This is a genomic window from Nocardiopsis lambiniae (assembly GCF_031845465.1).
Taxonomy (GTDB): Bacteria; Actinomycetota; Actinomycetes; order Streptosporangiales; family Streptosporangiaceae; genus Nocardiopsis; species Nocardiopsis lambiniae.
Window position 1 is genome coordinate 1 of the sequence record NZ_JAVREP010000024.1, and the last position, 86,131, is coordinate 86,131.

Sequence of the window (86,131 nt, forward strand, 5' to 3'; positions counted from 1 at the left end):
CGTCCGGTCGCGTGCGGTGGCTTCCCCGGACAAGCCGACGAATCCCGTAAAGGACAACCTGTCGGTGTCGGTCAGCGGGTGGGTCAGACCTGCCGGAGAAGCCATTACACATCCTCACAGTCAGCGGTCGAGGATCGCGCGGACCCGGGTGGGGGTCCCGGCGCCGCCCTCCCAGTCCCAGTAGAGGGAGAGGGAGTCGACCAGTCGCAGGCCCGTGCCGGCGCCCAGCGTGGGGAAGGGGTACCAGCCGTCCTCACCGGGTACCGCGCCGTCGTCGGTCACGGCCACCTCGACCTGGAACCCCGTGCGGCGGACACGGAGTTCGGCCGTGCCGCCGGGCCGCCCCGACAGGGTCCACCGGTGGGCGTTGCGCACGAGCGCGACGGAGACCCGGGCCACCCGGCGGGAGACCGTCGAGCCGCTTCGTGCGGCTCGATAGGCCCAGGGCCGGACGTGGGCGTCGTACCATTCCGTGTCGTCCGCGTCCAGTGCCGGGACCAGCAACGCCGATACGTCGGGGTCGGTGACCTTCAGCCGACGGGGGAGTGGCAAGGGCGACCCCGAGCCACGCTGGCGCGGAACGGTACATTGCATTTCGTCTCATTTCGGGGTTTTGGAGGCGTGGCACTTCTGCCTCGGAGGGACGCTCGCGACTTCGACCCCCGAGGCTTTTCACTTGTCGCGAGGGCCTTTTCTTCGCCAACCTTGCCCATGGCTTCGCCCTGTGGTCTACGCTTATCGTCACTCTCGGTAATTTTTTTATAAGCGTCGGTAATCCGAGATAAGGGATCGGAGCGCAGAAGACGTGGCAGGTGACGACCTCAAGATCTCCAGGGCCAGGTTCGGTCGCCTCTTGAGAAAACTGCGTGCTCAGATGGGCCTCACGCAGCAAGAGCTGTCGGCGTCCTCGACGGTCGGGCAGAGCACCATCAGCGATTTGGAGCTTGGTAAAAAGGGGACACAGCGGGACTATGTGGTGCTGCTGGACTCGGCCCTTACCGCGCACGGTGTCCTCATCAGTGCATGGGACGCCTCCTTCTCAGAGGGAGGCACGAGCGCGTATTTCCGCGAAGTGGCCGAATCCGAACAGACCGCCATCGAGATCAGGGAGTACTCCCTCGGCCTGGTGCCGGGCCTCCTCCAGATCGAGGAGTACGCGCGCGGCATCAGCATGCTCGCGCGTCCCCGCGCCGAGCCCGAGAGCATCGACAAGATCGTGGCCGCCCGTAGGCACCGGCAGGAACTCCTGGACCGTGCGTACCCACCTGCGATGACGGTTCTGCTGGACGAGAGCGTGCTGCTGCGCCGGTTCCACGATCCGGGGATCATGGACGCTCAGATTCAGCACCTCGTCAAACAGTCGAAACGTCCTCGCCTGCGGATTCAGATCGTGCCGTTGAACACCGAAGGGCATGCGGGGCTGGGCGGGGCCTTTAAAATCATGGAAGTGCCTGATACCGGTGCTTTTGTGTACGTGGAGAGCCAGGAGACCGGGTTCGTCCTGAAACAACCGGAGGTTGTGGCAAGCTACGAGCGCACGTTCGCGGAGCTGAGGAGCGCTGCGCTGCCGGTACCTGAGTCCCGCGCGAAGATGGAAGAGATTCGAGGCGACATCAGATGATGACCGAAGACTGGAAGAAGTCGTCCTACAGCAACGGGACCGGCGGCGACTGTGTAGAGGTCGCGGGAACGGACACGGGGGCCGCCGTGCGCGACACCCGCAACCGGGAACTCGGGCACCTGGAGTTCACCGCCGGGGAGTGGACCACTCTCCTGAACACCCTCGCCTCCTCCTGACCTTCGACGGGGTCGTCCCCCGCCGGCACTGCGGCGGGGACGACCCCGTCGAAGGCGCCGGGATCAGCGGAACACGGCAGGGTCGCCCCACACGGCGATGCCTCCGCTACTGACCCGCTCGGCCTCCAGTTTCAGATACAACGCCCCCGCCACATCGATGGAGATCTCCTCGACCTCACCTCGGGACAGGGTGTGGCTGAGGACCGGGTCGGAGTCGGCGTACATCCGGAAGGTGACCTCGGCGCCCTCCTCGGAATCGTCGGCCAGGCCGATCGTCGCCTCGAAGGTCGTCCAGTCCTTGCCGAGGTCGTACTCCATGGAGCACAGGGCGCAACTGCCCAGATGCACGGCCTCGGTGTAGGTGTCACCCCCGACCCGGACGGTTCCGGTGTCCTGATGGTGGGTGGAGGAGGTCCTCGAAAGGCCCAGCAGTGACTTCCGCTCCGGGGAAGGGCTCACCGGGGCCGAGACGTCCTCCTGTGGATCGTCCGGGGACGAGGTGACGGCCACCCCCTCCCCGGTGCCCTCCGAGGGGTCGTCGATCTCCGGTGTGGCCGTTTCGGAAGTCCCGGGGTTCCCCGCGCCGTTCCCCGCCGCACCGGTCCGCTCGGCCACACTCTCCTTGAGCAGGTGGGCCACGTGCTGACCCGCTCCTCCCAGGAGGACACCGCCGATGAGGACCACCGTCAACGAGAAGCAGACGGCGGCCCGGGTCCACTCGACCCGCTTGTGCGGCCAGGGGGGCGCCCCCTCCTCCTCGGGAGTGCGTGTCCCGCGCAGTACGAAAACGGTGAAGGTGCCCAGAACGGCGACGATGGCGGTCAAGGACCCGGCCGACCAGGAGAAGAACTCCCAGGAGGCCGCCTCCGTGATGCCACCGCCGATCCACAGCAGCCACGCGGCGAGGCCGAGGACCGCGAGGAGCCAGAGCGACCAGGTGGCCCACAGGAAAAACCGGGTTCTCCACATACGGGAAAGTATGGGGTAGGGGGTTTCGGCGGTGCCAGTGGGTTTCGGAGATCGCCGCGCTGTTTCTTCATAGGGGAGATCTGTCGGTTTCCGCTTCTGGGCTGTTCGTGTTCTTATTCGTTTTCGATACGCATTACGCCCTTTCATTCCTCGGTGTCGGAGTCAGCGGCCGGTCTCGCCGTCGATCCGTTCGCGCAGGATGTCGGCGTGACCCGCGTGGCGGCCCGTCTCCTCGATCATGTGCGCGAGCGCCCAGCGGACACTGGGCGCCGGACGTTCCGGCCGAACCCGGGGCCGGGGGACCGGGGCGCCCAGGTCGTCGCACCCGTCGAGAACCTCGTTCGCGCGCTCGACCGCCTCCCGGTAACGGGCGACGACGTCGGCCACCCCGTCCTCAGGAGCGGCCTGGAACGTCGCCCGCCAGTCGGTGACCTCGTCCCCCAGGAACATCGAGCGTTCCACGAAGGTCAGATGGTGGAGCAGGCCGAGCAGGTTGGTGCCCGACGGAACCCCGGCCGTGCGCACCTGCGGTTCGGGGGCACCCTCGACCTTCGCCGCGATGGAGGCCCGAAGGTAGTCGAGGAACCCGCGCAGGACCTCGGCCTCGCCGCTCCCGGTCCGGGGCGGCGGGGTGTCGCCGCGCCGATGGCGGCGTGAGGCTGTCGGCATGAAGGTCCTCCTTCGTCGTGGTCCGCTTCCGGAACCCGGTCAGGCCGTGCGGCGGACCAGCAGAACATGGTCGATGACCTCGGCGGTGCGCCCGCCCGGCCCGGTCGCGATCCTGCGGGGCGCGTCGGCACGCTCGACCGTCCACGCCGCCGGGTCCAGCGCGATGCCCGCGGCGACCTCCCGCGGGGTGGGGTGGTGGGCGTCGGGATCCCGGTTCCACGACCACGGCGCGGTCGAGCCGTGGTCGACGACCAGCAGCCGTCCGCCCGGGCGCAGGGCGTGCGCGGCCGAGCGCAGGACGGCCGCCCGGTCCAGGTCGAAGGGGGTGTGGAGGTAGTGGGCGCAGACCAGGTCGAACCGGCCCTGCGGGAAGGACGCGCGCAGATCGTGCCGCTCGGCGGTGATCCCCTCCTCCAGTCCGCCCGAGCGTGCGAGGTCGGCGAGCCGTTCGACCGCCACGGCCGAGATGTCGATCGCGGTGACGCGCCACCCCCGCCGGGCGAGCCACAGCGCGTCTCCGCCGGTGCCGCACCCCAGGTCCAGCGCGTCGCCGGGCGGCAGGTCCGTGACGGTCTCGGTGAGACGGGCGTTCGGTCGCGGGTCGGTGGCGGCCGGTCGGGCCGCGTAAAGGTCGTCCCAGAACGCGACCGCGTCGGTGGTGCTCATGGAAGCTCCTTCTGTCGAGGTGCGCTCAGTCTCGCCGGAGCACCGCGGTTCGGCACGAAAACTTGCGGTTCTGGCAAGATGGTCCCGTGGATCGCGAGACGCAGGACGTACTCGACGTGGTGGGCCCCAGGCTGCGCGCGCTGCGCCGCGAGCGCGGCGTCACCCTCGCCGACCTCGCGGAGGCGACCGGGGTCTCGGAGAGCACCCTGTCCCGGCTGGAGAGCGGGCGACGGCGGGCGACATTGGAGTTGCTGCTGCCGCTGGCGCGCACCTACGACGTCCCGCTGGACGACCTCGTCGGCGCCCCGCGCACGGGCGACCCCCGCATCCACCTGAAGCCGATCCGGCGGTTCGGGATGACCTTCGTTCCGCTGTCCAGGCGGCCGGGCGGTACGCAGGCGTTCAAGATGATCATTCCCGGGCGGCCCGAGCCGCTCGAACCGACCCCTCGGACCCACGAGGGCTTCGAGTGGCTGTACGTGCTCAACGGCCGTCTGCGGCTCGTGCTCGGCGAGCACGACCTGACGCTGACGCCCGGTGAGGTGGCCGAGTTCGACACGTCCTCGCCGCACTGGTTGGGCAGCGCCGACGGCGGGGTGGTCGAACTCCTCATCCTCTTCGGCCTGCAAGGGGTGCGCGCGCACGTGCGCGCCGCCCCGGCCTCCACGTCCTCGAACCGCTGACCGGGCCCGGCCGCCCGATGGCCGTTCCCCGCGTCGCCGACCGGGTTCCGGCCGGTGGTCACCCCCGGATCACCGTCGCGATGGCCGGGAACGTGTCCGGGCGGAGGGGGTGGGGCCGCGATCGACGGGACGGCGGGTGAGCCGTCGCCCCCGACGTTCCCGGACCTGCAACGATCAGGCCATGACCTACTCCATGACGCCACGGGACCTCGCCCGCCGCACCTCCGCCGCCGTCGACGCCGCCGTCGAGGCGGGGCGCGACCTCGGCCTCACCGTCACCGACGCCAGGGTGCTCCACGACCTGTTCTCCGTCGTCGTCCACCTCGCGCCCGCACCGGTCGTGGCCCGCGTCCCGACCGTCCTGCCGCCCTGTACGGACCTCGATTCCCTGGCGGACCGCCAGCGGGCCGAGTTGGACGTGACCCGGTGGCTGGCGGATCGCGGGACCCCCGTGATCGAGCCCAGCCCTCTCGTGCCGCCGGAACCCGTTCGGCGCGACCGCTTCTCGATGACGTTCTGGCGGTTCGTCGAGGAGGACCGCGACAAGGAGCCCGACTACGCGGCGAACTCCGAAAGCGTCGCCGACCTGCACGCCGCGATGCGCGGGTACCCGGGTCGGCTGTCGTTCCTGTCCGCGGCCGAGCCGCGGTCCATCACGGAGGGCCTGGTCCTGCTCGAAGGGCACCCCGATCTCATCGGCCCGGCCGACCTGGACCGCGCGCGGCGTGAGTGGCGGGTCCTGGAACCCCTCGTGCGCTCGCGTGCGGCGTTCGAGGAGGCGTTCCCGGGGATCGAACTCCAGCCGGTTCACGGCGACTCCCCACCCGCGAACGTCTTCTCCGGGGTGGACGGGGACCTCTACGCCGACTTCGAGCTGGTCACCCTGGGGCCCGTCGAGTGGGACCTGGCGGCGCTGGGCCCCGACCTGGAATCGGCCTACGACCGAGGCGCGCGGCGCAACGGCATGAGGACGCTGAACGAGGACGTCCTCGGTTTCGTGAACGCCGTGGGGATGCTGCGCGCCATCACCACCCTCGCGCTCGTACCGCAGCTGCCCTCGTTGGTGGAGTACCTGGTGCCGGCCGTCGACCAGTGGCGGGAGATGCCGTTCGCCGGCGGCGTCGCCCACTGAGCCGGGCGGGGGCGTTGCGCCCCGCCCCGGGGTCGGTCACCGGACGCGTCGGTCCGGCTGCCGACCCCGGGGCCCTCGTCGAGACGCGTCAGCCGACGCGGTCGTAGACCAGGCCGACCGTCCCGTGTTCCCCCGCGGTGTGGGAGACCAGCGACCACTTCCCGGTCGGCAGGCCGTCCTCGAAGAGCCGGGGCCCGCCGCCGACGAACTCCGGGAAGATCATCAGCGCCAGCCGGTCGACCCTGTCCGCCGCGAGCAGCGCCCGGATGACGCTCGCGCTGGACAGCACGAGGATGTCCCCGCCCTCCTCCACCTTGAGCCTGTCGACCACATCGGCGGCGGGCGCGTTCTCGACGCGCGTGCGCTCCCACGGTGGCTCGGTGAGGGAGCCGGAGAGCACCACCTTCTCGGCTTCCACCAGCCAGGAGGCGAACCCCCGGTCCCGCGCGTCGGCGGACCCGTCGTCGGCGACGGGCGGCCAGTACCCCATGAACCCCTCGGCGTTGACCCGCCCCAGCAGTGCGGTGGTGGCGGTCCGCCACAGCTCGCTCAGGTGGTCGCGGGCGACGTCGGTGGTGGCGTACGGCATCACCCATCCGAGGTCGTGCGGGCCTGCGGGGCCCGCGTACCTTCCGTCGAGGGTGAGGCTCATGTTGGTGACGACCCTGCGGCCGGTGTGTCCGTTCACGATGGTTCCTCTTCTCGGTCCTGCCGTGGGGAGGCGCCGCCGGTGACGGCGGCGGTGAGCTTGTCGAGCGACTGGTTCCAGCCGATCTCGATGCCGGCGACGAACTCGGCGGAGGCCACGGCGCTGTCGGTGATCCGCAGGCGCACGCCCAGCCCGGTTCCGCCCTCGGTGTCGGAGAGCGTGAACTCGTAGTGGCCCGTGAACGCGGTCCCGCCGTCCGGGAGGAGCGGGGAGAGGCGCAGGACGATCCGCTCCCGCTCGGCGACCTCGTCCACGACGCCCTCGGCACGGCCCACGGTGCCGTCCACACCGGAGGTGTCGGCCGCGTCGCGATAGGCCAACACGGCCCGCCCGCCGGGTCGGGGTTCCAAGGCCACCTCGGTGACGGTCAGGTCGTTCGGCGCCCACCAGCGCGCGAGCAGGTCGGGCTCGGTGAGGTGGCTCCACACGGTCGCCCGCGACGCCCGCAGGACGCGATCGAACACGAAGGTCCGCTCGTCGGCCCAGCGTGCGCGGTCGGCGGCGCGCGTCTCGGCCTCGACGGCGGCGAAGTAGGCCTCGAAGGTCTCCCGGTCGCACCGGTGGGCCTCCGCCGTGTCGGCGAGGCCGGTCAGCAGCGCGGCCAGCTCGCGGAGCGGTTCCGGTTCGAGGGCGTAGACCCGCCGGTTGGCGGATCTCCGGGAGACCACCAGCCCCGCTCGCTCCAGCCGTTGCAGGTGCTTGGTCGCCTGGGGTTGGCGCAGTCCCGCCCGTTCCGCGATCACCCCCACCGACAGCGGTCGCTCCGTCAGCAGGCGGACGATGCGCAAGCGGGCGGCCTCGCCCAGGGCCTCCAGTCGTTCGTGCATGACCTTGATTATTCTCCCAAGCGAATATTCTTGTCAATGAATATAAAGATGTCGATCGTCCACCGTCGGAAGGAGAAGACGGCTCCGAGTCGCCACGTGTACCGAGGGGCGCGACGGGTAGCCGCCCACACGAAGCGCACACGCGCCGTCAAGGCGCAGGGAAGGGAGGAGCGCCCATGGCACACGATGAGCGCGTCGATGGAGCGACCGAGTTCGACGACTACGACCGCGTGGCGATCGTGACCGGTGCCGACAGCGGCATCGGCCGGGCGATCGCCATCCGTCTCGCCCGGATGGGCTTCGCCGTCGGAATCACCTACCACAGCGACGAGGAGGGCATCGCCCGCACCGAGAGCGAGATCCGTGAGACCGGACGCCGGGTGGCCGTGCGCCGGCACGACCTCACCGACCCGCCACGCGGCGCCGAGGCCGTCTCGGCCCTGATCGAGGAACTCGGCGGGGTGGGCGTCCTGGTCAACAACGCGGGGATCGGTTCCGGAGAGCACCTCCTGGAGACCGACTACGAGCGCTGGCGCCAGGTCCTGGCGGTGGACCTGGACGCGCCCTTCCTGTGCTCGAAGATCGCGGCCTCGTACATGCGCGACGCCGGTCGCGGCGGCCGCATCGTCAACATCACCAGCGTGCACGAGGAGTATCCGCGGGTGACCGCCGGCGCCTACTGCGCGGCCAAGGGCGGGCTGAAGCTGCTCACCCGCGTCCTGGCCCTGGAACTGGGCCTGTACGGCATCACCGTGAACGCCGTCGCGCCGGGCGAGATCGCCACGCCCATGACCGGCCAGCACGAGGAGGAACCCGCGCTGGACTCGCGCGCCGGGTACCCGCTGCCCCGACCGGGCCACGCGTACGAGGTGGCGGAGGCCGTTTCGTTCCTGGCCGACCCGAAGGCGTCCTACGTCACCGGGGCCTCGCTGTTCGTCGACGGCGGGCTCTCCTTGATGGGACCCCAGGCCGGAGGCGCGCTCCAGGACGCCACCTGGCGGGCGGGATGACCCACGACCGACGAACGGCCGCCTCCCTCTTCCGGGCCCCCACGGTCCGGTTCCGCCCCACGGCGGGTGCAAGATCCCGATGAACGGGTAGGGCGGCCACCACGGCGCCGTGAGGGGCGGCGCCCGCTATGCGAGGAGGCGAAGGAGAATGGCAACGCTCACCGGTCGCCGGGTCGCGTTCCTGGCCGCAGACGGGGTCGAGCAGGTCGAGTTGGAGCAACCCCGTCGGACCCTGCGCGAGGCCGGGGCCGACACCGAACTGCTGTCCCTCAAGGACGGCGAGATCCAGGCCATGAACGGCGACATCGAACCGGCCGACGTCTTCCGGGTCGACCGCCGGGTGTCGGAGGCCTCGGTCGACGACTACGACTACCTGGTCCTGCCCGGAGGGACCGTCAACCCCGACAACCTGCGCTCCGACTCGGACGCGATCCGGTTCGTCAAGGAGTTCGCGGCGGCCGGCAAGCCCATCGCGGCGATCTGCCACGGACCGTGGGTGCTGGTGGAGGCCGATCTGGTGCGCGGACGCACGGTGACCTCCTACCCGAGCATCCGCACCGACGTGCGCAACGCCGGCGGTCACGTGGTCGAGGCCGAGGTGGTCACCGACGCGGGCATCACCACCAGCCGCAACCCCGGTGACCTGCCCGCGTTCTGCGAACGGATCATCGAGGAACTGACCCGGGCCTGACGGGGCGCCGGAAGACCGGGGGCGGGGCCCGTCCCGGGCTCCGCCCCCGGCGATCGCGTCGGCCGGTCCGGGACATGGACGTCCCGGACTCGGCCATCGGCTCCGGGAACCCGGCCCGCGGACGGACCGGTTCCTTCTGCGAAAACGACACGGTGGCCGCAACCTCCCCGAAGTCAGGGTGTCGCGACCACCGCTGGAACCCGAGCGGAGTTCTCCACGTCGGGCCCGTCGTCGTGCCGTGATCAGTCGGTGTCGGGATGGCGTCGCAGGTGGACGACGGCCGCGATCAGCCCTCCCCACAGCAGGACCATCGAGACGATCATCATGACGATCGCGCTGGTGGACATCAGCGGTCACCCTCCTCGGTGTCAGTGGTCCCGCTCTTGAGGCGTTCGGCGTCCTGGGCGGCCATCCGGTCGGCCCGACGCCAGGGCACCAGCGCGACGATCACGCCGATGACGATGGCGCCGATGGCCACACCCCAACCGGCCGAGAGCAGGAACCCGACCGGGTAACCGCCGTAGTTCTCGGCCAGCTCCGCGCGCAGGCTGTCCCACATCATGAAGCCCAGCAGGATCGGGGTGACCACGCCCAGGGTGATCTTCCACCACGCGCCCAGGCGGATGGAGGAGACGGCGTTGCTGTGCTCCTGGAAGAGCGGCAGGCGGCGCAGCACCCACCCGAACACGATGAGCGTCACCAGGGCGGCCAGGACGATGCCGTACTGGTTGATGAAGTGGTCGAACACGTCCAGGTAGTACAGGCCCTCGTGCGTGGGGAAGACCAGCACGGACACCAGGGCGATCACGCCGCCGACCATCAGGACGGCCTGGAGGCGGCCCAGCCCGACACGGTCCTGCACCGCGGAGACCACGACCTCGACGATGCTGATCAACGAGCTGAGGCCGGCGATCACCAGCGAGGCGAAGAACAGCACGCCGAACACCGACCCGCCGAAGGGCAGGGTGGAGATGATCTGCGGGAAGGCGATGAAGGCCAACCCGATGCCGGAGGTGGCGACCTCGTCCACGGCGCTGCCGGCGGCCGTGGCCATGAACCCCAGGGCCGCGAACACACCGATGCCGGCCAGCAGCTCGAAGGAGCTGTTGGCGAAACCGGCCACCATCGCCGAGCCGGTCAGGTCGGCCTTGCGCTTCAGGTAGGAGGCGTAGGTGACCATGATGCCGAAACCGATGGACAGGGAGAAGAAGATCTGCCCGTAGGCCGCCACCCACACCCCGCCGTCGAGCATGGCGCTCCAGTCGGGGGTGAACAGGGCGTCCAGACCCGTGGTGGCGCCCTCCAGGGTGAGCGCCTGCACCACCATGATGAGGAACAGGACCACCAGCAGCGGGATGAAGATCCGGTTGGCCCTCTCGACGCCCTTGCGGATGCCCAGGGCCAGGATGGCCAGCACCACGACCCACACGGCGATGAGCGGCAGGGCCACGGCGGGTACGTACCCGGTGACCCCGCCCGGGGTCTCGCTCATCTGGAGGTATTCGCCGAAGAAGAACCCGTTGGGGTCGTCCCCCCAGGCCTCGGTGACGGAGAACCAGATGTAGGAGGCGCTCCAGGCGATGATCGCCCCGTAGTAGACGGCGATCACGAAACAGATCGCCACCTGCCACCAGCCGATGGCCTCCGCCGGTCGAGAGATCCGCCGATAGGCCAGCGGGGCCGACGACCGGTACCTGTGACCGATCGAGTACTCCAGGATCAGCAGCGGGATACCGGCGGTCAGCAGGGCCACCAGGTAGGGCACCAGGAACGCCCCGCCGCCGTTGTCATAGGCGATGTAGGGGAATCGCCAGATGTTGCCGAGTCCGACGGCGGATCCGATCGCCGCCATCAGGAAGCCCGCGCGCGTCCCCCACTGCTCGCGAGTCTGTTGGACCATGTTCAGGTCTCCTCATCATGCCGTCGTTGCGCGCCCCGCACGCTAGCAGGAATATGGACGGAACAGCACGTTCCGGAAGCCCGGACCGGCGGTTCGTCTCGCCCCTTCGGGGCCGTGGCGATCAAACGTCCATGGTGTGCCCGAGCCCGCGACGGTCGATGAGGGCGACTTGACCGTGATGTTCAGTGCGCCTTGTCGAACCGTCGGCGCCCGACCGGAGGCGGACCTCGGCGGGGACCGGCGGGCTATCGGTCGCTGCGGTGACGCGGCCGGGGCCGCAGCCGCGCGTTGGGCAGTCCGGGGGCGGGCAGAGCCGCCCCGTCGTCGCCGATGACCGCACCGAAGCGGCGGCCCTCGCCGGGCGCGGTGCGCCCGGCCTCCCAGGCGTCGCGGGCGGCGACGATCTCGTCGTGGTCGCGTCCCACGAAGTTCCACCACATGACGAGGTCCTCGGTGAACGGTTCCCCGCCCAACAGCAGCAGGTGGGCCGGCTCCGCCGACTCCGGTACCGACAGCTCCACCTCCGTGCGCCCCTGCCCCAGGTAGAGCAGGGCCCCGGCCTCCACCCGGTGGCCGAGCAGCGACACGGGCGCGTCCAAGGGCAGCACCCCGTGTTCGAAGTCGGCGTCCAGGGGCAGGCGCACCCGCGCCCCGGGTTCGACGAGCACCTCGGCGCCGACCAGCGGGGTGTGCGCCGTGGCGGCGGAACGGTGTCCGGCCACCTCGCCGACGAGCACCGTGACCCGGGCTCCCGGCACCTCGAACACGGGCAGATCGGCGTGGTGCTCGAAGACGGGCGCACCGTCGCGGGCCCCGTCGGGCAGGGCCACCCACAGTTGGGCTCCGTGCAGCAGGGCGGGCGCGTCGGCGGGGGTGCGCTCGGAGTGCGCGATGCCGTGCCCGGCGCTCATGAGGTTGAGCCGGCCGGGCCGGACCAGCCGGTCGGAGCCGAGGCTGTCGCGGTGGTGGACCGAGCCCCGGACCAGCCAGCTGATCGTTTGCAGGCCGATGTGCGGGTGCGGGGGCACCTGCATGCCCTCGCCGGCCGAGACGTCGTCGGGACCGTAGACGTCGGCGAAGCACCAGGCGCCGATCATGCGCCGGTGCTTGCCGGGGAGGGCGCGGCGGACCGGCATGGCGCGGGGCCCGCCGAGGGGGACCTCGCGGGGCAGGAGGAGTTCGGCGTCGGGGTCGGGGGCGGCGGGTGCGGCCTCTCCGCCGCAGACGCTCTCTTCGACGGGGTGGGTTTCGAGGTTGCTCACATCGCCGACGGTAGTCGAGTCGACGGTGCCGACAGCGGGTGACACGGCGTGCGGCCCCGACGCGGTCCGGTCACCGGCGGGCGCGGATCACCATCGCATGTGGACATGTTCGGCGAACCCGGTCAGGCCGTCCACGGCGATCCCCTCGCCGTCGTCGGTGCGGATCGTGCCGGTGTAGTGGCCGAAGCACTGGCGGGTGTCGTTGACCAGCACCCCCGCGTCGATGCGGTCCAGCCTCCGGTGGAACGGGGTGAACAGCAGGTCCACCCGCTCGGAGGCGGGGGTGCGGATCCACCAGGGCGAGGACTCGTCGTCGGGGTCGTACTCCCACTCCAGTTCCTCACCGATCTTGGTGAGGCGTCCGTCCACGCACAGGGCGTTCTCGGTCAGGCCGGTGCCCTCGGTCCACCTGCCGCCCAGTTGCAGGCCCACGGTCCGGCCGTCGGTCTCCCCGGCGGCGGCCCCCCAGTTCCAGCGGGTGTCGTAGGGCCAGCGGCCCCGGCCGTGGTCGAGGACGCCCCATCCGCCCTCGAAGTCCAGGACGCGACCGCCCAGTCGGACGGTCCCGTGGGCGGGGCGGGCGGTGTGCTTGGAGGTGTACTGGAAGCGGTCCTCGCTCCACGGGATGACGACGCTCATGGTCTCGTGGCCGGCGGGCAGGTCCACGGTCAGGTCGGCGTCGAGCCGGCCCTGCGGGGTGTCGCAGGAGAACCGCATGTGGGTGCCGCCGTCCAGCGGGCGGATCCGGGCGCGGATCGGCCCCAGGGCGGTGACGGGGCCGGCGTCGAGGGTGTCGGGCAGGCGCACCCCGCGGCCGAGCGGGCCGAGCACGGTGCGGCCGGTCTCCACGCCCCCGTACTCCAGGAGGTGGACGGCGGTGACCGACAGGTAGTCGATGTCGGCGACGGTGAGGGCGACCAGGTGGGTGGGGGTGAGCACGCACCAGTACTCCCACTTCTTGCGGCGCCCCCACCCGGCGGGCAGGACGGTGCGGTGCAGGGGCGTGCGGGACCAGCCCACGGCCCCGGAGGCGAGCCGGCCGTCGGGGGCGCACAGGTCGACGGGGGTGGTGATCTCCCGCTCGTGAGTAGGCATGACCGGCAGCATAGGGGGCGTGCCCGCTCACGGGTAAGGGCGAGAGGGCCCGTACCCGCGCATGCTTCCCCGGTCCGAGGGCGATCTGTTCCCCACCCTGCGGTCCGGGGAGGTCGCCCGGAGTGCGCCGGACGACCGTGGCACGGGGCCACACGGGGCCACACGGGGTCGCCGGTTGAGCACCGGCACCCACCCGACCTGAGTACGAGCGCCCATGTGGGGGAGGCCGTGCCCTCGTACGTTCGAGGCCATGACCTTCCTCGTCCTCCTGGCCGGGCTCGCCGCGGCGGCCCTGCACTTCGCGTTCTTCGCCTACGTCGTCCTGGGCGGTTTCACGGCCTGGCGGCACCCCCGCCTGTTCTGGGTGCACCTGGGCGTGGCCGCCTACGCACTGGGCATCGTCACCATCGGCTGGCCCTGCTTTCTGACCGAGATCGAGAACTGGTCGCGTGCCGCCACGGGGCGACCGGTGATGGAGTTCGGGTTCATCGACCACTACCTGACCGGCACCCTGTACCCGCGCGAGCACCTGATGACGTCCCGGTACGTCATCGCGGGCGTCGTCGCCGCCTCGTGGGCGGGCACGTGGTGGCTGTGGCGGCGCCGTGTGGAGGCGGACGCCGGGGAACACCGAAGCGGGATCCGAAGCTGAGCGGTTCCCGCGCGGGGTCACCGGGGGAGCGGCCCGCACGGGGGCGGCGGCCCGATCTCTCCGGCCGTTTCCGAGGATCCCGATGTTTACCCGCGGGGGATCGGGTACTGGCTCTGGTGAGCACTCGCGCTCCTCGCGGGCCAGAGGGGGCGGTCGTCGAGGCCGCGCGGCCCGGGAGGACCCGGCGCGGGTGCGGGGCCGGGCGTTTTCGGGGGATGACGCCCGTGGCCCGGCCGGATCCTCGGCCCCGGGGGGGAGTCGAGGTCCGGCTGTGACGGGAGCCCCCGTGCGACCGAGTGTCGCGCGGGGGCTCCGTCGTGTGCCGTGGCGTCGTCGGTTCCCGGCCGAGTCCGATGGGACGCTGAGAAGCCGGGTGGCCGCGTCGGCCTCAGGTCAGGGCGGCGGGCCGGTCGTCCGGTTCGGTGGGTGTCGCCGCCGGAGGCTCCGGGGTGCCGGGAACGGCGGTCTGGGCGATGAACGCCCCCGCGACGATGACGACCGCGCCCGCGATCTGTACCGGGGTGAGGGCCTCGCCCAGCAGCACCCAGGCCAGCACGATCGCGGTGACGACCTCCAGGTAGGCGACACCGCCGGCGATCTGCGGCGACAGGCGGCGCACGGCGGCGATGCCGGTGAAGTAGGCGATCGCGGTGCACACCAGGCCCAGCCACAGGGCCAGGGCCCACCCGGGCACCGGTAGCGGGCCCAGGTCCATGGACGCGGCGAGCAGGCCCCGGTCCAGATTCCAGGGGCGGGCCAGGGGCAGCAGCAGGACGGTGGCGGTGATGGAGCCGAAGGCGATGACGGCCAGCGGGTCGGCGTCGTCGCCGGTGCGGTCCGACAGCAGGAAGTAGGCGGCCTGACCGGCCGCCGCGCCCAAGGCGAGGGCCACCCCGATGACGTCCAGGCGCATCCCGGCCCACACCTCCAGCAGCAACCCCAGTCCGGCCACGGCCAGGATGACGCCGATCGCGGCGGCGGGGGAGACGCGGGTGCGGCGTACCGTGCGCAGCCACAACAGGACCAGGACGGGGCCGAGGAATTCGATGAGCAGCGCGATCCCGACGGGGATGCGGGCGATCGCGGCGAAGTACAGGGCCTGGACCCCGGCCATGGGGAACACCCCGTAGGCGAGGATGAGCAGGGGCCGGCGGGTCAGGACGCGTCGGTGGCGCACGGCGATGGGCGACAGCAGCAGCGCGGCCCCGGCCAGGCGAAGCCAGGTGACCTGGAGCGGGTCCATGCCCGCGTCGAGCAGGGGGCGGGCGAAGACACCCGCGCCTCCGAAGGCCAGGGCCGAGGCGAGGGCGAAGGCCAGGCCGGAGGGGCGGTGGCGGACGGGTGCTGCGGACACGGGCTCGATTCCCCCGAGGGTGCGCGAAAGGGACGGGATCCCTCCGAGGATAGGTGTCGGTGGTGGGGGCCGCATCGGTTTTCGGGGGCTCCGCGGGGGTCAGCGCAGGGTGGTGAGGTCGAGTTCGGCCCAGGCGACGTCGTGCCAGACGCCGTGCTTGCGGCCGACCTCGTGCATGACGCCGACGTCGGTGAAACCCAGGGATCGGTGCAGGCCGAGGCTGGCGTCGTTGGGCAGGGTCATGCAGGCGATGGCGCGGGTCATGCCGCGTTCGGCCAGGCGGGGTAGGAGCGCGCCGTACAGGGCGCGGCCGGCGCCGGTGCGGCGCACGCCTCGGCGGAGGTAGACGCTGACCTCGCAGGACCACCGGTAGGCGGGGCGGGCGCGGAAGGCGCCGCCGTAGGCGTAGCCGAGGACGTCGCCGGTGGCGTCCTCCAGGACGAGCCAGGCGTGGTCGCGACGGGCGGTGGCGATGCGCTCGGCCATCTCCTCGGTGGTTGGGGGATCCAGTTCGAAGGTGATGGCGGTGTCGGTGACGTAGGGCGCGTAGACGTCGGCGCAGGCGGCGGCGTCGGCCGGGGTGGCGTCACGGACGGTGTGGAGGGTCGGCTTCGCGTTCATATTGAGGATGGTAGACGAATATGTTCACTATGATGAACCCATGAGCGACGACCTCCATGTGGCCCTCGCCACCACCCTCCAGCGTCTGCGCACCGACCGCGGTCTGACCGGCGCCGCCCTGGCCGACCGTTCCGGGGTGTCCCGGGCCATGATCAGCCGCATCGAGAACGGCGACGTCCAGCCCACCGCCTCCCTGCTGGGCCGGCTCTCCGCGGCCCTCGGCATCACCCTGTCGGAACTGATCGCCAGCGCCGAACGCGGAGAGCGCAGGCTCGCCCGGCGCGAGGAACAACCGGTGTGGACCGACCCCGACACCGGGTACACCCGGCGGGCCGTCTCGCCCACCTCCGACGGCCGACTCGAACTCGTGGAGGTGCACCTGCCTCCGGGTGCGCGGGTGTCCTTCCCCGCCGAGGCCTACACCTTCACCCACCACCAGATCTGGGTGATGGAGGGGACGCTGGAGTTCCGCGAGGGGGAGACCGTGCACGTGCTGGACGGGGGCGACTGCCTCCGGTTGGGCCCGGCCGCACCGTGCGAGTTCCACAACCCGGGTGAGAAGGAGTGCCGGTACCTGGTGGCCGTCACCCGTCGTGCCCCCTGACCCCGGGTCGGCCGTCGACGGTCCCGGGCGCGGTCAGCGCGCGGACCAGCCCGGCCCGCCGGTCGGACAGCCAGTCCCGCCGACGATCCCAGCGCGCCCACCCGCCGCCGTGTTCCAGGGCGTCGACGAACCCCGCGTCCCCGGCCGCGACCCGCCCGGCCACGAACACGCGGGCCACGGCCAGGTACTCCTCCACGGTCTCCGGCAGCAGGGCGCGCTCTCGACCGGCCAGCCCGTAGGAGTCGGCGATCAGGCGCAGGCGACGGGCGGTGTCCAGGTCCTCCCAGACCCGCCCGGCGGCGACTTCGGGCGGCAGGGGGGCCCATGTGGTAGGCCAGGGCCGCCACGTCCCAGATCGGGCGGCCGGGGGCGGCCAGGTCGAAGTCGATGAGTGCCGCCGCGCGGCGGTCGCGGAACACGATGTTCTCCACGCACGGGTCGTTGTGGCACAGGACCGGCCCGCCGCGCGGATCCGCGAGGTCGCCCGGCCAGGGCGCGTCGCGGTCGTGCGGAAGGCCGACGGCGGCGTCGTGGTAACGGCGCAGCAGACGGGCCGCTGAGGCCAGGACCTCGTCGCCGGCGACCCAGGAGGGGAACGGGGGCAGTGCCACCTCCCCCTCGACGAAGATCAACTCCTCGCGACCGTCGGGACGCAGGGCCAGAGGGCGCGGCGCGCCGTCGAAGCCGCCGTCGGCCAGGGCTCGCAGGTGGCGGTGCAGGGCGGCGGCCGTCGCGGGGGCGGTGCGGACGACCCGGTCGCCGCGGCGGATGACGGTGTTCATCATGCCGCCGGGCAGGGGGTTTGGGACATCGGTCATCCCCCAGGCTCGCACGATCGGACCGGGGACCCGGCGGCACGTGCGATCCCCGGGCGGGACCGGAGAAGTGGTTCCGGCCTGGGCCGTGCCCGGTGTCCGCTCAGCCGATGGCGCGGGGTGCGCGGGCGATGAGGACCGTCGCCCGGGTGCTCCAGCCCAGAGAGGCGTACAGGTGCCGCCCCTCCGAGGAGGCCACCAGCACCCCCCGGGTCGCACCCGCCCTGCGGGCGTGCTCCGCCAACGCGGACATCACCGCCCCGCCCAACCCCCGGCGCCGGTGTTCGGGCTCGGTGACGATGGCGTCGGCCACGGCGTCGTCGTCACCGACGCCCACCGCGCCGGAGGCCGCCTCGTCCCCCTGCGGGGTCGTGATCCGCACGCGGATCACCGCCCTCGCCTTCCCGACCGTGACACGGTAGGGCCTCGGCGGTTCGATGACCGGGTGATCCTCCAGGTCCACGTCCATGAGCGTCTCGTAGCCCGGGTCGACCATCAGTCCCGCCTCCTTCAACAGCAGCTTCGTCTTGTCGGGCACGGTCGTGGGAACGGTCACCCAGTCCGTGTGCGGCGAGTCGAGCACCCGCGCGGCGACGGCCCGGATCGTGTCGGGTTCCCGGTCGACGTCGAGCAGCACGTACTCGTCGTGGCGGTGTGCGAAGCCGAAGTGCACGCGCAGCGCCCCGTCCTCCTCCACCGGTGGGGAAAGGGAGCGCGCCGTTCCCCAGCCCCGCTGCCATCGGCGGACCAGGTCGGAGAGAGGGACGTCGGACGGGAACGGCATGAGCGTCCTTCCTGGCACGGAGAGCGGACCGAGGGGCCTCGGAGACGGATGTGAACCATGGTGCCCCTTGTCCGTATCCGATCACACTCCCGGAGCGCCCTCGCCGTCACCGCACGCGGGAGGGGACACCGTGGCCAACGGAACACGGGCGGCCTGTGTAACGTCGATGGCACGTCACCGAAACAGCGATGACATCACCGTGCCGCGGCGCCCCGCCCTGGAGGCGCCGGTGCGCCGCCACCGAGAGGACCGCGTCCCGCATGTCCGACGTCCACACCACCGGACTCGCCGACCGTCACCCCGCCCTGCGCGCCGCCTACGAGCAGGTCCTACGACGCGACCCGGAGCAGCCGGAGTTCCGCCAAGCCGTCCTGGAGGTTCTGGAGACGCTCTCCCCGGTACTGGTCCAGCACCCCGAGTACGTCGAGGCCGGCATCCTGGAGCGCCTGTGCGAACCGGAACGCCAGATCGTCTTCCGGGTCCCCTGGCGCGACGACCGAGGCCGTGTCCACGTCAACCGGGGTTTCCGGGTGGAGTTCAACGGCGCGCTGGGCCCCTACAAGGGCGGCCTGCGCTTCCACCCGAGCGTGAACCTGGGCGTCGTCAAGTTCCTCGGTTTCGAGCAGATCTTCAAGAACGCCCTCACCGGCATGAACATCGGCGGGGGCAAGGGCGGCAGCGACTTCGACCCCAAGGGCCGCTCCGACGCCGAGATCGAACGCTTCTGCCAGTCCTTCATGACCGAACTCCACCGTCACCTGGGGGAGCACACCGACGTCCCCGCCGGTGACATCGGGGTCGGCGGGCGCGAGCTCGGCTACCTGTTCGGCCAGTACCGGCGGCTCACCAACCGCTGGGAGGCCGGGGTCCTCACCGGCAAGGGCCTGGAATGGGGAGGATCGCGGGCGCGCACCGAGGCCACCGGGTACGGGGCCGTCATGTTCGCCCAGCGGATGCTCGAACGCCACGGCCGTTCCCTGGAGGGCGCCCGCGTGGTGGTGTCGGGGTCGGGCAACGTCGCCCTGTACGCGGTGGAGAAGGCCCGGGAACTCGGCGCCGTCGTGGTCGCCTGCTCCGATTCGGGCGGGTACGTGGTCGACGACAAGGGCCTGGACCTGAACCTGCTCAAGCAGATCAAGGAGGTCGAGCGGGGCCGCATCGTCGAGTACGCCCGGCGGCACGGCGGTGACGCCCACTACGTGCAGGGCGGCAGCGTGTGGGACGTGCCCTGCGCGGTCGCGATCCCGTCGGCCACCCAGAACGAGCTGGACGCCGACGACGCCCGGACCCTGGTGCGCAACGGCGTGGCGGCGGTCGTGGAGGGCGCGAACATGCCCACCACCCCCGACGCGGTGCGGGTGCTGCGCGAGGCCGACGTGCTGTTCGCCCCGGGCAAGGCCGCCAACGCCGGGGGTGTGGCCACCAGTGTCCTGGAGATGCGTCAGAACGCCCGCCGCGAATCCTGGTCGTTCGAGCACACCGAGGCGGAGCTGGCCCGGATCATGGTCGACGTCCACGACCGCTGCGAGGAGGCCGCCGAACGCCACGGCGCCCCGGGCGACTACGTGCTGGGCGCCAACGCGGCCGGGTTCGAGCGGGTGGCCGACGCCATGCTCGCCCAAGGACTCATCTAGGTCGCCGAACGGTCCCGGTGGGCGTCTCCCCGCGCACCGGGACCACGGCGCCCGCACGGCGAGGGCGGCCGATCATGTCGCCGGTCCCGGGACCGGCGACACCCTGTTGACCGGCCCCGGCCGTGCCTCCCGGGGGCGACTCCCATGAACGATTTCCGCGCCTCCCCCGTTCGTGTCCGACGAGCGCCCCCATGCCGACCCGGTGGCCGAGCCGGTATCGCGAGACCGTGGCCGTCGAATGCCGTGGCCTGGACGAGAAGGGGCCGCGTGAGCGCGTGGACGGTGCCACGGGCGAAGGGGGCCGCCTTCGGGTTTGACCTTGACGCAGCGTCAACCCCTAGCGTCGGGCCCATGAAGATCACCGTCGCGGACACCCTGACCTCCATGGGGCGCGTCCTGCGCGCCCCCGCCGCCGACCGTCTCGACCTGCTGCGCGCCATGCTCGAACCCGTGCGGGACATGTACCGTTTCGTCCCCGGCGAGGTCGACCTCGCCGACCTGCACCTGAGGTCCTTCGGGTTCCCCCTCGACCGCGACGAGGAGCGCTGCCTCGCGGCGCTCGACACCTTGGCGGCGGCCGACGCCCTGGGCCGGATGAGAAACGCCCTCGACGAGGCGTCGGCCGTGCTGCTCAAGGGAACGCCGGGGATGGAGGGCCCCGACATCACCGTGCTGTTCGTGCTCGGCGACCCGGGCGACCCCCACTTCATGGGGCCCATCCTGGGCTTGGCCGGCTCCGGCGGCCTGGCCGGGTACATCACCATCACCCTGTGGCCCTTCCCCGAGAACGTGGAGCGGCTGGAGGCCATCGCCGTGCACGAACTCCACCACAACCTGCGCTACGGACCGGGCGGGGTCGTGTGGGATCCGGCGACCGTCACCGTCGGCGAGCACGTGATCGGCGAGGGTCTGGCCGACGCCTTCGCCCGGGAACTGTACGGCGACGCGCTCGGTCGCACCCGTATCGGTGTACCGTCCCTGGACGACGAGGCGGTCTTCGGCAAGGTGCTGTCGGGGCTCGATGTGACCGGCATGGAGAATTTCACGGCCTGGGTGCACGGCGACGCGAGCGCGGAACGGTTCGGCGCCACGCCGGTGGGGCTGCCGACGGGTGCCGGGTACGCCGTCGGCAACCGGTTGGCCGACGCCTACCTGGCGGCCACGGGGCGCACCGCCGCCGAGGCCGTGCGCGCCGACCGCACGGAGGTCATCGACACCGCGCTGCGCCATCTGGGCCGGTGACGGACGGGGGGACGACCATGGAGTGGACGATCCGGGAACTCGCGACCAGGGCGGGCGTCACCGGCCGCACCCTGCGGCACTACGACCGCATCGGGCTCCTGCCCCCTTCCCGGGTGGGTGACAACGGACACCGCCATTACGGTCCCGGCGAGGTCGCCCGCCTGCGGCGCATCCTGCTGCTGCGCCGGACGGGCATGGGACTGGCGGCCATCGCCGGGGTCCTGGCCGAGGAGGTCGACGAGTGCGACGGGCTCCGGGCGCACATCGCCGCACTGGAGGAGGAACGGGACCGGATCGACCGGGACCTCCGGGCGGTGCGGCACATCTTGTCGGCCCGGGAGGCCGGGGTGGAACCGTGCGCGGACGTACTGCTGGAGGGGTTCAACGACCGCTACCGGGACGAGGTGACCGAGCGCTGGGGAGAGGACGCGTTCCGGGCGGGCCACGAGTGGTGGCACGCCAAGAGCCTGCGGGAGCAGCAGGCCTGGAAGCGGGACACCGAGGACCTGGTCGCCGCGTGGATCGCCGCCCGGGGGGAGGGGGTCACTCCCGTGTCGGCGCGCGCCCAGGGGGTGGCGGCCCGGCACGTGGAGTGGCTGTCCGAGATCCCGGGCACCCCGACGGCCGAGGGCGATCGGGAGCGTGCGATCTCGATGGTGACCTGCCTGGCCGACACCTATGTCGAGAACCCGGCCTTCATCGCCACCTACCAGGGGGCGGAGGGCGCGGCGTTCGTCCGCGACGCGCTGCACGAGTACGCCCGGACCCGGATGTAGGGGCCCCGTACCCGCGCCGCGCACCCCGGATATCCGCCGGCCGGGCCGCACGGGGTGCGGCACGGCTCACCTGTCGGCACCGGCCCGGGCGTCGCGGCCTCCGGAGTGGGGGCCGTGCCAGTCCAGGCACATGACGGTGGCGTCGTCGGCCAACCGGCCGCCGCAGGCGTCGGTGACCGCGGCGGAGAGGGCCCGTACGACCTCACGGGGGTGTTCGCCCTCGGTGTCACGGATCAGGCGGGGCAGGTCGACGGTTTCCGCCCGGCGTTCCTGCATACCGTCGGTGTAGAGGACGAGGCGGTCGCCGGGACGCAGGTCGACCTCCTGTACGTGGTAGGAGGCGGGCGCGGGGATGCCGAAGGGCAGGTCGACGTCCACAGGCACCTCGGTCACCGTGCCGCCCCGCAGGAGCAGCGGCCAGGGGTGTCCGGCGTTGACGAATCGCGTGCCGCTCCCGTCCAGGGCGATGCGCACCAGCTGCCCGGTGGCGTGGGTGTAGCCGCCGTGGTCGAGAAGGGCCTGGTGGGCACGGCGGGCCTGCTCGGCCAGGTCGGCGTCGGCGCGGCGGGCGCCGCGGGAGGCGCTGATCAGCAGGGTGGCCATCAGGGCGGCGTTGACGTCATGGCCCATGGTGTCGGTGATGGACAGGTGCAGGGTGTCGTGGTCGAGGGTGTAGTCGTAGGTGTCCCCGGCGACGGAGTCGGCGGGTGTCAGGGCCGCGGCGAGGGCGAACTGCGCGGCCTCGCAGGAGGAGGCGCCGGGCAGGAGCCGGCGTTGGATCTCGGCGGCCAAGGTGAGCCGGGTGGTGCGCTGGCCCCAGTGGTAGAGATCGGTGAAACGGCGGTCGGTGACGATGATGTACGCCAGCGCGTGCGCGGCCTCGTGGACCTGCTCCAGGATCTCCTCGGTGACGTGCGGCAGGGTGATCTCCAGAACGCCGATGGTGTCGCCCCGGTTGGTCACCGGCGCGAGCACCCGCCGCCCGGGTCCGTCTCCGGGTGCGCATACGGGTTCCTGGGTGCGCAACACCCGGTCGTAGACGCTGTCGGCCAGCGGGATCCGATCGACGTGGCCTCCTTGGGTCCGCGTGGCGGCCTCCTCGTCGATCCGCACCATCTGCCGACCGACGATGTCGACGAACAGGAACGAGACCTCCTGCGCGTCGAACCGGTCGCGAAGGTTCCGCGCCACCACGTCGATGGACTCCACCGGTGCCGCGTCCTCCGCCGCCGCGAGCATCTCCACCAGCCCGATCCGGTCACCCGCCATCGTCGCCTCCCCGAGTTCCCACCCACCCCGACCTGACCGCCGGCACCATTCTCCCCTGCTCACACCGGTCGTACCGTGAACAACAGGCCGCTCCCGGTCATCGGTTCGCCTCGTTCACGGCCTCCGGCCAGTGGGTGTACGCCCGCCCGCCCCTGCGGGTCCTGTTCGAGGGCCTGAGCGCGATCGAACGGCGGGAGGACGTCGCCTGGGTGCGGGTGCGACCGCACCCCGAGCCCTTGGAGTGCGGCGACCTCGCGAGGGCGGCGGGGGAGGCCACCTCCGCTCCGTCGGCCTCTTGTGCGCGGGTCCGGGAAGGGGAGGTCACCTGAGGGGCCTGCCGCCGCGCCGGTCCCGCGGCCAGGGGCGCTTCTCTTCGGTTCCCCTTGCGTCCTCGGTGTCGGGACGTGCGGCGGGGCCGTGTTCAGGCGGTGCGGAGTTCGGCCCAGGCGTGGGTCCCGGTGACGGGATGCGGGGCTACCCCCCAGCGGTCGGTGACGTGCTCCACCAGGAGCAGGCCGCGACCCGACTCGGCCTCGTCGGCCGGGGTCTGGACGGCGGGCAGGGCGCCGGACAGGCCGTGGTCGCACACGTCCACGCGCAGCGTGGGGTGTCCGTCCGTCAGCCAGGTCATGGTCAGGTCCACCGGTGGAAGGCCGTGCTCGACGGCGTTGGCGACCAGTTCGCTCACGACCAGCTGGGCGCTGTCGGCGAGGTCGGTCCGGCCGAGACGGTGCAGGAACCGTCCGAGGAGCCCTCGTGCGCGGGCCGCGCAGGCGAGTGTTCCCGGTAACCGGTGGAACTCCCGCGCGAGGGTGTCCGGTGTGGCGACGCGGTGGACCGTGTCGTCGAGCGTGCTCATCTCGCAATCTCCTTCGGCCGTTGCGCCGAGGTGGAGCGGTGTCCGCGGGCCGGTCCGGAAGGGGAGGGGCCCGCCTGGGGCGCAGGTCGCTGTGTATGTCCAGGTGTAACGCCGCGATGATTAGAAGTCAACAGGTTGTCTTGACATATTTACCTGAACTCCATGCCTGATGGCCTGCGGAAAGAGCGGAGGCCGGGTCGGCGACGCCGACCCGGCCGAGGGGCCGGTCACGTGTGGTGGGTGCCGCTCGGTACCGCGCGGCCCGGGACGGGCGGACGGGCAGGTCGGGTTCCGGGCGCCGGTGGCCTGCGGGCTCCACGGTCATCTCGTGTGTGAGGGCGGCACCGCGGCGCGCGGCCGTGAGGGGCTCAGTCGGTCAGGGTGAGCTCGAAGGAATAGCGCGACGCGCGGTAGACGTGCGAGCCGACCTCGACCACACGGCCGACGTCGTCGTACACGGTGCGCTCCATGGTGAGCAGGGGGGCGCCGCGCGTCTCGTGCAGTATGCGCGCCTCGGCGGCGCTGGCGTTGCGCGCGCCGATGCTCTGCGAGGCGATCTTCAACGAGACGCCCACGTTGCGCAGCAGCTGGTAGAGCCCCTGGTCGGCCAGGGACTCGGCGCTCAGCCCCACCAGATCGGTGGGGACGTAGTTGTGCATGATCGCGAGCGGTTCGTCGCGGGCGTAGCGCAGCCGCTCGATGACGTACACCTCGGTGCCCGGCGGGACCTCCAGGGCGGTGGCGATCGCGTCCGGCGGCGCCTCCACCGCGAACCTCAGCACGTCGGTCCGCGGGTGTTCGCCCGTGCGGCGCAGGTCGTCGTACAGGCTGGACAGCTCCAGCGGCCGGCGCACCCGGGGCATGACCACCTGGGTGCCCACGCCCCGCTTGCGCACCAGGAGTCCCCGATCGACCAGGTACTCGATGGAGCGGCGGAGGGTGGGACGGGAGAGGCCGAGTCGCTCGGCGAGGTGCAGTTCGTTCTCCAGACGGGTGCCGACGGCGATCTCCCCGGACGTGATGCGCCGTTCCAGCTCCTGCGCGACCTGGAAGTACAGGGGCACCGGGCTGCTCCTGTCGATCGCGATCGACAGCGGGGTCTGACTCACGTGCGGGTCCGTTCGTCGTGGGAGTACCGGAAGGACGATCCCTCCTGGGATCAGTGTAGTGATGCCCAGTTGTCCTGAAGGCTATACGTAATCATGTCTAGACAAAGTATTGACATCCACGTTTCGGTGGGGTGAACATTGGCTCGTGGCTGTGACCCAGGGAACAGCCTGGTGAGACCTGGGACATCCGTATCCGGGATTCCGGAGACCGAGAGGGGTGGGTATGCGCGTCGGACTGGTGGGAGCGGGTCGGATCGGTGAGTCGCACGCGGCGGCGATCGTCCGGCGGCCCGAGGTCGACGAGTTGGTCGTCGCCGACGTCGACGCCGAGCGCGCCCGTGAGGTCGCCGGCCGGGTCGGCGCCCACGTCGCGGGCGCCATCGAGAACCTGCTGCACCCCTCGGCCCTCGACGCGCTCGTCATCACCGCCGCCACCTCCGCGCACGCCGACCTCATCCTGGCCGGGGTCCGCGCCGGAACCCCCGTCTTCTGCGAGAAGCCGGTCGCGCCGACCGTCGCGGAGACCGTCGAGGTCCTGCGCGAGGTCGACAGGCGCGACGCCCTCGTGCACATCGGCTTCATGCGCCGCTTCGACGCCGGTTACCGGCGCGCCCGCCAGGCCCTGCGTGACGGCGAACTCGGCGAACTGCACCGCGTCCACGCGGTGACCTGCGACGCCGCGCCGCCCCCCGCCTCCTACCTACCGACCTCGGGCGGGCTCTTCCGCGACTGCCACGTGCACGACTTCGACGTCCTGCGCTGGGTGACCGGCCGTGAGGTCGTGGAGGTCTACGCCAGCGGTGCCAACCGCGGCGCCGACTTCTTCGCCGCCGCCGACGACATCGACACCTCCGCGGCCGTCCTGACCCTGGACGACGGCACCTTCGCCACGCTGTCGGGCTCCCGTTACAACGGCGGCGGCTACGACGTGCGGATGGAGTTGGCCGGGACGGCCGGGACCATCGCCGTCGGGCTGGACGAGCGCGCACCGCTCCGCTCGGCCGAGGCCGGGGTGACCTTCCCCTCCCTGGATCCCTGGCAGGAGTTCTGGTCCCGGTTCGCGCCCGCCTACGACGCGGAGATCACCGCCTTCCTCCACGCGGTCCGCACCGGCGGACCCAGCCCGTGCACGGTCGCCGACGCCCTGGAGGCCGTCCTGGTGGCCGACGCCGCCGACCGGTCGCGCCGCGAGGGGCGACCGGTCCGGGTCGAGGAGGTGCGGCCGTGACCTCAGGAGCCTGCGGCGTCCCGTGGGGCGGCCACGTCCTCCACCGTCGGACGCCCACCACACCCCACGGGGTCCCCGCCAACGGCGGCACCCCCGCCCCGACCACTCACTTCGCCCCCCGTCCCCTTCCACCGAACACGTGGGGAGTGGTCGACACATGATCCATGGATCGCCACCTCTCCGTCCGGAACGCTCCGAAGGCCCACCCGGACCGGCCGTCGACCACGACGCCGCCGGCCACAGACCCCGACAGCAAGGAAGAGAAGTACCGGTGCAGCGCTACCAACGGAGGTTCCAGTGAACGCCAGTGCAGGTCGCGGGCCTGACGATCCCTTCGAGGTCGTCACCATGGGCCGCGTCGGCGTCGACATCTACCCCGAGCAGATCGGGGTCGGTCTGGACGCGGTGCGCTCCTTCGGCAAGTTCCTCGGCGGAAGCCCCACCAACGTCGCCGTCGCCGCCGCGCGGTACGGCCGCCGCTCCGCGGTGGTGACCCGGACCGGCGACGACCCCTTCGGCGCCTTCGTCCACCAGGCCCTGCGCGGGTTCGGCGTGGACGACAGGTTCGTCGCCCCGGTCGCCGACCTGCCCACCCCCGTCACGTTCTGCGAGATCCACCCGCCGGACGACTTCCCTCTGTACTTCTACGGCCGCAGCCCGAGCGCCCCCGACCTGCGGGTGCGGGCCGAGGAACTGGACCTGGACGCCATCGCCGCCGCCGACGTGTTCTGGGTGACCGTCACCGGCCTGTGCCAGGAGCCGAGCCGTACCGCCACGATGGAGGCGCTCAGGGCGCGCCGCCGCGGCGGCATCACCATCATCGACCTCGACTACCGGCCGATGTTCTGGGAGTCCCGCGAGGAGGCCCGCCGCCGGGTCGCCGAGGCCCTTCCCTACGCCACGGTCGCCGCGGGCAACCTCGACGAGTGGGAGACCGCCGTTGGTGTCCGCGACCCCCGGGCCGCCGCCGCGGCCGGGCGCGACGCCGGGCTCGACCTCGTCGTCGTCAAGCAGGGACCCGAGGGCGTGCTCGCCGTCGACGACACCGGTGAGGTCCGCGTGCCGCCCGTCCCGGTCGACGTCGTCAACGGCCTCGGCGCGGGCGACGCCTTCGGCGGCGCGCTGTGCCACGGACTGCTCGGCGGGTGGGACACCGAGCGCGTCATGCGCTTCGCCAACGCGGCGGGCGCCATCGTGGCCTCCCGACTGTCCTGCTCCGACGCCATGCCCACCTCCGCCGAGGTCGAGGCCAAGCTCGGGGAGGTCTCCCATGTCGGTTGACACGCTCCGCACCATCGTCGAGACCCGGCTGCACAACCCGGGCGCCATCGCCGAGGCCGCCGCCGGGCGCGTGCGCCCCACCTCCCCGGTGGGTCCGAGCGGCAAGGCGATGATCGTCGCCGCCGACCACCCCGCCCGCGGTGCCCTGCGCTCGGGCGACCGGCCCATGGCGATGGCCGACCGCATCGACCTGCTGGACCGCCTGCGCGCCGCGCTGGCCCGCCCCGGCGTGACCGGCGTCCTGGCCACCGCGGACATCCTGGAGGACCTCCTGCTGTTGAGGAACCCCGACGGAACGGGCGTCCTGGACGGCAAGTCGGTCTTCGGCTCGATGAACCGCGGCGGGCTGGCCGGCGCCACCTGGGAGATCGACGACCGGTTCACCGGCTACGACGCCGCCGGGATCGTCCGGATGGGCTTCGAGGGCGGCAAGATGCTGCTCCGCCTGGACTACGACGACGACCGGACCATCCCCACCCTGGAGAGCTGCGCCAGGGCGGTCAACGAGCTCAACGCGGCCCGGGTCACCGCCATGGTGGAACCGTTCGTCTCCGGCCGCACCGACGGAGTGATCCGCAACGACCTGGCGCCGGACGCGGTCGCGCGCTCCATGGCCATCGCCTCCGGTCTGGGCAACACCTCCGCCTACACCTGGCTCAAACTGCCGGTCGTCGAGGAGATGGAGCGGGTCATGGCCACCTCCACCCTGCCGACCGTGCTGCTGGGCGGCGAGGTGCCCGAGGACCCCGACGCCGCCTTCGCCCGCTGGGGAGAGGCGCTCAAACTGCCGAACGTCATCGGCCTGACCGTGGGCCGTTCCCTCCTCTATCCGACCGACGACGACGTCGTGTCCGCCGTCGACACCGCTGTGGGGTTGCTGTGAGCGAGTACCACCTGCCCGCGGGGAGCACCGCCGCCCCGCCGTTCCGCACCGTGATCACCCCCGAGACCGCCGGGTGGGGGTACTCCGGGCTCCGCGTCCTGGAGCTGGCACCCGGCCAGGCCCGGGAGATCGCCACCGGCGACGCCGAGACCCTCGTCCTGCCGCTCAACGGCGGGTGCTCGGTCACCGTCGACGGGCTGGAGTTCGCGGTCACCGGCCGCCGGTCGGTCTTCACCCGCGTCACCGACTTCGTCTACCTGCCGCGCGACGCCCACGCCGTCGTCTCCAGCGAGTCCGGCGGTCGGTTCGCGCTCCCCTCCGCGCGCTGCGGGCGCCGCCTGGAGCCGCGCTACGTCCCGGCCGAGGACGTGCCGGTCGAGCTGCGCGGCGCGGGCCGGTCCAGCCGCCAGGTGAACAACTTCTGCACCCCCGGCACCCTGGACGCCGACAAGCTCATCGCCTGCGAGGTCCTCACCCCCGACTCCAACTGGTCCTCCTACCCGCCGCACAAGCACGACGAGGTCACCGCCGACGAGTGCGAGCTGGAGGAGATCTACTACTTCGAGGTCTCCGAGGGCCCGGCCGGCCCCGGCATCGGCTACCAGCGGGTCTACGGCACCGAGGAACGCCCCATCGACGTGTTCGCCGAGGTGCGCGCCGAGGACGCCGTCCTCATCCCGCACGGCTGGCACGGCCCGTCCATGGCCGCGCCCGGGTACGACCTGTACTACCTCAACGTCATGGCGGGCCCCGGCCAGGAGCGCGCCTGGAAGATCTGCGACGACCCGGCGCACGGCTGGGTCCGCCGGACCTGGGCCGACCAGGAGATCGACCACCGTCTGCCGCTGACCTCGACCGAGGAGAAGGAGGGACGGACCCGATGACCGACCCCACCGGCACCCCGACCGTCCGGCTCACCACGGCCCAGGCCCTGGTGCGCTTCCTCGCCGCGCAGTACAGCGAGCGCGACGGCGTCGAACAGCGGTTCATCCCCGGCGTGTGGGGCATCTTCGGACACGGCAACGTCGCCGGACTCGGCCAGGCGCTGCTCCAGGCCGCCACGACCGGCGAGGTCGACCTGCCCTACCACCTCGCCCGCAACGAGCAGGGCATGGTGCACGCCACCGTCGGGTTCGCCAAGACCCGCAACCGGCTCCAGACCTTCGCCTGCTCGGCCTCCACCGGCCCCGGCTCCACGAACATGGTCACCGGCGCGGCCCTGGCCACCACCAACCGCATCCCGGTCCTGCTGCTGCCCAGCGACATGTTCGCCACCCGCGTGCCCGACCCGGTGCTCCAGCAGTTGGAGGACACCCGCGGCGGCGACGTGACCGTCAACGACGTGTTCCGCCCGGTGTCCAAGTACTTCGACCGCGTCACCCGGCCCGAGCAGCTGATCCCGGCCGCCCAGGCGGCCATGCGGGTCCTGACCGACCCCGTCGAGACCGGCGCGGTCACCCTGTGCCTGCCCCAGGACGTACAGGCCGAGGCCTACGACTGGCCGGAGACGTTCTTCCGCAAGCGCGTGTGGCACATCGGCCGCCCGCTCCCGGAACCGGACGCGCTGGCCCGCGCCGCCGCGGTGATCCGGATGGCCGAGCGTCCCCTGCTGATCGCGGGCGGCGGCGTGGTCTACTCCGAGGCGGAGACCGCCCTGCGCGAGTTCGCCGAGGACACCGGGATCCCGGTCGCCGACACCCACGCGGGCAAGGGCGCGCTGCCCTGGGACCACGACCGGGCCGTCGGCGGTGTCGGCTCCACCGGGGCCGAGAGCGCCAACGCCCTGGCCCGCGAGGCCGACGTGGTGATCGGCGTCGGCACCCGCTACAGCGACTTCACCACCGCCAGCCACACCGTTTTCGCCGACCCGGACGTCACGTTCGTCAACCTCAACGTGGCCCGGCTCGACGCCGCCAAGCACGCGGCCACCCAGCTGGTCTCCGACGCGCGCACGGGCCTGGAGGCGCTGCGCCGGGAACTGGCCGGCTGGGAGGTCGCGGCCGACCACCGGGCCCGCACCCGGGAACTGGCCGACCGGTGGGCCGCGATCACCGACGCCTGCTACCACGTCGAGCACGGCCCGCTGCCCGCTCAGACCGCCGTCCTGGGCGTGCTCAACGAGGAACTCGACGACCGCGACGTGGTCGTCAACGCGGCCGGGAGCATGCCCGGCGACCTACAGATGCTGTGGCGGGCCCGGGATCCCAAGGCCTACCACGTCGAGTACGCCTACTCCTGCATGGGCTACGAGGTGGCCGGCGGCCTCGGCGTCAAGATGGCCGACCCCTCCCGCGAGGTGGTCGTCCTGGTCGGCGACGGGTCCTACCTGATGATGGCCCAGGAGATCGTCACCATGGTCTCCGAAGGGCTGAAGGTGATCATCGTCGTGGTCCAGAACCACGGCTTCGCCTCCATCGGGTCGCTCTCGGAATCACTGGGCTCACAGCGGTTCGGCACCCGGTACCGCTACCGCGACCCCGTCACCGGGGGGCTCGACGGGAACGTCCTGCCCGTCGACCTGGCCGCCAACGCCGCCAGCCTCGGCGCCACGGTCATCCGCGCCGAGGGGATCGAGGGCTTCCGCGCCGCCCTCGCCGAGGCCAAGGCCGCCGACACCACGACGGTCGTGCACATCGAGACCGACCCGGTGGGTCCCAACCCGCCCGGCAGCGCCTGGTGGGACGTGCCCGTCAGCCAGGTGTCCGCCCTGGACAGCACCCGCGACGCGTACGAGACCTACCGCTCCCACCAGCAGGGACAGCGCCACTACCTGTGACGCCTCCCGGAAGAAGGAACCGACAGTGAAGACCATCCAGCACTGGATCGACGGGGCCTCGACCTCCGGGGCCTCGACCCGCACCGCGCCGGTGTGGGACCCGGCCACCGGGCGGCAGCAGGCCGCCGTCCTGCTCGCGGAGCAGGCCGACGTCGACGCCGCGGTCGAGGCCGCCGCCAAGGCCTTCGAGGGCTGGGGCGACTCCTCCCTGACCAAGCGCACCCGCGTCATGTTCTCACTGCGCGAACTCCTGGCCAGGCACGAGGACGAGATGGCCCGGATCATCGCCGCCGAGCACGGCAAGGTCGTCGACGACGCCAAGGGCGAGATCGTCCGCGGCCGTGAGGTCGTCGAGTACGCGTGCGGCATCATCAGCGCCCTCAAGGGCGGCTACTCCGACCAGATCTCCACCGGGATCGACACCTTCGACTTCCGCCAGCCGCTGGGCGTCGTCGCGGGCATCACCCCGTTCAACTTCCCGATCATGGTGCCGTTGTGGATGCACCCGATCGCGATCGCCTGCGGCAACACGTTCGTCCTCAAGCCCAGTGAGCGCGACCCCTCGGTCTCCGACTTCGTCGCGCGGCTGTACGCCGACGCCGGACTGCCCGACGGTGTGTTCAACGTCCTGCACGGTGACAAGACCGCGGTCGACGGGCTCCTGGACCACCCGGACGTCCAGGCCATCTCGTTCGTCGGCTCCACGCCGATCGCCAAATACGTGCACGAGCGGGCCACCGCCTCGGGCAAGCGCGTCCAGGCCCTGGGCGGCGCCAAGAACCACGCGGTGGTCATGCCCGACGCCGACCTGGAGTTCGCCGCCGACCACCTGACCGCCGCCGCGTTCGGCTCCGCCGGGCAGCGCTGCATGGCCATCTCCGCGGCCGTCGCCGTGGGCGAGGCCGCCGACGCCCTGGTGCCGGTGCTCGCCGACAAGGCCAAGGCGATCAAGGTCGGCCCCGGCCAGGACGCCACCAACGAGATGGGCCCGGTCATCACCGCCCAGGCCCGCGACCGTGTCGCCTCGTTCGTCGGTTCCGGCGAGGAGCAGGGCGCCGTCGTGGTGGTCGACGGCCGCGACCTGGAGGTGGAGGGGCACGAGGAGGGCTTCTTCGTCGGTCCGTCGCTGCTCGACAGGGTCACCGCGGACATGGACGTCTACCGGCAGGAGGTCTTCGGGCCGCTGCTGGTCGTGGTCCGCGCGGCCGACCTCGACGAGGCGATCGCGCTCATCAACGCCAACCCGTACGGCAACGGCACCGCCATCTTCACCGGCGACGGCGAGGTCGCGCGCCGCTTCCAACGCGGGGTCACCGTCGGGATGATCGGCGTCAACGTGCCGATCCCGGTCCCGATGTCGCACTACTCCTTCGGTGGATGGAAGGACTCGCTGTTCGGCGGCGACCACATCCACGGCCCCGAGGGCGTGCACTTCTACACCCGCGCCAAGGTCGTCACCAGCCGGTGGCCGCACGTCGACCGCTCGGTCGCCGCCGCCTTCGACTTCCCGACTCACGGCTGAGGCGGTCCGGGCCGCGGTACCGACTCCACCGTGGCCCGGCCCCCGGTTCACCTTTCAACGCGTTCTCCGAAACGAGGCAGAAATGACCGACAAACTGGTCCTCGGGTCCGCACCCGACTCCTGGGGTGTGTGGTTCCCCGAGGACGAGCACCAGACGCCGTGGAACCGGTTCCTCGACGAGCTGTTCGAGGCCGGGTACGAGTGGCTCGAACTGGGCCCCTACGGGTACCTGCCCACCGACCCCGCGCAACTGGCCGACGAGGTGGGCCGACGCGGCCTGAAGGTCTCCGGCGGCACCGTGTTCGGCAACCTGCACGACCCGCACGCCTGGGACGACACCGTCGCCACGGTCCGCAGGGTGGCCGAGCTGACCGCCGCCGTGGGCGCGCACCACCTGGTCTTCATCCCGCCGATGTACCGCGACGAGAAGACCGGCGAGTTCAGCGAGTCCCCGACGCTCGACGACGGACAGTGGCGCAATCTGCACCGGTCCGCCGACGAACTCGGCAAGATCCTGCTCAACGACTACGACGTGCGGCTGTGCCTGCACTCGCACGCCGACAGCCACGTCCAGACCCAGCCCGAGATCGAGCGCTTCCTGGACGGCACCGACCCGGAGTACGTCTCCCTGTGCCTGGACACCGGTCACGTCGCTTACGGGGGCGGCGACGCGGTCGACCTGATCCGCCGCTACTCCGAGCGCGTGGACTACGTCCACATCAAGCAGATGGACCCGGAGATCATCCGCCAGGTCCATGAGGAGAAGCTCGGCTTCGGCGAGGCCGTCAAGCGCGGCGTGTGCGTGGAGCCCCCGGCGGGGGAGCCCGCACCCGCGGCGGTGATCGACGCGCTGCGCGAGGTCGACGCCCGCCTGTTCGTCATCGTCGAACAGGACCTCTACCCCTGCGAGCCGGACGTCCCGCTGCCCATCGCGGTCCGGACCCGCAAGTACCTCAACAGCTGCGGATTGGGGGCGCGCCACCAGAAGGCCTGACACACAGCCCGACCACGCTGAGCCGCCGGTGCGGTGGCTCCCCGCAAGTCGCGTCCGCCCCTCGTGACCGCCATAACCGCAGTCGAGTGAATCCCCCTGACCGATGAGAGGTCTCATCATGAAGCGCAACACCAGCCACACCGCTCTGATCGCCGGTGCCGCGGGCCTGGTCCTCGCCGCCTCGGCGTGCAGCTCCGAGGGAGGCCGCGACGTGGCAGAGGAGGGCGTCGACACCCCCGAACTCACCATCGCGATGATCACCCACGAGGTCCAGGGCGACACGTTCTGGGACATCATCCGCTCGGGTGCCGAGGACGCCGCGGCCAAGAGCAACATCACCCTGGAGTACGCCGCCGACCCCGAGGCCAGCGAGCAGGCCGGCCTCATCCAGAACGCGGTCGACCGCGGCGTGGACGGCATCGCCGTCACCCTGTCCAAGCCCGACGCGCTGGAGGGCGCCATCGCCGACGCCCAGGAGGCCGGCATCCCGGTGGTCGCGTTCAACTCCGGTATCGAGGACTGGGCGGACATGGGCGTCCAGCAGTACTTCGGCACGGACGAGCACCTGGCGGGGACCGCCTTCGGCGAGCGCCTCAACGAGGTCGGCTCGGAGAAGGCCCTGTGCGTCATCCAGGAGCAGGGGCACGTCGCCCTGGAGACCCGCTGCGCCTCCCTGGGCGAGGCCTTCGAGGGCGAGTCCGAGGTGCTCTACGTCGACAGCGCGAACATGCCCGAGGTCCGCTCCGGCATCTCCGCCAAGCTCCAGCAGGACGACGAGATCGACTACGTCGTCACGCTGGGCGCCCCGATCGCCATGACCGCGATCGACGCCATCGACGACGCGGGCAGCGACGCCACCGTCGCCACCTTCGACACCAACAGCGACCTGGTCGGGGCACTCCAGGAGGGCGTCGTCCAGTGGGCCGTCGACCAGCAGCCCTACCTGCAGGGCTACCTGGCGGTCGACTCCCTGTGGCTCTACAACACCAACGGCAACACCTCCGGCGGCGGCACCGAGCCCGTCCTGACCGGACCGGCGTTCATCGACGAGACCAACGTCGACCAGGTCGCCGAGTACGCCGAGCGGGGAACGCGATGACCACGGGTCGGACCCTCAGCCCGACGGAGCCGAAGGGCGGCTCGGAGAAGAGCCTCCGGGTGACCCAGCGTTCGGCGCTGCGCAAGTTCATGACCCGGCCGGAGGTCGGCTCCCTGGTCGGCGCGGTCATCGTCTTCAGCGTCTTCTTCACGATCGCCGACCCGTTCCGCACCGGTGCCGCGTTCGCGACGATCCTGTACGCGAGCTCCACCATCGGCATCATGGCGGTGGGCGTGGCACTGCTGATGATCGGCGGCGAGTTCGACCTCTCCGCCGGCGTCGCGGTGATCGCCTCCGGGCTCACCGCCTCCATGTTCGCCTGGTACTTCTCGGTGAACGTGTGGGTCGGCGCCGCGGCCGCCCTGGTGGTCTCGCTCACCATCGGGTTCCTCAACGGGTGGATCCTCGTCCGTACCAGACTGCCCAGCTTCCTGGTGACGCTGGCGATGTTCCTGATGCTCCAGGGCCTCAACATCGCGATCACCAAGCTGATCACCGGGCAGGTCTCCACCACGAACATCTCCGCCATGGACGGCTTCGATTCGGCGCGAGCGGTCTTCGCCTCCAGCTTCTCCGTCATGGGGGTCAACGTCCGGATCACCGTCGTGTGGTGGATGGTGTTCGTCGGCCTGGCCACGTGGGTGCTGATGCGGACCAAGGTCGGCAACTGGATCTACGCGGTCGGCGGGAACCAGGAGAGCGCCCGGGCGGTCGGTGTGCCGGTCGCCAGGGTCAAGATCGGCCTGTTCATGACGGTCGGGTTCTTCGCCTGGTTCTCCGGCATGCACCTGCTCTTCATGTTCAACACGGTGCAGTCCGGTGAGGGCGTCGGCAACGAGCTGCTCTACATCATGGCCGCCGTGGTCGGCGGATGCCTGCTCACCGGCGGTTACGGGACGGTGATCGGCGCCGCGATCGGCGCCTTCATCTACGGCATGACCCGCCAGGGCATCGTGTACGCCGGCTGGGACAACAACTGGGTGTTCTTCTTCGTCGGCGCGATGCTGCTGCTGGCGGTCGTCGTCAACGGCTGGGTCCGCACCCAAGCGAACAAGAGGTGACCGAGGTGAGCACGATGACGAGTGCGAAGGCGTCCGCCGACGCCGGAGCGCGGACCGCCCCGCTGCTCGAACTGGACGGGGTCGGCAAGAGCTTCGGCAACATCAGGGCGCTGACCGACATCAGTCTGAAGGTCGGGGCGGGCGAGGTCACCTGCATCCTCGGCGACAACGGCGCGGGCAAGTCCACGCTGATCAAGATCATCGCCGGGCTGTACAAGCCCACGTCGGGCCGCTACCTGGTCGACGGTGGGACGGTGGACTTCTCGTCCCCGCGCGACGCACTGGACCTGGGCATCGCCACCGTCTACCAGGACCTGGCGATCGTGCCGCTGATGCCGGTGTGGCGCAACTTCTTCCTCGGCTCCGAGCTGCGCAAGGGGGTCGGCCCCTTCCGGATGCTCGACACCGCACGGATGCGCCGCATCGCCGACGAGGAGCTGAGGAAGATGGGCATCGACCTGCCCGACATCGACGCTCCGGTCGGCAACCTGTCCGGTGGACAGCGCCAGGTCGTGGCGATCGCCCGCGCGGTGTACTTCGGCGCCCGGGTCCTGATCCTGGACGAGCCCACGGCGGCGCTGGGCGTCAAGCAGTCCGGCGTGGTCCTGAAGTACATCAGCGCGGCCCGCGACGCGGGACTGGGCGTCATCTTCATCACGCACAACCCGCACCACGCGTTCCTGGTCGGCGACCACTTCGTGATCGTCAAGCTCGGCCGGATGGAGCTGGACCAGCCCCGTTCCGAGCTGACCCTGGACGACCTCACCCACCACATGGCGGGCGGGGCCGAGCTGGACGCGCTACAGCACGAGCTCAAGCGCGGTGAGGCGCCGGAGGTCGCGCCGCTGCACGACTCCGGGGGCGAGGGCCCCGATGTCCGACGGTTCTGACGGCCCTTCGGCCGCACGGATGGAACGAGAGAGGAGACGGGCACGATGACCGTCAAGGTAGGGGTGATCGGCACCGGCTGGATCGGGGCCGAGCACATCCGGAGGATCACCACCTCGATCGGTGGTGCCGAGGTGGTCGCGGCGACCGACATCGACGCCGACCGTGCCGCCCGGGCGGTCGAGGGGACCGGTGCGCGCGTGCTGGCCGACGGTACGGAGGTGATCGCGGCCGACGACGTCGACGCGGTCGTGGTCACCTCCTGGGGGCCGGCGCACGCCGAGTCGGTGCTCGCCGCCATCGCGGAGGGCAAGCCGGTCTTCTGCGAGAAGCCGCTGGCCACCACCGCCGAGGACGCCCAGCGCATCCTCGACGCCGAGCAGCGGCACGGTTCGCGGCTGGTGCAGGTCGGCTTCATGCGGCGCTTCGACGCCGGCTACGTCCAGATGAAGGAGGTCGTCTCCTCGGGCGGGATCGGCGCCCCCCTGATGGCGCACTGCGTCCACCGCAACCCGACGGTGCCCGAGACGTACCACTCGGAGATGGCGGCTCAGGACACCGCCGTGCACGAGATCGACGTGATGCGCTGGCTGCTGGACGACGAGATCTCCGCCGTCCAGGTCATCACCCCGCGCCCGACCGGCAACCGCTTCGAGCACCTGCGCGATCCGCAGTTCATGCTCTTCGAGATGGCCGGTGGGGCACGGGTGGACCTGGAGGTGTTCGTCAACTGCCGGTACGGCTACGAGATCGGCTGCGAGGTCGTGGGGGAGGAGGGCACGGTCCGGCTTCCGGAGATCCCGGGCGTGGTCGTGCGGAACTCCGGGCACCGGAGCACCCCGGTCCCACAGGACTGGACGACGCGGTTCGCCGCCGCCTTCGACGCCGAGTTCGAGGCGTGGGTCCGGGAGGTCGCGGCGGGGACGCCGACGACCGGGCCCAATGCCTGGGACGGCTACGCCGCCACGGTCGTCACCGACGCGGCCGTGCGGTCGCTGCACTCGGGAGGGGTCGTGGAGACCGGGATCAAGGACCGACCGGCCTTCTACGCCTGAGAGGGGTGTGAACAACGATGAAGATCGCGATCGACCCGTACATGTTCCGCGGCCTGCCGATGGCCGAGATGGTCCGGACCGTGGCGGACATGGGCTACTCGTACATCGAGCTGTCCCCGCGGGCCGAGTTCATGCCGTTCTTCCGGCACCCGCGGGCCGACGACGCGCGGGTGGCCGAGCTGAGGTCCGTGCTGCGCGAGACCTGTGTGGAGCTGTCCTCGATCCTGCCGCTGTACACGTGGTCCAGTCCCGTCGAGGAGGAGCGCCGGGACGCGGTCCGCTACTGGAAGCGGATGATCGAGGTGGCGGTCGAGCTGGGCGTCACCCTGATGAACTCCGAGTTCAACGGCCGTCCGGAGAGGGCCGCCGAGAGCGAGGGGGCCTTCTGGCGGTCCATGGAGGAGCTGCTGCCGATCTTCGAGCGCGAGGGGATCGCCCTCAACCTGGAGGCGCACCCGGACGACTTCTGCGAGGAGAACGGTCCCGCCGTGGACCTGGTCCGGGCGATCAATCGGCCGTGGGTGAACTACCTGTACTGCGCCCCGCACACCTTCCACCTGTCGGGAGCCGAGCCCGGGGCGGACATCCGCGCGATGATGGAGTACGCGGGCGACAAGCTCAAGCACGTCCACATCGCCGACTCCTTCGACCACAAGGGGTCGTCGGGCCTGCGGTACATCCTCAACCCTCCGGGGACGACCGCGCGCGTCCACCAGCACCTGGACATCGGCCAGGGCGAGGTGGAGTGGGACGCGTTCTTCCAGACCCTGCGCGACCTGGACTTCGACGGGGTGGCCACGGTGTGCGTGTTCGGCTGGGAGGAGCGGGCGCGCGAGTCCTCGGAGTTCATGCTCGACCGGGTCACCAGGGAACTGGTGGCCTGACCCGGGACACCGGGGCGTCGATTCGGCGGCGTGACGCCGCCAGGGGCGCGACGGCCCCGGTCGGGCGCCGCGATCGGACCACCGGTCCGGTCGCGGCGCCCTCTTGCGTCCCTCGACCACCGGGTTCCCCGGAGGCGCCCGGAGCCGACGTTCGGGCCGCTGCGGCGCCCGGCGTCGGGGACTCCCGGTCGTACACGGTCCACGGGGGACCTCGCATCCCGGGGCGCGGGTCCGCGTGTCCGTTCTCCGTCGGGGACGCCCTTCGATCGAGGCACGCCACATCATTCCCCTTCATTCTCTTTGCATCCCTCAAGCAAGGAAGTTTAAAGTACTTTAGTCAATCCCAAAGGGGAGTGGTGCGCCAGGTCCGGCGCGAAAAAGGAAGGGGTCCGTCCATGAGCGCGATCTATCGGTCCGAGGCGGGGGAGCGGGAGATCCTGCGGCGGTATCGGGAGGTGCTGGACGCCTGGCCGGTGCCCGCCGAGCGGGTACGACTGCCCACCCGCGAGGGCGAGACGTTCGTCCTGGTCAGCGGACCCGAGGACGCGCCGCCCGTGGTGCTGTTGCACGGATCGGGTGCCAACGGTTCCACCTGGGCGGGGGACGTCGCCTCCTGGTCCCGGAACCTGCGGGTGCACGCCGTCGACATGGTCGGCGAACCCGGGCTGAGCGCGCCTTCGCGCCCGGCTCTGGACTCCGACGCCGTCGCCCTGTGGCTGGACGACGTCATGGAAGGCCTCGGGCTGTCCCGGGCCGCCTTCGTGGGCATGTCCCTGGGCGGATGGACCGCGCTGGACCACGCGATCCGTCGCCCCGGCCGGGTCGAGCGGCTGGCACTGGTGTGCCCCGGAGGCATCGGTCGGCAGACCCCGCTGCGGCTGGCCGCCGCCCTGGTCTGGAGTCCGTTCGGCCGGTGGGGGCGGCGGCGCTCGGTGCGGGCCGTCCTGGGCCTGCACGCCCCCGAGCACACGCCGGTGGTGGACGAGGTGACCGCGACCTTCAGGGCCTTCCTGCCGCGTACCGAGCGGCTGCCCGTGTTCTCCGACGCCGACCTGCGGGGCCTGGAGACGCCGATGTTCGTCGTCGTGGGCGGCCGGGACCGCATGTTCGACTCCGCCCGGACCGCGCGGCGGGTGCGCGAGCACGTTCCGCACGCCACCGTCACCGTGCTGCCCGACGCCGGGCACGCCCTCATGGGCCAAGGGCCCGCGGTGCTCGACTTCCTGCGCGCCGGGTGAACCTCGGGCGCGGTGACGGCGCTGGTAGCGCGCGACGCGGACCCGGTCGCCGCAGCGTTCGGGGGAGCACCAGCGGCGTTTGGGGTGCGCGGGCAGGAACGACAACACGCAGTCGGGGGCCTCGCAAGCGCGCACCCGGGTGACGTCGGGGCCGGTGAGCAGGTCCACCACGTGGCCGGCCAGCCGGCGCGCACCCTCGACCACCGCTCCAACATGGCCGCCCACCCGCGTCGGCAGGCCCACCTGCGCGAACCGGCCCCGCCGACGCTGGTGCCGTGGGGGTGGACCAAGTACGCCGGAAAACGGCAATGGGCTGGTCGACCGCCACGTTCTGGTCAGAGGCGTAGAGGTCCGCGTTCACTGCCGGTCGCACGGCGGGGCTGAGAGACCGATCCGGTGCGGGTGCCGGCGAACAGTTGACCTGAACTTATGTTGAGATCCTAGGCTTCGCCCATGGAGAACACACCCACCACCCCCTCCACCCCCGACCTCGACGAGAAGCGCATCCGTGAGTTCGTCGCACGCTCGCAGCAGGCACAGTCGGACCTCGACGTACTACCGGCGCTGCACACCCCCGACATGGTGATCATCAACTTCCACGGGCGGCGCCTCTTCGGTCGCGAGACCTTTGCCGCAGCCATGACCGAGGCGCTCTCCTCCCCCCTCAATGACATCCGGACCGAGCTGGAGGTGCACGACATCCGTTTCACCACACCCGATGTCGCCGTCGTCAGCCTGACCAAGACGGTCCACGACGAGCGGGCCGACGCGCCGGACACCGCTCCCCTGACCGGTGCCATGACCTACGTCCTGGTACGTGAGGGGGACGACTGGCGTATCGCGCTGGCGCAGACGACACCGATCCGCTGAGCGCCCAAGGGCGCTCCCGGGGGTCGAGACTGGTAAGAGCCGTTGATCGAGTGATCTGTATTGTCTGTGACTCTCGCCGCTTCGGTCACTGTGTGTGATGGTAGAGGTAGGGCTCTTCGGCTGGTAGCCACTTCAGGTCGGTCCGGCTCAGATCCAGCCGTGCTCGGCGGCGATCCGCGCGGCCTCGTGCCGGTTCGAGACGTCGAGCTTGGCGATGGCGGCCGTGAGGTGATTGCGCACGGTCCCCCGGGAGAGACAGACGCGCCTGGCGATCTCCTCGACGGGCGCGCCGTCGCGTGCCAGGGCGAGGATGTCGGCCTCGCGCGGGCTGAGCGGGGAGTCGCCCGCGCTGATCGCCTCGGCTGCGAGCTCGGGGTCGACGTAGCGTCCACCGGCCGCGACGTTGCCGACGACCTCGGTGAACGTGCGGGAGGAGACGGTCTTGGGCAGGAAGCCGCGCGCGCCGGCGGCCAATGCCGACTTCAGGTAGCCGGGCCGGCCGTGCGAGGTCACGATGATGCATCGGCAGTCGGGCAACCGCCTGGCGAGCCGCCGGGTCACCTCGATCCCGTCGGGGCCGGGCAGCTGCAGGTCGAGCAGGGCCACGTCGGGACGGACCCGCAGGGCCGTCGCCAGCGCCTCGTCACCGGAGGCCGCCCGGCCGACGATCTCGAAGCCGTCCTCCAGGTCGAGCAGACCGGCGATGGCGTCGCGGATGAGGTGTTCGTCATCGGCGACGAGAATGCGGGTCGTACGCGTCATGCGGGGCCTTCCTCCTGGAGCGGGACCGTGGCGTCGAGCACGAACCAGTCTCCGTCACGGCGGGTGGTGACGCGTCCGCCGAGCGCGTGCACACGCTCGGACATCGCGCGGAGCCCGGTACCCCCGGTGGTGGCCGCAACGGTACCCTCACCCCCTCTGGTCAGCGCGGAGTCGGTGGTACCGGCCCCGTCGTTGGCGATGGTGAGGAGTACGTGTCCCTCCTCGTGCGCGCTCGTGAGCGTGACCCGCGTCGCCGCCGAGTGGCGCAGCACGTTCGTGACGCCCTCGCGCACGACCCACGCCAGGGCCTGCGCGCACTCCTCGGGCACGGGGTCGCCGACCACCGTGCAGCGGATGCCGGCGGAGGCCAGCAGTGATCGCGCGCCGGACACCTCGTCGTCCCAGCTCGTGTGGAGTTCACCGCGCACGACCTGGCGGACCTCGGTTCCGGCCTCCTCGGTGAGTCGCCGGATCTCGGAGATCTCCTCCGTAGCCCGTGCGGCGTGGCCGCGCAGGACGAGCTCGGAGGCCAGGGAACTCTTGACAGCGATCGTCGCCAGGGTGCGGCCGAACAAGTCGTGCAGATCGCGTGAGATACGCAGGCGCTCGTTCGCGAGCGCCAGCGCGGCACGGGTCTCGTGTGCCGTCTGGAGCTCGCGCAACACCCGCAGCATCCACGCGCTCGACCAGCAGGCCCACAGGACGCTGCTGATCACGATCGCGCCTGTCACCAGCACCGGGAGGCCTGGAAACCCCGTGAGCAGCAGGGCCAGGACCAGGACCGCCGCGTTGAGGCCGAGCGCCGGGCGTGCACCGAGGGCGGGAACGAAGCTCGCGGCGGCCGAGGCGAGCGCCGCCGCGAGCGTCACCCCCATCGCGGGCAGGGGGATCCCGGGCGCCACGACGACGAACGCCGCCAGAGCCGGCACCCACACCGCGATCACGGCGAGGGGCGGGCGACGTGCACGGCCGACGACGGTGTCGATGCTCCAGTTGACGACCATGACGTTGCCGACGGTCAGCGCGAGCGCGAGGACGAACCCGAGTGCCACCAGCGGGCCCGCGGGGTCCGCGCCGGCCGTCAGCACGGAGCCGGACAGGGTGACGACCGGAATCGTGACGATGCCGTAGGTGGACCAGCGTACGTAGGCCTCGAACTTGCGTGCGCCGACCAGCGGTGAATCGCTCATGGCCCTCATTGTCCCGTCAGACCCGCCCGGGGTGTGGGTCCGAGGGGGTCGGGGCCGGCCCCGACCGACGGGTGCGCAGCCACACCACGGCCGCGATCACGGCAACGGTGACGCTGGGCACGAGCAGGGCCGGGGACCCGGTGCCCGCCGACCGGTCCGCGATGGAGGCGCCGATGTCGGTGTGCAGGGCGATGGCGAAGAGGAAGAGGAGCGTGTTGAGCAGGGCGTGGATGACGACCGCGGTCTCGATGCCGCCGGTGCGCCAGGTGATGACGGCCAGGCTGACGGCGAGCGTGAAGTACCAGAGGTTGATCCACAGGTCTCCCGCGCCGTGGATGGCCGTGAACAACAGGCTGGAGACGAGGACGCCGACGACCAGCCCGACCCGCGGACCCCGGCTCCAGCCCCCGGCGACCCGGAAGACCAGTCCGCGCAGGCCGTACTCCTCGCCCGCCGCCTGGAGGGGCACCAGCAGGAGGGTGAGCACGAGCATGCCGACCAGATCGGCGACCGGCCAGTGGGTCTGCTCGGCGGGCGTCGAGACGTTCAGGACGGTTATGGCGATCAGCCAGAAGGGGCCGATGAACAGCAGCGCCCGGCCGAGCACGTCGAACCGGAAGCGCGAGAGCACCGAGTGCAGCGAGGCGCCCCGCACCCCGTAGAGCCACCGTTGGATGAGCATGCTCCACGGGACGAGCAGGGCGAGCGAGAACATGGTCGCGCCGTGGTAAAGCGGCGTGTAGTCGGTGCCGCCCGCCGCCGGGTTGGTTCTGCCCATCCGGGCGTCGATGAGCGCGGCGGCTTGGGAGGCGGCGAAGCTGATGACGAACAGACCCGCGACCAGGAGCACGATGGCGAGGACGCCGCGTGCGATACGGCGTTTGTCTCCGGCGAGGACACGGTGGTACTCCACGCCGGGCGGGACCGGCCGCGGTCCGCGCCGACGCGGGGTCGGCGCGGCCTGGTAGGCGGGGGCGGGTGTCCGCGCCGCTCCCGTGTGCGGGAGCCCGCGGAACGCCTCGGCCGCGTCGGCGGATGGCCGGGGCGGAGGGAAACGGTCGTCGTTGGAGTTCATGCTCCGAACCTAAGCCGGAGCCGACCCCTTACAGAGTGTCGCCGATCATGGGTTTTCTCCCCGATGTGCACGGTCCGGCCATGACATCTGTCATGGGCGAACCGGAGCACACGCGTCGGCTCGGGGTCGTGGGGGATCCTCAGCGGCCTGCGTGTGCCGGTGGTCGGTCAGCGGTCCTCGTGCGCCTTTCGGGTCTTCTGGAAGGGCAAGAGCGGCGGTACCGGAGCCGCGAGGCCCTCACCGACTTCCCGGACCGACCCCCCGAAGGAGGGCACGACGCCGGCGATGGTCGCCATCGCGCGATGACCGCCCCGGCGGCGGGGTCCGGCTGATCCGGGAACAGGACCGATCTTTTGTCCTAGGACATATCGGCTTATGATGGGGGCATGTCGGAGCCGACCATCACCGGGGATTCCGCGTCCGCGATCGCCGACTCGGTACGCGACCTGATCGCGCGCGGGGAGTTGCGCCCCGGCGACGTGCTGCCCTCGGTCCGCGCGCTGGCCGTCCGGCGGGGGGTGAACCGCAACACCGTCGCGGCCGGATACGCGGCGCTGGCGGCGGCGGGGATCGTCGAGACCCGCCGCCGCGGGGGCACGGTGGTGCGCGCCCTGGTGCCCGTGGCCGGCGAAGGCGCCCCCGCGCCCGGCGTCGCGGTGAACCTCGCCGACGGCAACCCCGATCCGGCGCTCCTGCCCGCACTGCCCGACCTACGGGGCTACTCGACGGTCCTGTACGGCTCGCCCGGGATCGATGAGGGTCTGGGCCGCTGGGCCGAACGGCACCTGCTCCCCGACGCCGGTCCCGACGGGGCACTCGTGCTCACCCACGGAGCCGTGGACGCGGTCGAGCGCGTGCTGAGCGCGCACCTGACGCGCGGGGACGCGGTCGCCGTCGAGGACCCGTGCTTCCTCTCCAGTATCGGCACGCTCCGACTCAACGGATACCGCCCCGTGCCCGTACCGGTCGACGAACACGGCATGACCACCGACGGACTGCGCGCGGCCCTGCGAGCGGGGGTGCGGGCGGTGGTGTGCACCCCGCGGGCGCACAACCCGACCGGGGCGAGCCTGACCGCGCGGCGCGCGGAGGAACTGCGCGCGCCCCTGGCGGCCCATCCGGAGGTGCTGGTGATCGAGGACGACCACTTCTCGGCCCTGGCCCGCACCCCCTACCGGCGCGTCACCCCCGTCGGTACGGCCCGCTGGGCGTTGGTCCGCTCGGTCTCGAAGTTCCTGGGCCCGGACATGCGTCTGGCCCTGACGGTGTGCGACCGGGACACCGCGGACCGGTTGCGGGCCCGCCCTGCGGGGTGGGTCAGCCACGTGCTCCAGCACTTGGTCGCCGGCGTCCTCACCGACTCCGCCACACCGGCCCGGCTGGACCACGCCTCCCGGACGTACGCGGACCGGCGCAGGTCGTTGACCGACGCCCTGACCGCCCACGGCCTGTCCTGGTCGGAGGCCGCGGACGGCCTCAACGTGTGGATCCCCCTGACCGGGGTCCCGGAGACGGCCGTGGTCAACGCCCTGGCCGATCACGGGTGGGCCGTGCGACCCGGGTCGCTGTTCACCCTGGCCCACGGGCCGGCCATCCGGGTCACCACCTCCACCCTCCTCCCCGAACACGCCGACGCCTTCGCCGCGCGGCTGGCCGCCACCCTCGCCTCGATCACCTCGGAGAGCCCATGTTCACCGGCCTGAGCGCCTTCCCCTTGACCCCGCTGGACGACGACCGCTTCGACGAGCGCGCCTACGCCCGGCTCGTCACCCGCCTGGTCGAGGCCGGCGTCGACTCGATCGGCGCGCTGGGATCGACCGGCTCCTACGCCTACCTCGACCGCCGAGAGCGCGGCCGGGTGGCCCGAGCCGCCGTGCGCTCGGCGGGCGACACCCCGGTGATCGTCGGAATCGGAGCGCTGCGCACCTCCCAGGTGCGGGCCCTGGCCCAGGACGCCCAGGAGGCCGGCGCGGCCGGCGTGCTGCTGGCCCCGATGAGCTATCAGGCGCTCACCGACGACGAGGTGTTCGGACTCTACGAGGACGTCACCGCCGACCTGTCGGTGCCGCTGGTGGTCTACGACAACCCGGGCACGACGCACTTCACCTTCTCCACCGAGCTGTACGCGCGGATCGCGGGGCTGCCGAACGTGGCCGCGATCAAGATCCCCCCGGTCCCCTTGGACCCGGACGCCGCCCGTGAGCACGTCGCGGCGATCCACCGCGCGGTCCCCGAACACGTGCGCATCGGCGTCTCCGGTGACGGTGCCGCCGTCACCGGGCTGAACGCCGGCGGCCGGGTCTGGTTCTCCACGGTCGGCGGTACGGTGCCCGGCATCGTGACGCCCCTGGCCCGGGCCGCGCTCGACGGGGACCCCGCGGTCGCCGTGGCCGGGTCGAAGCGGTTGCGGCCCCTGTGGGACCTGTTCGCCGCCCACGGCAGCCTGCGGGTGACGGCGGCGATCGCCGAACACCTGGGGCTGGTCGCCCCGCACTGCCTGCCCCGCCCGGTCCAGGGGCTGGCCGCCGCCCAGCGTCAGCGGGTGGCCCGCCTCGTCGAGGAACTGCACCTGGCGTGAGCCGCACGAACACCCGGCCCGGACGAGGGCCGCCCCACGCCTTCGCGTCCGCCGCGCCGGCACCCGCCGATGCCGGCCAGGGCGCACGGCGGCGGGTCGGGGCCCTCAGGTGGGGGTCGTGTCCGGACCGGCCCGGCGAGGGCCTCGGGTCCCGGGGGACAGGTGCGCCTCCAGGGAGTCCAGGACGGAGGCCAGACCGGAGCGGAAGGTCTCGCGGGCCTCCTGCTCCAGGTAGGGCTCGTCCTCGGTCTCGTTGGCGAACGCGCCCGCCTCGGCCATCGCCGACAGCACCGGGAAGCGCGTCGTGAAATCGGGGGCGACCTCCTCCAGCAGCGCCGAGCGCTCGTACCACCACTCGTCCTCGGGCACACCGGTGACCGCCTCGGCACGACGTGCCTCGGCGGCGGTCTGCACCTGGCCGCGCACCAGGTTGTGCAGGGTGCCGTAGGTGTTGCGGATGCGGGCCGGGGACAGTCCGGCCCCGTGCAGGACGCCCGCCAGCGATTCGAAGAGCCGGTACTCGTTGGGGCCCAGGACCGGGCGGGCCAGCGAGATCTCCAAGGTCCACGGGTGGCGCAGGTAGAAGTCCCACAGGCGGTGCGCCCACGCCTCGGTGGCGGTGCGCCAGTCGGGGGAGTCGTCGGCCTCGGCGGCGTCGGCGGGTTCCCCGAAGGCGTGGTCGTACATCAGCTCGATGAGCTCGTTCTTGCTGGCCACGTAGGTGTAGAGGGACATGGCGGTGCGCCCCAGGCGTTCGCTGACGGCGCGCATGGACAGCGCCTCCATGCCGTCGGTGTCGGCCACGGCGACGGCCGTCTCCACCACCAGGTCCACGCTGAGTTCGGGACGGCGTCCGAGGGCCGCCGGCTCCGGACGGTCCCCCCGATCACGCCACAGCAGGGTCATCGCCCTGCGTGCGTCCCCTTGTCCGGCGTACACGACCACGATTGTCCCCCTTATGTCATAAACTCTTTCAGGTAGATACTTTATCGCATAAGGAAACTTGGGGTACAACGTGCGAACCGAGCATCCGGCCGACGGCCACGACAGCATCCAGGTCCGCGGGGCCAGGGAGAACAACCTGACGGGCGTCGACGTCGACATCCCCAAACGCCGCCTGACCGTGTTCACCGGCCTGTCCGGTTCGGGCAAGTCCTCACTCGTCTTCGGCACCATCGCCGCCGAGTCCCAGCGGCTCATCAACGAGACCTACACGACCTTCGTCCAGTCCTTCATGCCCAGCCCGGCCCGCCCCGAGGTGGACACGCTGCGCAACCTCAGCGCGGCGATCATCGTCGACCAGGAGCGTATGGGCGCCAACTCCCGCTCCACCGTGGGCACCGCCACCGACGCCGCCGCGATGCTGCGGATCGTCTTCAGCCGGGTGGGCACCCCGCGCCTGGAACCCTCCAGCGCGTTCAGCTTCAACAACGCCGAGGGCATGTGTCCCGAGTGCGAGGGCCTGGGCCGGGTCAACACGATCGACGTCGACGAACTGGTCGACGCCGACCTGTCCCTGAACGAGGGCGCCATCACCGCGCCCGGGTACGGCGTGGGCACCTGGTACTGGCAGGTCTTCGTGGGCTCCGGGCTGCTGGACCCCGACAAGAAGGTGCGCGACTACACCGACGGGGAACGCCACGACCTCCTCCACCACCCCGGCACCAAGATCAAGGTGGGCACCAACAACGTCGGCTACGAGGGCCTGGTCCCCAAGATCAAGCGCACCCACCTGGTCAAGGACCGCGACAAGATGCAGGCGGGGCTGCGCGCGTTCGTGGACCGCGCCGTCACCTTCTCCACCTGCCCCGAGTGCGAGGGCACCCGCCTCAACGCCGCCGCCCGGTCGGTGAAGGTCGCCGGACGCACCATCACCGAATGCTCGGCCATGCAGATCGACGACCTGGCCGTGTTCGCGCGCTCCCTGGACGAGCCCTCCGTCAAACCCCTCCTGGACACACTGGGGCACACCCTGGACTCCCTGGTGGAGGTCGGACTCGGGTACCTCAGCCTGGACCGGGAATCGGGCACCCTGTCGGGCGGGGAGTCCCAGCGGGTGAAGATGGTCCGCCATCTGGGCTCCAGCCTCAGCGACGTCACCTACGTGTTCGACGAGCCCACCGTCGGACTGCACCCGCACGACATCGAGCGGATGAACGGCCTGCTGCTGAGCCTGCGCGACAAGGGCAACACGGTGCTGGTGGTCGAGCACAAGCCGGAGACGATCGCCCTGGCCGACCACGTCGTGGACCTGGGGCCGGGCGCCGGTCCCGCCGGCGGTCGCATCACCTACACCGGCGACGTCGCGGGACTGCGCGCCTCGGGCACCCTCACCGGCGACCACCTGGACCACCGGGCCCGGCTGCGCGACCAGGTGCGCACCCCGACCGGGGTACTGCCCATCACCGGGGCCACCTCCCACAACCTCAAGGACGTCAGCGTGGACGTCCCCCTGGGGGTGCTGACCGTGGTCACCGGCGTGGCCGGGTCGGGCAAGAGCTCCCTCGTCCACGGGGCGCTGCCGGGCCGCGAGGGCGTGGTGGTCGTCGACCAGTCGCCCATCAAGGGATCACGGCGCTCCAACCCCGCCACCTACACCGGCCTGCTGGACCCGATCCGCACCGCCTTCGCCCGCGCCAACGGGGTCAGGGCGGCCCTGTTCAGCGCCAACTCCGACGGTGCCTGCCCCGAGTGCAAGGGAGCCGGGGTCATCTACACCGACCTGGCGATGATGGCCGGCGTGGCCACGACCTGTGAACAGTGCGAGGGCAGGCGGTTCCGGCCCGAGGTGCTCGTCCACGAGCTGCGCGGCCGCAACATCGCCCAGGTGCTGGCGATGTCCGTGGTGGAGGCCCGGGAGTTCTTCCCCTCCGGCAACGCCCGCGTCATCTTGGACCGCCTCCACGACGTGGGCCTGGGCTACCTGGGTCTCGGTCAGCCGCTGACCACCCTCTCGGGCGGTGAGCGCCAGCGCCTCAAGCTGGCGATCTCCATGGCCCGCCAGGGCGCGGTGTACGTGATGGACGAACCCACCAGCGGCCTGCACCTGGCCGACGTGGACCGGTTGCTGGCGCTGTTGGACCGCCTGGTGGACGACGGCAACACGGTGATCGTCATCGAGCACCACCAGGCGGTGATGGCGCACGCCGACCACATCATCGACCTGGGACCGGGCGCCGGGTACGAGGGCGGCCGGGTGGTGTTCGAAGGCTCCCCGGCGGCGCTGATCGCCGACGCCGACACCCTCACCGCCCGCCACCTGCGCACCTATCTGGGGCGATGACCCCGCTCACCCCCCCGGAGTGGCACCGCCCCGCCCCCCCGGCGGGCCCACCGTGCGGGCGTCTCGCCCACCGTCTCCCGTTCCCGGGACGCGGTGGGCGGCGACGCCCGCCATCACGGCCGGGGCCCGCGGTACGGCACGAGGACGTGAGCGCGGAGCCGAGGCTCCTCGTTCTCCGGACGCGCCGAGCACGAAGCGGGGGTTCACCGGAACGCGTCCCGGCGGGGTGGGCTGGAGGCGCGGAAAACGGACCGGTAGGCGAGGGGGCTCACGCCGACGACCCGGTGGAAGTGGCGGCGCAGCGTGGTGGCGGTGCCCATGCCGCAGCGGGCGGCGATCTGCTCGACGGTGGCGTCGGTGCTCTCCAGGAGTTCCTGGGCCAGGTGGATGCGCCGGCGGTGCAACCACGCCAGCGGCGTCGTCCCCGTTTCGGCCCGCATCCGCCGGACGAGCTGTCGGGAACTCAGACCGGCCCGTCGGGCCAGGTCCTCGACGGTCAGGGGCAGGTCGAGGCGTGCGCGGGCCCACTCCAGGGCCTCGCCCAGGGTGTCGGTGGGGAGGGGGACGGCCGGTGGGGCGATGAACTGGGCCTGACCGCCCGGGCGATGGGCCGGTGCCACGAGGCGGCGGGCGAGCCCGGCGGCAGCCGCGGCCCCGTGGTCGGCGCGCACCAGGTGCAGGCACAGGTCCAGGGCCGCGGTCTTGCCCGCCGAGGTGAGGACCCGACCGTTGTCGGTGTAGAGGACGTCGGCGCGCACCTCCACGGACGGGTGGAGCCGGGCCAGCGCGTCGGCGTGCATCCAGTGCGTGGTGGCGGCCCGGCCGTCGAGCAGGCCGGCGGCGGCGAGCACGAAGGAACCGGTGCACAGGGACACGACCCGACTCCCGGCGTCGTGGGCCGCGCGCAGGGCCGACAGGAACGCGGGGGAGGGGTCCGCCTCGGGAAGGCGGGTCGCGGGCACGACCACGGTGTCGACCCCGACCAGGTCCGCCCACCGTCGCGCGGGAACCCCCGGCAGCGGAGGGGCGACCGCGCCACTGGTGGTCGAGGCGGTCGCACGCCTGCTGGACGGCCGTTCCCACGCGGTCGGGGCCGTCGCCCCCGGGGAGGCGTTCGACGCCGCCGACTTCCTGGCGGCCCTGTCCCCCGAGCCGCTGGCGGTGAATCTGTCCGAGGTCGCCGGGGCCCCGAGGGGGTAGGCGGCACCCGGACACCCCTCCCTCCGCCGCGCCGAGCCCGCGCACCGCCTCGGCGGGGGCCGCGGTGCGGTCACGGCCCCCGCCGGACCGCACCGGGCCCCCGCACCCGCGTCCCGGCGGTGCGGGGACGCGGGGTGTCAGGCCCGGTCGGAGCCGTCGGAGACGGCCTCGGGGGCCTCGGTCGGCTGGGACAGGGTCCGCAGGCTCTCACCGGTCAGGACGGAGTGCACGCCGACGGCCACGGCGCCGATGCTGTCCACCCCGTACTGCATGCCGTCGTTGCCGTCGGTGAGGACGACGATGTCGTAGTCGCCGATCGACGTGTCCTGGAACCCGCCCATGCTGTTGATCCGCCAGGTGTCGGTGTTGTCGTAGGGCAGCCAGCCGTTCTTGTGGTACACCCCGGCACCGGCGGGCGCACCCGTGGGAACGCCCCAGCGCTGCGACTCGATCACGTCGCCCATGAGGCCGCGGGCGTACGCGCGCTCGTCCGCGCCGAGCACGTCGTTCTCGGTGCGGAGCACGCCGAGCAGGGTGAGCTGGTCCCGGACGTTGATCTTCATCAGCCCGGTGTACCCCTCGGGGTGGAGCTTCGTGCGGTGCATCCCCGCGAGGTCGAGGAAGCGCTGGAGGCGCTCGGGGCCCAGCTGATTGCGCAGCTCCACCGCGGAGTCGTTCCCGGACACCGTGATCATGTCGGTCGCGAGCTCCTTCTCCCGGGAGGTGAGTTCGCGCCCCTCGTCCATGGCCGTGCGCAGCAGGGCGCCGAGGATGACCACCTTGCCGGTGCTGGCGGCGTCGAACCGGTTTCTCGCGCCCAGCGCGCAGACGAGGTCCCCATCGAAGGCGGAGACCCCCACGGAGATGGTCCCTTCGCGCAGGCGGACCTCCTGTCGGATCCGCTGGTCGAGCCGTTTCGCGATCTCGGGATGCGCCTTCGAGGTGCAGATGGGCGCCCTCTTGGCCTCGGGGGCGGCGGTGGCTGTCGTGGTCGGGACGATGGCGAGGCCCGCGGCCAGCAGGGCGGTCAGCGCCACGGCCGTGGCCCGGCCGGTGTTCGTTCGGTCGGTGGACGTCATGTGTCTCCTCGGAGTGGTCGGACGGCGGGGGTGAGGGGGACCGGAGGTGGGCCCCGACCCGAGGGGCCGGGACCGCCGGGCCGGAGCGTCACGCACGGACTCCGTTCGGCGGTACGACGTTCATTCCGATGTGCTCTTCCTTTTCCGCTCCGCTCACCGGGACCGGTGAGCGGCGAATGCGGACGATCGTTGGTGCGGCAGCATCGGAAGACCGTTCTTCCTTCGCGTCCACTCCTCTATCGCCTTTCCCGGACGGACGGTTCTCTGATTCCACGTCTTTCTGATGGGAAAGGCGCGTCGGTCGCTTCTCTCGGAACACGGGAAGCCCGGTCTCGGAGCCGAAGACGCTCGCATCCTCCACGGAGAAAGCCCGCGAAGTCAAATCCTCCGGAGTGCGCGCACACACTCTTCTCGGCGTATCCCGAGTTCAGGGAAAGCGAACTGCCGACACGGCGGAATGTGATGATTCGATCATGAGATCTCATCACTCGGAATGTAATATTCGATGCGCGGATATCGCGGCCTGGTCAAACGCTGTACCGGTCGGCGGAGTTCGAGATCGTCGCCGGGCGCCGGGCGCGCTCCGCGGGCCCGGTCGGGGATGCGGCGAGAGGTGGCGGGGGTGTTCCCGGTGCGGCCGCTCACACGGCCGCACCGGACCTGCGAGGGGTCAGGCCGTTGGCTCCAGCAGGGCCTTGAGCCGGACCAGGCGCTCGCGCCAGGACTCCTTGGCCTCGGTCGCCGACTCCGGGTCGGACAACCGGGACTGTTCCACCGCCACCGAGACCCGGTCGTTCTTCCCGGCGGTGAGGTAGAGGACCACCCGGGTGCCGTCGGTCAGGTCCGCGGTGATCCGCCTGGGCGCGTTGTGCGAGAGCACCGTCAACTCCAGGCCGTCCGCCCAGCGTTCGCGGACCGACTCCTCCAGCAGCGCCGTGAAGATCTCCTCCATCGGCGCGCGGACCGTCTTGGACGCGGTGACCGAGTACCCGTCCTCGCGCTGGCCGGGGACGCGCATCCCCCGTTCCTGCTCGTAGGCCACCGTCAGCGACTGGGCCCACCAGCCCGGCACGCCCTGATCCCGCATCAGATGGGCGGCGATCTCCTTGTGGGTGCGCCCGGTGGCGCCCCAGGTGTCCAGCAGGGCGAACCACGTGTCGTAGTCACGGCCGGTGCGCTCGCGCACCGCCTCCTCCGAGACGCGCCCCCGCATCGCCGCGGTGGGCGTCCCGGCGGGGGTCTCCACCGGCGCCGCGGGCGGTTCTGCCGGGATCAGGTGGACGCGGGCCGCCGTGTAGCTCTCACCGGTCTTGGCCATACGCGAACGCACCCGCTGCTTGAACGACTTCTGCCTGGTCATGGCGTCTCCTCGGCAACAGCGGACCGACCCACGCTCGTCCACCCCGCCGTGAGGGCGCATCAGACCGGCGTCCCGAGGACCCGAAGTCCCCTTTGCCCCCTCTCAGCCGGTGGCGTGGGCACCGGAACCGGGGGTTGGGCGCGGGACCGCGCCGACCCTCAGTTTACTCCGATCACCGGCGTTCCTCCAGACCTGTGCACGATCACGGGTGGCACACCGTCACACCCGCCCCGATCGGGTCCGGTGCGCCCGTGTGCGGCCCGCACCCTCGGGCACGAACCCCTCGCTCGTCACCACCGGCCCCGCCCTCGTGATCCACGCCCGGTGGTCGGCGGCGTCGACCCGACCCCACCCCCTCGGAGCACCGCCGCCCCACCGGTCCCCGTCCGCCCCGGTCCAGGCCCGATGCGGCACCGAAGGCACGGTCGTCATGGTGCGACGGGGCGTCGTGGCCGCGCCGGAGCGTCTGGCATCGGCCACGCCCGCCAGGCGTGGCCGAACGGCCGAGGCCCTCGCGAGGGGTTCCCCCCTCTCCGGCCCGGGGCCCGTCCGGGGCGGCTCAGGGGCATCCCCCATGGCGATCCGGCCGCCGGTGTTAGATTCTGGCCATGCGGTCAAAAAATGAACCGAGCGGTCAGAAACGGTCCTTCATCGAGGAGGTCCGGCGGGAGCAGATCATCGCGGCGGCCATCGAGACCATCGCCGCGGTGGGCTTCCCCCGGGCCTCCCTGGCCCGGATCGCCGCCACGGCCGGCGTCAGCAAGGGCGTCATCTCCTACCACTTCGCCGGAAAGGACGAACTCGTGGACCAGGTGGTCACCACGGTCTACACCGACATCGCGGACACGATCCTGCCCGGGATCCTGGAGCAGGAGACCGCCACCGACATCCTGCGCGCCCACGTGACGGGCGTGGCCGAGTACGCCTTGGCCCATCCGGACCGGCTGCGCACGGTGACCGAGATCTTCGTGCACGCCCGCGGCGCCGATGGGACGCCCCGCTACGGGGTGGTGGCGGCCGAGCCCCTCTACGAGTCCCTGGAGGGGCTCTACCGGGAGGGGCAGCGGAACGGGGAACTGCGCGTCTTCGACCCCCGGGTCATGGCGGTCACCCAGCAGGCGGGCATCGACGCGATGTTCGGCTACTGGCTGGCGCACCCCGACACCGACCTGCTCGCCCACGCCCGTGAACTCGCCGACCTGTTCGTACGAGCGATCCGACCCGACTGAACCGCGCCGCGCACCCCCGACGACGAGGACGCACCATGGCACAGCCCGCCCCACCGATCACCGAACCCGCCGGCGGCACCCGTGCCCGCCTGCACCACATCGACAACCTACGAACGGCCCTGACCGTCCTGGTCGTGCTCCACCACGCGGCGTTGACCTACGGCAACATCCCCGTGTGGTTCTACCTGGAGCCGGTGGGCGACGCCTCGGCCGGGCTGCTGGACCTGTTCGTCATCCTCAACCAGACGTACTTCATGGGTCTGTTCTTCCTGCTGGCGGGCTACTTCGTGCCGGGCTCCGCCGACCGCAGGGGAACGGGCGGGTTCGTGCGCGAACGCCTGGTCCGCCTGGGCGTGCCCTTCCTGCTCTTCGTGCTGCTCGTCCGGCCGTTGCTGATGATCACGCCCTACCGGGAGGCGATGGCCGAGGGCCTCGTCGGCGACACCCCGTTCTGGCTGTTCGCGATCGTGACCTACGACCCGGGCCCCATGTGGTTCGTGGAGGTGCTGCTGGTCTTCAGCCTGGCCTACGCGCTGCTCCGCCGGCCGCGACGCGACCCGGCCGTCCGCCCCGACACCGACGAACGCCTGCGGTGGCTCTGGCCGGTGCTCGGGTTCACCCTCGCCCTGGCCGTGTTGTCCTTCCTGTGGCGGTGGGTCAACCCGGCCCCCTACTGGCCGGTCCTGGGCCTGCCCAGCCCGGACTACCTGCCCCAGTACGTCGTGCTGTTCACGGTGGGCGCGGTCGCCTTCCGCCGCCACTGGTCCTCCCGTCTGCCCGCGACCGCGGGCTGGTACGGGGCGGCCACGGCCCTGGCCGCGCTGGTCTGCTTCGTGGCCGCGCGGGGGATCCTGGGCGATGCCGCGTTCACCCCGGGGACCCCGCAGGCGCTGGTGGCCCTGGTGCTGGAGACCTTCCTGTCGGTGGGGACGGTTCTCGCCCTGTTGGTGTTCTTCCGCCGCTTCGTCGCCGGTGACGGCCGGGTCTCCCGGTTCCTGTCCGACAACGCCTTCGCCGTGTACGTCCTGCACCCGCTGGTCCTGGTCCTCGGCGGCGTGGCGCTGGCCGGCTGGGAGGCGCCCGCGCTGATCAAGTTCCTGGGCCTGGCGGCGCTGGCGGTACCGGGGTGCTGGGCACTGGCCGCCGGGGTCCGGGCGATCCCCGGGGCCACACGGATCCTCTGACGCCACGGGGTCGGGGCCGCCCGCCCCCGGCGGCCCCGCCCGCCGGCCCGGCCGCCCCGCCCCGGGGCGCCCCCGACCCCGTGCCCGGCCTCCCGTCCCTGCGGTTAGGGTGCGGAACCGAGACCCACTGGAAAGGACCCGCGTGGCCACTCAGAAGGAACGCATGCTCGCCGGCGAGCCGTACCGGTCCGACGACCCCGAGCTCCAGGCCGAGCTCATCCACGCCGCGAAACTCGCGGACCGGTTCAACACCCTCCCGGTGGACGACCCGGCCCGACACGAGGTGCTCACCGAACTCCTCGGCGACCTGGGCGAGGACACCTGGATCCGGCCGCCGTTGTACGTCGACTTCGGCTATCACGTCAGTGTCGGCCCGCGCACGTTCGTCAACTGCGGCGCGGTGATGCTCGACGTGGCGCCGATCCGAATCGGCGCGGACGTGCAGATCGGCCCCAACGTCCAGCTCCTCACCCCCACCCACCCGATCGAACCGGGCCCGCGCCGCGACAAGTGGGAGTCGGCCGAGCCCATCACCATCGGCGACAACGTGTGGCTGGGCGGCGGCGTCATCGTCTGCCCGGGGGTCACCATCGGCGAGAACACGGTGGTGGGCGCCGGTGCGGTGGTCACCCGCGACCTGCCCGCCGGCGTGGTGGCCGTGGGCAATCCGGCCCGGGTCATCCGCGAGATCGACACCGACTGATCCCGCCGCGCGATGGGGACCGTCCCGCTTCCGGGGCGGTCCCCATCGCCGCCGGGGTCGACCTCCGAGGCGGTCCATGTCGTCCTCGCCCCCAGGCGCCCAGAGCGTTCAGCGCCGGCAGGAGGGAACGCCCGAATCCGGTGAGGGAGTACTCCGCCTGGGGCGGGACCCGGTCGTGGACGACCCGCTCGAACGGGCGGTCGCGGACGGGCTCGGCGAACGGAGCACAGCGACGCCGTACGAACCGCTGGGGCCCGTGCCGAGGTCCCGACACGGGACGGATCCGTCCCCCGGTGTTGGCGCCACCGGGGGACGGGGTCGAGGGTCCTCAGCGGACGGTCGAGGGTTCGTCGGTGGCGAACTGGGTGCGGTACAGCTCCGCGTAGCGTCCACCCCGGGCCAGCAGTTCGGTGTGTCGGCCGCGTTCCACGATGTGGCCCTCCTCCACGACCAGGATGGTGTCGGCGGCGCGGACCGTGGCCAGCCGGTGGGCGATCACCAGGGCGGTGCGTCCCTCCAGCGCCTCGGCGAGGGCGGCCTGGACGGCGACCTCGGAGGTGGAGTCCAGGGCGGAGGTGGCCTCGTCGAGGATGACCACCTCAGGCCCGGTGATCAGCAGGCGGGCGATGGTCAGGCGTTGGCGTTCCCCGCCGGAGAAGCGGTACCCGCGCTCGCCCACGACGGTGTCCAGGCCGTCGGGCAGCGAGGCGACGAGGTCGGCCAGGCGGGCGCGGCGCAGGGCGTCCCAGATCTCCTCCTCGGTGGCGTCGGTGCGACCCAGGGTCAGGTTCGCTCGGATGGACTCGTGGAACAGGTGCCCGTCCTGGGTGACCATGCCCAAGGTGGCGCGGATCGACGCGAAGGACAGTTCGCGCACGTCCCGTCCGCCCAGGCGGACGGTCCCGGAGTCGGTGTCGTACAGGCGCGGGGCGAGCTGGGCGATCGTGGACTTGCCGGCCCCGGAGGACCCGACCAGGGCGACGGTGCTGCCCGGCTCGACGGTGAAGGAGATGTCGTGCAGTACCCGGCGCCCCTCGGCGGGGTCCAGGGTGGCGACCTCCTCCAGGGAGGCCAGCGACACCTTGTCGGCGGAGGGGTAGGAGAAGGAGACCCGGTCGAACTCCAACGACACCGGTCCTTCGGGGAGGGTGTCGGCGTCGGGGGCCTCGCGCACCAACGGCCGCAGGTCCAGGATCTCGAAGACCCGGCTGAAGGCGACCAGGGCGCTCATGACCTCCACCCGCGCCCCGGCCAGCTCGGTCAGCGGCGCGTACAGGCGGGTCAGGAGCATGCCCATGGCCACGACCGTGCCGGCGTCCAGGTTCCCGGCCAGGGCGTGGAATCCGCCCAGGCCGTAGACCAGGGCCAGGGCGAGCGCGGAGACGAGGGTCAGGGCGGTGAAGAACACCTCTTGCACCATGGCGGTGCGCACGCCGATGTCGCGGACGCGGTCGGCGCGGCGGGCGAACTCGGCGGATTCGCGTTCGGGGGAGCCGAAGAGCTTGACCAGGGTGGCGCCGGGGGCGGAGAAGCGTTCGGTCATCTGCGTGCTCATGGCGGAGTTGTGCTGGGTGCGCTCGCGTTCGATGCGGGCCAGACGGGAGCCCATGAGGCGGGCGGGGTAGACGAACACGGGCAGCAGTACCAGGGCGGCCAGGGTGATCCACCAGGACAGGGTGAGCATCACGACCAGCGCGAGCACGAGGGTGACCAGGTTGCTCACGACCCCGGACAGGACACTGCTGAAGGCCCGTTGGGCGCCGATGACGTCGTTGTTGAGCCGGCTGATCAGGGCGCCGGTGCGGGTGCGGGTGAAGAAGGCGACCGGCATGCGCTGCACGTGGTCGTAGACGGTGGTGCGCAGGTCCAGGATGAGGCTTTCGCCGAGGCCGGCCGACAGGCGGCGCACGATGAGGTTCAGGACGGCCTCGACCAGGGCGACGACGGCGATGGCGCCGGCCAGGAGGAGAACGGTCTCGGGGGCGCCGCCGGTGACGATGGTGTTCACGACCCGGCCGGCCAGCAGCGGGGCGGCCAGCGCCAGGACGGCGACGACCACGCTCAGGGCCAGGAACCAGGTGAGGGTGCGAGCGTGGGGTCGGGCGAAGGCGGCGATGCGGCGTAGTACCGGAAGGGAGAAGGGGCTTTGTTCCTCACGGGCGTGCATGGCGTGGTAGATCGAGTTCCACGCGGCCATCTCCATGCTCATGGCGGTCACCGGTTCCGGTCGGGGTGGGCGGTCACCGACAACGTTATGACCTCAATATTAGTTGAGGTCAATGATCCGGGCGGCGGGTCGGGCTCAGCCGAAGGACACCACGAGTCCTTCCAGGACGCCGGTGAGCCAGAGCCCGTGGCGCAGGACCAGGAAACCGACGATGCCCACCATCCAGGGAAGCGCCGCGCGCCCGCCGGACTCGACCTTGGCCCGCCACTTCTCCAGGCGGGGGCGCAGCCGTTCGCCGAAGGTCCGGTGGGCCAGGTAGAGCAGGATCGGCGGCAGCACCATCACCACGTTGTAGGCGGCCAGCGTCGGCACCCAGGCGACGGGGGAGAGGCCGGCGGTGGTCATGATGCCGATCGCGCCGAAGTAGGGGATGGCCGTGACACCCTCCAGCAGGCCGGTGCCCAAGCCCAGGGCGACCATCGCCCCGGTGCGCAGGGACGTGGGTCGCCGGGGGCGGGGCTCGGTGGACATGAAGAACGAGTACCCGAGCGCCGCGCCGCCCAGCACCACCATCGCCCGGCCCAGGGCGGCGGAGTCGATCAGATCACCGACACCGTCCAGGGCCAGGCCGAGGCCGAGCATGAGCGCGCAGCCCAGGGCGAAGTAGAACCCGGCGACGGTGCCCAGGTAGGCGAACAGGGGGCGGGCCACCGGGTTCGATCCGCCGAGCAGCACGTAGAGGGAGACACCGATGACGGCGGGGCTGAGGGTGTCCAGCAACGCCAGTCCGGCGACCGGGAGCAGGACGTCCAGGGGTGGCACGGGGAGGGGCTCCTTTTTTATCACGAGTGTGCGAAAACAAAATAACACGAGTGCGCTAGAAAAGGGGTGTGCCGAAGATCGTCGATCACGAGCAACGCCGCCGCGAACTGGCCGACGCCCTGTGGCGGATCGTCGCCGCCGAGGGCCCCGCGGGGGTGTCCATCCGCTCCGTCGCGGCCGAGGCCGGGTGGTCACCGGGGGCGCTGCGCCACTACTTCCCCACCCGCGAGGAACTCCTGCTGTTCGCGATGGACCTCTCCGAGGCCCAGGCCGTGGAACGCATCTCCGGCCTGAACGCACTCCTGGACCCCGACCTGCCCCTGCTGGAGCGGGTGGCCGTCCACGCCGAGCAGCTCCTGCCCCTGGACGACGTCCGCCGGGCCGAGTACCGGGCCTGGGAGTCGGCCGGAGTCCTCAAGGAACACGACCGTGACCGGGATCGCCGCTGGCAGCAGCAGCGCGGCCTGTACCGCCGCCTGGTCTCGGCCCTGACCGGGGCCGACGTCGGCGATCCCGAGCGTCCCCATGACGACCCGTGGGTGGAGGAGTGGTCCTCCCACCTGCACACCATCGTGGACGGGCTCGCCCTCCAGCTGATGATCACCCCGGGCATGACCGACGCCGAGGACTGCCGCCACCGGCTGCGCGCCTTCCTGGCCCGGGTGGTCGAGGCCGCCGGACACCGCGTGGGAGAGAACGGCAGGAACATCACCTGAGAGCCGATCGTTCACCGTTCGTCCTCGGGATCCGGTTTCCGAGTACTCCACGAAGGTCGCTACTGTGGGCCCGGAGAGCAGGACCACCACGGGGGAGGCGCGGGTGACCACGGAGAACACCGAGGACGAGGTCTGGTCGGAGCCGACCTACCGCCACGCCGAGCAGGCCGACGTGCCCGTACTGGTCGACCTGGTCAACTCCTGCTATCGGGGGGACGCCTCCCGCAAGGGCTGGACCACCGAGGCCCACCTGCTCGACGGCCAACGGGTCGACCCCGAGGGCATGGCCGAACTGTTGGAGCGCACCAACACCATCGTCCTGGTCGCCGAGGCCGCCGGACGCATCGTGGCCTGCTGTGAGTTGCAGCGCGGGGTCAACGGCGCCTACTTCGGGATGTTCTCGGTGCGCCCCGAGATCCAGGGCGCAGGCCTGGGCCGGCGCGTCCTGGCCGAGGCCGAGCGCACCGCCGCCCAGGAGTGGGGCTGCCGCCTCATGCGGATGAAGGTGCTCAAGCAGCGCCCCGAACTGATCGCCTGGTACGAGCGGCGCGGCTACACCAACACCGGCCGTACCGAGCGCTTCCCCTACGGGGACGAGGTGTTCGGGCTGCCCCGCCGCGACGACCTGTCCTTCGTCGAGCTCACCCGCGAGCTGCCCGCCTGAATCAGGCGTCGTCGCCGGCCTCCAGGTTGGCCGACATCCGCTCCAGGACGTCGACGGCCGCCCGGTACTCCTCGGCGCCGATCCCACGCGAGATCCGCTCGCGTGCCCGGCCGACCTTGACGAACAGCGCCTCGTGCGCGGTCCGGCCGTCGGGGGTGAGGTCCAGCGCCACCAGACCCTCCACCCAACCGCGCCGACGCAGCTCGTCCACCGCGGGGGCCGTGCTCACCTCGTCCTCGTCCAGGAAAGCGGCGAGCCTGCGGTCCAGGTCGGCCAGGGTCCCGGGTTCCTCGTGCAGGGAATGGAGCACCTGCCAGTGGCGTCGCCCCAGCGATTCCGAGGCCAGGGTCCGGTCGAAGTCGTTCTCGATGAGGCGGTCCAGGTGCTTGAGCCAGTAGCCGATGGGCAGGTCGGACATGTTCTCCCCTTGATCGTTCGCGCGGCGTGGATCCGCCGCCCCCTCAGGGCATGTCCTACCCGCCCGCTAGCCTCGGCGTCATGTCCGACACCCCCACCGCCCTGCGGATCGTCCGCGGCGACGCCACCGTCCCCCAGGCAGCCGGGCCCAAGGTCATCGCGCACGTGTGCAACGACCGCGGCGGCTGGGGCAAGGGTTTCGTACTGGCGCTCTCCGAGCGGTGGCCCGAACCCGAGCGCGACTATCGCGCCTGGCATCGTGAGCGGGCCCGCAACGACTTCGCCCTGGGCGCCGTACGCCTGGTGAGGGTGCGGCCCGACACCTGGGTGGCGAACATGATCGGCCAGCACGGCACCAGGCGCGGCGGCGGCGGACCGCCCGTGCGCTACGAGGCGATCGCCGCCTGCCTGCGCACCCTGGCCGACCACGCGCTGGACCTGGGCGCCACCGTGCACATGCCCCGCATCGGCTGCGGCCTCGCCGGCGGCAGGTGGGAGCGGATCGAACCCCTCGTCCGGGACGGCCTGCTCTCCCGGGGCGTCGCCGTGACCGTCTACGACGTGGACCGGGCCACGTCGGCCAGCCACGCCTCGAAGGTCGTCGGCGCGATGTGCGCTCCCTCACCGGGCAGCAGCACCTCGCCTGCCATCGACGTGCCGAACACCCCGGACCAGGTGGGTACCAGGCGTACCTGACGGCCCTGGGCCCCATGGGTGCGCCTGGCCATGTCGACCAGGTCCTGGGTGTCGGGCCCGGCGATATCGGCGTGGCGCCCGCGCGGTCCCCCCACCGCGACCCCGGCGAGGATCTCCGCCACGTCCCCGGGCGCGATCGGCCGCACCAGCAGCGGGGCGATGGCGGCGACGCCCTCACGCTCGCTCCAACCGGCCACCATCGCCGCGAAGTCGTGGAACTGGGTGGACGGCACGATCGTCCACGGTACCGGGCCGCCCTCCACCAGCCGTTCCTGCTCCCGTTTACCGGCGTAGTGGGCGTTGCCCTCGACCCGGTGGATCCCCACGATCGAGAGCAGGACGTGGTGGCGCACCCCGGCGCGCGCCTCGGCGGCGAGCAGGTTTGCGGTGAGAGCGGCGAAGCGCGCCACCGAACCGTCGCGGTCGGCGGCCGGCACGTTGGTGGTGTCGACGACCGCCTCGACCCCTTCGAGCGCGGCGTCGAGCCCCTCCCCGGTGTCGAGGTCCACGCCGAGGGAGCGGCTGATCCCGACGACCTCGTGACCGTTGCGCCGTAGGGCGGCGACGGTGAGGGAGCCCGTGTTGCCGGTGGCCCCGGCTACGGCGACGCGCATGGTGCGCTTCCTTTCGTTCGTGGTCGGCGGAAGGGACCATATCGTGGACTTAAAAGATCCACAATATCTCCGATAGGCTGTCGGGATGAGGCTTCCCGCGACCACCGAATGGGTCCTGCACTGCGCCACGACGTTGGCCCAGCTCGAACCCGGGGACACGGCGTCGACGGCCCAACTGTCCCTGTACCACGACCTTCCCGCGCCCTACCTCGCCAAGCAGCTGAAGGCGCTGGTCAAGGCCGGCGTACTGAGCGCGACGACGGGGCCGCGGGGCGGATTCCGGCTCGCGCGCCCCGCCGAGGCGATCGACCTGCTCCAGATCGTCGAGGCGGTCGACGGCGCCTCCTCGCCCTACCGTTGCGCGGAGATCCGCGGACGAGGGTTGGGGGCGCTCCCGCCCGAGGAATGCGAGGAGGCCTGTGTGCTGGCGCGCAAGATGGCCGAGGCGCACGAGGCGTGGCGCCGGAACCTGGCCGGGACCACGCTCGCCGACGTCCTCGCCACCCTGCCGTCGGCCGCTCCGGCCCGTACCCGTTCCCGCCTGGCCGCGGCACGGTGAGGACGGATCGGAGCGGAGGGGCCGGGCCTCAGACCCGGCACAGGATCGCGCCGCGCGGGACGACGAACACCCCTTCGGGGGCCTCGCTCCAGGCGGCCCACCCGGCCGAGATCCGCTCCAGCTCCTCGCGGGTGGCGTGCCCCTCCGCCAGGGCCTGGCGGGCCAGGTCCGACTCCAGGATGCGACGCGACCACATCCCGCCCCACCAGGCGCGGCGCTCGGGCGAGGAGTGGCTCCACGCCTCGGCGACATAGGTGACGTCGGTGAAGCCGGCGGCGCGCGCCCAGGCGACCATGCGCCGACCGGCGTCGGGTTCTCCGCCGTTGTGGCGGGCCACCCGTTGGTACAGGTCCATCCAGGCGTCCAGCTCGGGCGCGCGGGGGTACCAGTACATGCCCGAGTAGTCGCTGTCGCAGGCGGCCACCACCCCGCCGGGCGCGGTCACCCTGCGCATCTCGGACAGGGCCCGGACCGGGTCGGCGACGTGCTGCAACACCTGGTGGGCGTGCACGACGTCGAAGGAGGCGTCGGGCAGGTCCAGATCGTGGACGTCGCCGACCCGGAACTCCACGCCCTCCACCCCCTCCCTCTCGGCGGTGGCGCGGGCCAGGTCGACCGCCTCGGCGGAGGAGTCCAGGGCCACGACCCGGCCCGGGGCCACGCGCGCGGCCAGGTCGGCGGTGATGGTGCCCGGGCCGCAGCCGATGTCCAGCAGGGAGCGACCGGGCGTCATCTCGGCCAGTGCGTAGGCGGCCGAGTTGGCGGCGTTGCGCCACCGGTAGGAGTCGGTGACCGAGGGGTGCTGGCCGTGGGTGTAGCGCGTCATGATCGCCCTTCCGTGGGGGAGTCCGCCTCATCGCGATGCCCCGACCCTACACCCGACGTCTCTTTATGTGAGATAAAAATATCAATATATGAGACAAAGGGTTCACGTGAGCCTCCCCACCAGGTCGAGCAGGGCGGCCGTACCCGCCGCGTCCCCCAGGATCACCAACCGCAGGCTCCGCCCCCGCGGATCGTGGACCGCCTGCACGTGCAGCCGCGCCCGCCCCTCGGGAGGTCCGGCGGCCGCCGCGGTGACCAGGGTCGTCACCCGATCCGCCCACTCCCGGTCCACCCCCTCCAGCCGCACCACCGTGGAGACCTCCACCGACGGCGGCCCCTCCGGCTCCGCCGGGCCCACCGGACCGCCGCCGAACTCCTCCAGGTCCTCGCGGCGGATCCGGTACTGCTTGCCGATGCGCGTCGCCGACAGCCGCCCGTCGCGGATGTAGCCGCGCACGGTCTTCACGTGCAGGCCCAACAGGTCCGCCACCTGCTCCACCGAGTAGTACAACTGCTCCACGAACCACCCCTTCGTCACCGGAGATCACCCGATCCCCCTTCTGGCGGGGAAGGATACGGGATGAAGGCGCAGCTCCGGAGATCCGCCGAAGAAAACCCCGCCGAACGCGATGAGTCCGCACCGGACGCCGAGTCGGTACGGGAGACGGAACACCCCGCACCGAAGGGAACGACACCATGACCCGCCTGAACAAGATCACCCCCTGCCTGTGGTTCGACACCCAGGCCGAGGAGGCCGCGAACTTCTACGTCGGCGTCTTCGACGACGCGCGCGTCCTCAACGTCACCCGCTACGGCCCCGGCGCCCCCCGGCCCGCCGACATGGTCCTCACCATCGACTTCGAGATCCAGGGCCAGCAGATCACCGCCCTCAACGGCGGCCCGGAGTTCACCTTCTCCGAGGCGTTCTCCCTCCAGGTCACCTGCGACGACCAGGAGGAGTCCGACCGCTACTGGTACGCCCTCCAGGCGGACGGCGGACAGGAGGGCCAGTGCGGGTGGCTCAAGGACCGCTACGGGTTCTCCTGGCAGGTCTTCCCGCACGAGCTCAACGACCTGCTCACCGACCCCGACCCCGGGCGGGCGCAGCGCGCCATGCAGGCGATGCTCAAGATGCGGCGCATCGACCTGGCCGAGGTCCGCCGCGCCGCCGACGGGGGATGACGGGGCCCGCGGCCGGAACCCGTACGACAGGGCCGGGCCCACCGGACCGCGCACCGTCCGGTACCGATCCCGCGGGGTGTCGTCCATGGCGGCCGGCCCGACGTCGGTGGGCTCGCGGATCCACGAGCACGCCCCGAGCAGCAGCCGGCCGCCCGGTCCGAGCAGGTCGGACGGCGACGGAGCGGGGGGAGCGCGGGACCGACCACCAGGGCGGGACCGCGCGTCCCCCACCCCGATGTCACCCGGTCCTCCCCACCGGCCGACCGGGCGACCCGGGGTCGGTGGCGGTCACGGCCGGTCCGCCCGCCCGCGCCCGGGGGCGGTCAGCGCGCAGTCACCGCAGTACCCCGACCCGGGCACCCGGTAGTACAGGCAACAGGTGGTACGCCGGAACACCGCCGCCCCCTGCGCGTCGAGGCCGCCGTAGGACCCGGTGCCGACCAGCGGGGGACGCGCTCCCACCAGGCGGACCACCTCCTCGGCGGCCCCGCGCACCCCCGGCCGGTCCAGACCCAGCGAACGCGCCGCACCGGCCAGGGCCGAGGCGGTGTTGCCCCGCAACAACCCCGGCGCCACCCGCCCCACTTCGGCCAACCCCGCCGCGACCGGCTCCAGCACCCCTTCCAGAACGGTCGTGACGAGGTGGCCGGCGGCCTCGGCGGGGCCGGTGCCCACGCGCTCGGCCCACCGCTGCCGGGTGCGCAGCGCCACCGGACCCCGCCGGTCCGGGTCCCAGTGGAACGCCTCCACCCGCAGCGCCGCCCCGTGGCACAGTGCCGCCGCCAACACCGGCGACAACAGCCGGGTGGCCAACCCCTGCTGGAAGATCGACGCCCCCACCCGCCACTCCACCGCCTCGACGGGGACTCCGGCGAACCCGGCCAGGACCGCCCGGACCCGGTCCACCTCCGTCGCCAACGTGCCGGGGCCGGCGTCACCCAACGGCCGCCACCCCGCCCCGGGCGGCTCCGTCTCCACGGCGAACAGCGTGTTGACCCGGCCGATGTCGGCCAGGACCGGCACCACCTCGATCCGCGCGGAGTCCACCCTCGCCCCTCCTCACCGGTGGCGGTAGTGCCACCACCACTTCGGGTCCACGTGCTGATGACATCGTCCCGTCCACGTCCGCGAACCTAGATTGGGATACGTGACCGGTCACAGCCCACCACTCCCGGAAGAACGCGGCACCGACGGACCCCCCGCCGTGCTCGCCGGACTTCCGCGTGTCACCGTAACGGCCCACGGCCCGCCCTGGCGCGCCCGCGCGGTCGAGATCGCCTACCTGATGACCTCGTTCGCGTTGGCGCCGCTCCAGTTGGTGCCCGCGTTCATGATGATCATCGCGGCCTCCTGGGTGGGACTCGTCATCGCCCGCCCCTGGTCGCCCTCACCGGCCGCGGAGAGCCCACTGGACTTCCTCGTCGAGGCGGTCCTGCTCCTGGTGGTCCTGCCCGCCTGCGCGACCCTGCTGGCGCGGGCGACCTGCCGGGTGCAGCGCCACCGTCTGGGCGCGGTCTTCGGGCTCGTGGAGGCCGGGGCACCCGACCCGCTGGCCCCCGAAGGGCGCTGGTCGCGCCTGGCGCGGTTCGTGTTCGGACGCGACGCCTGGTCCATGGTCGTGTACTCCACCGCCGCCGGACTGCACGGACTGCTGTTCGGCGGTCTCGTGGTGATCATGGTGGTGTGCGGCGGAGCCTTCGCCGTCGGCGCCCTGGTCGGGATCGTGTTCATCCTCGTCCAGGGCCAGCCCGACGACCTGTCCTCGCCGCTGGTCCAGGTGCTGGTCGGACCGTTGATCGCCGTGGTCGGTGTGCGCCTGGCCCCGTACGTCGTGGCCACCGAGGTGCTCGTGCACCGGGTGCTGCTGTTCGACGCCCCCGAGATGCGCATCCGGCGACGCCTCTCCCACGTCCAGGACAGCCGGCTGCGCATGGTGGACGCCGCCGAGGCCGAACGGCGGCGCATCGAACGCGACCTGCACGACGGCGCGCAGCAACGCCTGCTCGCCCTGACCATGACCCTCACCCGCGCCCGCGCCCGGGTGGGCACCGACCCCGACACCGCGTTGGACCTGATCACCGAGGCCCAGCGCGAATCACGTGAGGTCATGGACGAGCTGCGCCAGGTCGCGCGGGGACTGCACCCGAGGGTGCTCACCGACCACGGACTGCCCGCCGCCCTGCCGGTGGCCGCGGGGCGCTCACCCGTCCCGGTGCGGGTCGAGGTGGACCTGCCCGAACGCCCTTCGCCGCGCGCCGAGGGCGTCGCCTACTACGTGGTGTGCGAGGCGCTGACCAACGTGACCAAGCACGCCGACGCGGCCAGGGCCACCGTGGCGGTCCACCGCCTCGTCCGGCCCACCCGTCACGGCGGGGACCTGCTGCGCGTCACCGTCACCGACGACGGATCGGGCGGGGCCGACCCCGAATCGGGCACCGGCCTGTACGGCCTGTGGGACCGCGTGGACGCGGTCGACGGCACCCTGACCGTGCACAGCCCGCAGGGCGCGGGCACCGTCCTGACCGCCGACATCCCCTGGGAGGCATGAGCACCGTGTTCTACGGTCACCGAACGGGAACCGCCCCGGAGAGGGAACCCCGGGTCATCATCGCCGAGGACTCGGTGCTGCTGCGCAGCGGCATGACCCGGCTGTTGGAGGACGCCGGGGTGGAGGTCCTGGCCGAGGTCGGTGACGCCGACGCCCTGATGAGGGCGGTCCTGGACCACCCCGAGGTGGACCTGTGCCTGGTGGACATCCGCATGCCGCCCACCTTCTCCGAGGAGGGCATCAAGGCGGGGATCCGCATCCGCGAGGAGCACCCGGACGTCGCGGTGCTGCTGCTGTCCCAGCACGTGGTGGGCCGCTACGCCGCCGAACTGTTCGGCGGACGCGACATCACCCGGGTGGGCTACCTGCTCAAGGACCGGGTCGCCGACATCGACGAGTTCCTGACCGTGCTGCGGCGCGTGGCGGGCGGCGGCGCCGCGATCGACCCCGAGGTGGTGTCGCAACTGCTCAGCGGGCACCGGGGCAACGCCCTGGACCGGCTCACGCCCAGGGAGACCGAGGTCCTGGAGGTGATGGCCCAGGGGCTCAACAACGCGGGCATCGCCGTGCGGTTGACCGTCACCGAGCGCGCGGTGGAAAAGCACATCCGGTCCATCTTCACCAAGCTCGACCTGGGTCAGGACGACCACGATCACCGCAGGGTACAGGCGGTCCTGCGCTATCTGCGCGACCACGACCGGCCCTGACCGACGACCGCGAGGGGGCGAAAGCCCCCGAAGAGGAGGAAGAAGTGACATTCAAGGCACGGGGCCTGTACGCCTCGTCGAGCAAGGAACCCGGCAGCGGGTTCCGCACCGGGCCGTGGCTCCTGCTGGGCGGCGCCCTGGTCGTGGTCCTGGTCGTGGTGACCGTGTTCTCCGCCCTGGGCAACGTGGGTCTGAACCGCGGCGAACGCGGTGACTCCTTCGCGGCCCCCGAACGGGTGGTCATCGAGAACGAGACCGGCGGAGAGGTCCGGCTGTCCGGCACCGACGCCCCGGAGGTGCGGGTGGACCGGAGCCTGCGCGGTACCCCGTTCAACGAACCCGACGACGAGATCGAACTCGACGGCGGGGAGCTGACGATCGACGCCGAATGCTCGGGCCTGTGGTTCGTGGGCGACTGCGCGGTCGATTACGACATCGCGGTGCCCGCCGGGGTGTCGGTGGAGGTGCAGAACCATCGCGGAATGATCGTCGCCACCGGCATCGACGGCGATGTCCGGGCGGAGACCGTCTCCGGCCGGGTGGAGGTCGAGGGGATCACCGGGTCAGCGGACCTGGAGACCGTCAGCGGGAGCATCGTCGCCACCGGCGCGGGCGAGCGGCTGAGCGCCGTCTCCGTCTCCGGGAGGATCGACGTGTCCGGGTTCGACGCCGAGACGGTGGAGGCCGAGTCCGTCAGCGGGTCCGTGAGCGTGGGGGACGGGTTCACCACCGCCGAGGTCTCCACGACCTCCGGGGGGATCGACGTGTCCACCGACACCCGGTTCGAGACGCTGGCGGTGGAGTCCACCAGCGGCTCCGTCGACGTCCGGGTACCCGAGGACGCCTACGACGTCACCGGTTCCTCCGTGTCGGGCGGCCGCGACATCGGGGTGGACGCCTCCGCCTCCGGTCCGCGCGTCCAGGTGGACACGATCAGCGGCGGGGTGACCGTCCGGAGCGGTTGAGGTTCATCCGCGGATGAAGCGCAACGCCGTCCAGTCCGAGTCGATCGGCACCTGGTCGGCGGGGCGCCACCCCTCGTCGGTCAGCACGTCCCACCCCTTGTCGGGGCCCAGGTCGGTGATGATGGTGCCGCCGCGCCGGGGATGGCACACCCACACCAGGGTGGTGGGCGGCAGGGTCTTCAGGATCGGGTGGACCTCGCGGTCCACCGTCCCCCGGTCCAGCGCGAACAGGTGCACGGAGGCGTACCCGGCGCCCTCGATGGGCCCCAGGTCGATCTGGAGGTCGGGCGGCGGCTCCAACAGCCGCAGGTACCGCTCGGGGGCGTTGAGGACGAGCAACCGGTCGCCGGGACGGACCCCGAGCCTGTGTGCGAGCGTCTCCGCCATGTCCCCCTCCGATCTGCGGACGGGTCCCTCTCCCGCCCTAGGGGACACCGTACGGGCCCCGCGCCCCGAAACCGAGGACCTGCCCCCGCTCGACCCGGAGATGACCGGTTTTTTAGGATGTTCCCATGACAGATGACAACGGCGCACTGCGCTGGGGCGTGCTCGGCACGGGCGGTATCGCGCACTCCTTCATGGAAGGCCTGCGGGCCACCCCGACGGCACGGGTCACGGCGGTGGGATCGCGCACCCGGGAGCGCTCCCAGGAGTTCGCCGCCGCGTGGGGGATCCCCCGCGCGCACGGGTCCTACACGGACCTGGCCGCCGACCCCGAGGTCGACGTGGTGTACGTGGCCAGCCCCCACCCCTGGCACCACCCTCACGCCCTGCTGTGCCTGAACGCGGGCAAGCACGTGCTGGTGGAGAAGCCGATGGCGATGAACGCCTTCCAGGTGTCGGAGATGACGGCGGCCGCCGCCGACAACGGAGTGTTCCTCATGGAGGCGATGTGGACGCGCTTCCTGCCCGCCCACCGTCTGGCCCGGGAGCTGATCGCCGACGGCGCGATCGGCGAGCTGCGACAGATCTCCGCCGAGTTCGGGGTCAACGCCCCCTACGACCCCGACCACCGGCTGTTCAACGCCGACCTGGGCGGCGGCGCGCTGTTGGACCTGGGCGTGTACCCGCTGATGCTCGCCTCGTGGTACCTGGGGGAGCTGACCCTGGTGGGGGCCACCCGCCGACTGTCACCCGACCACATGGTGGACACCCACACCACGATGCTGGTGCGCGGTGAACAGGGGGCGACGGCCACCCTGTCGTGCGCTTCGCTGACCGCCCTCCCGGATCGGGCGGTGCTGGCCGGGACGGAGGGGCGGGTGGAACTCCCCCTGTTCTGGGCGGCCACCGATCTGGTCCTGCACCGCGAGGGACGCGAACCGGAGACGTTCCACCGCCCCTTCCGCGCCAACGGTTACGAGTACGAGGCGGAGGAGGTCGCCCGGTGCGTCGCGGCGGGGCTGTCGCAGAGCCCGGACATGCCCTGGGACGAGAGCCTGCGCCTGGCGGTGCTCACGGACAGGGTGCGCGACATGGGCGGGCTGGTCTACAGCGCCCCCACCGTCAAGGCCGTGCCCTTGTGAGCAGTGCGGCGGCCTCCGCCGGGGCGGGGGCCCCGGTGCGTTCACCGCGCCGTGGCCGCCCGCCCAGGGCGGGCAGGCGCCGCGCCCGGGAGCGGGCGGCCCGGGCCAGGGCACAACGCGCCAACGCGGCGGCGTTCAGGTGCGCCACCACCATGAGGGCGTCCTTGGGTCCGATCCGGTGGGCGAAGAGGTCGTCGATGTCGCCGTGTCCGCTGCGCGGGCGCACCCCGTAGACGTCGCCCTCGAACATCCGGTAGGCGTCGCGCACCACCAGGGTGTCGGGGTCCAGGCCGGGGCCGTCGCCGAGCCAGTCGGCGGCCTCGGCGGCGATGCGCCGGACCCGAGCGGGGAGGGGCCGGCGCGTGTTGGGGAAGACCCGCTGGGGACCGAGGTTGTGCAGCCATCCGGCGTAGACGGCGGGGTGGCGGGTGCGCATGACCACGTCCACGCCGCGCAGGGGCCGGTGACGGATCTCCCGGGTCAGGAAGTGGGTCATCAGCGCCGAGGTGAGGCCGGTCCGCCGGTGGGCGGGCACCACCCCGGTGGCGTCCAGGTACACGACGGGACGTCCTGCCAGGTGGAGCCGGTGGTAGCCGCCCCAGCCCACGGGGACGTCGTCCTCGTCCAGGACGAGGGCCAGGGTGCTGACGCGGTCGAAGAACCCGCCGTCGATGCGGGTGCGCCAGTAGGAGGAGTGGTCGGCGCCGAAGGCGCGTGCCGCCAGGCCGCGCAGGATCAGGTGCAGACGGTCGCGCCGGTCGGCCGACAGATCGGCCGGGGAGTCCCAGCGGGCGATCCGGTAGCCGGGACACAGGTCTTGGACCGTCGGCGCGGGGTCTGGGGCGGGTGTCTGGCTGTGGATCCGGTCCCGGGTGAGCACGCACAACCCACTTTCGTCACTCTAGGAGATCATGTAAATCCACACAGTAGTGACTTTGGGGTGTGCTCGCTCGGACTTCTCCTCAACGCCCCGAAAAAGTGCCCTCAAGGGAGACCTTCGACGATCGGTGGGTGGGACCTGTGCGCGTGGTCGGTGCCCGCCCGGCTCATCCCCGCGCCCGGCGGACGCGGGGCGGCGGACCCGGACCGCCCGCCCGACGCGCACCGAACCGATCGACGGGTCCCTCGTCTCGGTGGGTCCCAAGGGCCTCCATGACGAACTCGACCCCGCGACGAAGCGGTGCCTCTCCGCCGGACCGCACCGCGACCGGTCGAAGGTCGATCCCCCCGGCCCCATGGACATCGACCTCACCGGGCATCGGAACGTCGGAGGCGTCAGTCGCCGCCGTCGGCGGCACGGTGGAGGCGGGCGGCCAGGGTCCGCATCTCCTCGCGCAGTTCCCCGGGTTCCTCCACGCGCATCTCCACGTCGTACATGGCCAGGTAGCAGGCCATGACCATCAGCGAATCGCTCGCGACCTCGACCACGCAGGAGGAGTCGTCGACGGGCTCCACCCGGGCGTACTCGGCGATGCCGCGCTCGACCGCCTCCCGTGCGCCGATGAACAGGCGCACCCGGGCGCGCTCGGTCCACATGTGGAGGTTCATCCGCTCGGCCATGTAGGCGGCCACCCCCTGCTCGGGCGGATCGCGCGGGGGCACCCGCGGCCCCGTGGGGGTGAGCGGGCGCATCCGGTCCACCCGGAAGGTCCGCCAGTCGTCGCGCTCGTTGTCCCAGGCCATCAGGTACCAGAGCCGCCCCCGGGAGACCAGCCGATGGGGTTCGGTGACCCGCCGCGAGGTCGTGCCGTCGTGGCGTTCGTAGTCGAAGCGCAGCCGTTCCCCGTCGCGGCAGGCGCCCGCGACCAGGGCCAGCACGTCGGCCTCCACCGTGGGCCCCCTGCCGGGCATGGGCACGGTGAAGGTGCCCAGGGCGTCCACCCGGCGCCGCAACCGCGAGGGCAGCACCTGGAGGAGCTTGGCCAGGGCGCGCACCGAGGTCTCCTCGATGCCCGACACCCCGCCCTGGGCGGCGGTGCGCAACCCCACCGCGACGGCGACGGCCTCGTCGTCGTCCAGCAGCAGCGGCGGCAGGGCCGCGCCCGCGCCCAGTTGGTAGCCGCCGCCGGTGCCCATGGTGGCCTGGATCGGGTATCCGAGTTCGCGCAGCCGGTCCACGTCGCGGCGCACGGTGCGGGCGCTCACCTCCAGGCGGTCGGCGAGTTCGGCGCCGGGCCAGTCCTTGCGCATCTGGAGCAGGGACAGCAGCCGGAGCAGTCGTGAGGACGTGGTGGTCGTCATACGCCGCAGTCTGCCAGGAGTCCAGGACAGATGCTGTCCGCCATCGACGGTGGGGGAGCAGCGCGATGGCCCCGGGCCGACACCGTCCGCACGCGACGTGGGCGGGCCGCGGGAGGCCACCTCGCGCGGTCGACGGGCGGGTGTTCATCGACACGGCGGCGTGCGCCGTTTCCGCTCTCCACGGTGCGCGAGCCGGGTGCGCGTGAACGCGCACCGGGCCCGCGCCCGGCTCCGGGGTCACGGCTCCGGGGTCCGCGGCGCGGCCGTCACGGCGACGGCCTCCACCTCCACGAGCTGGTCGTCGTAACCCAGCGCGGCCACGCCGAGCAGGGTGCTCGGGGCGTCGTGTCCGCCCATGTGGGAGCGCACGACCTCCCACGCGGCCACCAGGTCCTCCTGTCGGGGGGAGGCGACGTACACGGTGGTCTTGACGATGTCGGTGAGGTCGGCTCCGGCGTCGGCCAGGGCCGTGCGCAGGTTGCGCATGACCCGTTCGGCCTGCCCGGCGACGTCGCCGACGGCGACGGTGGCGCCCTTCTCGTCGAGGGGGCAGGCGCCGGCGGTCCACACCGCCCGCAGGGGGCCGGTGACGGTGGCCGCGTAGGCGTAGTCGACGTGTTCGGTGAGGGTCCGGCTGCGGACGAGACGTACGGCGGTCATGGGTCTCCCCGGGTTCGCGATCACTTCCTTCCCCTCCAACGCCGAGGCGCGCGTGACGGTTCGCGGTTCTCCCCACGGCAGAGCGCGTCAATTTCAATTGACACAAAAAATCCGTCAAGCTAAATTGACACCATGGAAGAGGGAACGCCGGTCGACCCGGCCACCGGCCTGATCGCCGTCGCCGCACTGCGCAAACTCGCCGACCACCTGGAGTCCCTGCACGTGCGCACCGCCCGCGAACAGGGTCGCTCCTGGCAGGAGATCGCCGACCACCTGGGCGTCACCCGCCAGGCCGTCCACCAGAAGCACGCCCACCGGGAGTAACCGTGTTCGAACGCTTCAGCCGCACCGCCCGCACCGTCGTCAGCGAGGCCATCACCACCGCCGCCGACCACGGCGACGCCAAGGTCGGCCCCCGCCACCTGCTGATCACCCTGGCCCGCTCGGAGGGGACCGCCGCCCGCATCCTCGCCGAGGCCGGGATCACCCCCGACATGCTGGAGGACCCCCCCAACGGCCCGGCCGGACTCACCGACCGCGAACTCCGCGCCCTCCGGGCCGTCGGCATCGACACCGACGCCCTGTTCCGCCGTATGGAGGCCACCTTCGGCCCCGAGGCCCTGACCCCGCCCGCCGAACCGGCCGTCCCGCGCAGGCGCGGCCTCCTGGGCAGCCCCTTCGACCCCAAGGCCAAGAAGGCCCTGGAGCTGTCCCTGCGCGAGACCATCGCCGCGGGACACCGCACCATCGACACCGCCCACCTCCTGCTGGCACTGCTGCGCCAAGGCCCGCCCGAACCCGCCGCCACGGTGCTCGCCGAGCACGGCCTCACCTACGACGAGGCCCGCCGCCGCACCGGCGAACTCCTCGACGAAGCCGCCTGACCGGATCCTTCGCGAAAACCCCACGAGGGAACAGTGGAGGACAGAAACCGTCCTCCACTGTTCCTACTGTTCTGATCATGACGAACAGCGCAGCGATCCGCCCCTTCCGCATCGAGATCCCCCAGGAGCAGATCGAGGACCTCCACGCCCGGCTCGACGCCGCCCGATGGCCCGCCCCGCTCCCCGGCGACGACTGGGACACCGGTGTCCCCACCACCTGGCTGCGCGAACTGGCCGACCACTGGCGACACGGTTACGACTGGCGTGAGGCGGAGAAGGAACTCAACGCCCTCCCGCAGTTCACCACCGAGATCGACGGCCAGAACATCCACTTCCTGCACGTGCGCTCACCCGAACCCGGCGCACTGCCGCTGCTGCTCACCCACGGCTGGCCCGGCTCGGTGGTGGAGTTCCTCGACCTCATCGGCCCCCTCACCGACCCCCGCTCCCACGGCGGCGACCCCGCCGACGCCTTCCACGTCGTCATCCCCTCCCTGCCCGGCTTCGGGTTCTCCGGACCCGTCTCCGACACCGGCTGGAACGTCAAGCGCATCGCCCGCGCCTGGGCGGAGCTGATGGACCGGCTCGGCTACGAACGCTTCGGCGTCCAAGGCGGCGACCTGGGCGCGGCGGTCTCGCCCGACGTCGCCCGCGCGGTCCCCGATCGTGTGGTGGGCGTGCACGTCAACGGTGGTCTGGGCATGCCCCCCGAGGACATCTCCGAGGAGGAACTGGCCTCCCTCACCGACCTCGAACGCGACCGGATCGCCCGCATCGGCGCGTTCATGACCGAGCAGTTCGGCTACATCGCCATCCAGGGCACCCGCCCCCAGACCCTGGGCTACGGACTGACCGACTCCCCGCTCGCCCAACTGGCGTGGATCATGGACAAGTTCCGCGAGTGGACCCACCCCCGGCCCACCCTCCCCGAGGAGATCATCGACCGCGACCGGCTGCTCACCAACGTCATGCTGTACTGGCTGACCGGCACCGCCTCCTCGGCGGCCTACGTCGGCTACGCCAACGAGATGGGCTGGGGCGAGGTCGACGAGGACTCGGGCGTGCCCACCGCCGTCCTCGTGTTCGCCCACGACGTGGGCATCCGCCGCTACTGCGAGTCGGAGAACACCATCGTGCGCTGGACCGACGTCGAGGACCGGGGCGGTCACTTCGCCGCCATGGAGGAGCCCGAACTCCTCCTGTCGGACGTGCGCGCCTTCTTCTCCGACCTGCGCTGACGCCCCGCCCGCCGTGCCCCGGCCGGGGCACGGCGGGCGCGCCTCACCCCCGCCTCCGGGCGCGCAGCACCGCGTCGTGCATCGTGGCCCGGCGGCCACCGCGCTCGACCTCGCGCCGCCGCGACTCCGCCACCACGACCTCCCACACCCCGGGGTCGAGCCCCGAGGCGATCTCCTGCGCGCTCACGTGCGACTCCGACAGCGACCCGGTGTGACCGTGGGCCTCGGCCGGGTCGTGTCCGACGATGAGCAGCGTGCCGCCCGGCGCCACCGCCGACGCCAACCGGTCGAAGAACGCCCGGTACCCACCGGTGGGATGCACGTAATGACTGCTCACCAGGTCGAACCCGCCCCCACCGGGGATCTCCTCGGTCAGGTCGGCGCGCACCCACGTGATCCGTTCCGCCGCCCCCGCCTCCAGGTCCCCGGCCCGCTCGCGCGCCGCGTCCAAGGCGGCCCGGGAGATGTCCACCGCCGTCACCGTCCATCCCCGCGCGGCCAACCATTGGGCGTCGGCGCCGGTACCGGCTCCCGCGTCCAAGGCGGTGCCCGGGGTCAGGTCGGCGACCTCGGCCACCAGTCGCGGGTTCGGGTGTCCGCCCTTCCCGTGGTCGTGCCCTCGATAGCGGTCCTCCCAGTACTCCCGGTCGAACGTCTCCGCCACCGGCTCCCCCTCACAGTCCGTGGCGGCGCTCGCCCGCCACCATCACGTGCGCCTCGGCCTCGGCCTCGGCCGAGAACCCCGCCCCGGCGCGTGCCCCGGCGACCGCCCGATCGGCCTCCTCCATGACCAGGTCGCCGTTGATGTGCGCACCCGCCAGCGTGCCCGCCGCGGCTGCGGCGCCGACCTGGGCGGCCAGATCGGTGACGTTGCCCGCCGCCCACACCCCCGGCACCTCGGTACGGCCACCGAACTCGGTGGGCACGTGCTCGCCCACACCCATCGGATGCTCCCGCACCACCAGGCCCAACTCGGCCAGGAACCCGGCGCGCGCCACCATGCGGGTGGCGATGGCCACCGCCTCGCGTTCCACCACCCGGCCGTCGGCCAGCCGCACCCCGGTGAGGCGGTCCTCGGCCGACTCCACGGCCACGACCTCGCCCTCGACCACCTCGATGCCGCGCGCGGCCAACCGTTCGCGGTCCTCCGCGCCGATCTCCGGCGCGGTGTGGGAGAAGAACACCACGTCCTCGCTCAACTGGCGCATCAGCAGCACCTGGTGCACCGACATCGGCCCGGTGGACAGCACACCGATACGCCGATCGCGCACCTCCCACCCGTGGCAGTAGGGGCAGTGGAGCACGTCCCGCCCCCACCGCTCCCGCAGACCGGCCACGTCGGGGAACTCGTCCGCCAGACCGGTGGTCACCAGCAGCCGGCGGGCCCGCAGGACACGCCCGTCGGCCAGCGTCACCGCGAACCCGTCCCCGTCGCGGACCGCACCGGTGACCTCACCGGAGATCACCTCCCCGCCGTAGCCGCGCAACTCCTCACGGCCCAGCTCCAGCAGCGCACCGGGGGCGATGCCCTCCCGGCCCAGCAGCACGTGCACCCCTTCGGCCGGGGCGTTGCGCGGCGCACCCGCGTCCACGACCACCACCGAGCGCCGCGAACGGGCCAGCGTCACCGCCCCGCTCAGCCCGGCCGCTCCGCCGCCGATGACCACCACGTCGTGGGTGTCGTTCCGTCGATCCGTCACCTCGATCACCTCCGCGACCAGCATGCGGCCCGAGCAACGAAAACCACAAAATTCTTTGCCGCATCGGCAAAAGAGGAGGTGGGGTGTGCTCCGCTCACAACTCCCGGTCGGGGATCAGCACGCTCAGGCAGGTCACGCACGCCTCCAACTTCTCGAACTCGGAGATGTCCACCGGCAGCACCCGCCATCCCTGCCCGGCCAGCTCGTGAACGGTCTCGTGCGCGGCAGCGCTGATGAGCACGTCACGCCCGCCCAACGGCAGCACGTGCGCCCCCTCCGCCTCCGCCGGGCGACGGATCGGCGGCAGCGCCGAGGCGTCCACCAGCTCCGCCAGCCCGATGACCGCCCCGTCCGGCAGCGCCGTCACCGCCGACTTCAAATGCAGCACCCCGCCCAACGGCACCCGCCGCACCTCCCGGCCCAGCGGTTTGAGCAACTGCTCCAACTGGGCGGCCCCCGTCTCGTCGGTGCGCCCGCCCACCCCCACGTACACGGTCGCGCCCACCTGCAACACGTCGCCGCCGTCCAGGACGCCGGGCGCCTCGATCCGCGCCACCCGCAACCCCAGCCGCCGCACCGCGGCCTCCACCCCGTCCACCTCGCCGCGCCGCTCCGGCGCCCCCGACCGGGTGAGCACCGCCAGGTCCTCGAACACCACCACCGGGTCCTCCACGAACACCGCGTCGGGGTGCTCGGGCGCCGGATCCACCTCGTAGACCCTCCACCCGGCCGAGGCCAGCGTCTCCTGGTAGATCGTGTACTGGCGGGACGCCAGCACCGGATCGACCTCGACCCGGTCGATGTGGGTGACGATGCCCTGCGCCAGGTCGGGTCCGGGACGCCGCATCAGGGCGACACCGTGCGTGTACGCGTTCAAATCATGTCCTCCAGGGGATGGGTGCGCTCCTCGTCGACCGCACAACCTATCGCCGCTGCATACCCCGGACCGCGGCGCGGCACGCGGGTCCTTCGACTTGTTCCGGGATCCCTCGCACGGCAGGGTGGAGCACATGGACGTGATCGTGGTCGGCGGCGGCATCGTGGGGACCGCCACGGCGTTCCACCTGGCCCGGAAGGGCGTCTCCACCGCCCTGGTGGACTCCTCACACACCGGTCGGGCCACAGACGCCGGCCAGGGCGTCGTCTTCCCCTGGCCCTTCCCCTGGGAGGACCCGGCCGTCCAGGACTTCAAACGACGCGCCGCCGGCCACCTGCCCGCCCTCATCGAGGAACTGACCGACGACGGCCAGGCCACCGGATACGAACGGGTCGGCGGCATGTCGGTGGACCTGGAGGGCGACGACGCCGGCTACGAACTCGTGCGCGCCCTGGCCGACCTGCCCGGATACGAGGGCATGGGCCGGGTGGAGCGACTGGCCCCCGGGGAGCCGCGCGAACACCTCCCCCTGCTGCCCGCCTTCTACGCCGGCGTGTACATCGAGGGCATGGCCCGCGTCCACGGCCGGGTGCTGCGCACCGCCCTGTTCAACGCCGCCGAGGAACGCGGCCTGCGCTACCGCAAGGGCGACGCCCACCTGCTGTGGAACGGCCACCGGGTGAACGGGGTGCGCGTGGGCGGCGAGGACCTGGAGGCCCCCGTGGTCGTCGTCGCGGCCGGCGCCTGGTCGGGACGGCTGCTGTCCGCGGTCGGGGTGAGGGCGCCGGTGTTCCCCGTGCGCGGCCAGATCACCCACTTCGCGCTCCCGGGGACCGACACCCGCGCCTGGCCCGTGGTGCGCTTCGGCGAACACGACCACCACGTCGTCTCCTTCGGACCCGACCGGGTCGTCACCGGAGGCACCCGCGAACCCGAGGCCGGATTCGAGTGCCGCGTCACCGCCAAGGGACTGTCCGACAACCTCGCCACCGCCCTGGACCTGATGCCGGACCTGGCCGAGGCCACCGTGGTGGAGACCCGCGTCGGTCTTCGCCCCGGCACCCACGACGGCCGCCAACTCCTGGGGCCGATCGAGCGGCTGCCCGGGATCATCGTGGCCACCGGCCTGGGCGGGGACGGCCTGTCCCTGGGCCCCTACCAGGGACTCGTCGCGGCCCGCCTGGCCATGGGACGGGCCACCGAGGAGGACCTCACCGCCTTTCGCCCCGACCGCCCCGGCGAAGGGGCACGACCTGCGGAGGTTGAGTAGGCGTACTCAGGCGCACCCCCACCGGCCCGGACGATCATGGGTACATGAACCTCTTCGCCCCCACCCCCAGGTCCAGCCCCCAGTTCTACCTCCAGTCGATGATCTCCTTCGCCGCCGCCTCCCTGGGCCTGGGCGTGGGCATCGTCTTCCTGCCCGTCGACCTGTGGATCCGCGCGTTCCTGGGCATGGGCCTGCTGTACGTCGTCACCGCCACCTTCACACTCGCCAAGTGCGTGCGCGACCGCCAGGAGGACCAGGCCGCCGCCGAGGCCGCCCAGCAGTACCAGCAGTGGAACGGCGCCGAACAGGTCCCCCAGCAGCGGTGAACCCCGCCCCCCGCCACCGCGTGTGCCAGGGCGGTGGCGGGGCCGCGGATCAGGCGTTGGGCGGAAGAGCGGTTCCGGCGCCCCGGCGGCGCGGACGCAACAGGTCGTGGCGTTCGCGCGGCAGGGTGGGCTCGCCCGCGCCCTGCACCTCGAACCCCGCGTCGGCGATCATCTCCAGGTCGGCCTTGCCGGCCTGCCCCTCACTGGTGAGGTAGTCGCCCAGGAACAACGAGTTGACGATGTGCAGCGCCAACGGTTGCAGCGTGCGCAGGTGGATCTCCCGACCCCCGGCCAGCCGCACCTCCACGTCGGGGAACACGAACCGGGCCGCCGCCAGGATGCGCAGACAGCGCTGCGGGGTCAGCTCCCAGGTGCCCTCCAAGGGGGTGCCCTCGAACGGCATGAGGAAGTTGACCGGCACCGAGTCCGGCCCCAGTTCCCGCAACGCGAACAGGGCGTCGATGAGATCGTCGTCGCCCTCGCGCATCCCCGCGATCAGCCCCGAGCACGGCGACAGACCGGCGTGCTTGGCCTGTTCCACCGTGTCGACCCGGTCGGCGAACTCATGGGTGGTGCAGATGTCGGCGTACCGTTCCTCCGACGTGTTGAGGTTGTGGTTGTAGGCGTCCACACCCGCCTCGCGCAACCGTTCGGCCTGCCCCTGCGACAACAACCCCAGACAGGCGCACACCTCCACCCCCGGGTGCTCCTTCTTGATGCCCTCGATGGTGGGGGCCAGCCGGTCCACGTCGCGGTCGGTGGGGCCGCGCCCGGACGCCACCAGGCACACGCGACTGGCACCGGCCCTGACCCCCTGATCGACGACCTCACGGGTCTGATCGGGCTTGAGCCAGGTGTACTTGACGATCTCGGCCTCCGAGCCGAGCCGCTGCGAGCAGTAGAAGCAGTCCTCCGGGCACAGACCGCTCTTCATGTTGACCAGATAGTTGAGTTTGACGCGGCGGCCGAAGTACCGCAGTCGTACCCGGAAGGCCGCCGCGACCAGATCCATCAGGTCGTCGTCGGATCCGCTCAGGACGGCGCACAACTCGTCGCGGGTGGGGGTCTCACGGCGCAGGGCCTTGTCGGCCAAAGGCTGGTAGATCGTCACGGAATACGATCCTGAAGGGCCGACCCGGTGCGGCGCATCCACCGGACCCGCCAAAAACACCGCCCGACTCTTGTAAGGGCGCGACCGTTTTCGGGCGGTATCCGGTGATGTACGGGGAGTCGGAGTCAGCCGCGCTCGACGGCCCGCCCCCGCCCGTCGACCACGGGCTTCCCCCGAACGTCCCAAACAACGGGCATCGTTGGGCATCTTTGCCCCAGCGTCGGGTACCGGGGCCGTGACGCACGGTCGCGTCGGGTGCACTCTGGGAAGGTCGGTCGTCGGGGGGAGCGGGCGTGAGCAGTGTCGACAAGGGGACAACAGGGGAGAGCGGGGAGGCGAACATCGTCCACGTGACGATGATCGCCATGGCCGCCGCCATGGGCGGTTTCCTCTTCGGGTACGACAGCGCCGTCATCAACGGCGCCGTCGACGCCATCCAGGCCAGGTTCGAGGTCAACTCGGCGGTCCTGGGCTTCACCATCGCCTCGGCCCTGCTCGGCTGTGTGCTGGGCGCGGCCACCGCCGGTTACCTGGCCGACCGCCACGGGCGCATCCGGGTCATGCAGGTCGCCGGTGCGCTCTTCGCGATCAGCGCCATCGGCTCGGCCCTACCGTTCAGCGTGTGGGACCTGACCGCCTGGCGCGTCCTCGGCGGCGTCGCCATCGGCATGGCCTCGGTCATCGCCCCCACCTACATCGCCGAGGTCTCACCGGCCGCCTACCGGGGCAGGCTGGGATCGCTGCAACAGCTCGCGATCGTGCTGGGCATCGCCTGCTCGCAGCTGGTCAACTACGGCATCGCCCAGATCGCCGACGGCAGCTCCCAGAACATGCTCGGACCCGTCCAGGCCTGGCAGTGGATGCTCGGCATGGAGGTGCTGCCCGCCGCGATCTACCTGCTGCTCAGCCTGCTCATCCCCGAATCCCCCCGCTACCTGGTGCGGGTGGGACAGGTGGACAGGGCCCGGACCATCCTGTCCGACGTGGAGGGCGGCGGCGCCGAACGCATCGAACGCCGCATCGGGGAGATCCGCCAGGCCCTGGGCTCGGAGGTACGGCCCAAGCTGAGCGACCTGCGCGGCCCCTACCTGCTGTTGCCGATCGTGTGGATCGGCATGGCCCTGTCGGCGTTCCAACAGCTCGTGGGCATCAACGTCATCTTCTACTACTCCAGTTCGCTGTGGCAGTCGGTGGGCATCGCCGAAACCGACTCGCTGCTGTTGAGCCTGTTCACCTCGGTCGTCAACATCGTCGGCACCGTCATCGCCATCACCCTGGTGGACCGGATCGGCCGCAAGCCCCTGCTGCTGGTGGGCTCGGTGGGCATGACCCTCGCGCTGGCCACCGCCTCCTACGCGTTCGGGAACGCCGTGGTCGACGGCGACGAGGTGAGCCTGCCGTTCGTGTGGGCGGCCGTGGCGTTGACGGCGGCGAGCTCCTTCGTGCTGTTCTTCGCCCTGTCCTGGGGTGTGGTCGTGTGGGTGCTGCTCGGTGAGATGTTCCCCTTGCGGATCCGCGCCGCCGCGATGGGCGTGGCCACCGCCACCCAGTGGCTGGCCAACTGGCTCATCACCGTCAGCTTCCCCAGCCTGCGCGACTGGAGCCTGAGCGGCTCCTACCTCATCTACGCGGGCTTCGCCCTGCTGTCGTTGCTGTTCGTCTGGCGGTTCGTGAAGGAGACCAAGGGCAAGACGCTGGAGGAGATGACCGGCTGAGCGGGCCGGGGAGTTCGCCGTGACACCCCGGGGCGGCACCCCCGGGGTGAGGTCGATGGTCGGCCACCGGCACCCGGAACCCGGGCTTCCCGGGAGTGCCGGACCGGCCCGCCGCGCCCCGGGCGCGGCGGGCACCGCGATCATCCCGAGGGCTCGCCCGCCAGCAGGGCGCGCACCCCCTCGGCCGTGGTCTCGACCAGCCCCTCGCCGACGAACAACCACCGCGTGATACCGATCGACTCCAGGAACGGCAGGTCGTGCCCGGCCACCATCAGCGCGCCCTCGTAGGACCCCAGGGCAGCGGTCAACCGCCGCACACCGGACACGTCCAGGTTGTTCGTGGGCTCGTCCAACACCAACAACTGCGGGGCGGGGGAGGCCAGCAGCAGCGCCGCCAGCGTGGCCCGGAACCGCTCGCCGCCCGACAGGGTCCCCACCTCCTGGGCGGCGCGCGCCCCTCGGAACAGGAACCGGGCCAACTGGGAGCGGATACGCCGATCCTCCACCCCCGGCGCCGACCGTTCGACGTTCTCCACCACGGTCAGGGAGTCGTCCAGCATGTCCAGCCGCTGGGGCAGGAACCGGGCCGGCACGAACACCCGCGCCCGCCCCTCCTTCGGCTCCAACTCCCCGAGCAGGGTGCGCAACAGGGTGGTCTTACCCGCCCCGTTGCGGCCCACCAGGGCGATCCGCTCGGGACCGCGCACCCACAGGTCCGCGCCCCTCAGGATCCCGTGCACCGGGGTCAGCCCCTCGGCCCTGAGGACCTCCCGCCCCGAGGGCACGGCGGTCTCCGGTAGATCGACCGTGATCTCGGCGTCCTCACGAACCGCGTCGGCGGCCTCCTCCCGGCGCTCGCGCGCCTCGTCGAGGCGCTCCTCGTGCACCCCCTTGAGCCTGCCCGACGACTCCTGGGATCGGCGTTCGAGGTTGCCGGCGACGATCTTGGGGATACCGCCCCGGGCCTGGACCCTGCGGTTCTGCCTCAGCCGGCGGGCCAGTTTGGTCCGGGTCTCCTCCAACTCGCGTTTTTGCCGCCTGACGTCGGCGTCGGCGGCCCGCAGGGTGCGCTCGGCCGCCTCCCGCTGCACCGCCAGCGCCTCCTGGTAGGCCGACCAACCACCCCCGTACCAGGTGATCGACCCCGAGCGCAGCTCGGCGATGCGGTCCACGCGCTCCAGCAGGTCGCGATCGTGGCTGACCACGATCAGAGTGCCCGAGCGCCACCCGTCGACGGCGTCGTACAGCCGGCGTCGGGCGAACAGGTCGAGGTTGTTGGTGGGCTCGTCGAGCAGCAGGACATCGGGGCGTTCCAGCAGCAGGGCCGCCAGGCGCAACAGGGTCGCCTCACCGCCGGAGATCCGCCCCACGGTGCGGTCCAGTTCGATGCCGTCCAGGCCGAGCGCGCCCAGGGTGGCCAGGGCGCGCTCCTCGACATCCCAGTCCTCGCCGACCGTTTCGAAGTGCTCCTCGGACACCGCGCCGGCCTCGATGGCCTTGAGCGCCGCACGGGTGTCGGCGATGCCCAGGGCCCGGTCGACGCGCAGATCGGTGTCCAGGGCGATGTTCTGCGGCAGGTGGGCGACCCGTCCGCGGACGGTCACCGACCCCGACGTGGGCTTCCTCGCCCCGGCCAGGAGTCCGAGCAGGGTGGACTTGCCCGAACCATTGGCGCCGACCAGGCCCGTACGGCCCCGGCCCACGGTCAGGGACAGGTCCTCGAACACGGTCGTGCCGTCGGCCCAGGCGACGGTCAGGGAGGAGCACGCGACGGAGACACCGGCGGCGGTGGGTTGTGACATGGTTCTCTCGCAATACGGAAGCGAAGTGACAAGGGCTTCGTATGCGAGCACCACGCGGCCGGGGCCGACAAGGAGCGGTGAGAGGGGTCCCGTGACGGGGACGGCTCGTGCACCGAGGTTCTGCACACGCGGATCACCGAGGGCCCGGGGCCGAGGGTGATGGCAGGCTAAAGGCCGTGCCGCGTGATGATCGCGAACCTCAGATGCGCAACGTCCACCTCATTCGTAGACGACAGGGACGGGCGCCAATCTACACGCCCCGCACCCCGATGCCAACGGAGAACCGAACACCACCCCCCGAGGGGACCTCCTCGCCCGACCCGACCGGATCAGGGACGGGGCGGCACACGGCCGACCGGCGGCGCCTTCCCCGAACACGGGGATCGCCCGGGCCGGGGGAGTGCCGGCACCGCTCACTCCAGGTCGATCTTGCGTTGGAGGTACTCCTCGCGGCCGATCTCACCGCGCGCGTATCTCAGCCGCAGCTCCTCCTGGGCGCGGTCGACCCCGGGAGGGGTCCGGTCCGGGGGCGCGACCTTCCCGGCGGTGGACCCGGCCGCCACCGTGATCACCAGATAGGTGCCCAACGCGACCATGACCAGGATCACGATCGTGGCGAAGAAAGCGGTCACGGCGTACTCCCTGCTACGGAGGGAACCCTTCACCTTCCTGTCTACCCGGGCGGACCGGTCCGCACCAGGGGCCGACCGGACCTGTGCACAACGCGGACCCCGCGCCGGTCGCCTTAACCTGGGATGTCGCCATCCGGACGAAAAGGGGCGGGATGCGCGTTCTCCTCGTGGACAATCACGATTCCTACACCTACAACCTGTTCCAGCTGATCGCCGAGGTCGCCGGGACCGAACCCGTCGTGCTCACCAACGACGACCCCGACTGGAACCGGTTCGACCTCGCCGGCGTGGACGCCATCGTGATCTCACCCGGACCGGGCCGCCCCCAACACCCGCGCGACCTGGGCCGGGTCCCCGAACTCCTGGCCGCCACCCGGCTCCCGGTCCTGGGCGTGTGCCTGGGCCACCAGGCCATCGCCCACCTGGCCGGGGCCGACGTGGTCTCGGCCCCCCGCCCCCGCCACGGCCACCTGACCCGGGTGCGCCACACCGGCCGGGGCCTGTTCGAAGGGCTGCCACAGGACTTCACCGCGGTGCGCTACCACTCGCTGGCCGTCCCCGAACCCCTGCCCGCACCCCTGACGGTCACCGCCCGGGCCGAGGACGGCGTGGTCATGGCCCTGGAACACCGCACCCTGCCACGGTGGGGGGTGCAGTTCCACCCCGAGTCGATCGCCGGGCAACACGGCGCCGCCCTCATCGGCAACTTCCTGGAC

At 71.8% G+C, this 86,131-nt stretch carries 90 protein-coding genes and 2 pseudogenes; 48 read left to right on the forward strand and 44 right to left on the reverse strand.

The window, feature by feature from the left end; genetic code table 11:
* Nucleotides 1-120 precede the first annotated feature (120 nt).
* The gene (locus RM479_RS24035) at nucleotides 121-552 is read right to left on the reverse strand and encodes an ATP-binding protein (RefSeq protein ID WP_274809789.1); all 432 of its coding nucleotides are present in this window, start codon (nucleotides 550-552) and stop codon (nucleotides 121-123) included.
* A 253-nt stretch (nucleotides 553-805) separates the two neighbouring features.
* On the opposite strand from RM479_RS24035, the gene RM479_RS24040 reads away from it, so the two are divergent.
* Both RM479_RS24040 and RM479_RS24045 read left to right on the forward strand, forming a co-directional pair.
* Nucleotides 806-1,621: a Scr1 family TA system antitoxin-like transcriptional regulator gene (locus RM479_RS24040; protein ID WP_311513983.1), complete on the forward strand. Its 816-nt coding sequence runs from the start codon at nucleotides 806-808 to the stop codon at nucleotides 1,619-1,621.
* Complete coding sequence (locus tag RM479_RS24045; RefSeq protein ID WP_311513984.1) at nucleotides 1,618-1,797, forward strand: DUF397 domain-containing protein; 180 nt, start codon at nucleotides 1,618-1,620, stop codon at nucleotides 1,795-1,797. The genes RM479_RS24040 and RM479_RS24045 overlap by 4 nt, the downstream gene beginning before the upstream one ends.
* A gap of 63 nt (nucleotides 1,798-1,860) precedes the next feature.
* Here RM479_RS24045 and RM479_RS24050 read toward each other — a convergent pair whose 3' ends face one another.
* The 3 genes from RM479_RS24050 to RM479_RS24060 form a co-directional block, all read right to left on the reverse strand.
* Complete coding sequence (locus tag RM479_RS24050) at nucleotides 1,861-2,766, reverse strand: NPCBM/NEW2 domain-containing protein (RefSeq protein ID WP_311513985.1); 906 nt, start codon at nucleotides 2,764-2,766, stop codon at nucleotides 1,861-1,863.
* 162 nt (nucleotides 2,767-2,928) lie between these two features.
* On the reverse strand, nucleotides 2,929-3,435 hold the full coding sequence (locus tag RM479_RS24055; RefSeq protein WP_311513986.1) for a DinB family protein: 507 nt from the start codon (nucleotides 3,433-3,435) through the stop codon (nucleotides 2,929-2,931).
* A 39-nt stretch (nucleotides 3,436-3,474) separates the two neighbouring features.
* Nucleotides 3,475-4,101 carry a class I SAM-dependent methyltransferase gene (locus RM479_RS24060; RefSeq protein WP_311513987.1) on the reverse strand — a complete coding sequence of 209 codons (627 nt, stop codon included), beginning with the start codon at nucleotides 4,099-4,101 and terminating at the stop codon, nucleotides 3,475-3,477.
* Between the two features lie 86 nt (nucleotides 4,102-4,187).
* Here RM479_RS24060 and RM479_RS24065 point away from each other — a divergent pair, with 86 nt between their 5' ends.
* Together RM479_RS24065 and RM479_RS24070 are read left to right on the forward strand one after the other, a co-directional pair.
* Nucleotides 4,188-4,784, forward strand: coding sequence for a helix-turn-helix domain-containing protein (locus RM479_RS24065; RefSeq protein WP_311513988.1), 597 nt, complete (start codon nucleotides 4,188-4,190; stop codon nucleotides 4,782-4,784).
* A gap of 181 nt (nucleotides 4,785-4,965) precedes the next feature.
* Nucleotides 4,966-5,916, forward strand: coding sequence for a phosphotransferase family protein (locus tag RM479_RS24070; RefSeq protein WP_311513989.1), 951 nt, complete (start codon nucleotides 4,966-4,968; stop codon nucleotides 5,914-5,916).
* A gap of 88 nt (nucleotides 5,917-6,004) precedes the next feature.
* On the opposite strand, the gene RM479_RS24075 is transcribed toward RM479_RS24070, so the two are convergent.
* A complete protein-coding gene (locus RM479_RS24075) occupies nucleotides 6,005-6,604 on the reverse strand; it encodes a dihydrofolate reductase family protein (protein WP_311513990.1) in 600 nt (199 codons plus the stop codon).
* A complete protein-coding gene (locus tag RM479_RS24080; RefSeq protein ID WP_311513991.1) occupies nucleotides 6,601-7,452 on the reverse strand; it encodes a metalloregulator ArsR/SmtB family transcription factor in 852 nt (283 codons plus the stop codon). Before RM479_RS24080 ends, RM479_RS24075 begins: the two co-directional genes overlap by 4 nt.
* A gap of 176 nt (nucleotides 7,453-7,628) precedes the next feature.
* On the opposite strand from RM479_RS24080, the gene RM479_RS24085 reads away from it, so the two are divergent.
* Entirely contained in the window at nucleotides 7,629-8,462 is an 834-nt protein-coding gene (locus RM479_RS24085; protein WP_311513992.1) for an SDR family oxidoreductase, read from the forward strand.
* A gap of 148 nt (nucleotides 8,463-8,610) precedes the next feature.
* A complete protein-coding gene (locus tag RM479_RS24090; protein WP_274809774.1) occupies nucleotides 8,611-9,153 on the forward strand; it encodes a type 1 glutamine amidotransferase domain-containing protein in 543 nt (180 codons plus the stop codon).
* Between the two features lie 242 nt (nucleotides 9,154-9,395).
* Here the strand turns inward: RM479_RS24090 and RM479_RS24095 are convergent, their stop codons facing one another.
* The 4 genes from RM479_RS24095 to RM479_RS24110 form a co-directional block, all read right to left on the reverse strand.
* A complete protein-coding gene (locus tag RM479_RS24095) occupies nucleotides 9,396-9,500 on the reverse strand; it encodes a methionine/alanine import family NSS transporter small subunit (RefSeq protein ID WP_274809773.1) in 105 nt (34 codons plus the stop codon).
* Nucleotides 9,500-11,053, reverse strand: a complete 1,554-nt coding sequence (locus tag RM479_RS24100; protein WP_311513993.1) for a sodium-dependent transporter — start codon at nucleotides 11,051-11,053, stop codon at nucleotides 9,500-9,502. The genes RM479_RS24095 and RM479_RS24100 overlap by 1 nt, the downstream gene beginning before the upstream one ends.
* A 245-nt stretch (nucleotides 11,054-11,298) precedes the next feature.
* Nucleotides 11,299-12,315 (reverse strand): pirin family protein, encoded by a 1,017-nt coding sequence (locus tag RM479_RS24105; protein ID WP_311513994.1) that lies wholly within the window; start codon nucleotides 12,313-12,315, stop codon nucleotides 11,299-11,301.
* An 87-nt stretch (nucleotides 12,316-12,402) separates the two neighbouring features.
* Nucleotides 12,403-13,410 (reverse strand): DUF2804 domain-containing protein, encoded by a 1,008-nt coding sequence (locus RM479_RS24110; protein WP_311513995.1) that lies wholly within the window; start codon nucleotides 13,408-13,410, stop codon nucleotides 12,403-12,405.
* Between the two features lie 250 nt (nucleotides 13,411-13,660).
* Between RM479_RS24110 and RM479_RS24115 the strand changes: the two genes are divergently transcribed.
* A complete protein-coding gene (locus RM479_RS24115; protein WP_311513996.1) occupies nucleotides 13,661-14,062 on the forward strand; it encodes a DUF2784 domain-containing protein in 402 nt (133 codons plus the stop codon).
* A gap of 388 nt (nucleotides 14,063-14,450) precedes the next feature.
* On the opposite strand, the gene RM479_RS24120 is transcribed toward RM479_RS24115, so the two are convergent.
* Nucleotides 14,451-15,416, reverse strand: coding sequence for an EamA family transporter (locus RM479_RS24120; protein WP_311513997.1), 966 nt, complete (start codon nucleotides 15,414-15,416; stop codon nucleotides 14,451-14,453).
* A gap of 99 nt (nucleotides 15,417-15,515) precedes the next feature.
* Complete coding sequence (locus RM479_RS24125; protein ID WP_311513998.1) at nucleotides 15,516-16,037, reverse strand: GNAT family N-acetyltransferase; 522 nt, start codon at nucleotides 16,035-16,037, stop codon at nucleotides 15,516-15,518.
* Nucleotides 16,038-16,077: 40 nt separating this feature from the next.
* On the opposite strand from RM479_RS24125, the gene RM479_RS24130 reads away from it, so the two are divergent.
* Nucleotides 16,078-16,641, forward strand: coding sequence for a helix-turn-helix domain-containing protein (locus tag RM479_RS24130; protein ID WP_311513999.1), 564 nt, complete (start codon nucleotides 16,078-16,080; stop codon nucleotides 16,639-16,641).
* On the opposite strand, the gene RM479_RS24135 is transcribed toward RM479_RS24130, so the two are convergent.
* The 3 genes and pseudogenes from RM479_RS24135 to RM479_RS24145 form a co-directional block, all read right to left on the reverse strand.
* Nucleotides 16,622-16,837, reverse strand: coding sequence for a hypothetical protein (locus RM479_RS24135; RefSeq protein WP_311514066.1), 216 nt, complete (start codon nucleotides 16,835-16,837; stop codon nucleotides 16,622-16,624). The two genes, RM479_RS24130 and RM479_RS24135, sit on opposite strands and share 20 nt — an antisense overlap.
* A 145-nt stretch (nucleotides 16,838-16,982) precedes the next feature.
* Nucleotides 16,983-17,459 (reverse strand): annotated as a pseudogene (locus RM479_RS24140) (phosphotransferase); the annotation flags it as partial.
* 100 nt (nucleotides 17,460-17,559) lie between these two features.
* A complete protein-coding gene (locus RM479_RS24145) occupies nucleotides 17,560-18,240 on the reverse strand; it encodes a GNAT family N-acetyltransferase (protein ID WP_311514000.1) in 681 nt (226 codons plus the stop codon).
* 260 nt (nucleotides 18,241-18,500) lie between these two features.
* Here RM479_RS24145 and gdhA point away from each other — a divergent pair, with 260 nt between their 5' ends.
* The 3 genes from gdhA (at nucleotide 18,501) to RM479_RS24160 (ending at nucleotide 21,892) form a co-directional block, all read left to right on the forward strand.
* The gene (gene gdhA / locus RM479_RS24150; RefSeq protein ID WP_311514001.1) at nucleotides 18,501-19,874 is read left to right on the forward strand and encodes an NADP-specific glutamate dehydrogenase; all 1,374 of its coding nucleotides are present in this window, start codon (nucleotides 18,501-18,503) and stop codon (nucleotides 19,872-19,874) included.
* Between the two features lie 351 nt (nucleotides 19,875-20,225).
* On the forward strand, nucleotides 20,226-21,116 hold the full coding sequence (locus RM479_RS24155; protein ID WP_311514002.1) for a DUF2268 domain-containing protein: 891 nt from the start codon (nucleotides 20,226-20,228) through the stop codon (nucleotides 21,114-21,116).
* A gap of 17 nt (nucleotides 21,117-21,133) precedes the next feature.
* Complete coding sequence (locus tag RM479_RS24160; protein WP_311514003.1) at nucleotides 21,134-21,892, forward strand: MerR family transcriptional regulator; 759 nt, start codon at nucleotides 21,134-21,136, stop codon at nucleotides 21,890-21,892.
* Nucleotides 21,893-21,958: 66 nt separating this feature from the next.
* On the opposite strand, the gene RM479_RS24165 is transcribed toward RM479_RS24160, so the two are convergent.
* Nucleotides 21,959-23,161: a PP2C family protein-serine/threonine phosphatase gene (locus RM479_RS24165; protein ID WP_311514004.1), complete on the reverse strand. Its 1,203-nt coding sequence runs from the start codon at nucleotides 23,159-23,161 to the stop codon at nucleotides 21,959-21,961.
* Between the two features lie 134 nt (nucleotides 23,162-23,295).
* On the opposite strand from RM479_RS24165, the gene RM479_RS24170 reads away from it, so the two are divergent.
* Nucleotides 23,296-23,490, forward strand: coding sequence for a hypothetical protein (locus tag RM479_RS24170; protein ID WP_311514005.1), 195 nt, complete (start codon nucleotides 23,296-23,298; stop codon nucleotides 23,488-23,490).
* Between the two features lie 92 nt (nucleotides 23,491-23,582).
* Here RM479_RS24170 and RM479_RS24175 read toward each other — a convergent pair whose 3' ends face one another.
* A complete protein-coding gene (locus RM479_RS24175; RefSeq protein ID WP_311514006.1) occupies nucleotides 23,583-24,020 on the reverse strand; it encodes an ATP-binding protein in 438 nt (145 codons plus the stop codon).
* Between the two features lie 368 nt (nucleotides 24,021-24,388).
* Nucleotides 24,389-25,129: a GntR family transcriptional regulator gene (locus RM479_RS24180; RefSeq protein WP_311514007.1), complete on the reverse strand. Its 741-nt coding sequence runs from the start codon at nucleotides 25,127-25,129 to the stop codon at nucleotides 24,389-24,391.
* Nucleotides 25,130-25,352: 223 nt separating this feature from the next.
* On the opposite strand from RM479_RS24180, the gene RM479_RS24185 reads away from it, so the two are divergent.
* The 13 genes from RM479_RS24185 (at nucleotide 25,353) to RM479_RS24245 (ending at nucleotide 40,038) form a co-directional block, all read left to right on the forward strand.
* A complete protein-coding gene (locus RM479_RS24185; protein ID WP_311514008.1) occupies nucleotides 25,353-26,357 on the forward strand; it encodes a Gfo/Idh/MocA family protein in 1,005 nt (334 codons plus the stop codon).
* A 297-nt stretch (nucleotides 26,358-26,654) separates the two neighbouring features.
* Entirely contained in the window at nucleotides 26,655-27,638 is a 984-nt protein-coding gene (gene iolC / locus RM479_RS24190) for a 5-dehydro-2-deoxygluconokinase (protein ID WP_311514009.1), read from the forward strand.
* Entirely contained in the window at nucleotides 27,628-28,521 is an 894-nt protein-coding gene (locus tag RM479_RS24195; RefSeq protein WP_311514010.1) for a Cgl0159 family (beta/alpha)8-fold protein, read from the forward strand. The genes iolC and RM479_RS24195 overlap by 11 nt, the downstream gene beginning before the upstream one ends.
* On the forward strand, nucleotides 28,518-29,405 hold the full coding sequence (gene iolB, locus RM479_RS24200) for a 5-deoxy-glucuronate isomerase (RefSeq protein ID WP_274809751.1): 888 nt from the start codon (nucleotides 28,518-28,520) through the stop codon (nucleotides 29,403-29,405). Before RM479_RS24195 ends, iolB begins: the two co-directional genes overlap by 4 nt.
* Complete coding sequence (gene iolD / locus RM479_RS24205; RefSeq protein ID WP_311514011.1) at nucleotides 29,402-31,297, forward strand: 3D-(3,5/4)-trihydroxycyclohexane-1,2-dione acylhydrolase (decyclizing); 1,896 nt, start codon at nucleotides 29,402-29,404, stop codon at nucleotides 31,295-31,297. The genes iolB and iolD overlap by 4 nt, the downstream gene beginning before the upstream one ends.
* Before the next feature lie 25 nt (nucleotides 31,298-31,322).
* Complete coding sequence (locus RM479_RS24210) at nucleotides 31,323-32,819, forward strand: CoA-acylating methylmalonate-semialdehyde dehydrogenase (RefSeq protein ID WP_311514012.1); 1,497 nt, start codon at nucleotides 31,323-31,325, stop codon at nucleotides 32,817-32,819.
* Nucleotides 32,820-32,901: 82 nt separating this feature from the next.
* Nucleotides 32,902-33,813, forward strand: coding sequence for a TIM barrel protein (locus RM479_RS24215; protein ID WP_311514013.1), 912 nt, complete (start codon nucleotides 32,902-32,904; stop codon nucleotides 33,811-33,813).
* Nucleotides 33,814-33,931: 118 nt separating this feature from the next.
* Nucleotides 33,932-34,912 (forward strand): substrate-binding domain-containing protein, encoded by a 981-nt coding sequence (locus RM479_RS24220; RefSeq protein ID WP_311514014.1) that lies wholly within the window; start codon nucleotides 33,932-33,934, stop codon nucleotides 34,910-34,912.
* On the forward strand, nucleotides 34,909-35,973 hold the full coding sequence (locus RM479_RS24225; protein WP_311514015.1) for an ABC transporter permease: 1,065 nt from the start codon (nucleotides 34,909-34,911) through the stop codon (nucleotides 35,971-35,973). The genes RM479_RS24220 and RM479_RS24225 overlap by 4 nt, the downstream gene beginning before the upstream one ends.
* 14 nt (nucleotides 35,974-35,987) lie before the next feature.
* A complete protein-coding gene (locus tag RM479_RS24230) occupies nucleotides 35,988-36,863 on the forward strand; it encodes an ATP-binding cassette domain-containing protein (protein WP_311514016.1) in 876 nt (291 codons plus the stop codon).
* A gap of 45 nt (nucleotides 36,864-36,908) precedes the next feature.
* Nucleotides 36,909-37,916 carry a Gfo/Idh/MocA family protein gene (locus tag RM479_RS24235; protein WP_311514017.1) on the forward strand — a complete coding sequence of 336 codons (1,008 nt, stop codon included), beginning with the start codon at nucleotides 36,909-36,911 and terminating at the stop codon, nucleotides 37,914-37,916.
* A gap of 17 nt (nucleotides 37,917-37,933) precedes the next feature.
* Nucleotides 37,934-38,800, forward strand: a complete 867-nt coding sequence (locus RM479_RS24240) for a sugar phosphate isomerase/epimerase family protein (protein WP_311514018.1) — start codon at nucleotides 37,934-37,936, stop codon at nucleotides 38,798-38,800.
* Between the two features lie 395 nt (nucleotides 38,801-39,195).
* Nucleotides 39,196-40,038, forward strand: coding sequence for an alpha/beta fold hydrolase (locus RM479_RS24245; RefSeq protein ID WP_311514019.1), 843 nt, complete (start codon nucleotides 39,196-39,198; stop codon nucleotides 40,036-40,038).
* 24 nt (nucleotides 40,039-40,062) lie between these two features.
* Here the strand turns inward: RM479_RS24245 and RM479_RS24250 are convergent.
* Nucleotides 40,063-40,281 (reverse strand): annotated as a pseudogene (locus RM479_RS24250) (CGNR zinc finger domain-containing protein); the annotation flags it as partial.
* A 210-nt stretch (nucleotides 40,282-40,491) separates the two neighbouring features.
* On the opposite strand from RM479_RS24250, the gene RM479_RS24255 reads away from it, so the two are divergent.
* The gene (locus tag RM479_RS24255; protein WP_311514020.1) at nucleotides 40,492-40,908 is read left to right on the forward strand and encodes an SgcJ/EcaC family oxidoreductase; all 417 of its coding nucleotides are present in this window, start codon (nucleotides 40,492-40,494) and stop codon (nucleotides 40,906-40,908) included.
* Nucleotides 40,909-41,055: 147 nt separating this feature from the next.
* Here RM479_RS24255 and RM479_RS24260 read toward each other — a convergent pair whose 3' ends face one another.
* From RM479_RS24260 to RM479_RS24270, 3 genes are read right to left on the reverse strand one after another with little or no spacing between them, the layout of a single operon-like run.
* Entirely contained in the window at nucleotides 41,056-41,670 is a 615-nt protein-coding gene (locus tag RM479_RS24260) for a response regulator transcription factor (protein ID WP_311514021.1), read from the reverse strand.
* Entirely contained in the window at nucleotides 41,667-42,860 is a 1,194-nt protein-coding gene (locus tag RM479_RS24265; protein WP_311514022.1) for a sensor histidine kinase, read from the reverse strand. The genes RM479_RS24260 and RM479_RS24265 overlap by 4 nt, the downstream gene beginning before the upstream one ends.
* Before the next feature lie 16 nt (nucleotides 42,861-42,876).
* Complete coding sequence (locus tag RM479_RS24270; RefSeq protein WP_311514023.1) at nucleotides 42,877-43,935, reverse strand: CPBP family intramembrane glutamic endopeptidase; 1,059 nt, start codon at nucleotides 43,933-43,935, stop codon at nucleotides 42,877-42,879.
* A gap of 386 nt (nucleotides 43,936-44,321) precedes the next feature.
* On the opposite strand from RM479_RS24270, the gene RM479_RS24275 reads away from it, so the two are divergent.
* Nucleotides 44,322-45,638 (forward strand): aminotransferase class I/II-fold pyridoxal phosphate-dependent enzyme, encoded by a 1,317-nt coding sequence (locus tag RM479_RS24275; RefSeq protein WP_311514024.1) that lies wholly within the window; start codon nucleotides 44,322-44,324, stop codon nucleotides 45,636-45,638.
* Complete coding sequence (locus RM479_RS24280; RefSeq protein ID WP_311514025.1) at nucleotides 45,623-46,513, forward strand: dihydrodipicolinate synthase family protein; 891 nt, start codon at nucleotides 45,623-45,625, stop codon at nucleotides 46,511-46,513. Before RM479_RS24275 ends, RM479_RS24280 begins: the two co-directional genes overlap by 16 nt.
* 105 nt (nucleotides 46,514-46,618) lie before the next feature.
* Here the strand turns inward: RM479_RS24280 and RM479_RS24285 are convergent, their stop codons facing one another.
* Complete coding sequence (locus tag RM479_RS24285; protein WP_311514026.1) at nucleotides 46,619-47,458, reverse strand: TetR/AcrR family transcriptional regulator; 840 nt, start codon at nucleotides 47,456-47,458, stop codon at nucleotides 46,619-46,621.
* A gap of 70 nt (nucleotides 47,459-47,528) precedes the next feature.
* Between RM479_RS24285 and RM479_RS24290 the strand changes: the two genes are divergently transcribed.
* Nucleotides 47,529-49,796, forward strand: a complete 2,268-nt coding sequence (locus RM479_RS24290; protein ID WP_311514027.1) for an excinuclease ABC subunit UvrA — start codon at nucleotides 47,529-47,531, stop codon at nucleotides 49,794-49,796.
* A 203-nt stretch (nucleotides 49,797-49,999) separates the two neighbouring features.
* Here the strand turns inward: RM479_RS24290 and RM479_RS24295 are convergent, their stop codons facing one another.
* Entirely contained in the window at nucleotides 50,000-50,815 is an 816-nt protein-coding gene (locus RM479_RS24295) for a GlxA family transcriptional regulator (protein ID WP_449590057.1), read from the reverse strand.
* Between the two features lie 22 nt (nucleotides 50,816-50,837).
* Here RM479_RS24295 and RM479_RS24300 point away from each other — a divergent pair, with 22 nt between their 5' ends.
* Nucleotides 50,838-50,996, forward strand: a complete 159-nt coding sequence (locus RM479_RS24300) for a hypothetical protein (RefSeq protein WP_311514029.1) — start codon at nucleotides 50,838-50,840, stop codon at nucleotides 50,994-50,996.
* 137 nt (nucleotides 50,997-51,133) lie between these two features.
* On the opposite strand, the gene RM479_RS24305 is transcribed toward RM479_RS24300, so the two are convergent.
* Both RM479_RS24305 and RM479_RS24310 read right to left on the reverse strand, forming a co-directional pair.
* Nucleotides 51,134-52,075 (reverse strand): serine hydrolase, encoded by a 942-nt coding sequence (locus tag RM479_RS24305; RefSeq protein ID WP_311514030.1) that lies wholly within the window; start codon nucleotides 52,073-52,075, stop codon nucleotides 51,134-51,136.
* A gap of 670 nt (nucleotides 52,076-52,745) precedes the next feature.
* Nucleotides 52,746-53,435, reverse strand: a complete 690-nt coding sequence (locus RM479_RS24310) for a hypothetical protein (protein ID WP_311514031.1) — start codon at nucleotides 53,433-53,435, stop codon at nucleotides 52,746-52,748.
* A gap of 608 nt (nucleotides 53,436-54,043) precedes the next feature.
* On the opposite strand from RM479_RS24310, the gene RM479_RS24315 reads away from it, so the two are divergent.
* The 3 genes from RM479_RS24315 (at nucleotide 54,044) to RM479_RS24325 (ending at nucleotide 56,551) form a co-directional block, all read left to right on the forward strand.
* Entirely contained in the window at nucleotides 54,044-54,664 is a 621-nt protein-coding gene (locus RM479_RS24315; RefSeq protein WP_311514032.1) for a TetR/AcrR family transcriptional regulator, read from the forward strand.
* Nucleotides 54,665-54,699: 35 nt separating this feature from the next.
* Nucleotides 54,700-55,848, forward strand: coding sequence for an acyltransferase family protein (locus RM479_RS24320; protein ID WP_311514033.1), 1,149 nt, complete (start codon nucleotides 54,700-54,702; stop codon nucleotides 55,846-55,848).
* 163 nt (nucleotides 55,849-56,011) lie between these two features.
* Nucleotides 56,012-56,551 carry a sugar O-acetyltransferase gene (locus RM479_RS24325; protein ID WP_311514064.1) on the forward strand — a complete coding sequence of 180 codons (540 nt, stop codon included), beginning with the start codon at nucleotides 56,012-56,014 and terminating at the stop codon, nucleotides 56,549-56,551.
* On the opposite strand, the gene RM479_RS27645 is transcribed toward RM479_RS24325, so the two are convergent.
* From RM479_RS27645 to RM479_RS24335, 3 genes are all read right to left on the reverse strand, one after another.
* The gene (locus RM479_RS27645) at nucleotides 56,526-56,825 is read right to left on the reverse strand and encodes a winged helix-turn-helix transcriptional regulator (RefSeq protein WP_397223049.1); all 300 of its coding nucleotides are present in this window, start codon (nucleotides 56,823-56,825) and stop codon (nucleotides 56,526-56,528) included. The genes RM479_RS24325 and RM479_RS27645 overlap by 26 nt on opposite strands.
* A gap of 54 nt (nucleotides 56,826-56,879) precedes the next feature.
* On the reverse strand, nucleotides 56,880-58,760 hold the full coding sequence (locus RM479_RS24330; protein ID WP_311514034.1) for an ABC transporter ATP-binding protein: 1,881 nt from the start codon (nucleotides 58,758-58,760) through the stop codon (nucleotides 56,880-56,882).
* 93 nt (nucleotides 58,761-58,853) lie between these two features.
* Nucleotides 58,854-59,540, reverse strand: coding sequence for a GAP family protein (locus RM479_RS24335; RefSeq protein ID WP_311514035.1), 687 nt, complete (start codon nucleotides 59,538-59,540; stop codon nucleotides 58,854-58,856).
* A gap of 68 nt (nucleotides 59,541-59,608) precedes the next feature.
* On the opposite strand from RM479_RS24335, the gene RM479_RS24340 reads away from it, so the two are divergent.
* Together RM479_RS24340 and RM479_RS24345 are read left to right on the forward strand one after the other, a co-directional pair.
* The gene (locus tag RM479_RS24340; RefSeq protein ID WP_311514036.1) at nucleotides 59,609-60,256 is read left to right on the forward strand and encodes a TetR/AcrR family transcriptional regulator; all 648 of its coding nucleotides are present in this window, start codon (nucleotides 59,609-59,611) and stop codon (nucleotides 60,254-60,256) included.
* A 103-nt stretch (nucleotides 60,257-60,359) separates the two neighbouring features.
* Nucleotides 60,360-60,920, forward strand: coding sequence for a GNAT family N-acetyltransferase (locus tag RM479_RS24345; RefSeq protein WP_311514037.1), 561 nt, complete (start codon nucleotides 60,360-60,362; stop codon nucleotides 60,918-60,920).
* Nucleotide 60,921: 1 nt separating this feature from the next.
* Here RM479_RS24345 and RM479_RS24350 read toward each other — a convergent pair whose 3' ends face one another.
* On the reverse strand, nucleotides 60,922-61,338 hold the full coding sequence (locus RM479_RS24350) for a MarR family winged helix-turn-helix transcriptional regulator (RefSeq protein ID WP_311514038.1): 417 nt from the start codon (nucleotides 61,336-61,338) through the stop codon (nucleotides 60,922-60,924).
* A gap of 553 nt (nucleotides 61,339-61,891) precedes the next feature.
* Nucleotides 61,892-62,647: an SDR family oxidoreductase gene (locus RM479_RS24360; RefSeq protein ID WP_311514039.1), complete on the reverse strand. Its 756-nt coding sequence runs from the start codon at nucleotides 62,645-62,647 to the stop codon at nucleotides 61,892-61,894.
* A gap of 85 nt (nucleotides 62,648-62,732) precedes the next feature.
* Between RM479_RS24360 and RM479_RS24365 the strand changes: the two genes are divergently transcribed.
* The gene (locus tag RM479_RS24365) at nucleotides 62,733-63,206 is read left to right on the forward strand and encodes an RrF2 family transcriptional regulator (protein ID WP_311514040.1); all 474 of its coding nucleotides are present in this window, start codon (nucleotides 62,733-62,735) and stop codon (nucleotides 63,204-63,206) included.
* Between the two features lie 28 nt (nucleotides 63,207-63,234).
* Here RM479_RS24365 and RM479_RS24370 read toward each other — a convergent pair whose 3' ends face one another.
* Together RM479_RS24370 and RM479_RS24375 are read right to left on the reverse strand one after the other, a co-directional pair.
* A complete protein-coding gene (locus RM479_RS24370) occupies nucleotides 63,235-64,032 on the reverse strand; it encodes a methyltransferase domain-containing protein (RefSeq protein ID WP_311514041.1) in 798 nt (265 codons plus the stop codon).
* Nucleotides 64,033-64,134: 102 nt separating this feature from the next.
* A complete protein-coding gene (locus RM479_RS24375; protein WP_311514042.1) occupies nucleotides 64,135-64,551 on the reverse strand; it encodes a helix-turn-helix domain-containing protein in 417 nt (138 codons plus the stop codon).
* A gap of 176 nt (nucleotides 64,552-64,727) precedes the next feature.
* On the opposite strand from RM479_RS24375, the gene RM479_RS24380 reads away from it, so the two are divergent.
* The gene (locus RM479_RS24380) at nucleotides 64,728-65,213 is read left to right on the forward strand and encodes a VOC family protein (RefSeq protein WP_311514043.1); all 486 of its coding nucleotides are present in this window, start codon (nucleotides 64,728-64,730) and stop codon (nucleotides 65,211-65,213) included.
* 288 nt (nucleotides 65,214-65,501) lie between these two features.
* On the opposite strand, the gene RM479_RS24385 is transcribed toward RM479_RS24380, so the two are convergent.
* Nucleotides 65,502-66,260, reverse strand: coding sequence for a (2Fe-2S)-binding protein (locus tag RM479_RS24385; RefSeq protein ID WP_311514044.1), 759 nt, complete (start codon nucleotides 66,258-66,260; stop codon nucleotides 65,502-65,504).
* Between the two features lie 100 nt (nucleotides 66,261-66,360).
* Between RM479_RS24385 and RM479_RS24390 the strand changes: the two genes are divergently transcribed.
* The 3 genes from RM479_RS24390 to RM479_RS24400 are packed head-to-tail and all read left to right on the forward strand — an operon-like array spanning nucleotide 66,361 to nucleotide 69,433.
* Nucleotides 66,361-67,761 carry a sensor histidine kinase gene (locus RM479_RS24390; protein WP_397223055.1) on the forward strand — a complete coding sequence of 467 codons (1,401 nt, stop codon included), beginning with the start codon at nucleotides 66,361-66,363 and terminating at the stop codon, nucleotides 67,759-67,761.
* Nucleotides 67,758-68,468, forward strand: coding sequence for a response regulator transcription factor (locus RM479_RS24395; protein ID WP_311514045.1), 711 nt, complete (start codon nucleotides 67,758-67,760; stop codon nucleotides 68,466-68,468). The genes RM479_RS24390 and RM479_RS24395 overlap by 4 nt, the downstream gene beginning before the upstream one ends.
* A gap of 44 nt (nucleotides 68,469-68,512) precedes the next feature.
* A complete protein-coding gene (locus tag RM479_RS24400; protein WP_311514046.1) occupies nucleotides 68,513-69,433 on the forward strand; it encodes a DUF4097 family beta strand repeat-containing protein in 921 nt (306 codons plus the stop codon).
* Between the two features lie 3 nt (nucleotides 69,434-69,436).
* Here the strand turns inward: RM479_RS24400 and RM479_RS24405 are convergent, their stop codons facing one another.
* Nucleotides 69,437-69,820 carry a hypothetical protein gene (locus tag RM479_RS24405; RefSeq protein ID WP_311514047.1) on the reverse strand — a complete coding sequence of 128 codons (384 nt, stop codon included), beginning with the start codon at nucleotides 69,818-69,820 and terminating at the stop codon, nucleotides 69,437-69,439.
* 125 nt (nucleotides 69,821-69,945) lie between these two features.
* Between RM479_RS24405 and RM479_RS24410 the strand changes: the two genes are divergently transcribed.
* Nucleotides 69,946-70,959 carry a Gfo/Idh/MocA family protein gene (locus tag RM479_RS24410; protein ID WP_311514048.1) on the forward strand — a complete coding sequence of 338 codons (1,014 nt, stop codon included), beginning with the start codon at nucleotides 69,946-69,948 and terminating at the stop codon, nucleotides 70,957-70,959.
* Here the strand turns inward: RM479_RS24410 and RM479_RS24415 are convergent.
* The 3 genes from RM479_RS24415 to RM479_RS24425 all read right to left on the reverse strand — a co-directional run bounded on the left by RM479_RS24415 (nucleotide 70,940) and on the right by RM479_RS24425 (nucleotide 73,860).
* Nucleotides 70,940-71,845: a GNAT family N-acetyltransferase gene (locus RM479_RS24415; RefSeq protein WP_397223059.1), complete on the reverse strand. Its 906-nt coding sequence runs from the start codon at nucleotides 71,843-71,845 to the stop codon at nucleotides 70,940-70,942. The genes RM479_RS24410 and RM479_RS24415 overlap by 20 nt on opposite strands.
* 389 nt (nucleotides 71,846-72,234) lie before the next feature.
* Nucleotides 72,235-73,200, reverse strand: a complete 966-nt coding sequence (locus RM479_RS24420; protein ID WP_311514050.1) for a helix-turn-helix transcriptional regulator — start codon at nucleotides 73,198-73,200, stop codon at nucleotides 72,235-72,237.
* A gap of 237 nt (nucleotides 73,201-73,437) precedes the next feature.
* Nucleotides 73,438-73,860, reverse strand: a complete 423-nt coding sequence (locus RM479_RS24425; protein WP_311514051.1) for a RidA family protein — start codon at nucleotides 73,858-73,860, stop codon at nucleotides 73,438-73,440.
* 132 nt (nucleotides 73,861-73,992) lie between these two features.
* On the opposite strand from RM479_RS24425, the gene RM479_RS24430 reads away from it, so the two are divergent.
* The 3 genes from RM479_RS24430 (at nucleotide 73,993) to RM479_RS24440 (ending at nucleotide 75,982) form a co-directional block, all read left to right on the forward strand.
* Entirely contained in the window at nucleotides 73,993-74,184 is a 192-nt protein-coding gene (locus RM479_RS24430; RefSeq protein WP_311514052.1) for a helix-turn-helix domain-containing protein, read from the forward strand.
* Nucleotides 74,185-74,186: 2 nt separating this feature from the next.
* Entirely contained in the window at nucleotides 74,187-74,744 is a 558-nt protein-coding gene (locus RM479_RS24435) for a Clp protease N-terminal domain-containing protein (RefSeq protein ID WP_311514053.1), read from the forward strand.
* Between the two features lie 77 nt (nucleotides 74,745-74,821).
* Complete coding sequence (locus RM479_RS24440) at nucleotides 74,822-75,982, forward strand: epoxide hydrolase family protein (protein ID WP_311514054.1); 1,161 nt, start codon at nucleotides 74,822-74,824, stop codon at nucleotides 75,980-75,982.
* A gap of 43 nt (nucleotides 75,983-76,025) precedes the next feature.
* Here RM479_RS24440 and RM479_RS24445 read toward each other — a convergent pair whose 3' ends face one another.
* The 3 genes from RM479_RS24445 to ddaH form a co-directional block, all read right to left on the reverse strand.
* Nucleotides 76,026-76,646, reverse strand: a complete 621-nt coding sequence (locus RM479_RS24445; protein WP_311514055.1) for a class I SAM-dependent methyltransferase — start codon at nucleotides 76,644-76,646, stop codon at nucleotides 76,026-76,028.
* Between the two features lie 10 nt (nucleotides 76,647-76,656).
* On the reverse strand, nucleotides 76,657-77,706 hold the full coding sequence (locus tag RM479_RS24450; RefSeq protein ID WP_311514056.1) for an NAD(P)/FAD-dependent oxidoreductase: 1,050 nt from the start codon (nucleotides 77,704-77,706) through the stop codon (nucleotides 76,657-76,659).
* A gap of 70 nt (nucleotides 77,707-77,776) precedes the next feature.
* Nucleotides 77,777-78,529, reverse strand: a complete 753-nt coding sequence (ddaH, locus tag RM479_RS24455; RefSeq protein WP_397223070.1) for a dimethylargininase — start codon at nucleotides 78,527-78,529, stop codon at nucleotides 77,777-77,779.
* A gap of 163 nt (nucleotides 78,530-78,692) precedes the next feature.
* Here ddaH and RM479_RS24460 point away from each other — a divergent pair, with 163 nt between their 5' ends.
* Both RM479_RS24460 and RM479_RS24465 read left to right on the forward strand, forming a co-directional pair.
* Complete coding sequence (locus RM479_RS24460; RefSeq protein WP_311514058.1) at nucleotides 78,693-79,829, forward strand: NAD(P)/FAD-dependent oxidoreductase; 1,137 nt, start codon at nucleotides 78,693-78,695, stop codon at nucleotides 79,827-79,829.
* A 44-nt stretch (nucleotides 79,830-79,873) separates the two neighbouring features.
* Complete coding sequence (locus RM479_RS24465) at nucleotides 79,874-80,155, forward strand: YiaA/YiaB family inner membrane protein (RefSeq protein ID WP_274809701.1); 282 nt, start codon at nucleotides 79,874-79,876, stop codon at nucleotides 80,153-80,155.
* A 49-nt stretch (nucleotides 80,156-80,204) separates the two neighbouring features.
* Here RM479_RS24465 and bioB read toward each other — a convergent pair whose 3' ends face one another.
* Nucleotides 80,205-81,266, reverse strand: coding sequence for a biotin synthase BioB (gene bioB / locus RM479_RS24470; protein WP_311514059.1), 1,062 nt, complete (start codon nucleotides 81,264-81,266; stop codon nucleotides 80,205-80,207).
* Between the two features lie 293 nt (nucleotides 81,267-81,559).
* On the opposite strand from bioB, the gene RM479_RS24475 reads away from it, so the two are divergent.
* Nucleotides 81,560-82,981 carry a sugar porter family MFS transporter gene (locus tag RM479_RS24475; protein WP_311514060.1) on the forward strand — a complete coding sequence of 474 codons (1,422 nt, stop codon included), beginning with the start codon at nucleotides 81,560-81,562 and terminating at the stop codon, nucleotides 82,979-82,981.
* Between the two features lie 140 nt (nucleotides 82,982-83,121).
* Here RM479_RS24475 and RM479_RS24480 read toward each other — a convergent pair whose 3' ends face one another.
* Together RM479_RS24480 and RM479_RS24485 are read right to left on the reverse strand one after the other, a co-directional pair.
* The gene (locus RM479_RS24480) at nucleotides 83,122-84,783 is read right to left on the reverse strand and encodes an ABC-F family ATP-binding cassette domain-containing protein (protein WP_311514061.1); all 1,662 of its coding nucleotides are present in this window, start codon (nucleotides 84,781-84,783) and stop codon (nucleotides 83,122-83,124) included.
* Nucleotides 84,784-85,196: 413 nt separating this feature from the next.
* Nucleotides 85,197-85,415 (reverse strand): SHOCT domain-containing protein, encoded by a 219-nt coding sequence (locus RM479_RS24485; protein ID WP_311514062.1) that lies wholly within the window; start codon nucleotides 85,413-85,415, stop codon nucleotides 85,197-85,199.
* A 152-nt stretch (nucleotides 85,416-85,567) separates the two neighbouring features.
* Here RM479_RS24485 and RM479_RS24490 point away from each other — a divergent pair.
* Nucleotides 85,568-86,131: anthranilate synthase component II (locus RM479_RS24490; protein ID WP_311514063.1), on the forward strand; the 564-nt coding region annotated here is incomplete at its 3' end.

Bases quoted from the DNA above. Each gene is read 5' to 3' on its own strand.
- RM479_RS24045 (WP_311513984.1), top strand. From the start codon at position 1,618: ATGATGACCGAAGACTGGAAGAAGTCGTCCTACAGCAACGGGACCGGC.
- RM479_RS24050 (WP_311513985.1), bottom strand. From the start codon at position 2,766: ATGTGGAGAACCCGGTTTTTCCTGTGGGCCACCTGGTCGCTCTGGCTC.
- RM479_RS24055 (WP_311513986.1), bottom strand. From the start codon at position 3,435: ATGCCGACAGCCTCACGCCGCCATCGGCGCGGCGACACCCCGCCGCCC.
- RM479_RS24060 (WP_311513987.1), bottom strand. From the start codon at position 4,101: ATGAGCACCACCGACGCGGTCGCGTTCTGGGACGACCTTTACGCGGCC.
- RM479_RS24070 (WP_311513989.1), top strand. From the start codon at position 4,966: ATGACCTACTCCATGACGCCACGGGACCTCGCCCGCCGCACCTCCGCC.
- RM479_RS24080 (WP_311513991.1), bottom strand. From the start codon at position 7,452: ATGCACGAACGACTGGAGGCCCTGGGCGAGGCCGCCCGCTTGCGCATC.
- RM479_RS24085 (WP_311513992.1), top strand. From the start codon at position 7,629: ATGGCACACGATGAGCGCGTCGATGGAGCGACCGAGTTCGACGACTAC.
- RM479_RS24090 (WP_274809774.1), top strand. From the start codon at position 8,611: ATGGCAACGCTCACCGGTCGCCGGGTCGCGTTCCTGGCCGCAGACGGG.
- RM479_RS24095 (WP_274809773.1), bottom strand. From the start codon at position 9,500: ATGTCCACCAGCGCGATCGTCATGATGATCGTCTCGATGGTCCTGCTG.
- RM479_RS24100 (WP_311513993.1), bottom strand. From the start codon at position 11,053: ATGGTCCAACAGACTCGCGAGCAGTGGGGGACGCGCGCGGGCTTCCTG.
- RM479_RS24110 (WP_311513995.1), bottom strand. From the start codon at position 13,410: ATGCCTACTCACGAGCGGGAGATCACCACCCCCGTCGACCTGTGCGCC.
- RM479_RS24115 (WP_311513996.1), top strand. From the start codon at position 13,661: ATGACCTTCCTCGTCCTCCTGGCCGGGCTCGCCGCGGCGGCCCTGCAC.
- RM479_RS24125 (WP_311513998.1), bottom strand. From the start codon at position 16,037: ATGAACGCGAAGCCGACCCTCCACACCGTCCGTGACGCCACCCCGGCC.
- RM479_RS24130 (WP_311513999.1), top strand. From the start codon at position 16,078: ATGAGCGACGACCTCCATGTGGCCCTCGCCACCACCCTCCAGCGTCTG.
- RM479_RS24145 (WP_311514000.1), bottom strand. From the start codon at position 18,240: ATGCCGTTCCCGTCCGACGTCCCTCTCTCCGACCTGGTCCGCCGATGG.
- gdhA (WP_311514001.1), top strand. From the start codon at position 18,501: ATGTCCGACGTCCACACCACCGGACTCGCCGACCGTCACCCCGCCCTG.
- RM479_RS24155 (WP_311514002.1), top strand. From the start codon at position 20,226: ATGAAGATCACCGTCGCGGACACCCTGACCTCCATGGGGCGCGTCCTG.
- RM479_RS24160 (WP_311514003.1), top strand. From the start codon at position 21,134: ATGGAGTGGACGATCCGGGAACTCGCGACCAGGGCGGGCGTCACCGGC.
- RM479_RS24165 (WP_311514004.1), bottom strand. From the start codon at position 23,161: ATGGCGGGTGACCGGATCGGGCTGGTGGAGATGCTCGCGGCGGCGGAG.
- RM479_RS24175 (WP_311514006.1), bottom strand. From the start codon at position 24,020: ATGAGCACGCTCGACGACACGGTCCACCGCGTCGCCACACCGGACACC.
- RM479_RS24185 (WP_311514008.1), top strand. From the start codon at position 25,353: ATGCGCGTCGGACTGGTGGGAGCGGGTCGGATCGGTGAGTCGCACGCG.
- RM479_RS24195 (WP_311514010.1), top strand. From the start codon at position 27,628: ATGTCGGTTGACACGCTCCGCACCATCGTCGAGACCCGGCTGCACAAC.
- iolD (WP_311514011.1), top strand. From the start codon at position 29,402: ATGACCGACCCCACCGGCACCCCGACCGTCCGGCTCACCACGGCCCAG.
- RM479_RS24215 (WP_311514013.1), top strand. From the start codon at position 32,902: ATGACCGACAAACTGGTCCTCGGGTCCGCACCCGACTCCTGGGGTGTG.
- RM479_RS24220 (WP_311514014.1), top strand. From the start codon at position 33,932: ATGAAGCGCAACACCAGCCACACCGCTCTGATCGCCGGTGCCGCGGGC.
- RM479_RS24225 (WP_311514015.1), top strand. From the start codon at position 34,909: ATGACCACGGGTCGGACCCTCAGCCCGACGGAGCCGAAGGGCGGCTCG.
- RM479_RS24230 (WP_311514016.1), top strand. From the start codon at position 35,988: ATGACGAGTGCGAAGGCGTCCGCCGACGCCGGAGCGCGGACCGCCCCG.
- RM479_RS24235 (WP_311514017.1), top strand. From the start codon at position 36,909: ATGACCGTCAAGGTAGGGGTGATCGGCACCGGCTGGATCGGGGCCGAG.
- RM479_RS24240 (WP_311514018.1), top strand. From the start codon at position 37,934: ATGAAGATCGCGATCGACCCGTACATGTTCCGCGGCCTGCCGATGGCC.
- RM479_RS24245 (WP_311514019.1), top strand. From the start codon at position 39,196: ATGAGCGCGATCTATCGGTCCGAGGCGGGGGAGCGGGAGATCCTGCGG.
- RM479_RS24255 (WP_311514020.1), top strand. From the start codon at position 40,492: ATGGAGAACACACCCACCACCCCCTCCACCCCCGACCTCGACGAGAAG.
- RM479_RS24260 (WP_311514021.1), bottom strand. From the start codon at position 41,670: ATGACGCGTACGACCCGCATTCTCGTCGCCGATGACGAACACCTCATC.
- RM479_RS24265 (WP_311514022.1), bottom strand. From the start codon at position 42,860: ATGAGCGATTCACCGCTGGTCGGCGCACGCAAGTTCGAGGCCTACGTA.
- RM479_RS24270 (WP_311514023.1), bottom strand. From the start codon at position 43,935: ATGAACTCCAACGACGACCGTTTCCCTCCGCCCCGGCCATCCGCCGAC.
- RM479_RS24275 (WP_311514024.1), top strand. From the start codon at position 44,322: ATGTCGGAGCCGACCATCACCGGGGATTCCGCGTCCGCGATCGCCGAC.
- RM479_RS24280 (WP_311514025.1), top strand. From the start codon at position 45,623: ATGTTCACCGGCCTGAGCGCCTTCCCCTTGACCCCGCTGGACGACGAC.
- RM479_RS24305 (WP_311514030.1), bottom strand. From the start codon at position 52,075: ATGACGTCCACCGACCGAACGAACACCGGCCGGGCCACGGCCGTGGCG.
- RM479_RS24310 (WP_311514031.1), bottom strand. From the start codon at position 53,435: ATGACCAGGCAGAAGTCGTTCAAGCAGCGGGTGCGTTCGCGTATGGCC.
- RM479_RS24315 (WP_311514032.1), top strand. From the start codon at position 54,044: ATGCGGTCAAAAAATGAACCGAGCGGTCAGAAACGGTCCTTCATCGAG.
- RM479_RS24320 (WP_311514033.1), top strand. From the start codon at position 54,700: ATGGCACAGCCCGCCCCACCGATCACCGAACCCGCCGGCGGCACCCGT.
- RM479_RS24325 (WP_311514064.1), top strand. From the start codon at position 56,012: ATGCTCGCCGGCGAGCCGTACCGGTCCGACGACCCCGAGCTCCAGGCC.
- RM479_RS24330 (WP_311514034.1), bottom strand. From the start codon at position 58,760: ATGAGCATGGAGATGGCCGCGTGGAACTCGATCTACCACGCCATGCAC.
- RM479_RS24350 (WP_311514038.1), bottom strand. From the start codon at position 61,338: ATGTCCGACCTGCCCATCGGCTACTGGCTCAAGCACCTGGACCGCCTC.
- RM479_RS24360 (WP_311514039.1), bottom strand. From the start codon at position 62,647: ATGCGCGTCGCCGTAGCCGGGGCCACCGGCAACACGGGCTCCCTCACC.
- RM479_RS24365 (WP_311514040.1), top strand. From the start codon at position 62,733: ATGAGGCTTCCCGCGACCACCGAATGGGTCCTGCACTGCGCCACGACG.
- RM479_RS24370 (WP_311514041.1), bottom strand. From the start codon at position 64,032: ATGACGCGCTACACCCACGGCCAGCACCCCTCGGTCACCGACTCCTAC.
- RM479_RS24380 (WP_311514043.1), top strand. From the start codon at position 64,728: ATGACCCGCCTGAACAAGATCACCCCCTGCCTGTGGTTCGACACCCAG.
- RM479_RS24395 (WP_311514045.1), top strand. From the start codon at position 67,758: ATGAGCACCGTGTTCTACGGTCACCGAACGGGAACCGCCCCGGAGAGG.
- RM479_RS24405 (WP_311514047.1), bottom strand. From the start codon at position 69,820: ATGGCGGAGACGCTCGCACACAGGCTCGGGGTCCGTCCCGGCGACCGG.
- RM479_RS24410 (WP_311514048.1), top strand. From the start codon at position 69,946: ATGACAGATGACAACGGCGCACTGCGCTGGGGCGTGCTCGGCACGGGC.
- RM479_RS24420 (WP_311514050.1), bottom strand. From the start codon at position 73,200: ATGACGACCACCACGTCCTCACGACTGCTCCGGCTGCTGTCCCTGCTC.
- RM479_RS24425 (WP_311514051.1), bottom strand. From the start codon at position 73,860: ATGACCGCCGTACGTCTCGTCCGCAGCCGGACCCTCACCGAACACGTC.
- RM479_RS24430 (WP_311514052.1), top strand. From the start codon at position 73,993: ATGGAAGAGGGAACGCCGGTCGACCCGGCCACCGGCCTGATCGCCGTC.
- RM479_RS24440 (WP_311514054.1), top strand. From the start codon at position 74,822: ATGACGAACAGCGCAGCGATCCGCCCCTTCCGCATCGAGATCCCCCAG.
- RM479_RS24450 (WP_311514056.1), bottom strand. From the start codon at position 77,706: ATGCTGGTCGCGGAGGTGATCGAGGTGACGGATCGACGGAACGACACC.
- ddaH (WP_397223070.1), bottom strand. From the start codon at position 78,529: ATGCGGCGTCCCGGACCCGACCTGGCGCAGGGCATCGTCACCCACATC.
- RM479_RS24460 (WP_311514058.1), top strand. From the start codon at position 78,693: ATGGACGTGATCGTGGTCGGCGGCGGCATCGTGGGGACCGCCACGGCG.
- RM479_RS24465 (WP_274809701.1), top strand. From the start codon at position 79,874: ATGAACCTCTTCGCCCCCACCCCCAGGTCCAGCCCCCAGTTCTACCTC.
- RM479_RS24480 (WP_311514061.1), bottom strand. From the start codon at position 84,783: ATGTCACAACCCACCGCCGCCGGTGTCTCCGTCGCGTGCTCCTCCCTG.